Source organism: Chromobacterium sp. INPA-IVC, assembly GCF_059047085.1.
In genome coordinates, this window is record NZ_JBTNLS010000002.1 from 57,672 (window position 1) to 171,952 (window position 114,281).

Here is a 114,281-nt window from a genome sequence, read left to right on the forward strand (position 1 = left end):
GCGCTCCTGCTGCGCCTGCTCGCGCTCTTCGCGCCGGCGGTCGGCAGTGACGTCGCTGAGTATCGCCAGCCAGGCGGCCTCGCCGTTCACCCATTCGATGCGGCGGCGGCGGATTAGCAGGCAGCGTTCGCCGGTGACGATGAACTCCTGGCCGATATCCTCGCCCTCGCCGGCCTTCAAACCCGGCAGCAACACGCAGCACGGCGCGTCGGCATCGCCCACTTGCCACAATTCGGCGAAGCCGGGATTGGCGTACAACAGCTGGGCGCTGCCCTCGTCCACCACGCACACCCCGGCGGCCAGACCATTCAGCACGGTGAGAAAGCGGCTGTGGGCGGCGTCCATTTCCTTGCGCTGACGCTGGCGCTCGGTGATGTCGAACATAGAGGCGATCCAGCCGCGCTGGCCGCCCTCCTCCTCCATCAACGGCGTGGCGAACAGCCTTACCACCAAGGTGTCGCCGCGCTTGCGCATCAAGGTCAGCTCGAAACCCTGCTCCGGCTGGCGGTTGTCGCGCACGGCGTCCATCGCGTCGGCCAGCACGCCGTGCTGGTCGGCCGGCCAAAACGGATGCGGCGGGTGGCTGCCCACCAGCTCCTCCGGCGCGAAGCCCAGCATGTCGCAGAAGGCGCGGTTGACGCGGACGATATCTCCTTCCAGCCCGATCGCCACCAGGCCGCTTTTCATCGAATCCTCTATCGCCTGCCGCAGCGACACCTCCTTGGCCAGCCGCTGCTCGGCCAGCAGCCGCTCGCGCATGTGGCGGCGGATGCGCCACACCGCGTACAGCAGGGTCAGCAGCAACAGCGCGATCACCACCGTCAGCACCGGCAGCGTCAGGCCCAGGCCGCTGCGGTAGCTGACCGCGCGCAGATACAGGCCGTAACCGGGCGGATCGAAGCTGGTCTGGTGCGAGATGGAGCCCGGCTGCTCGGCGGCGTCGAACTTCTGCGCCAGCGTCTTGCCGCCTAGGTCGATGATGCTGATGTAGTTCTTGGAGGCGATCCACCACGGCACCTGGTGGTACAGCAGCGCGTCCAGCTGATAGGACAGGCGCAGCCCGCCCAGCAGCCGGCCGTCGTGGACGATGGGAATCGCCAGGTCGAAGCGGTACTTGCCGTCCTGCCCCTGGTAGGGCGCGCCGTAACTATTGCGCAGCAGGCGTCCGGCGCGCCACACCGCATCGTACTCCGGCAGCCCCAATTGCCGCTGGTCGCGCCGCAGGCCATGCGGGTCCCACTCCACCTGCCGGTCCATGCCGATTCTTTCCAGCGTCACCAGCTCCGGGTTTTCGCGCAGGTAAAACGCCGCCAGCTGGGCGAAGCGGCGGCTGTCCACCTTGCCGGCGGCGATGTCCCGCGCCAGCGCGTCGCCCCATTCCTGATGGGCTTCCAAATGCATGCGCAGCGACTGTTCCAGCCACAGCACCTCCTGGATCAGATTGTCCTGCTGCTCGTCCCGCCAGTCGCGGTACACCAGGTAACTGAGGCTGCACAAGGCCAGCAACAGCGCCAGCAAGGCCAGGCTGGCGCCCAGCCATAACTGGTGGGGAGTGCGGCGGCTGCGGGAATGGGAAGGGGGCATGGCGGAAACCGGACGATGGAACGCGTTAGATGATACCGCGACCTCGAACCGGCAGGGAGCATGCCCATGTTCTGGAATTCCCTAATGGCCAAACCGCCATAGAGCTTCTACTTTATCCACAACAACAACCGGCACGAGCCGGGCTGACATTACAACGCTATAAACGGATGGAGATCCCTACATGAAACTGAAGCATGCCGCGCTGGCCGTCTGCGCCAGCCTCGCCCTTTCCGGATTCGCCCAGGCGGCCGGCGAGATCGTCATCAAATTCAGCCACGTGGTGTCGCCGGACACGCCCAAGGGCAAGGCTGCCGAATACTTCAAGAAGCTGGCCGAACAACGCACCCACGGCAAAGTGAAGGTTCAGGTCTATCCCAACAGCCAGTTGTACAAGGACAAGGAAGAGCTGGAAGCGCTGCAACTGGGCGCGGTGCAGATGCTGGCTCCCAGCCTGGCCAAGTTCGGCCCGCTGGGCGTGAAAGAGTTCGAAGTCTTCGACCTGCCCTATGTGTTCGACAACTACGACCAGGTCAACAAGGTGATGCACGGCCCGATCGGCAAGCAGCTCCTGGGCAAACTGGAGACCAAGGGCATCAAGGGCCTGGCCTACTGGGACAACGGCTTCAAGAATTTCTCGGCCAACAAGCCGATCAAGTCTCCGGCCGACATCAAGGGCATGAAGATCCGCATCCAGTCGTCCAAGGTGCTGGAGGAAGAAATGCGCACCCTGGGCGCGCTGCCGCAGGTGATGGCCTTCTCCGAGGTCTACCAGGCGCTGCAGACCGGCGTGGTGGACGGCACCGAGCTGGAGGCCTCCAACCTGTACACCAGCAAGGCCTACGAGGTGCAGAAGAACCTGACGCTGACCCAGCATGGCTTCCTCGGCTACGCGCTGATCGTCAACAAGAAGTTCTGGGACGGCCTGCCGGCCGACGTCCGCGCCCAGCTGGACAGCGCGGTGCAGGACGCCACCGTCTACGCCAACAAGATCGCCAAGGAAGAAAACGACAAGGCCGTGGCGGCGATCAAGGCGTCCGGCAAGACCAAGGTCTACGTCCCCACGCCGCAGGAGCGCGACGCGTTCAAGAAAGCGCTGCTGCCGGTGCACCAGAAAATGGCTTCCCGCATCGGCCCCGATCTGCTAAAGCAGATTTATAAAGAAACCGGTTTCAACCCCGGCAAGTAACATAGGCCGACGGCCGCGCATCGTCCGATGCGCGGCTGCGCTGCGCGCATAGGAAATCCCGCCATGCTGAAATTCCTCGACCACCTCGAGGAGTGGATGATTGCCTGTCTGATGGGTGCCGCCACCCTGATCACTTTCGTAGCCGTGCTGCACCGCTACGGCTCCGGCATTCCCGCTCTTCAACCCTATCTCGCCCACATCAATCTGGCGTGGGCGCAAGAACTCACCGTCTACCTCTTCGTCTGGATGGCCAAGTTCGGCGCCGCCTACGGCGTGCGCACCGGCATCCACGTCGGCGTCGACGTGCTGATCAACCGGCTGCCGGACCGCATCCGCGGCCGTTTCATCGTATTCGGCTTGTTGGCCGGCGCGCTGTTCACCGGCGCCGTCGCCGTGATGGGCGGCGATTTTGTCTGGAACATCGCCCACACCGACCAGACCTCGCCCGATCTGGAAGCGCCGATGTGGCTGGTCTACCTGGCCATCCCGGCCGGCTCCACGCTGATGTGCTTCCGCTTCCTGCAAGTAGCGTGGAACTTCGTCAAAACCGGCGCGCTGCCCAAGCATGACCACGGCCACGTCGACGGCATCGAAGGCGACGACACCTTGGACAATCTCCATCCGCACGACATGAATCACGGAGGTCGTCCATGAGCGCCCTGATCATCTTCGGCCTGTTGCTGGCGCTGATGCTGACCGGCATGCCGATCTCCATCTCGCTGGGCCTGACCGTCCTCACCTTCCTGTTCACCATGACCGACGTGCCGATCACCTCCGTCGCGCTCAAGCTGTTCACCGGCATCGAGAAGTTCGAGATCATGGCGATCCCCTTCTTCATCCTGGCCGGCAACTTCCTGATGCACGGCGGCGTGGCGCGGCGGATGATACGCTTCGCCACCACCCTGGTCGGCCACTGGTACGGCGGCCTGGGCCTCGCCGGCGTGGTGTCCTGCGCGCTGTTCGCGGCCATCACCGGCTCCTCGGTCGCCACCGTCGTCGCCGTCGGCTCCATCATCCTGCCGGCGATGCTGAAGCAAGGTTACCCGGCCCGCTTCGGCGCCGGCGTGATCACCACTTCCGGCGCGCTGGGCATCCTGTTTCCGCCGTCGATCAACCTGGTAATGTTCAGCATCGCCACCGCCGGCATGAGCGTCACCGGGCCGGACGGCAACCCGGTCTCCACCGCCTCGGTCGGCCAGCTGTTCATGGCCGGCGTGCTGCCCGGCCTGTGCCTGTCCTTCCTGTTGGGCATGACCACCTGGTTCCGCGCCAAGAAATACGACTATCCGCGCCTGCCCAAAGCCAGCTGGGGCGAGCGCTGGAACGCCTTCCGCGACTGCGTGTGGGGCCTGCTGCTGATCGTGCTGGTCATAGGCGGCATCTACACCGGCATCTTCACCCCCACCGAGGCGGCGGCGATGGCCGCGGTGTACGCCTTCGTGATCGCGGTGTTCGTCTACAAGGACATGAAGCTGCCGGACGTGCCCAAGGTGCTGATCAATGCCGCGTCGATGAGCGCGATGCTGCTCTACATCATCACCAACGCGGTGCTGTTCTCCTTCCTGATGGCGTCCGAGCAAATCCCGCAGTCCATGGCGGCCTGGATGGCCAGCCAGGGCTTCGGCATCGTCGCTTTCCTGCTACTGACCAACATCCTGCTGCTGGCGGCCGGCAACTTCATGGACCCGTCGGCCATCGTGCTGATCATGGCGCCCATCCTGTATCCGGTGGCGGTGAAGCTGGGCGTCAACCCGGTGCACTTCGGCATCCTGATCGCGGTCAACATGGAGGTGGGCATGTGCCACCCGCCGGTGGGATTGAACCTTTACGTCGCGTCGGGGATCACCAAGATGGGGATCACCGAGCTGACGGTGGCGGTGTGGCCGTGGCTGCTGACCATGCTGGGCTTCCTGCTGGCCGTCACCTTCATTCCGGAAATCTCGCTGTGGCTGCCGCAGATGCTGGGCATGATGAATTGAGTTTTCCGCGCCAGACGACATGCCGCCGCGATGGGCTTTGCCCGTCGCGGCTTTTGTCCGACACGGCATAGCCCGGGCCTGGCATAAGTCTTATAATGCGAGGCTGATTCTCCCTTACCAACATAAAAGAACATCTCTCAATCAGGAGCCTGCGAATGGACGAGCAATTGCGCCAAAGCGCACTGGAGTTTCACCAGTTCCCGACACCGGGCAAGATTCAGGTTGCCCCGACCAAGCCGCTGACCACCCAGCGCGATCTGGCACTGGCCTACTCCCCCGGCGTGGCCGCCCCGTGCGACGCCATCGTCGAAGACCCGCTCAACGCCTACAAGTACACCGCGCGCGGCAACCTGGTGGCCGTGATCTCCAACGGCACCGCGGTGCTGGGCCTGGGCAACATCGGCGCGCTGGCCAGCAAGCCGGTGATGGAAGGCAAGGGCGTATTGTTCAAAAAATTCGCCGGCATCGACGTGTTCGACATCGAAGTCAACGAGCTGGATCCTGACAAGCTGGTGGACATCATCTGCTCGCTGGAACCGACCTTCGGCGGCATCAACCTGGAAGACATCAAGGCGCCGGAGTGCTTCTACATCGAGAAGAAGTGCCGCGAGCGCATGGGCATTCCGGTGTTCCACGACGACCAGCACGGCACCGCCATCGTGGCCGCCGCCGCGGTGCTGAACGGCCTGCGCCTGGTGAAGAAGGAAATCGGCGAAGTGCGCGTGGTGGCCTCCGGCGCCGGCGCCGCCGCCATCGCCTGCCTGGACCTGCTGGTGGCCCTGGGCGTGAAGCGCGAAAACATCACCATCTGCGACTCCAAGGGCGTGGTCTTCATCGGCCGCGACGAGAAGCTGGACGAGTCCAAGCTGCGTTACGCCATCAAGGACAACGGCTGGCGCAAGCTGGCCGACGCGATGGTCGGCTCCGACATCTTCATGGGCCTGTCCGGCCCGCGCCTGGTGTCGCAAGACATGGTCAAGTCCATGGCCCGCGACCCGCTGATCCTGGCGATGGCCAACCCGGAGCCGGAAATCCTGCCGCCGCTGGTCAAGGAAGTGCGTCCGGACGCCATCATCGGCACCGGCCGTTCGGACTTCCCGAACCAGGTCAACAACGTGCTGTGCTTCCCCTTCATCTTCCGCGGCGCGCTGGACGTGGGCGCCACCACCATCAATGAAGAGATGAAGCTGGCCACCGTGCGCGCGATCGCCGACCTGGCGATGGCCGAACAGAACGACGTGGTGGCCACCGCCTACGGCGACCAGGAGCTGTCCTTCGGTCCGGAATACGTGATTCCGAAACCGTTCGACCCGCGCCTGATCGTCAAGATCGCCCCCGCCGTGGCCAAGGCCGCGATGGATTCCGGCGTCGCCACCCGTCCGATCGAAGACTTCGACGCCTACGCCGACCAGCTGGCCCAGTTCGTGTACAAGACCAACTTGTTCATGAAGCCGGTGTTCGCCCAGGCCAAGAAGGATCCGAAGCGCGTGGTGATGACCGAGGGCGAGGACGAGCGCGTGCTGCACGCCACCCAGGAAATCGTCACCCAGGGCCTGGCCAAGCCGATTCTGGTGGGCCGCCCCAGCGTGATCGAGAAGCGCATCGAAAAACTGGGCCTGAAACTGCGCCCGGGCGTCGACTTCGAACTGGTCAACAACGAGTCCGACCCGCGCTTCAACACCTACTGGCAGGATTACTACCAGCTGATGAAGCGCAAGGGCGTGTCGCAGGAACAGGCTCGCCGCCGCGTGATCGGCAATACCACGCTGATCGGCGCGATGATGGTGCGCCGCGGCGACGCCGACGCGCTGATCTGCGGCACCTACGGCCCGTACCGCCAGCACTTCGACATTCTGGAGAACGTGCTGGGCTACGCCAATGAAGACAAGGTGGCCGGCGCGATGAACGCGCTGATCCTGCCGACCGGCAACATCTTCATCACCGACACCTACGTCAACGCCGAACCGGGCGCCGAGCAACTGGCAGCCATCACCAAGATGGCCTCCGAGTCCATCCAGCGCTTCGGCATCCAGCCGAAGGCCGCGCTGCTGTCCAACTCCAGCTTCGGCGCGCTGAACACCGCGTCGGCGCAGAAGATGCGCGCCGCCTTCGACCTGATCCGCGAAGCTCAGCCGGAACTGGAAATCGACGGCGAAATGCAGGGCGACGCCGCGCTGGTGGAAAGCATCCGCCAACAGGCGATGCCGGATTCCACGCTGAAGGGCTCGGCCAACCTGTTGATCATGCCGAACGTGGAAGCCGCCAACATCAGCTACAACCTGCTGCGCGTGTCGGCGTCCGACGGCGTGACCATCGGCCCGATCCTGATGGGCATGGCCAAACCGGCGCACATCCTGACCCCGATCTCGTCGGTGCGCCGCATCGTCAACATGGTGGCGCTGGCCTCGGTCGACGCTCAGGTTGCCGTACAACAGGGCTGATCCGGCGTCTCAAGCGTCTTATACTGAACGGGCAAGCATCGCTTGCCCGTTTTTCATTGCAGGAATATGTCGATGAGCCAAGACAACCACAACGACCCGTTCGCCCTGTTCCGCCAATTCTGGCAACAAGCCACGCCGCCCGGCATGCAGGCCTTCCTGCCGCCGATGTCGGAAGAGGAAATCGACCGCAAACTGGCCGAGCTGAAAGTGGTGGAAGGCTGGCTGACCATGAACATGGGCGTGCTGGCGATGCAGATCAAGGCGCTGGAGATGCAGAAAGCCGCCTTGCACTCGATGCGGCCGAAAGATCCGCCCATTGGCTGAGCGGCCGGCTCCGCTGCGCTGGGCGCCGCTTTTCGCGCTGTGCCTGTTGTGGCTGCTGCCGGGCCTGATCGGCCACGAACCCTGGAAACCCGACGAAGCTTATACCTTCGGCCTGGTGCGCCATATCGCCGCCAGCGGCGACTGGGTGGTGCCCACGCTGGCCGGCGAACCCTTCATGGAAAAGCCGCCGCTGTTTTTCATCAGCGCCGCCTGGACCATGCGTCTGTTCGAGGGCTGGCTGGGCGCGCCCGACGCCGCCCGGCTGGCCGCCGGCTGCTGGAACCTGATCGCCTGGCTGGGGCTGGCCACCGCCGCGCGCGGCCTGTTCGGCCCCGGATATGGCCGCTGGGCGCTAGTGCTGTTGATCGGCACCGTCGGCCTGCCGCTGCGCGCCCATCAGCTGATCACCGACACCGCCTTGCTGGCCGGCTTCTGCTGGGGGTTGGCGGGATTGAGCCTGGCGTTGATCCGCCCGCTATCCGCCGGGCTGATGCTGGGCGCCGGGGCCGCCATCGCCTTCCTCAGCAAGGGTCTGCTCGGCCCCGGTTGCCTAGGCGCCGCCGCGCTGGCGCTGCTCGCGCAACGCGACTACCGCCAGCCCGCCTACCTGAAAACGCTGGCCATCGCGCTGGCCGCCTCGCTGCCGCTGCCGCTGTGGTGGATGGCCAGCCTGTACCAGCGCAGCCCCGGGCTGTTTCACCTCTGGCTGGACGCCAATAATTTCGGCCGTTTCCGCGGCACCGTCCATCTGGGACCGCGCGCCGCGCGCGGCTTCTATGGACTGACCCTGCCTTGGTACGCGCTGCCGACCTGGCCGCTGGCGCTGTTCGCGCTATGGCGCGCCGCGCGCGCGCGGCAAGACTGGCCCGCCATCCTGCCGCCGCTGGCGGTGTCCGGCTGTACGCTGGCGGTGCTGGCCTCGGCGGCAGACGCCCGCGAACTGTACGCGCTGCCGCTGTTGCCGCCGCTGGCGCTGCTGGCCGTGGCGGGACTGCGCGGCCTAGGCCGCCCCCCGCGCTGGCTCAACATCGCGCTGGCGCTGCTGCTGTGCGCGCTGACCGCCTATATGCTGCTCTGCGCCGCCGCGCTGAGCTTCCCCCTGGACATCCATCCCGCGCGGGAATGGCTGGGCCGGCGCTTCCATGGCTGGACGCCGCAGTTCCAGCCCGGGCGCTGGCTGCTGTTCGCCGCCGCGGCGGCGCTGCTCGCCTGGTGCTGGCGGCAACCGCTGGCCGACGGCTATCGCCTGATCTGGCGCTGGAGCGTGGGCCTGACCCTGCTCTGGTGCGGCATGGCCACGCTATGGCTGCCGGCGCTGGACCACGGCATGCGCTACCGCGAAGCCTTCGCCGCGCTGAAACCCGGACCTGCGGCGCTGATCCGGCCCGGCGACTGCGTCGCCAGCCTGGGCCTGGGCGAGCCCCAGCGCGCCTTGCTGGAATACTATGCCGGACTGCTCACCCAGCGCCTGGAAACCACCGGCGGCGCCGGCGGCTGCCGCTGGCTGCTGCTGCAAACCTTGCACGACCAGGTGCCGCCGCCCTACGACAAATTGTATCCCGCCTATGTTTTCCAGCGGCCGGGCGACCACAAGGAACGCTTCCGCTTGTATAGCCTGAGGTAAATTGGCATTTTTCATCATGACAGCGCTATCCTGCGTCACATTCCGTCACACTGTCCCACATAACTATTAACAAATTCTTGTGCAAATTTATCTTATCCTGACATTCCCAAGGATGAGGTATTGCATGACTGTCACAAACTCCGTGGATTTGTTCTGGTCGCTGGCGACGGGTGAGTTCTCCCGGCGCGACGGTTTCGATCAAGGCAAGAACCGCTTCAAATTCGTCTTCCGCGGCATGCTGACGCTGCCGTGGACGCTGCGCTGGCTGGATACCTTCCGCCAGTCGCAGACGCTATTGACCTATCTGCGCCGCAATCCACGGCTGGCCAGCAAGCTCCATCGCCCCTACCTGTACCGCTCGCTGGGATGCCGCGGCAAGCTGGAGGCGCTATGCGCGCACTACCAGCTGCTGGAGCAGCGCTTCTCCGCCGACACCCGCGCCCAGTTGCTGTCCAGCGCGCCGCTGCGCCTGGCCGATATCGCCGGCAAGAATGACTGCCGCCTGCTGCTGCTGCTCACGCATCAGCACAATTTCGACAAGGAAGGGGAAATGTCGCTGCAGGTTTGCGACGCCGAGCAAGTGCCGCTGGCCACGCTGACCTTCACGCTCACCCGCCGCGGCGACAAGATGGCGATGGTGATCGGCGGCCTGCAGGGCCCGCGCAAACCCTATGGCGCGGAACAGGTGCAGCTGGCGACCAAAGCCGCCCATGGCCTGTTCCCGAAACGGCTGGCGATGGAAGCGCTGACCGCGCTGGCGCGCAAGATCGGCGCCGATGAGATTCTGGCCGTCGGCAACCACGAGCACATTTACAGCTCCTGGCGCTACCGCCGCCATTTCTTCGCCGACTACGACAGCTTCTGGCAAACCATGGAAGCCGAAGCCGCGGACGACAAGCAGCGCTTCTACCGCATCCCGCTGACGCTGCCGCGCAAGGCGATGACCGACATCGCCAGCAAGAAACGCTCGGAATACCAGCGCCGCTACAACCTGCTGGACGACCTCTCCGCCCAGACCTTGGCCGCGATCTGACTCGGGATCAGGCCGGGCGCTCCAGCGTGAACGCCTCCTCGGCCAGGCTGTAGCGGTTGCCGCCCAGCTTGCCCACCGCCTGCAAGGCCCGCTCGTCTATCGCGCCGTCGCGCCACAGGCCCTCGGCGACATGGATGTATTTCACCTCGGCCAGCACCAGATTGCCGGCGCCGCTGCCATGGCCGAAAGTCAGGCACTGGTGCAGCGCGCACTCCAGCCGCACCGGCGCCTCGGCCACGCCCGGCGGCTTGACCGTCACGCTGTCCATCTTGGCCACGCCGGCCAGCTCGAACTCGTCGATGTCGGCCGGGTAGGCGCCGCAGCTGGCGTTCATCGCCGCCGCCAGCGGCTGGCTGACGATGTTGACCACCAGCTCTCCGGTCAGGCGGATATTGGCCAGCGTGTCCTTGTCCCGCTCCGGCGCCTGCTTCAGGATGCTGATGCCCAGAAGCGGCGGATTGACGCTCATCACGTTGAAGAAGGAAAACGGCGCCAGATTGCACACGCCTTTCAAATCCTGAGTGCTGACCCAGGCGATGGGGCGCGGCAACACGCACCCCACCAGCAGCTGATACAGATTCGTCCGTTCCAATTGCTGCACATTGAACTCCATCTCGTTCTTTCACCTGCGTCAGACTTCGAATGCCAACATTCTAATGTGCATGACCGCCGCCGCACCAGCCGCTTTTTGTCGGCGATTCAACTGGTTTGCCACAGCGCCAGCCGTTAAAATGCCGGGATGAACGCACCCCGCTTTGTCCATCTTCGCCTCCACTCGGAGTTTTCCATCACCGACGGCATCGTCCGCCTCGACGACGCGGTCAAGCGCGCCGTCAAGGAACAGATGCCCGCGCTCGGCGCGTCCGACCTGATGAATCTGTTCGGCATGGTCAAGTTCTACAAGAGCTGCCGCAACAAGGGCATCAAGCCCATCGTGTCGGCCGACATCTGGCTGGAGAACGAGGAAGACCGGGACAAACCTTACCGTTTGCTGCTGACGGCGAAGAACCGCGAGGGCTACCGCCGCCTGTGCGAACTGCTGACCGAGGCGTTCAGCCACAACCAGTACCGCGGCCGCGCCGAGATCAAGCGCGCATGGCTGGAGTCCGGCGACAACAGCAATCTGCTGTGCCTGTCCGGCGCCCACCTGGGCGACGTCGGCATCGCCTTGTCCATGGGCCAGCGCGACGAAGCGCGGCGCCGCGCGGAATACTGGGAAAAGCTGTTCCCGGGCGCGTTCTATCTGGAAATCCAGCGCGTGGACAGCGCCCAGGTGGAAAACGTGGTGCAGGCCACGCTGTGGCTGGCCGGCGAGCTGGAGCTGCCGGTGGTCGCCACCCACCCGATCCAGTTCATGGAGAAGGAAGACTTCAAGGCGCACGAGGCGCGGGTGTGCATCGCCGAAGGCTACACCCTGGGCGACAAGCGCCGGCCGCGCAGCTTCAACGAATGCCAGTACTTCCTCAGCGCCGAAGAAATGGAAGCCCGCTTCGCCGATATCCCGGAAGCGCTGGCCAACACGGTCGAAATCGCCAAGCGCTGCAATATCTCGGTGGTGCTGGGCAAGAACTACCTGCCGCTGTTCCCGACGCCGGACGGCATGTCGCTGGACGACTTCCTGGTCCACGAAGCCCAGCGCGGCCTGGAAGACCGGCTGAAGCAGCTGTACCCGGACGAGGCGGAACGCCTGGAAAAGCGCCCGGAATACGACGCGCGGCTGAAGTTCGAGTGCGACACCATCATCCAGATGGGCTTCCCCGGCTACTTCCTGATCGTGGCGGACTTTATCCAGTGGGGCAAGGCCAACGGCTGCCCGGTGGGCCCGGGCCGGGGTTCCGGCGCTGGCTCGCTGGTGGCCTACAGCCTGTCCATCACCGATCTGGACCCGCTGAAGTACGCGCTGCTGTTCGAACGCTTCCTGAACCCGGAGCGGGTGTCCATGCCCGACTTCGACGTCGACTTCTGCCAGGAAAACCGCTGGCGGGTGATCGAGTACACCCGCCGCAAATACGGCGAGGAGGCGGTGAGCCAGATCGCCACCTTCGGCACCATGTCGTCCAAGTCGGTGATCCGCGACGTCGGCCGGGTGCTGGACCTGCCCTTCGGCCTGTGCGACCGCCTATCCAAGCTGATTCCGCTCGAGGCCAACAAGCCCCTCAGCCTGACCAAGGCGATGGAGGTGGAGCCGCAGATCGGCGAGATCATCGAGAGCGAGGGCGCGGGCGAGCTGATCGAACTGGCGATGACGCTGGAAGACCTGACCCGCGGCATCGGCATGCACGCCGGCGGCGTCTTGATCGCGCCGGGCAAGCTGACCGACTTCTGCCCGCTGTACATCGCCAGCGGCGACGGCGCCTCGCCCGTCTCGCAGTTCGACAAGGACGACGTCGAGCAGATCGGGCTGGTGAAGTTCGACTTCCTGGGCCTGCGCAACCTGACCATCATCGAGCTGGCGCAAAAGTACATCAAGGACACCACCGGCGAGGACGTGGACGTCGCCCACCTGCCGCTGGACGACAAGCCGGCATACAAGGTGTTCGCCACCGCCAACACCACCGCCGTGTTCCAGTTCGAGTCCACCGGCATGAAAAAGATGCTGGTGGAGGCCAAGCCCAGCAAGTTCGAGGAAATTATCGCCTTCGTGGCCTTGTACCGCCCGGGCCCGATGGACCTGATCCCGGACTTCATCCAGCGGATGCACGGCGCCAAGTTCGAGTACCTGCACCCGCTGTTGGAGCCGGTGCTGGCGCCGACCTACGGCATCATGGTGTACCAGGAGCAGGTGATGCAGTCGGCCCAGGTGATCGGCGGCTATAGCTTGGGCGGCGCCGACTTGCTGCGCCGCGCGATGGGCAAGAAGAAGGTCGAGGAAATGGTGGCGCAGCGCGCCATGTTCGTGGAAGGCGCCGACAAGCAGGCCATTCCGGAATCCAAGGCCAACGAAATCTTCGACTACATGGAGAAGTTCGCCGGCTACGGCTTCAACAAGTCGCACGCCGCCGCCTACGCGCTGGTGGCCTACCACACCGCCTGGCTGAAGGCCCACCACTGCGCGGCCTACATGGCGGCGACGATGTCCACCGAATTGGACAACACCGACCAGCTGAAGGTGTTCTACGACGACTGCCAGGACAGCAAGAACGGCATCGATTTCCTGCCGCCGGACGTCAATCACGGCTTCTACCGCTTCGTGCCGGTCAACCGCAAGCAAATCCGCTACGCGCTGGGCGCGATCAAGGGCACCGGCGAATCGGCGGTCAACCACATCGTAGAGGCGCGCGAAGCCGGCGGACCGTTCACCGACCTGTTCGACTTCTGCAAGCGAACCGACAAGAAGCTGGTCAACAAGCGGGTGATCGAGGCGCTGATCCGCGCCGGCGCCTTCGACGCCATCGAACCCAACCGCGCGTTGTTGTTCGCCAACGTCGGCCTGGCGATGGAAGCCGCCGAGCAGGAACACGCCAACGCCAACCAGGGCGGCCTGTTCGACATGTTCGGCGACGACGTCGCGCCGGCGGTGGAAATGGTGGCCACCCGGCCGTGGAGCGACGCGGTCAAGCTGGCCGAGGAAAAGCTGGCGATCGGCTTCTACCTGTCCGACCACCCGTTCTCCTCTTACGAGAAAGAAGTGCGCGGCTTCATCAAGACCACGCTGTCGCGCCTCAGCCCGCGCAAGGAGCCGCAGCTGCTGGCCGGCTTCGTCACCGGCATCCGGGTCAAGGTGGGCAACCGCGGCAAGATGGCCTTCGTCCAGCTGGACGACGGCACCGCCAAGCTGGAAGTCAGCTTGTTCGCCGAAAGCTTCGAGCTGAACCGCGACAAGCTGAAGGAAGACGTGGTGCTGGTGGTGGAAGGCAAGGTCAGCGAGGACAGCTTCTCCGGCGGCCTGCGCATCATCGTCGACAAGCTGCACAGCCTGGGCGAGGCGCGCAGCCGCTACGCCCGCGGCCTGGCGCTGCAGCTGCCGGCCAAGCCCGACATCGCCCGCCTGAAGGCAGAATTGCATCCGTTCAAGAGCCAGGACGCCGGCAGCCTGGTGCGGCTGGCCTACAACAACGGCAAGGCCAAGGGCGAACTGATGCTGCCGCAGGAATGGGGCGTGCGCCTGGACGACGGCCTGCTGCTGGCGCTGACCGAGTGGCTGGGAGAAGGCAAGGTCAGAGTGCTGTGGTGAGGCCCCGGCGCCAAGCCGCCTCTTCCCGCGCCGCCGTTCGCTCGAACGGCGGCGTTTTTCATTCCGGCGCGCCGCCTTGCCAGCGGCCGCTCCCTGTCCCTATCATGCCGATGAGCGCCTGAAACGCGGGCGCCGCCCCTGGCCGGCGTCAACTGGAAACCCAAGCCTGGCGGGCATTGGCGTGCCGCTGTCGCCTGTCTGTCGCCCCGCTGTCGTTGTCTCTTGCCCGCAGCGCCGCCACACTGCGTCCAGTGATCGAACGGAGGTTTTATGCTGATACAGAAACTGAGGCTGCAACGCGGCTGGTCGCAACAACAACTGGCTGATCTGAGCGGTCTGAGCGTGCGCACCGTCCAGCGCATCGAACGCGGCCAGGGCGCCAGCGTCGAGTCGCTGAAGTCGCTGGCCTCCGTGTTCGAGATCGATTTCTCGGAACTGAACCAGGAGCCCGCCATGACCGACTTGACCGCCCCCGACAGCGCCTCCGCGCCCGTCGCCTCCCGCGAACTGGAAGAAATGCTGGCGCTGCAACACGTGAACCGCCTCAAGCGCTTTTACCGCCACCTGGCGCAATACGCGCTGGTGATGGCGCTGCTGGCCGCCGTCAACCTGCTGACCTCGCCGCACCAACTATGGGTGGTCTGGCCGGCGCTGGGTTGGGGCATAGGCCTGCTGCTGCAGGCGGTCAACACTTTCGAGCTGCTGCCCATCCTGGGCCCGGAATGGGAGAAGCGGCAGGTCGAGAAGCGGCTGGGCCGCAAGCTGTCGTCCTGACAAGCGGACGCCTGAGCGGCGCCCGCCAGGCCTGGACGCCGCTCAGCCGGTGACGCTGGCGGCGCCGGTTTCCACGTGGCCGACCAGGCGGCGCAGGAAATTGGCGTCGTTGGTGCAACTGACGGTAAAGTCGTACCAGCCGTAAACGCCGGACAGATTCCAGCTCAGTATCTGGCTGCCGCCGCCCGCCACGCTGACTTGCTGCGGCGCGGAGCCGCCATAGCCGTTGCCGCTGACCTGGAAAGTCACCGGCGACTTGCCGCCGTTGCTCAGCTGCAGCGTCAGTTGCGGCACGCCCGCCACCACCGACGCCGTGCCCACCGCCTCCAGCACCCCGGCCGCGCTGCGGAGATTGCCGACGAAGCGGCGCAGGAAACCGTTGGGACCATACATCGTCAGGTCGTAGAACCCGCCGCCATAGGTCTGGGCGTGGAAATAATCCTTGATATCGCCGCCGGCCGGCACGTCGTACTGCCACGGGCCGTCGCTGCGGTACTGGTTGGCGTAGATCGAATAATGGACGGCCTGGCTGCCGCCGTTCTGCATGTGCGTCCAGAAGATGCCGCCAGCGACATCGGTGCTGCCGTAGCCGTTGCACTGGTAAGGCAGCGCCCGCGCCGGGCGGCGGCCGCCTTCCGGCAGCGGCATCTGGCCCGGCACCGGCGCGGTCGGCGCCGGCCAGCTCTTGCTCTGCTGCGCCTGGGTCAGCAAAGCCGCGGTATCGGGGAAAGTCGGCACGCTGGGGTTGCGGTTGGAGAAATCCAGCGCGCTAGAGAGATCGCCGCAGATCTGCCGGCGCCAGGCCGAGATGTTCGGCTCCTGCACCCCGGTCCAGGTTTCCAGGAAGCGGATCACCGAGGTGTGGTCGAACACCTGCGAGCAGACATGGCCGCCGCGGCTCCACGGCGACAGCACCAGCATCGGCACCCGCGGCCCCAGGCCGATGGGCTTGCCGCCGATGAATTCGGCGGCGGTGCCGGCCGGCGGCACCGGCGGCGGCATGTGGTCGAACAAGCCGTCGTTCTCGTCGTAATTGAGCAGCAGCACGGTGGACGCCCACACGTCCGGATTGGCGGTCAGCGCCTGCAGCACGCGGTCCAGCAGATAGGCGCCGGCGGCAGGCGGCGCGCTCGGGTGCTCGGAATACGCTTCCGGCGCGACGATCCACGACACCTGCGGCAGCGTGCCGTTGACTGCGTCGTTGCGGATGGCGGCCACCAGGTCCTGCACCGAGTTGCCGCTGACCTTGGGCACCGAGCTCATGCCGCGGTCGCATAGCGGATTGCCCGGCTTGGCGCTGCGGTACTGGTTGAACCAGGCCAACGCGTTGTCGTCGTAGTTGTCGCCCAGCACCTGGTACACCTTCCAGCTGACGCCGGCCGACTGCAGCCGCTCCGGATAGGTGGTCCAGCTGTAGCCCTTCTCGCTGTTGTCTATCACCGGTCCGCCGTTCTTGCCGGCCGGGTCCACCATGCCGCTCCACAGGTAGAGGCGGTTGGGATTGGTCGGCCCCTGCACCGAACAGAAATAGTGGTCGCACAGCGTGAAGGCGTCGGCCAGCGCGTAGTGGTAGGGGATGTCGGCGCGGGAGAAATAGCCCATGGTCAGGCTGCTCTTGGCCGCGATCCAGCCATCGTACTTGCCCTGGTTCCAGGCGGCGTGGGTGCCGGTCCAGGAGTGGTCCAGATCGGTCAGGTACTGGGCGTTGGTGCGGCTGGTGTCCAGCCGGAACGGGTATTCACCGTTGGACAGATTGGGCTGGCGGAACACGCTGCTGCCGTTGCGCAACTGCAGCGCGCTGCGGTCGCCGAAGCCGCGCGCGCCGCCCAGCGCGCCGAAGTAATGGTCGAAGGACCGGTTTTCCTGCATGAACACCACCACATGCTTCACCGCCGACAGGCTGCGCCCGGCCGGACGTATCGCCATCGCGGCGGCCAGCCCCGGCGGCAGCGCGCCGGCGGCCATGCCGGCGGCCGACAACTTGAGAAACTCACGACGTGACATCTCGCTCATGACAACGCTCCGTAAATTTTCTGGATTCATGACCCTGGCAAGCCAGGCCAAGCGCGCAGTGTGCTCATGCAATGTGATGGCTTGATTAAAGAACAGCCGGCGGTAATCGGCGAGGCGCCGCTGGCAGACGGGACAGCGGGAGGCCCCGCCCTCTCCGCGCCCCTTTCCCATCGGGCGCGCATCGATTAACCTTGCCCGCTCGCCACACCCAAGCAGGATGCCCGCTCATGCAGCTACGCCAGGCCCGACTGTCCGACCTTCCCGCCGTGTTCGCCATCGAGCAGGCGGTGTTCGGCAGCCACGTCTACCCCGACTTCTTTTTCCGCCAGGCGCTGGACCTGTGGCCGGACTGGTTCTGGCTGGCCGAAGACGAGACCGGCGCGCCGGCAGGCTACGCGCTGGGCGCGCCGTCCCAGCGGCCGGACGAGCTGTGGCTGCTGTCGCTGGCGCTGCTGCCATCCTGCCGCGGCCGCGGCGCCGGCAAGGCGTTGATGCAGGCGGCGCTGCAGGCGATGAAGCCGCGCGCGCGCAGCATCCGCCTGACCGTGGATCCGGCCAATCCGGCGGCGGCGCTGTACCGCAAGCTGGGTTTCGCCGAGATCGGTGCCGAGGCCGACTACTTCGGCCCCGGCGAGGCCCGCTTGCTGCTGGAGTGGCAACCCGGCTGACATGCGCTACACTGGCGCTTTTGCCCGATTGAAGCGCCGATGAAGTCCGCATTGCTCCAGCGCCTGCTGGTCGCCCTCACCCTGGCCGCCTGCCTCGGCTATTTCCTGGTCCTGGCGCTGCGCCCGGACTGGCTGTCCGGCTGTGTCGCCGGCCTGCCGCTGTCCATCCTGCTGGCGCTGGCGGTGATCCTGCTGCTGTGCCTGGTATCCACGCTGTACAGCCGCGTCGGCGACGGGGAGGACGCATGAGCGCGTCGCAGCTGCTGTTCCTGGCGCTGACGCTGCTGACCCTGGGCCTGACCGCCGCCGCCCGCCGCCGCACCGCCTCCCTCAATGACTTCTACACCGCAGGCGGCCGCCTGCCCGCCTGGCAGAACGGCTTGGCGCTGGCCGGCGACTACCTGTCCGCCGCCGCCTTCCTCGGCGCCGCCGGCATGTATCTGGGCCAGGGCTACGACTCGCTGGCCTACGCGGTCGGCACGCTGGCCGGCTGGCCGCTGCTGTTGTTGTTGCTGGCCGGGCCGCTGCGCAAGCAAGGCCGCTACACGGTGGCCGGCGTGCTCAGCCAGCGCTTCGACCACGCCGGCGTGCGCCTGGTCAGCATCGCCAGCTCGCTGACAGTGACGCTGTGCTATCTGATCGTGCAGCTGGTGGGAGCCGGCAAGCTGATCGAGCTGCTGTTCGGCCTGCCCTATCTGGCCGCTGTCGGCCTGGTGGGCGCGCTGATGATGGCCTACGTGGCGCTGGGCGGCATGCTGGCCGCCACCTGGGTGCAGATCAGCAAGGCCAGCTTGCTGTTCGTCTGCGCGCTGCTGCTGGCTGCCGGCGTGATGGCGCGCTACGGCGGCAGCCCCGCCGCGTTGTTCGCCGCCGCCGACGCGCTGCGCGGCTCGGCCGCCTTCCTGCCGAGCCAGGCGCTGGCCGATCCGGTGGAGGTCCTGTCGCTGGGCCTGGGGCTGAGCCTGGGCCTGCTGGGCCTGCCCCACGTGCTGATGCGCTTCTTCACCGTGGCCGACGCGCGCGCCGCGCGCCGCTCGGTGACCATCGCCACCTGGCTGGTGGCCGCTTTCTTCCTGCTCAATCTGCTCATCGGCTATGGCGCGATGACGCTGATCGGCCCCGATCCGCAATTCCACGCCGTCGACGGCAAGCTGATAGGCGGCGGCAATATGGCGGCGCTGCATCTGGCCGAGCTGCTGGGCGGCGACTTCGCCCGCGCCGCGGTGGCGGCGGTGGCCTTCGCCACCATCCTGGCGGTGGTGGCCGGCCTGATGCTGGCCGGCGCCAGCACGGTCAGCCACGACCTGTACGCCAGCTGGCTGAAGCGCGGCCAGGCCGATCCGCGCCGCGAGCTCAAGGTGTCGCGGCTGGCCACGCTGGGCCTGGGCCTGGCGGCGATGCTGCTGTCCACCGTGTTCCAGCAACTGAACATCGCGCTGATGATGGGCCTGGCCTTCGCCATCGCCGCCTCCGCCAATTTCCCGCTGCTGCTGCTCAGCCTGCATTGGCGCGGCCTAACCGCCCGCGGCGTGGTCTGGGGCGGTGCGGCCGGCATCGTCGGCTCGCTCGCGCTGATCGTCTGCGGCCCGGCGGTCTGGGTGGCCGCGCTGGGCCACGCCAAGCCGCTGTTTCCCTATTCCAACCCGGCGCTGTTCTCGCTGCCGCTGGCCTTCGCCGCGGCGTGGCTGGGATCGCGCCGGCCGGACCAATCAACGAATCCGAGAAAGAAAACGCAATGAGCACGCTAATCCTGTACGGCAACCGCTACTCCGGCCACAGCTACAAGGTGCGGCTGGCGCTGATGCTGGCCGACATCTCCCACGACTACGTCCACGTCGACATCTCGCTGCCGCGCGACGAGCGCCCGGAAGACTTCCGCGCCGCCAGCCGCTTCGGCGAGGTGCCGGTGCTGGTGGCCGACGGCGTGCCGCTGTGCCAGTCCAACGCGATACTGCAATGGCTGGCCGACAGCTACGGCGCGTTGGGCGGCGCCCTGGGCGAGCGGCAGCGCGTGCGCGAATGGCTGAACTGGGAAACCAACCGCCTGGGCCTGTCGCTGCCCAATCTGCGCTACTCGCGCCTGATCGCCCACTACGAACCGGCGGTGGAAACCTGGCTGGAAACGCGGCTGCGCGCCGATCTGGCGGTGCTGGAAACCGAGCTGGCCGAGCGCCGCTATCTGGCCGGCGATCAGGTCAGCATCGCCGACGTGTCGCTCAGCGGCTACCTGTGGTGGCTGTCCGACGCCGGCCTGGCCATCGCCGATTGGCCCAATGTCCAGGCCTGGCTCGCCCGGATCGCCGCCCAACCGGGCTGGCAGCATCCTGACGAAATGATGTCGCCGGACATTCCGGAATAAGGCGCCCGGCGCCAGCAGGCGATAGACCTGCGCCGCGGCGATTGGACAAACACAGAGAAATAGAGAGCCCCCCAGATGAGCCGACCCTCCTGTATCCGCCATTGGCGAGAATTGGAAAAAACCGAACCCAGCCGTTATCCGGACAGCCAGGAGAACCTGGCTCACGGCGCGCCGCTGGGCCGCCATTACGGTTTTGCCCGGCTGGGCATCCACCACGAGCGGCTTGAGCCCGGCCAGCGCACCAGCTGGCCCCATGCCGAAAGCACCGAAGACGAATTCATCCATGTGCTGGAAGGCGAGCCAGACTTGTGGCTGGACGGCACGCTGCACCGGCTGCAACCGGGGGACTCCGTCGGCTTCAAGGCCGGAGACGGCCAGGCCCACACCGTGATCAACAACACCGAGCAAGCCGTCCGCCTGCTGGTGGTCGGCGACGCCACCCGCGCCGACAACCAGGTCCACTATCCACGCCACCCGGCACGCAACGCCGCCATCGGCAAGCTGCACTGGGCCGCCGCGCCAGCGCGGCCGGACGGCGGCCACGACGGCCTGCCGGACAAGCTGCGCGACAGCGACGGACCGTTCTAAAGCCGATGGACAAGATGTTGACGCTAGCCGATCCGTCCTTGCTGGACATTCCCGTCGCCGGCCATGCCGAGCCCTTCGTCGACCTGGCCGCTTATCCGGACTGGGCGGTGGATCTCAGCCGCGGCCAGATATCCAGCCGCAGCCCGCATTTTCTGAAGGCCCGCCGCGCGGTGGCCGAGCGGCTGCGCGACGCCACCCGCCGGCTCCCGGACGGCCTGCGCTTTTATGTCAAGGAAGCCTACCGCCCGCTGGCGTGCCAGCAGCGCTCCTACGACGAGCACCTAGCCCGTCTGCGTAGCCTGAGGCCGGAACTGGATGAGGCGGCCTTGCTGCGCGAAGCCAGCCTTTACGTCGCGCCGCCGGCTGTCGCGCCCCATCCCACCGGCGCGGCGCTGGATGTGACGCTGACCGACGCAAGCGGCGCGGAGCTGGACATGGGCTGTCCATTCAACGCCGACAGCGAAGCGTCCGGCGGCGCCTGCTACACCGACAGCCCCGCCATTTCCGAATCCGCCCGCGCCAACCGGCGCATCCTGATCCGAGCGATGCGGGATGCCGGCTTCGTCAACTATCCGTCCGAGTGGTGGCACTGGTCGTACGGCGACCGCTATTGGGCCGCCGTCAGCGGCGCGCCGGCCGCGCTGTACGCCGCCGTCGACGAAAGCTTTCTGGAGTCCGCATGAACGACTTCCTGCAGCAACTGGCCGCCATCGTCGGCCCGCAACACGTTCTGACCGCCGACGCCGACACCGCGCCGTTCACGCTGGACTGGCGCCGCCGCTACCAGGGCGCGCCGCTGGCCGTGGCGCGGCCAGGCGCTACCGCGGAAGTCTCCGAGGTGGTCAAGCTGTGCCGCGCGCACAAGGTGGCCATCGTGCCCCAAGGCGGCAACACCTCCACCTGCGGCGCGGCGACGCCGGACGGCAGCGGCCGGCAGCTGGTGCTCGCGCTGCGCCGCCTGAACACCATCCGCCATGTCGACACCGACAACAACGCGCTGACCGTCGAAGCCGGCGTCACGCTGCTGGAGGCGCAGCAGGCGGCAGAAGCCGCCGGCCGCCTGTTTCCGCTGTCGCTTGCCTCACAAGGGACCTGCCAGATCGGCGGCAACCTGTCCACCAACGCCGGCGGCGTGGCGGTGCTGCGCTACGGCACCATGCGCGAGCTGACGCTGGGACTGGAGGCGGTGCTGCCGGACGGACGGGTGCTGAGCCAGCTGCAGGGCCTGCGCAAGGACACCACCGGCCTGGACCTGAAGCAGCTGTTCATCGGCGCGGAAGGCCAGCTGGGCCTGATCACCGCCGCCACGCTGAAGCTGTACCCGCTGCCCAGCGCCCACGCCACCGCGATGGTCGGCGTAGAAGACATCGAGACGGCGATAGCCTGGCTGAACCGGCTGCGCGATCGCTTCGGCGACCGCCTGACCGCCTTCGAGGTGATCGACGCCAACTGCCAGCAAGTGCTGCAGCGCCACCATCCGTCGCTGATGCCGTTCACCGCGCCGTGGCTGATTTTGATCGAGCTGTCCGACGGCGGCGATCCGGCGCCGCTCAATGACGCGCTGGTGGAATGGCTGTCCGCCCAGACGATGGCCGACGGCGTGGTGGCGCAGAACGAGACCGAACGGCGCAAGCTGTGGACGCTGCGCGAGGAGATATCGGAAAGCCAGCGCAAGGATGGCCCCAGCATCAAGCACGACATCGCGGTGCCCACCTCGGCGCTGCCGCGGCTGGTCCGCGATTGCGCGGCGGATCTGGAGCAGGCCTTCCCCGGCGCGCGCATCGTCGCCTTCGGCCACGCCGGCGACGGCAATCTACACTACAACGTCAGCTTCACCCGCCCCGGCAACGCCGACCTGTTCGACGATGAGGACGCGGTCAACGCCATCGTCTACGACCACGTCTACCGGCTGGGCGGCACGCTGGCGGCCGAGCACGGCGTCGGCCAGTTGAAAAAGGACTGGCTGGCCCGCTACAAGGACCCGCTGGCGCTGGAACTGATGCGGACCATCAAAACCGCGCTGGACCCGGACGGGCTGATGAATCCGGGCAAGTGGTTGTAAACCCGCTCCCTCTCTCCGCGGGAGGAGATGGCGACGATTCAGATCGCCAAGCGGCCGATAGCGTCTTCCCACTCCTCCCCGCGCCGCCGCCTCTCCAGCGTCAGCGTCCGATACCACGGCGTCGCCGCGCCATCGACGCCCCAGCGCCAATCCACATGCTCTCCGGCCAACAACAGCCGGCAAGGCGCGCCCAGCGCGCCGGCCAGGTGCGCCATCGCCGTGTCCACGGCGACCAGGCCGTCCAGCTCGGCCAGCAGCGACGCGCTATCGGCGAAGTCCATCAAGCCGGAACCCAGCTCCGCCACGCCGTTTTCCGCCAGCCATGCCCGTTCCGCGCCGCTCGGCGCCGGCTGCAGCGAAAGCCAGTTGACGCCGCGATCCGCCAATTGCGGCAGCAAGACCTCCGGCCCCGGCAGCGAACGGCAATGGTCGAACGGATGCTCGGCGCGGCCGCGCCAGACCAGGCCGATATTGCGGCCGGCCGGCAAGCGCTTCCGCCACGCCTGCCGCAGCGCCGGATCGGCCTGCAGATAGGTTTCCGCGCGCGGCTCGAAATCGCGCAAGACCCAGGGCAGGCTCATGGAAAAAACATGGCAATCATGCGGCGGAAAGTCGGCCGGATAAGCGCCGGCCATCGCCTGCCATTCCACCAGCGGCCATTGCCGGCGGAACAGCATCAGCAGCGGCTCTCGGCATAGCGCGATGACACGCGCCGCGCCCTGTTCGAGCAGCGGATTCAGATAGCGGCTGAACTGGATGGCGTCGCCGTAGCCCTGCTCGAACAACACCAGCAGCCGTCGCCCCGCCAGGCTCTCGCCCTGCCAGCGCGGCGACGGCATGACGGGATAGGCGGCCGCTTCCAGCCTCGCCTCGTGATGGGCCCAACCTGCCGCCCAATCGCCGCGCGCCAGTTGCAGATAGCCCAGGTTCTGCCGCAACCGGCGGTGCTCCGGCGCCGATGCCAGCCCCTGCTCCCAAGCCTGGCCGGCCTCGCCGTCCCGGCCTTCTTCGCGCAAGGCCAGTCCCAGCAGGTTCAGCCAGTCGGCTCGGCCGGGCTCGGCCGCCAGCGCCTGCCGCGCCAGGGCTTCCGCCTCCGCCGCGCGGCCGGTGGCGAGCAGCAGCGAGGCCAGATTGGCCAGCGCCGCGCCGGGCGCCGCCGCGTGGGCGGCCCGCAAATGCCGCTCCGCCTCGTCCCATCGTCGCTGGGCCATCAGCAACAAACCCAGATTGTTGCCGGCGACGACATGGCCCGGCGCCGACTCCAGCGCGCGCCGCAGCATGGCTTCGGCCTTCCCAGCCTCTCCCCCCTCCTCCAGCAGCCGCCCCAGCAGCTGCAGCGCCTCGGCATCGTCAGGCGCCTCGTCCAGGCAGGCGTACAGATGCCCCTCGGCCTCGCCGTTCCGGCCCTGCTCGGCCAGCAGCCGGCCCAGTTGGTAATGGGCGGCCGCGCCGGGCTGGGAGGATAGCCGGCGGCGGAAACAAGCCTCGGCCTCGGCCAGCCGGCCGGCGTCCTGCAGCAGATTGCCCAGATTGCCCAGGCTGGATGGATGCCCGGGGTCGCGCGCCAGTTCGGCGCGGTAATGGGCCTCGGCCTGCGCCGCGTCGCCCTGCTCCGCCCGCAGGCAGCCCAGGTTGTAATGCGCGTCCGGCGCGGCCGGGTCCAACGCCAGCGCCTGGCGCCAGCATTGCTCGGCCAGAGGAGGCTGCGCCAGCCGGGCCGCGCACACGCCCAGCAGATTCCACAACGGCGCGTTGCCGGGCTCAAGCCGCAGGCCGTCCTGCGCCGCGCGCAGCGCGCCGGCCAGATCGCCTTCGGCCAGCAGCCGGGCGGCGAGCAGGGTCTCGGGAGAAAGCGGGGTCATCTTGCGTCCGCCGATCGGAAAAGTTGCTTCGGATCATCGACGCAAAAACGCCGCCTGGCAAGGCGGCGTTCGCGATGGCGGAGCCGGCTGTTACAGCCGGAACTTGTTGAACTCGGCGTCCATCTTGCCGGCGTTGCCGGCCAGGCCCTGCAGGGTGCTGCTGACGTTCTGCAGCACGTCGTCGTTTTCCAGCACATGGCCGTTGATCGCCTCGGAGCTTTGCGCGATCAACGTGGTGGCCTTGTGCTGCTCCTGGGTGGAGTTGGAGATTTCGCTCATCTTGGCCACCACCTCCAGCATCGAGGCGCGGATGGCGGCGATATTGTCCACCGCCTCGCGGGTCAGGCCGACGCCCTCGTCCACCGCCTGCACCGTGGAGTTGACGTCGCCGACCGCGCGGCCGGTCTCCTCGCGGATCGCGCCCACCATATTGGAGATTTCCAGCGTCGCCTGCGCGGTGCGCTCGGCCAGCTTGCGCACCTCGTCGGCCACCACGGCGAAGCCGCGGCCCTGCTCGCCGGCGCGCGCGGCCTCGATCGCCGCGTTCAGCGCCAGCAGGTTGGTCTGGTCGGCGATGTCGCGGATCACGTTGGTGATGCCGGAGATTTCCTGCGAGCGCTTGTCCAGCGAGGACAGCATCTCTTCCAGCCCGCGCACCGACTGCACGGTGTTTTCCATGCCGGACGACAGCCGCTGCATATTGTCGGCGCTGGCGGCCAGGTTCTGCCCGGTGGCGCTGGCCAGGTCGTCGGCCTGGCGCGCGCTGTCGGCGATATGGGAGATGGAGACGGTGATCTGCTCCAGCGTGGCCGCGTTGGACGAGGACACGTCGGAGATATGGCGCGAGCTCTGCGCGACGTCGGCCACCAGCTGGCTGGCGTCCTTCACCCCGCCGACCACGCCGGCGGCATCGCCCTTCAAGCCGCGGAACAGGTGGCCCAGCTGGCCGACAAAGGTGTTGAACGCGCGCGCGGTGGCCGCGATTTCGTCCTGGCCGTCGTCCTTCAGCCGCAGCGTCAGGTCGCCCTGGCCGCGGGCGATGTCCTCCATCGCCGCCTTCAGCCGCACCAGGCCGGCCAGCATCTTGCCGATCACCAGGCTGGCGAACGGGATCATCAGCGCGAACACCAGCAGCGTCAGCCCGCCGATGGTGTACAGCAAGGTGTGCAGCGGGGCCAGGATCTCGTCCCGGTCCGACACCAGCGCCAGGATCCAGTTGGTGCTGGGGATGGCCTGCGCCGCGATCAGCATGCTCCTGCCGCCGATGTCGACGTCGGACGCCTTGTCGTTCTGCACCAGTTGCGCGAGGCGGTCGGGCGTCAGCGCCGGCACCACGCTGGTGATGGGCTTCAGCGTCAGGTCCGCCTGCGGGTGGGCGATGACGGTGCCCTTCTTGTCGATGATGAAGGCGTAGCCGTTGCCGCGCACCTTCAGCGACAGCACCGATTTCACCAGCGTGTCCACCATCACGTCGCCGCCGACCACGCCGGCGAAAGCGCCGTTGTGGTTGAACGGCGCGGAGATGGTGACCGTCAGCTTCTTGGTGGCCTCGTCGACATAGGGGTCGGTGACGACGGGCTGGCCTGAGGCCTGGGCCTGCTTGTACCAGTCGCGGTCGGCCACCTTGTAGTCGGCCGGGGCCACCCAGTCGTCGGAGAACAGCGTGCGGCCGTCGGCGTAGCCGGCATAGTTGACGTTGAAGCCGCCGGCCTTGGTGCCCACCTTGAGGAAGCGCATCGCGTCGGCCTCGCCCGCCACCGCGGTCTGGGCGACGATCTGCTGCTTCTTCTCGCCCAGCCAGGTGGTCACCACCGAGCTTTGCCCCTTCAGGCTGGCGGCGAATTCGTTGTCCAGCCCTTCCAGGATTTCCGATCGCATCTGCGTGAAAACTATGGTCACCAGGACCAGGCCGAACAACGCCATCAACAGGGCATTGAACGCTATCAATCGACTCCGAAGTGATTTCATCGCATTCCCTTCATTTCTACGCTGTATAGCCTGGGCGAAAGCCGGTCATTTCCTCGGCAGACTGGTTGTAATTTATTGGAAAGCCGGATGGATACGCTAAACCAAGCAGGCGCGCCGACGCTTGATCAAGCTCATGCCGTTTTCACAATATGATAGGTGCAATGACGATGTCAGTCGATGTGAATAACGGGAAGGAATGGGCAAAAAAACACCCCTGCGGCAATGCGGCAGGGGTCAACACGAGGAAGAAACATCGGACCGGCCTCGGCCAGCGCGATATTTCGAGGGGCTAACACCTCAAAACCTTGCGGTTCTCAGTGCAGCCGGCATTCTAGCGTAATTGCTCTACGAAAATCCAGCACTTTAGAGCAATTCATCCAATTTTCATTATTCGGGCCAGCGGTAATCGCGGAACTGCTCGCGCAGCTTCATCTTCAGCAGCTTGCCTGTGGCGGTGTGCGGCAGTTCGTCGACGAAGGCGACGTCGTTCGGCGTCCACCATTTGGCGATCTTGCCGTCGAAGTAGGCCAGCAGCTCCTCGCGCGTCGCCCGCGCGCCCGGCTTCAGCGTCACCACCATCAACGGCCGCTCGTCCCACTTGGGATGCGGCACGGCGATCGCCGCCGCCTCGGCCACCGCCGGATGGCCGACCAGAATGTTCTCGAGATCGATTGAGCTGATCCATTCGCCGCCGGACTTGATCACGTCCTTGGTGCGGTCGGTGATGCGCATGTAGCCGTCCGGATCGATGGTCACCACGTCGCCGGTGTGGAACCAGCCGTCGGCGCTGTGGTTGGCGTCCAGCTCGCGCTTGAAGTACTGCGACAGCACCCACGGCCCGCGCGCCTGCAGATTGCCGAAGGACACGCCGTCATGCGGCAGCGGCAGGCCGGCGTCGTCGACGATGCGGATGTCCACGCCGAACGCCGGCCGGCCCTGCTTGGTCAGCAGCGCGTTCAGCTCCCGTCCTCGCAGGCCTTCGTGCTTGAGCTTGGGCGTGCTGGTGGTGCCGAACGGCGACAGCTCGGTCATGCCCCACAGCTGGCGCAGCTCGATGCCGCGCTCGGCCAGCTGCTCGATCATGCTTTCCGGCACCGCCGAGCCGCCGGCGATCACCCGCTTCAAGGGCGCGAGCGGCAGGTTTTCGCGCTGGCAATATTGCAACAGCTGCAGCCAGACCGTAGGCACGCCGACGGTGGAGGTGATGCCTTCCCCGGCGATCAGGCTCTGCAGGCTGGCGCCGTCCAGCTTCGGTCCCGGCAGCACCAGCTTGCTGCCGTTCATCGCGCAGCTGTAAGGCAGGCCCCAGGCATTGGCGTGGAACATCGGCACCACCGGCATCACCACCGCGCGCGCGGAGATGTCGAAACTGTCCGGCAGCGAGCTGCCGAAGGCGTGCAGCACGGTGGAGCGGTGCGAATACAGCACGCCCTTGGGATTGCCGGTGGTGCCGGAGGTGTAGCACAGGCTGGAGGCGGCGTTCTCGTCCAGCCGCGGCCAGTCGTAGACGTCGCTGTGGCTGTTCACCAGGTCTTCATAGCTGAGCAGATTGGGGATGCCGCTGTCGACCGGCAGATCGGCGCGCGCCGCCAGCAGCACGAAATGCTCGACGCTCTTCAGCTGGTCGGCCAACTGCGCGACCAGCGGCAGGAAGGTGGCGTCGAACATCAGCACCTTGTCTTCGGCGTGGTTGACGATCCAGGCGATCTGCTCGGGGAACAGCCGCGGATTGACGGTATGGCAGACGGCGCCGCTGCCGGACACCGCGAAGTAGATCTCGAAATGGCGGTAGCCGTTCCAGGCCAGCGTGCCCACCCGGTCGCCCGGCGCCACGCCCAGCGACGGCAGCGCGTTGGCCAGCTGGCGGGCGCGGCGGGCAGCGTCGCGGTAGGTGTAGCGGTGGATCGGGCCCTCCACGGTGCGCGACACGATCTCGGTGTCGCCATGGAAGCGCTCGGCATGCGCGAGCAAGTCCGCAATCAGCAAAGGCTGGTCCATCATCTGTCCACGCAGCATCGCGCATCTCCCCTGTTATCGGTATGGAATCCGCACGTTACGCCGCGCTGGAGTTTTCACTCCAATCATATTTTCTGATGGCCGGCCATCGTCTGATTTATATATTCGTCATCGGAATTGACTCAGCTCTTGACCGGCCGTTTCGCCAGCATCCGCTGCAAGGTGCGGCGGTGCATGTTGAGCGCGCGCGCGGTGGCGGAGATGTTGCCGTCGTGCTCGGCCAGCACCCGTTGCAGGTGCTCCCAGGTGACGCGGCGCAAGGACATCGGCTGCGGCGCCACCGGCAGTTCCGGATTGGCCGTCTGCTGGGCGAAGGCGGCCAGGATTTCGTCGACGCCGGCCGGCTTGGCCAGGTACTGCACCGCGCCCAGCTTGGTGGCCTCCACCGCGGTGGCGATGCTGGCATAGCCGGTCAGCACCACGATGGCGCTGTCCGGGCTGGCCGCCCGCAACGCCGGCAGCAGCCTGAGGCCGCTGTCGCCGTCCAGGTTCAAATCCAGCAGGATGCGGGCCGGGGCCTCTGCCGCCCGCGCCAGCGCTTCGGCCGCGTCTCGCGCCCAGGCGACGGCATGGCCGCGCCGCGCCAGCGAGCGGGTCAGCACCATGGCGAAAGCCTCGTCATCGTCTATCAACAGGAAATCGTTCACGCGCCCTCCTCCAGCGGCAGCTCGATGCGGGCGTGCACGCCGCCCTCGGCCCGGTTGTCCAGACTCAGCGTGCCGCCCAGCCGCGCCAGCGTGGCATGGCTGAGCATCATGCCCAGCCCCAGGCCGGCCGGCTTGGACGAATCCAGCGGCGCCAGCCCGGCGCGCGCCAGCTGCGCTTCGCTCAGGCAGCCCTGGCGGTTGACGATATCCAGCCGCAGCCGGCCGCCGCTCAAGCTGGCCGACACCGCCACTTCGCCGCCGCCTGCCTCGGCCGCGTTGTTGACCAGATTGAACAGCGCCGGCCAGAACGCGGCGTCCAGCCTCACCAATGGATCGTCTCCGTCCGGCGTCCGCCACTCCAGCCTCACGTCCGGCCGCAGGCTGCGCCAGCCTTCCAGCCGCTCGGCCAGCGACGCGAACAGCGGCTGCGGCCCCCCGCGGGATTCGGAGCCGTGCTTGAGGCGGGACAGCGTCGCGCGGCAGCTGGCCAGCTGCGCGCGCATCAACTCCAGATCCTGGCGCAGCGCCTCGTCGCCATGCCGCTCGCTGAGCAGCTCGTCCACCAACAGCGTCATCGTGTTCAGCGGCGTGGACAGCGAATGGGCGGCGCCGGCCGCCTGCATGCCCACCGCCAGCAGCTGCTCGTCGCGCAGCTGGGTTTCGCGCGCCTGCGCCAGCGCGTCGCCCTGGTGGCGCAACTGGCGGGCCAGCCAGGACACGAAGCCGGCGATCAGGAGCGCCGACAGCGCGAAGGAAATCCACATGCCGGACAGGTGCAGATTGAAGGCGTAGGCGGCGTTGCCGCCGTTCAGCGGCCAGTCCAGATGCCATTCGAACAGCAAGCCGTAAGCCGCCACGCTGAGCGCCGCCAGCAGCCAGGCGAACCAGCCCGGCGACAGCAAGGCGGCGAACAGCACCGGCGGCAGATACAGCGAGGCCAGCGGATTGGCCGCGCCGCCGCTGAAGGCCAGCAGCTCGGTCAGCACCAGCACATCGCATAGCAGGCCCAGCCGCAGCGCCAGCTCGGCCGGCAATCCCCAGGCCGGCAGGCGCGGCAGCAGCAGGTTCACCAATGCCAGCGTGGCCAGCGCCTGGCCGACCAGCAGCCACGGCAACTCCACTCGCTCCAGCGCGCAGCCGGCCAGCATCGCCGCCGCCAGCCACAGCATCAGCCAACGCAAGCGCCGCACCCGCGCGCCGGCCTGCGGGGCATCCCCCGCCAGCGCCGGCGCGAATATCGCATTCCTGTTCATGGGAGGCACTTTACCACCAAGCCGGCCGAGCGGCGGCTGCGACACTTTGCCGCATTGGTCGGCCCGGCGGCTTCCACTACCATCCCCGGTCAATAATTCCAACACAAACCTGTTCCGTGATGACAATCCGCTATCTGCTCCCCTTGCCGCTCGCGCTGGCCGTCGCCCACGCCTGCGCGGCGGAAACGCCCGCCTTCGTCGGCGAAGAAGTGCTGGTGACCGCCAGCCGCCTCGATCAACCGCTGCAACTATCGCTGGACCCGCGCGCGCCGCGCCAGCCGGCGCCGGCCGCCGACGGCGCCTCGCTGCTGAAAAACATTCCCGGCTTCAACGTCGCGCGCAAGGGCGGCAGCTCCGGCGATCCGCTGCTGCGCGGCCTGGGCGGCTCGCGTCTGGCCATCCTGGCCGACGGCGGCTTCGTGTTCGGCGGCTGCGGCGGCCGAATGGACCCGCCCACCGCCTACCTGTTTCCCGACGCCTACGACGTAGTGAACGTGGTCAAGGGTCCGCAAAGCGTGAAGCTCGGCCCCGGCCTGGTGGCCGGCGGCGTCAATTTCGAACGCAAAACGCCACGCTTCGACCAGCCGGGCGTCCACTTCAACGGCAGCCTGCTGGGCGGCAGCGGCGACCGCAACGACGCCTACGCCGACTTCGCCGCCGGCTCGCAATACGGCTACGCGCGCATCCTGGCCACCCGCAACCACGGCGGCGACTATCGCGACGGCGACGGCCGTCCGGTCCACTCGGCGTTCGACCGCGACAGCCAGACCGCCATCGTCGGCCTGACGCCGGGCCGCGACACCACGCTGGAAGTCTCGGCCGACCGCAGCCGCGGCCAGGCCGCCTACGCCGACCGGATGATGGACGGCAGCAAGTTCGACCGCGACGCCTGGGGCGTCAAGCTGGAGCAGCGCCGGCTGACCAACTGGCTGGACGCCGTGCGGCTGCAGCTGAACCACAGCTATGTCGACCACGTGATGGACAACTTCTCGCTGCGTCCGACGCCCAAGATGAAAATGCTGGGCAACCCCGACCGCCAGGCCGACACCGGCCGCCTGAGCGCCGACCTGGCCCTCGGCGACTGGGAAGTCTCCACCGGCCTCGATTGGCTGCGCGACCGCCATCGCAGCCGCGGCGGCATCGATTACCAACAGCAGCCGCGCCTGCCGGACATGAGCTTCGACAACCAGGGCCTGTACGCCGAAGCATCCACCCCCCTTGGCGCGCAGGGCAGGCTGATCGCCGGCCTGCGCCGCGACGCCACGCTGGCGGTGCTGGAGGCCGCGTCCAACAAGGGCATCCGCGCGGAGAACCGCTACCACATGGACTCCGGCTTCATCCGCTACGAACTCAAGACCGGCGGCTGGACGCATTACGTCGGCCTGGGCCAGGCGCAGCGCGCGCCCGACTACTGGGAGCTGAACCGCAATGGCAAACTGGGCAAGGAAAGCAATCTGCAGCTGGACACCGGCCTGCTGTACCAGGACGACAAGCTGCAGGGCTCGCTGTCAGCCTACCTGAGCCGCGTCGGCGACTTCATCCTGGTCGACAACAACAGCCCGCAGAAGGCGCGCAACGTCGACGCCCGCCGCTACGGCCTGGAGAGCGAGGCGAGCTGGCGCTTCGCGCCGCAATGGACGCTGTCCGGCAGCGTGGCCTGGGTATGGGCGGCCAATCTGGACGACGGCCGGCCGCTGGCGCAGACGCCGCCGCTGGAAGGCAAGCTGGGCTTGAAATGGGACAACGGCCATTACGGCGCCGGCGCCGCCTTCCGCGCAGTGCAGCGCCAGGACCGCGTCGCGCCCGGCCAGGGCAATATCGTCGGCCAGGACATCGGCGTCGCGCCCGGCTTCGCCACGCTGTCGCTGGACGCGGGCTGGAAGATCAGCAAGCGCTTCAAGCTGCTGGCCGGCGTCGACAATGTGTTCAACCGCAGCTATGCCGAAAGCGTCAGCAAGGGCGGCGGCATGGTGGCCGGCTACACCCAGACCACCCGCGTCAACGAGCCCGGCCGCACGCTGTGGACCAAGCTGCAGGTCGAGCTGTAAATATCCGCCCGTCCTCTCGTCTCGAGGCTTCCAGTCTGCTAGGCTGGAAGCCTTTTTCACGATGGCGGCGGCATGAAGATTCCCTATTTCAAGATCCTGGCCTGCGGTCTGACGCTGTTCATCCTGCTGGGGCCGCTGGTGGCGCTCTTGGCCAGCGGCGTGGTGCCGATGATGGCCTATCTGATGGGCGCGGTGCCGGCTCTGGTCTTCGGCCTGCTGCTGTGCCTGCTACGCATCGCGATGGCCGGCGCGGTGGAGCGCTGGCAGCGGCAATGGCCGGCCTGGCTGCTCGCCGTCGTCGCCTTCGCCCCCGGCGCGGTCAGCGGCAGCACCATCACGCTGCTGTACGCCCGCATCGCCGAGCCCTTGCTGTACAACGACTCGATGACCCTGTACCTGGGCGCGATGGCCGGCGGCGTGTGCAACGCGCTGTTCTGGCGCATCCGTTTCAGCGCGCCCGCCAACCCGCCCCATTGATAGCGAGAAGCCCATGCCCCATTGCGTGATCGAATGCTCGGCCGAAATCGCCGGCCATCCGGATATCGACCGACTGCTGCATGCCGTCCACGAAGCCGCCGACGCCAGCGGCCTGTTCCAGAGCGCCGACATCAAGGTCAGGCTGCAGTCCTACGATGATTTCCTGGTAGGCGGCCGCGACCAGGATTTCGTCCACATCGCTTGCCACATCCTGGCCGGCCGCGACGACGACCAAAAGGGTCAATTGGCGGACCGGCTGGTTCTCGCGGTCTGCGAACGGCTGCCCGGCGTGCAATCCGTCAGCTGCGAGGTTCGCGACATGGCGCCGGCCGCCTACAGCCGCCGCGACAAGCTGCGGGCCCGCGGCTGAGCAAAAAAAAAGCCCGCCGGTCATGGCGGGCTTGCAACCTTTGTCTGCCGGACGCCTGTCGCGCCCAGCCCTCACAGCATACCTCGGCGCGCAGCGGCCCGCCTGCGGCGGATTGTCGCAGTCAGGCCCGTTCCAGCCTCGCCTCCAGCCCGCCGTCCGGCCGGTTCTTCAACACCAGCCGCAGGCCATGCAATTCCGCGATGCGTTCGACGATGGACAGGCCCAGGCCGCTGCCCGGCTGCTCCTGGCCGGGCGGGCGGAAAAAGCGCTCGCGCACCCGCTCCAGCCATTCCGGCGCGATGCCCGGCCCCCGGTCCAGCACGCTGACCGCACCCTCCTCCAGCCTCAGCTCCACCACGCCGTCGGCCGGGCCATAGCGGCAGGCGTTTTCCAGCAGATTGCGCAGCATCAGCCCCACCAGGGTCGGGTCGCCGGACAGCGGCAGCGCCTGCTCTGGCGGGCAGCGCCAGTCCAAGCGCCATTCCACGCCGTCGGCTGTCGCCGCCAATTCCGCCATCAGGTTCTCGGCCAGCCGTCCCCAAACTACCGCCTCGCGCTGCCTCGGGCTTTGCAACGGGTCCAGCCGCGACAAGGCCAGCAACTGCTCCACCAGACGGCCGGCGCGTTCGATGCCTAGCTGCAACTGCGACAAGGCGTGGCGCCGGCCGCCCTCGTCCGGCGTCAGCGCCAGCACTTCGGCCTGCACCCGCAGCGCCGCCAATGGCGTGCGCAGCTCGTGGGCGGCGTCGGCGGTAAAGCGCCGCTCGTGCTCCAGCATTGTCCCGATGCGGACGAACAGCGCGTTCAGCGCCCGCACCAGCGGCCGCACCTCCTGCGGCACCTCGTCCGGCACCGGGCTGTTGTCGTCCGGAGCGCGCGCGGCGATCGCGCCGGCCAGCCGGCGGAACGGGGCCAGCTCGCGGCGCAGCGCCAACAGGATGGCCAGCAGCATCAGCGGCAGGCCTATCATCCAGGGCAGCAGCTGGGCCTTGACCACGCTCCACACCATCTCCTGCCGCAGCCCCAGCTTCTGCCCGACCGCCACCATGCGCGAGCCGTCCGGCGCCGGCAGATAGAGCAGGCGCCAGTCGTGATGATGGTCATGGCCGATGAAATCATGGAAACCGCGCCGCGCCGGCTCGTAGTCGAAGCGGCGGCCGCGGCCATCGCACAGCACTTGCCGCCCCTGCGCGTCCCAGATCGCCAGCCCCATGTCGTCATTGTCCATCCGCCCCTTGTCTGCGCCGGCCAGCAGATGCTTGAGCTTGGGCGGATCGTCCGGTTGCATGCCGTGCACGTCTATCGCCAGCAACTGGCGGGCGAACTGCGCCATCTGGGTGTCGAACAGCTCGTCCACCTCGCGCTGGGCCAGCCACACCGCGGCCGCCGACGCCGCCAGCCAGGTGGCGGGCACGATCAGCAGCAACACCAGCATCAGCCGGGCCTGCAGGCTGCGCAGCCGCGTCAAGCCGGCTCTCCCAGCGTGTAGCCTATGCCGCGCAAGGTGCGGATGAAGCCCGCGCCCAGCTTCTTGCGCAAATGGTGGACATACACTTCCAGCGCGTTGCTTTCCAATTCCTGCCCCCAGCCATACAGTTTTTCCTCGATCAGCTCGCGCGGCAGCACCCGGCCCTTGCTGCTGAGCAGCAGCTCCAGCAGGGCCAGCTCGCGCGCGGTCAGTTCCAGCGGCGCGCCGTCCAGCGTCGCCGTCCGCGCCACCGGGTCCAGGCTGAGCCTGCCGTGGCTGAGCAGCGGGCCGCACTGCCCATGGCGGCGGCGGGTCAGGGCGCGCAGCCGCGCCGCCACCTCGGCCAACGCGAATGGCTTGGCCAGGTAGTCGTCGGCGCCGGCATCCAGCCCGCCGACCCGGTCGGCCAGCGCGTCGCGCGCGGTCAGCACCAGCACCGGCTCGTCGCGGCCGGCGCACCGCCAGGCGGCGAGGATGTCCATGCCGTCCATGCCCGGCAGCCCCAGGTCCAGCACCACCGCGTCGTAGGGCGCGGCGGGCAAGGCGGCCAGCGCCTGCCGGCCGTCGCGCAGCCAATCCACCGCGAATCCCAGCTGCCGCAGGCCCATCTGCAGGCCATCGCCTATCTGCGCGTCGTCTTCCACCACCAGTATCCGCATCCGTCCTCCCGCTATCCGCCGCCGCGTCCTTTATCCCACTGACAGCTTAAACCATGCTTAAGCGCCGTCCCGTCTCGCCCATATTGTCATTGAACGGCATAGGACTATTCACCTTCCCGTCAACAAAACCTCATTTCCCTGTCACGTCGCCATAGCAGCATGGGACGTCATCCCGGCCTCACGGACCTGCCATGCAGCCAGATACCGCTTCCGACGCCTCCCGCCGACTGCGCAGCATCTGGATTTCCGATGTCCACCTCGGCACCGCCGGCTGCCGCGCCGAACACCTGCTCGACTTCCTGCGCGAGCACGAATCCGAATACCTGTATCTGGTCGGCGACATCGTCGACGGCTGGCAATTGAGAAAATCCTGGTACTGGAAGCAGAGCCACAACGACGTGGTGCAAAAACTGCTGCGCAAGGCGCGCAAGGGCTGCCAGGTGATCTACATCCCCGGCAACCACGACGAGGCGGCGCGCCAGTACTGCGGGCTGAACTTCGGCGGCGTCGCCATCCGCCACGAGGCCGAGCACTTCACCGCCGACGGCAAGCGCCTGCTGGTGCTGCACGGCGACGAGTTCGACGGCGTGATCCAGTACGCCAAGTGGCTGGCCTACCTTGGCGACAATCTGTACACGCTGATCCTGCAGCTGAACCGCGGCTTCAACTGGGTGCGGCACCGGCTGGGCCTGCCCTACTGGTCGCTGTCGCAATACCTGAAGCACAAGGTGAAGAACGCGGTGAACTTCATCAGCCAGTTCGAAACCATCCTCGCCGGCGAGGCGCGGCGGCGCGGCTTCGACGGCGTAGTGTGCGGCCACATCCACAAGCCGGAAGTGCGGATGATAGACGGCATCCTGTACGGCAACAGCGGCGACTGGGTGGAGAGCCTGTCGGCGCTGGTCGAGCACCCCGACGGCCGGCTGGAAGTGCTGCACTGGACCGCGCTGACCGCCGGCGCGTCCATCGAGGAAGCGCCAGAGCCCATCCCTTCGGAGGAATCCACATGCGCATCATGATCGTCACCGACGCCTGGAAGCCGCAGGTCAACGGCGTGGTCCGCTCGCTGACCGAAACCGTCCGCGAGCTGGATGGCTTCGGCCATCAGGTCAACATGATCACGCCGCTGGAATTCCGCACCATCCCCTGCCCCACCTACCCCGACATCCGGCTGTCGCTGCTGCCCTACCGCCAGGTGGCGCAGCGCATCGCCGGCTTCGCGCCGGACGCGATCCACATCGCCACCGAGGGTCCTCTGGGCCTGGCCGCGCGCCGCTTCTGCCTGCGCGAAGGCCTGGCCTTCACCAGCGCCTACCACACCCGCTTCCCGGAATACATTCACGCCCGCTGCCGGCTGCCGCTAACCGCCAGCTATGCCTGGATGCGGCGCTTCCACAACGCCTCGCAGGCGGTGATGGTGCCCACCCGTTCCATCGCCGGCGATCTGGAGGCGCGCGGCTTCGACAACGTCAAGCTGTGGAGCCGCGGCGTGGACACCGCGATGTTCAGCCCCGGCGAACGCCAGCGGCTGGACGAATCCAATCCGCCCCGTTTCGTCTACATCGGCCGGGTGGCGGTGGAGAAGAATATCGAAGCCTTCCTCAAGCTGGACCTACCCGGCAGCAAATGGGTGGTCGGCGACGGCCCGCTGCTGCCCCGCCTGAAACAGCAGTACCCCGACGTGTACTTCGCCGGCGTGTTCCCGCAGCAGGAGCTGGCCCGCTTCTACCGCGCCGCCGACGTGTTCGTCTTCCCCAGCCTCACCGACACCTTCGGCCTGGTGCTGCTGGAGGCGATGGCCTGCGGCGCGCCGGTGGCCGCTTTCCCGGTGGCCGGCCCGCTGGACGTGGTCGGCGATTCCGGCGCCGGCGTGCTGGACTGGGACCTGCGCGCCGCCTGCCTGAAGGCGCTGGAGCTGGATCGCGGCCATGTGCGCCGGGTGGCTGAGAGCTACTCCTGGCAAGCCGCCAGCCGCCAGTTCGAATCCCATCTGCGCCCCAACGCCGCCGCATCCGCCGGACTGAACCCCATCGCCGATTAAATGCGCCTTGCTTCATCAGCTGTAAGCGCTATATTTCAAAAATCGAAGCACGCGGAAAGCTCGAATGTCTTTGGCGAGCTTGTCCGGCGGACCCGCGCATGAATTGGCATTGCGACCGCGCCCACGCTACGGAGCGGCGGTCGGCACCGGAGGTGTCAGCAATGCCCAACGAGCATCCAGGACGGATGCATCTCTCCGCGGCCCCAGGCAAGCCTGCCTTCATCGCGATTGACGGCCCGGCGCATGGGCAGTACCGGCAGTACCCGGAAGCGATATTTCCGTCCAAGCGCCCGTCGCGGGCGCATCATCGATGCGCCGGCCAGAGCGGTGTGTTCGCAGCGCCCTGCTTCAGGGTGGCGTGCAGGCATCAACGCACGCCTTGTCGCAGACAGGCCCGCGCCATGAACGATTCAGGCGGCGCGGCCGCGATGTAAAGTCCCCCTTAATTCATTCAGAGGGCGTTCCGGCACCGGAACGCCCTCTTTGCTTCAGATCAAGCGCTGCCCGCTATAGCACGTCCAAATAACGGAAAGCGATAAAAAAATCAGCAAACAATCTTCCGCACGCTATGCGCTGTCAGTTACCATGCTGCAACCGCGCGCCACGGCCTGGACAATCCGCTAGGCGCCATTCACGATCGCGTCAGCCCCGGTCCCACGCCGGCGCAGCGCCGTCCCAAGCACAGGCAAGCATGCCGCCATACAACACCCGAAGCCGCACGAACAAGCAGGGGGCGGGCAAACGGGTTAGAATCTTTGCAGCGCAATATTGTCCGATCTTTAAATTTTGTGAGTCGCACGAGCTTATGTCCTCTCCTAATCTGACCGCTGAAAAGGTCTTGTCCGTCCATCACTGGAACGACACGCTGTTCAGCTTCACCTGCACCCGCGACGCGGGCCTGCGGTTCATCAACGGCCAATTCGTGATGATAGGCCTGGAAGTGAACGGCAAGCCGCTGATGCGCGCCTACTCCATCGTCAGCTCCAACTACGAAGAGCACATGGAGTTCTACAGCATCAAGGTGCAGGACGGCCCTCTGACTTCCCGCCTGCAGCACTTGCAGGTCGGCGACACCGTCATGATCAGCAAGAAGCCCACCGGCACGCTGGTGCAGGACAACCTGCTGCCTGGCAAGAACCTGTACCTGCTGTCCACCGGCACCGGCCTCGCCCCGTTCATGTCCATCATCAAGGACCCGGACGTGTACGAGCGCTACGACAAGGTGATCCTGACCCACGGCGTACGCTGGGTCAGCGAGCTGGGCTACCACGACTACATCACCAAAGAGCTGCCGGAAAACGAATTCTTCGGCGAGATGGTGCGTGAAAAGCTGATCTACTATCCGACCGTCACCCGCGAGCCGTTCCGCAACCAGGGCCGCCTGACCGACCTGATCACCAACGGCAAGCTGTGCGCCGACATCGGCCTGCCGCAGCTGAATCCGGAACACGACCGCGTGCTGATCTGCGGCAGCCCGAGCATGCTGCACGATCTGTGCGAAATCCTGAACGGCATGGGTTTCAAGGAATCCCCGCGCATGGGCGAGCCGGCTGATTACGCGATCGAGCGCGCCTTCGTCGAGAAGTGATCCATCCGTCCGCCCCGCGCAGACGCGAAAACGCCCCGCAAACTAAAATGCGGGGCGTTTTTTTACCCGTCCCCGCCCTTCCAGCAGAACGGTGAACAGAAGGGACTTCGACAAAAAACAAGGGGAGGCGCGCGCCTCCCCAGTTTTTATGCGAGCCAGACTGCTGTCTGGTTTTTTACTTGGCGGCCGAAGCGGCAGCCTTATGAGCCTTCTTGGCGTGAGTCTTGTGAGCCTTCTTGGCCGGGGCCGAAGCGTCGGACTTGGCGGCCTGGGCCTTCTGCGCGGAAGCTTCCTTCTTGGCAGCGTGCTTCTTGGCGTGGGACTTGTGGGCCTTCTTGGCCGGAGCCGAAGCGTCAGACTTGGCGGCCTGGGCCTTCTGCGCGGAAGCTTCCTTCTTCACAGCGTGCTTCTTGGCGTGGGACTTGTGAGCCTTCTTCGCCGGAGCCGAAGCGTCGGACTTGGCGGCTTGGGCCTTCTGCGCGGAAGCTTCCTTCTTGGCGGCGTGCTTCTTGGCGTGGGTCTTGTGAGCCTTCTTGGCCGGAGCCGAAGCGTCAGACTTGGCGGCCTGGGCCTTCTGCGCGGAAGCTTCCTTCTTGGCTGCGTGCTTCTTGGCGTGCTTGTGGGCGGCCTTCTTCGCCGGAGCGGAGGCTTCGGCCTTGGCGGCTTGAGCCTTCTGCGGCGCGGAAGCGCCTACCTTTTCGCCTTTCTTGGCGTGGTGAATTTTGGCCGGGGTCTTTTTCTCGGCCTTCTTGGCGGCCGGGGCTGCCTTGGCGGCGGGAGCGGAAGCCGGGGCGACCTGTGCGGCGAAACCAGCGGCGGAGCTCAGGCCGAATACGGCGGACAGGGCAAGAAGGGTCAGCTTTTTCATGATTTCATCTCCAGGTCGGTAACGGAGGCTTCCACCTCCGCAAGGCACCGTGTTTGGTGTTTCCTTGAGACGTATCCTAGTCCTGCCCCTGCCCTCCGTCTGTTAGCGCCTTGTAAGGCCATGTAACGCGACGTACAAGGGACAAAACCGCTGATCCCGCGTTGCGCCCCCTACCATGCCTTGCGCGCTGGCCGCCCTTGCCCGCCGCGCTCAATCGCGCCGTTGCGCGATCACGATCTGGTACACGCCGCCGAACACCGTGCGCTTGCGCCAGTCGAACCGCTCCGCCTCGCGCGCGTAGGCGGCGATCTCCTTGTTCCACAGCGCCTCGGCGAACGGCTCCAGCACGCGGTTCACCCACTTGAGCAGCCAGCCTATCGGCTGCCATGGACGGGGGCGGTGGTAATCGACGAACATCGCCCGCCCGCCCGGCGCCAGCTGGGCCAGCATATTGTCGACGATGGCCGATTTCATCTCTTCCGGCACCTCGTGCAGCAGGAAGAAGCTGCACACCAGGTCTGGCCGCTGATCTGCCTGGAAGCGGGCCGCGTCGGCGCGCACTACCTCGGCCTGCGGCACGCCGGCCAGCTTGCCCTCGGCCAGCTCCACCTGGATGGGCGTGACGTCGGTCAGCGTGAAGCGGCCGCGCTCGCCCACCCGCGCCGCCGCGCGCTGCACCAGGTCGCCGTACACGTGGGCAACCTGCCACACCCGCTCCCCGGAACGGATCTCATCGAGATAAGCGCGCATCAGCCGCTGGTCGTTGCCGAACAACAGCGTGCGCACCACCAGCTTGTGGTCCAGCATCCTGGCCTTGCGCGGATTGACGTAAGCCCAGTCGTAGACCTCGGTCATGTAGTCCGGGACGTCCTGGTAGTAGGGGTCGCCAGCGCTTGCGCGCGTATTCAGTGTGGTCATGGTGGGTTACCGGTCATCAGTGATGGAACCAGCTTAACAAGCGTCTTTTCCCCTCGGCTTGAGCCAGGCCAAACCTTGGCCCGGCCACGCGGAAGGCATATTCCAACGTCGTTATAAGCGCCGCATCCACGCGGCGGCAACCTCATCGCCGCGCCAAAGCGAACGGCCCGGCGCAAGGCCGGGCCGTCTGGCTGGCGAAACGGGCCGGTCAATCGGCCAGCGTCAGCACCACCGGGGTGTGGTCGGACGGACGCTCCCACTTGCGCGGCGCCTTGTCGATCTCGCAGATCTGCGCGCGCGGCTTGAGCGCGTCGCTGACCAGGATGTGGTCGATGCGCACGCCCTTGTTGCGGCGGAACATCATCTGGCGGTAATCCCACCAGCTGTACTGCTTCTCCTCCTGGTTGAACAGGCGGAAGCTGTCGGACAGGCCCAGCGCGATCAGGCGGCGGAAGGCGTCGCGCTCCGGCGTGCTGCACAGCACCTGCTCGTGCCAGCCTTCCGGATCGTAGACGTCGCGGTCTTCCGGCGCGATGTTGTAATCGCCCAGCAAGAGCAGGTTCGGATGCTTGGCCAGCTCGGCGGCGACGTAGCCTTCCAGCTTGGACAGCCATTCCAGCTTGTACGGGTACTTGGGCGAATCCACCGCCTCGCCGTTGACGAAGTAGCCGCAGATCACCCGCACGCCGTCCACGGTGGCGGCGATCACCCGGCGCTGCTCGTCGCCGTAGCCGGGAATGCCGGCGACCACGTCCGTCATCTCCAGCGGCGCGCGGACCAGGATGGCGACGCCGTTGTAGGTCTTCTGGCCGAACCAGGCCGCGCGGTAGCCGGCCGCCTCGATTTCCGCCAGCGGAAAAACGTCCTGGTCCATCTTCAGTTCCTGCAGGCACAGCACTTCGACGCCGGTGTCGGCCAGCCACTGCAGCACCTGCGGCAGGCGGACTTTCAGGGAATTGACGTTCCAGGTGGCAAAACGCATCGGCGAGAACTCCAGAATGGGAAAGAGGAAGGCCGACACCATAGCAGCAGCCGGCCCGGCTGTTGAGGGATTTTCGCGCCTCGCCGCCGGCAAGGCAAAAAAAAGCGCCTCCGCAGTTGGCGGAGGCGTCAATAGACACTATATCACTACCCCTGATACGCGTCTGGCTCGCTTGCTGCTCCGGAAGACAACCCTGAGCAAAAGATTAGAGCCGGACTATTCCAGGCGAGTTCCTAAAGTTGAAAGTTTTTTTACGCCGCCTCCGGCGCCATGCCGGAATGGCGCAGCAGCGCGTCGATTTCGGGGTCGCGGCCGCGGAAGGCGCGGAACGACTCCAGCGCCGGGCGGCTGCCGCCGACGGCCAGGATCTCGTCCCAGAACTGGCGGCCCACCTGCGGATTGGCGCCGCCGGCCTCCTCGAACGCGGCGTAGGCGTCGGCCGACAGCACTTCCGCCCACTTGTAGCTGTAGTAGCCGGCCGCGTAGCCGCCGCCGAAAATGTGGCTGAAGCTGTTGGGGAAGCGGTTGTACGCCGGCGGACGGTTGACCGCCACCTCGTCGCGCACCTGCTCCAGCAGCGCCAGCCAGTCCACGCTGTCGGGATTGCCGGCGGTGTACAGCTGCATGTCGAACAAGGAAAACTCCAGCTGGCGCACCATCTGCATGCCGGACTGGAAGTTCTTGGCGGCGATCATCTTGTCGTACAGCTCGCGCGGCAGCGGCTGGCCGCTTTCGCTGTGCGCGGTCATGCCCTGCAGCACGTCCCACTCCCAGCAGAAGTTTTCCATGAACTGGCTGGGCAGCTCGACCGCGTCCCACTCCACGCCGCTGATGCCGGCCACGCCGGCCACCTCGATGCGGGTCAGCAAATGGTGCAAGCCGTGGCCGCATTCGTGGAACAGGGTGATCACCTCGTCGTGGGTGAAGTAGGCCGGCTTGTCGCCCACCGGGCGGCTGAAGTTGCACACCAGGTAAGCCACCGGGGTCTGCACCTCTCCGCCCTTGCGGCGGCGGCCGCGCACATCGTCCATCCACGCGCCGGGGCGCTTGCCGTCGCGGGCGTAGAGGTCGAGGTAGAAACCGCCCAGCAGCGCGTCGCCCTGGAAGATTTCGAAGTAGCGCACGTCCGGATGCCAAGCGGCGGCCTGGCGCTCGGCGAAGCGCACGCCGTACAGGGTGCCGACCACGCCGAACAGGCCTTGCAGCACCTTGGGCTCGGGGAAGTACTGCTTCACTTCATGCTCGGAGAAGGCGTAGCGGGCGACGCGCAGCTTTTCGCTGGCGTAGCTGATGTCCCAGGCCTGCAGCGCGTCCAGGCCCAGCTCGTCGCGGGCGAAGGCCTCCAGCTCGGCGCGGTCCTGCTCGGCGTAGGGCTTGGCGCGGCGGGCCAGATCGCGCAGGAAGTCGATCACCTGCTTCGGGCTTTCCGCCATCTTGGTGTACAGCGACAGCTCGGCGTAGTCGGCGAAGCCCAGCAGCTGCGCCTCTTCGGCGGCCAGCTTCAGCTTTTCGCGGATCAGCGGGCCGTTGTCCTGCTCGGCCGGGCCGAATTCCGACGCGCGCTTGGCATTGGCCTCGTACAGTTTTTCGCGCAAGGCGCGGTTGTCGGCGTATTGCAGCACCGGGAACAGCAGCGGGAACTGCAGGCCCAGCTTGTATTTGCCCGGCTGGCCGTCGGCCTCGGCCATCGCGGCGTACATGGCCAGCGAGTCCTCGGGGATGCCGGCCAGCTCGGCCGCGTCTTCGATGTACAGGCTGAAGCCGTCGGTGGCGTCCATCACATGCTGCGAGAACTGGTTGGACAGCTCGGCCAGGCGGCTGGACAGCTCGGCGAAGCGCGCCTTCTGGGCGTCCGGCAGCTCGGCGCCGGCCAGGCGGAAGTCGCGCAGATCGTTTTCGATCACTTTCTTCTGCGCGGCGCTGGCGGCGGCGAAGGCGGGATTGGCCGCCACCGCCTTGAAGCGGGCGAACAGGTCCAGGTTTTGCCCCAGCTCGGTGAAGAAGGCGGAGATGCGCGGGATTTCGGCGTTGTACGCCTCGCGCAGGCCCTCGGTGTTGCCCACCACGCCGTTCAGATGGCCGACCACGCCCCAGGCGCGGCCCAGTTTCTCGGTGGCGTCGGTCAGCGGCTCCACCACCGCGTCCCAGTTGTCGCCGCCGCCGGCGACCACCGCGTCTATCGCGGCGCGAGCGTCGGCCAGCAATACGTCGAGGGCCGGGGTGATGTGCTCCGGCTTGATGGCGTCGAAGCGCGGCAGGTCGGAGAAATCAAGTAAGGGGTTCTGGCTCATGGCTTCAACATCCTGTCGGGGCGGGTCGATTATGATAAGGGAATTTGCGCGCCGGCGCGCGCGGCCGGCACAATGCATGGTCACAGAGATAAGGACGAAACGATGAAAAGCAATATCCGCCAGTACGACGGCCATCACCCGGAGATCGCGGACGGCTGTTACATCGATCCGGCGGCCGTCGTCATCGGCGAGGTGACGCTGGACGCCGGCGCCTCGGTCTGGCCATGCGCGGTGATCCGCGGCGACGTCAACCGCATCCACGTCGGCGAAAACAGCAATGTGCAGGATTTCGCGATGCTGCACGTCAGCCACCGGAGCGCCGCCGATCCGGAAGGCGCGCCGCTGATCATCGGCCGCCACGTCACCATCGGCCACCACGTGACGCTGCACGGCTGCACCATAGGCGACGAGGTGTTGATCGGCATCGGCAGCATCGTGCTCGATCGCGTGGTGATCGAGGACCGGGTGCTGGTTGGCGCCGGCAGCCTGGTGCCGCCGGGCAAGCGGCTGGAATCCGGCTATCTGTACCTGGGCAACCCGGTGAAGCAGGCGCGGCCGCTGACCGACAAGGAGCTGGCCTACTTCAAGTATTCGGCCGAGCATTACCTGCGCGTGGCCGACAAGCACAAGGTCAATCTGGAGGATTGAATGATGGCGGATTCGCCGCAAGTCCATGAAGAAGAGCTGGAGTACGTCGGCTTCTGGGCCAGGGTGCTGGCCAGCCTGGCCGACACCGTGCTGCTGTTGATCGTGTCGGCGCCGCTGCTGTGGCTGCTGGCCGGACGCGAGGCGGCGTCCATCGGCGGCATGCCGGACCTGGCCGAACTCAGCGGCGCCGGCTCGCTGGCGGAATTCCTGGTCAACTACCTGCTGCCGGCCGTCGCCGTCATCCTGTTCTGGATCTACAAGAGCGCGACGCCGGGCAAGATGATGCTGGGCGCGCGGGTGGTGGACGCCGACACCGGCGCGCCGCTGACGCCGGGCCAGGCAGCGCTGCGCTACCTGGGCTACTTCGTTTCCATCATCCCGCTCGGCCTGGGCCTAGTGTGGGTGGGCATAGACGCCCGCAAGCAGGGCTGGCATGACAAGCTGGCCCGCACCGTGGTGGTGCGCCGCAAGCCGCAGCCAGCCGCCTTCCCCGGCCGCCGCTAAACCGGCGCCAGCCGTCCGCGCGGGAGCTCCGCCCGCAGCGGTTCGCCATCCCCCGGCGCGTCCAGCCGGAACCAGGCCAGCGCCTGGTTGAGTCCGCCGGCGGATTCCGCCAGCTGCTCCATCAACGGCTCGGCCTCTCGCATCTGCTGCTCGATGTGCAGGGCCAGGCTGGCCAGCTCATGGCCGTGCTGGCGGATATTGCCGCCGGCCTGGGTCTGCCCCTCGCCCGCCGCGCCGATGTCGGCCATCAAGCCGCCCAGCCCGGCCAAGGCTCCGTCCACCGCAGCCAACGCCCCATCCAGCGCCAGTTGGGCGTCCTGGCCGTCCCGTCCGGCCCTGCCGGCGGCGGCGACGGCCTCGCCCAGCGCGCCCTTGGCCTGCTCCATCTGCCGCAGGCTGTCGAAAATGCCGCTGGTGGCCGAAGCGGTGCGCTCGGACAACTTCCTCACCTCGTCGGCCACCACCGAGAAGCCGCGGCCGGCCTCGCCGGCCCGCGCCGCCTCGATCGCCGCGTTCAAGGCCAGCAGATTGGTCTGCTCGGCCACATCGCGGATCAGCGCGCTGATCTGTCCGATCGCCGACAGCGCCTGGCCCAGCGTCTGCATTTCCAGGTTGGCGGTGGCGATGCGCTCTGCCAGCAGGCCCATCGTCGCCGCGTTGTGCTCGCCCTGGCGGCGCGCCTGGCCGGTGGCCGCCGCCGCGCCGCGCGCGCAATCCAGCGCCGCCTCGATATGCAGCCCCACCTGGTCGGCATGGCCGGCGATCTCGGCCGCCGCCTCGTTGCTGAGCTGGCTTTTCTGCGTCTGCTGCCGGCTGGCGTCGGCGCTCTGCCGCGTCAGCAGCTGCAGCCGGCGGCTGTCGTCCTGGTTGGCCCCGGCGTGGCGGCGCACCTCGTCCAGCAGGCCCGCCAGGTGGTCGAGAAAGCGGTTGATCCGCGACGCCGCGTGCGCCAGCTCGTCGCCGCCGCGGTCGGGCAGGCGCACGGCCAGATTGCCCTCGCCCAGCGCGTCGGCGGCCTGGGCCATCGCCGCAAGCTGGCGGCGCAGCCGGCGCGCCAACGTCAGCTGGATCAGCACCACCAGCGCGCTGGCCAAGGCCAGCGGCCCCAGGATCAACGGCGCCAGCCGGGACAGCGCGGCGGCCAGGCCGGCTTTTTCCTCGGCCAGCTCGCCGTCGCGCTTCTTCAATTGGGCGTCGATCTGCGCGACCAGCGGCGCCAGATCGTTCTGGTAAGCCTGCTCCGGAATCGACAGCGCGTCCTGTGGCGCGGTCTCGGCGATGCGGATGGCGCTGCCCAGGTTGGCGGCGTAAGCCTGCCAATGGCTGCGCAGCGCGCCGTCGAACGCGCCGGCGTCGGCCGCCGGCAAGGCGTCGTGGATGTCTCGCCGGAGGCCGGCCACCTGCCGCTCGGCCTGTTTCAGGCGTTCGGCGGTTTCCGGCAGCAAGGGATCGGCGCGGGAAAACGACAGCGACACGGCCTTCAGCTGTTGCAGATTGGCCGCCAACTGCTGCAGGCGGTTGTAGTTGTCGACGTGGCGGGTGAAGGAATACAGCTGCTGGCCGGTCAGCGCCATCGCCAGCGCCAGGCTGGCGAGAGTGAAGGCGATGGTCAGCCACAGGCGTTTGATCAGGGACATGGCGGGCGCTGCGCAGAACATCGGGGCCCTCATCCTAACTAGTATTTATGACATAAAGATTTCAAGACATATAACTCAAGCAACAAAAATTGTTCACATTACGTTACAATCCGCGCACCCGAAATTTCGGGTCGGCATGTCGGACAAAATCCGGCGATGCGTCCGGAGCCGGATGCAACATCACGGTTTCCTCCGCCGCGCCGCTTCGGCATCCCCCCGACCGCTTCGCCGTCCGCGCCGACGCGGTCCGCCTGCCCGGCAGGCGCGATTTGCATAAGACCGGGCCCACCCGGCTATGTGGGCAACTTTCCCCGGACACGTCCGGCGCGCGCGCGCCGCCCCGGGAGAACCGTTGCCCGTCATCGTTCAAATGACAGGAGATTCGCCCTTGCAACAACAACATTCCCGCCACATCGGCCCTATCGCGCTGATGCTGACCGGTCTTGGCTCCATCATCGGTTCCGGCTGGTTGTTCGGCGCCGCCCACGCCGCGCAGATCGCCGGCCCGGCCGCCATCGTCGCCTGGATCGTCGGCATGGTGATCATTCTTTCCATCGCGCTGAGCTACGCCGAACTGGGCGCCATGTTCCCGGAATCCGGCGGCATGGTGCGCTACGCCCGCTATTCGCACGGCTCGCTGCTCGGCTTCATCGCCGCCTGGGCCAACTGGATCGCCATCGTGTCGGTGATTCCGATCGAGGCCGAGGCCTCGGTGCAATACATGAGCACTTGGCCCTACGAATGGGCGCACAACCTGTACCGCGACGGCGAATTGAGCACCGTCGGCCTGTCCTTCGCCGCCGTGCTGGTGGTCGCCTACTTCCTGCTCAACTACTGGGGCGTGAAGCTGTTCGCCAAGGCCAACAGCGCCATCACCATCTTCAAGGTGATCGTGCCGGCGGTGACGGTGGGCGCGCTGGTCTATAGCGGCTTCCACTCGGAAAACCTGAACAACCCGGCGCTGGGCGGCTTCGCGCCGTTCGGCTGGGCCAGCGTGATGACGGCGGTGGCCACCAGCGGCATCGTGTTCAGCTTCAACGGCTTCCAGAGCCCGATCAACCTGGCCGGCGAAGCCCGCAATCCGGGCAAGAGCGTGCCCTTCGGCGTGGTCGGCTCCATCCTCCTGGCCGCGGTGATCTACGTCGCGCTGCAAGTGGCCTTCCTAGGCGCGCTGTCGCCGTCCGAGCTGGCGCACGGCTGGAAGGGCCTGGACTTCAGCTCGCCGTTCGCCCAGCTGGCGATGGCGCTGGGCCTGAACTGGCTGATGATGACCCTGTATTTCGACGCCTTCGTCAGCCCCAGCGGCACCGGCGCCACCTATATGGCGTCCACTTCGCGGATGATCTACGGCATGCAGCGCAACGGCACCATGCCGGAGATCTTCGGCCGCATCCACCCGCTGTACCGCATTCCGCGTCCAGCGATGTGGTTCAACTTGGCGGTGTCCTTCGTGTTCCTGTTCTTCTTCCGCGGCTGGGGCACGCTGGCGGCGGTGATCTCGGTGGCGACCGTGATCTCCTACCTGACCGGCCCGATCAGCGCCGCCGCGCTGCGCCGCTGCGCGCCGGACCTGCCGCGCCCGCTGCGCCTGGCCGGCCTGAACATCGTCGCGCCGTTCGCCTTCGTCTGCGCCTCGCTGGTGCTGTACTGGGCGCGCTGGCCGCTGACCGGCCAGATCCTGTTCCTGATCGTGGCCGCGCTGCCGGTCTACATCTGGTACCAGGCCAAGGCTGGCTGGCCGGAATTCTCCCGCGAGCTGAAGGGCGCGATGTGGATGGTGCTCTACCTGCCGACGATGGCGCTGCTGTCCTGGATCGGCAGCACCGATTTCGGCGGCCTCGGCATCCTGCCGTACGGCGTGGACATGGCCGTGGTGGCCGCCGCCGCGCTGGGCTTCTACTTCTGGGGCGTCAACAGCGGCTGGTACACCCGCTACCTGCGCGACGAGCACGATCCGAAGCTGGTGGAAGAGATGCAGGCGGAAAACGAGCCGTCCGGCAAGCCCGCCGTCCAACGCGGCTGACCTCCTGCTCCGAGCAAAATAAAGCCGACTGCCCAGGCAGTCGGCTTTTTTACATCCGGGCTATCTGAAAACGCTCAGTAGCGCCATTCCACGGTGGCCGAATACGCGCGGCCGCGGCCTGTGGCGTTGGGCGTCCAGTCGGCGGATTGCAGCGGCATCGAGTTCATCACGTTCAGCGGCGCCGAGTAGCTGCGGTTGGTCAGGTTGCTGACGCCCGCGCGCAAGGTCAGCTGCTTGTTCAGCTTGTAGTTGGCGTACAGGTCGATCAGCGTCGGCGTCGCGTTCTGCTGTTCCTTCTCCACGTCGCCGGTGATGTCGTCCTGCGTGCGATCGACGTTGATGCGGTAGCTCTCGCCGTCCTTGCGGAAGATCGCCCCCAGCTCCAGCTTGCGCTCCAGCAGCCGCGCGCCGACGTCCAGCGAGTAATAGCTGGACGGCAGCTCGGTGATGTCGCCGAAGTTGAAGTTGGCGGCGGCGATGGACGGCGGCTGGCTGGTGCGCTCGCGGCTGTACGACAGGCGCGCGTAGACGAAGCCGGCGTCGTAGTTGGCCTCCAGCTCCCAGCCGCGGGTGCGCACCGGCGATACCGTGTTGGTGTAGACGTACATGGTGTCGCTGATCTCGGCCTCCTCCGCCCTGCCGGTGTTGACGTCGGCGTAGCTGCAGCGCGCGCCGTCCTTGCAGATGCGGAACATCGTGCTGCTGATGTAGTTGTCGATCTTGGAGCGGTAGCCCAGCAGCTTCAGCCGCAGCGTGTCGTCGCGGCTCAGCAGGCCGTGGAACATCGAATTGAAGCCCAGCTGCACGGTATCGGCGCGCTCGCCCTTGAGAAAGGGGTTCATCGAGTCGGCGCCGGAGTTGGCGAAGAACACCTCTTGCGGATTCGGCCCGCGCGAGGTCCGCGCCGCGCTGGCGAAGGGCTGGAACCACGGCGCCACCTCGGCCGAGATCAGCAGCGACGGATCGAAATAGCGCTCCTTCAGGCTGATGTCGGCCGCGCCCTGCGGGAAGCAGCGCAGATCGTCGCGGCAGGCGGGCTTGTGGCCGCCCAGCTCGAAGCGGGTGTAGTTGAAGCCTCCGACCACGTTGAAGATGCCGTAGCGGTAGTCCAGGCTGGCGAACAGCGAGCGCATCTCCTGCTTGCCGGCCGGCGCGAACGGGTTGTTCTCTATCGCCTGCTGCGCGGTTTCCGGATCGTCGATGTCGCTGAACACATTGCGCACGAAGCGGTTGCGCTGCCATTTGGCTCCGGTCCGCAACGTGGCGTCGCCGCCCCACAGATCGAAGCGGCTGGCGTTGTCCACGCTCAGGCTGTCGTTGACGTTCTCGGTGCTGGTATTGGTGAAGTTGATCAGCGCGCCCGGCATATAGCTCTGCTTGCCCTTGCCGTGGCTGGCCAGCGCCGTCAGGTCCACCCATTCAGACAGCGGCGTGTAGCGGTACTTCAGCGCGTAGTCGTCGCTCTGGATGTCGCGCTTGGTGAAGTGGTTGCGGTAGCGCCGCGCCGACAGTTCGGCGAAGTGGCGGGCGTTGGGCCGCCATTCGGCCTTGAACAGCTGCGATTGCGGATTCTGGCTGAAGCTCTGGTCGCCGCCGAAGCCGAACTCGGTGCTGTCGACGCCGGAGCCGTTGCGGTAGGTGCCGCTGCTGGAGCTGCTGCTGATCGCGCCGACCAGGCCGAATTCGCCCCAGCCGCCCAGTTGCTGGCGCGTCGCTCCGGCCACCATGCCGCTGCGGCCCAGGCCGTTGTTGCCGCTCATGTACTTGGCGCGCGCGCCGTAGCGCTTGCCTTCGCGCAGCACGTCGTCCACGCCCAGCGTGCGGAAGTTGGCGCTGCCGGCCAAGGCGTTGATGCTGTTGCCGCCGGCCGAGCCACCGCGCTCCACATCCACGCCGACGATGAAGTTGGGATCGATCAGCGCTCCGAAGGAGCTGGTCGGCACCGCGCCGTGGGCCAGCTCCGACGGCGCGCTGCCGAAGTAATTCTGGCTGACGCCGTCTATCATGGTGTTGACCCGGCCCAGGCCGCTCATGCCGCGGATATTGACGCTGACCGCGCCCTGGTTGGGATCGATCTGGGTATACACGCCGGGCATGCCGCGCAGCACGGCGTCCAAAGACTCGGAACGGGTGTTCTCGCCGCGGCTGCTGAACGCGCCCGGCTTCTCCAGCGCGCGCTTCTCGGCGCGGTCGCCGTCAGCCTCCGCGCCGCCCGCCGCGCTGCCGCTGATCACCAGCGGCCGGAACTCCACCTTGCCGTCGGCCTGCGCCGCGTCGGCCGCCAGCGCCGATTGCCCGCATACCGCCATCGCGGCGCTCACCCAATGCGCCATCATTTTTTTGTTCACTGTCTGACTCTCCAAAGTGATCGCTGTCCGAACCGCCCTGCCAGGAGCGCATGCGTTCGGACAGCACGAAACAGGAGAGCGGCGCGGGAACCAGGATCATGCGGGGCTGCGCGCCCCGCCGCTGGCGGGATAAGGCAAGGCTCACGGCTCGCGCCAGCCGGACAGGGTCAACAAAAAGGCGTATTCGCGGGCATTGGCCGCCAGCCGGGACACGCGGCCGGACTGGCCGCGGTGGCCGGCGTCCATCTCGGTGATCAGCGCCAGCTGCTGGCCCGGCCATTGCCGCTCGCGCAGCCGCGCCACCCACTTGGCCGGCTCCCAGTACTGCACCTGGCGGTCGTTGAGGCCGGCAGTCACCAATAGATGCGGATACGGGCCGGCGCCGACATTGTCGACCGGGCTGTAGCCGCGCAAGCGGCGGTAGGCCTCGGCGTCGGCCGGATTGCCCCATTCGCCGTACTCGCCCACCGTCAGCGGCAAGGACGGGTCCTGCATGCTGGACAGCGCGTCGACGAAGGGCACCTGGGCCACCGCGCCGCGAAACAGGCCCGGCGCCTGGTTCAAGGCCGCGCCGATCAGCAGGCCGCCGGCACTGCCGCCCATCGCGTACAGCTGGTCCGGCCGGCCGTAGCCCAGCCGCGCCAGCTCGCCGGCGGCGTCGACGAAGTCGTTGAAGCTGTTCTGCTTGTTGGCCAGCCGGCCGGCCTCGTGCCAGCGCCGGCCCAGCTCGCCGCCGCCGCGCACATGGGCGATGGCGAACACGAAGCCGCGGTCCAGCAGGCTGACGCGCGGCGCGCTGAAGGCGGCGTCCATGCTCATGCCGTAAGCGCCGTAGCCGTACAGCAGCAGCGGATTGCCGCCCTTGGCCAACTTGCCTCGGCGGTAAACCAGCGACACCGGCACCCGCTCGCCGTCGCGGGCGCGTATCCACAGCCGCTCGCTGCGGTAATCGGCGGCGCGGTAGCCGGCCAGCCGGGGCTGCCACAGCGCGCGGGTCTTGCCGTTGGACAGATTCCACTCCCAAGTGGAGGTCGGCGTGGTCAACGACGAGTAGCGGTAGCGCAGCCGCCCGCTGTCCGGGTCCGGATTGCGGTCGAACCAGACGCGATAGCTTGGGTCAGGCAGCGGCAGCGTCCGGCTCGCGCCGCCGCGCCAGGCGATCGCGCGTACCCGGCTCAGGCCGTCGCCGCGTTCCTTGACGATCAGGTGGCGCTTCAGCAGCAAGAAGCTTTCCACCTCGACATCGGCCCCGGGCGCGATCAGCGCGCGCCAGTCATTGCCGGGCGCGGCGCTGCGATAAAGGCCGAAGCCGGCCGGGTCCGGATTGGCGCGCAGATAAAACGCGCCGCGGTAATGGTCCAGATAGTATTCGCGGCCCGGCTTGCGCGCGGCGAACCGCTTGGCCGGCGCGGCCGGAGCGCGCGCGTCCAGCAGCCAGGCCTCGCTGCTGTCGCTGCCGGCGACGGCGATCAGCGCATAGCGGCGCGAGGCGCTGGAAGACAGGCTGACGGTATAAGCCTCGTCCTTCTCCTCGAACACCAACGCGTCCTCCTTGCCGCCGATGGTGTGGCGGTAGACGCGGCTGGAGCGGTAGGTTTCCGGATCGACGCCGACATACCACAGCGCGCGGCCATCGGCGGACCAGACCATCTCGGTCCCGGCCTTGCGGTCGGCTAGCGGCAGCCACTCGCCGCTGGCCAAATCGCGCAGCGCCAGCTGCTGCGTGCCGTCGCCGCGGATGTCCTCGGCCACCGCCAGGTAGCGCCCGTCCGGCGACAGCTGCCAGCCGCCCAGCCGATAGTAGCGCTTGCCTTTTGCCCGCTCGGCGGCGTCCAACACCGTACGCCACGCGCCGCCGGCCAGCGGCCGGCGCTCGTACACCGGCTGCTGCGCGCCCTCTGGATAGCGTTCGCGGTATTCCCAGCCATTTTCCCGATAAGGAAGCGAGGCCTCGCCGCCGGCGCCGCGCGCCTGCATCTCCGCCAGCAGCGTGTCGCGCAGCGGCTGCTGGTCGGCCAGCAGCGTCTCGGCGTAGCGGTTCTCCGCCTGCAGATGGGCCAGCACCTCCGGCCGGCTGCGGCTGTCGTCGCGCAGCCAGGCGTAGGGATCGACGCGCGCGTCGCCATGGGCGTTGAAGGTTTGCGGCCGGATCTCGGCCCGGGGCGGCGCGTCGGCGCGCGCCAGCGCGGCGCACAGGCAGAAGCCCGCCAATGCGGCAAAGGAAAGAATAGGGTTCATCGTCGCTCGCGGCGGCCGGTCAGCCGGCCTGGTTCAGGTCAAAATGGATGGGCAATACGATGCGGATTTCGCCGCCGCTGAGCCGCTCCGGCGGCGGCGCGGGCAGCGGTTGCGCGCGGCGCAGCACCGCCAGCGCCTCGCGGTCCAGCGACAGGGTGCCGCTGCCGGCCGCCAGGCTGGCGCTCTTCACCCGTCCCCCTGCGTCCAGCGTCACGTCGACTTTGGCTACGCCGCCGCGGCGGCGGCTGATCGCGTCTTCCGGATAGCGTTTGTGGGCAGCCAGGTGGCCCAGCACCCGCCCCTCCCAATCGACGTTGCGGGCGTTGCCGTCGCTGTTCTGCGCGGCGGCGGTGTCGTCGGCGCGCTGCGGCGCCTTGGCCGACGACGCCGATTCGGCGCTCTTGGCCGGCCGGCTGGCGCTGTCGGCGTCGGCCTCGCTCGGCGCGCCGTCGCGCCGCGCCTGCAAGGCCACGCTCTGCCTGGCCTCGTCATTGCGCGCCAGCTTCACCGGCGCGCGCTCTCCCGCGCGGGCGCGGGACTCGGCGCTGGCCATCTGCTGTTGCTGCGCCACAGGCTTGTCCGCCTCCGGCGTCGGCGCGCGCGCCTGAAGAGCCACCAGCTGCACCACCGCGGGCTGGGCGCTCGGCGGCTCGGCCTCGCTCGCGGCGGGCAAGCAGATCCACACCCATAGCAGCGGCGCGAGAGCCAACAGCAAGGCGCCGCCGCCCCAGCCGACGACGGGCCTCGGCTTGCGCTCGGCGGCGGCCATCAGCCCGCCTCCCGGCCCACCAGGCCCACTTGCAGGTAGCCGGCGGCGCGCAGGGCGTCCATCACCGCCATCACGTCTTCGTAAGCGGCGGCGCGGTCGGCCTGGAAAAACAGCGGGGTGTCGCGGCGGCCGCCGGTGGCGGCGTCGAGGGCTTCGCCCAGCCGCGCCAGCGACGCCGGCTTGTCGCCCAGCAGCAGGCTGCGGTCCGGCTGCAAGGTGATGATCAGCGGCTTGTCCGGCCGCGGCGCCGGCTTGGCGCTGGAGGCCGGCAGTTCGATCCGCTGATCGACGCTGGACAAGGGCGCGGCCACCATGAAGATGATCAGCAACACCAGCATCACGTCGATGAAGGGCGTGACGTTGATCTCGGACAGCTCAGCCAGCTCGTCGCCGCCGCCGGAAGGAAAGCCGCCCATCGCTCAGCTCCTCGCCGCGCGCGCGTCCAGCTCGCGGCTGAGCAACAGCAGCAACTGGCCGGCCACTTGCTGCTGCAGGCCCTTGTGGCCTTGCAGCCAGCGGCTGAACAGGTTGTAGATCACCACAGCCGGAATCGCGGCCACCAGGCCGACCGCGGTGGCCAGCAGCGCCTCGGCGATGCCGGGCGCGACGCTGGCGAGACTGGTATTGCCGCTGGAAGCGATGCCGGCGAAGCTGCGCATGATGCCCCACACGGTGCCGAACAGGCCGACGAAGGGCGCCACCGCGCCTATGGTGGCCAGCAAGCCGACGCCGCGCGCCAGCGAACGGGCGCGCGCGCTCTGCGCCTGCTCCAGCCGGAACGCGGCGCGCGCCTGCAAGGCGTCGCGCGGCGCGTCGGCGGCCGACAGGGCGATCTCTTTGTCCACCTCCCGCAACAGGCTGCGCGCCAGGCCGTGGGCCGGCAGCGGCCGCACGCGCTCGCCGGCATCGGCCAGCGTCACGGCTTCGGCCAGCGCCGCATGGCCGCGGCGGCCTTCGCCGGCGGCCAGCCACAGCGCCGCGCCCTTGACCAGCAACACCAGCCAGCAGGCGAAGGCGGCGGCCAGCAAGGCCAGCATCACGCCCTTCACCACCGGATCGGCGGCGACGAACATCGCCAGCGGCGACAAGCCGGCGTCGGCAGCCGGCTGGGCCGCCAATGCCTGGACGGAATAAAGCGAAAGGCCGCTGCCTGCGATGCCGGGCAACGGCCTGATAGGAATGCTGGTCTTCATCAGTGACTAAGGGTTTGGGTGGAGGTGCCCCACTCTATCATTAATGATTATCATTATCAATTAACAAAATAGAAACAATTCCACTTCGTTCATTCACCGGCTTTGGCGGTGTGCCAGACGTAGTCCGCCTGCTCGCGGCCCAGCTCCACGTCCTCCTCGGCCAGCACCAGCACCGTCGCCGGCCGCCCCGGCGCCAGATCGGCCAGATGCAGCGGCGCGCCGACATCGCGCAGCACATGGTAGGCGCCAGCGATCAGCAACGCCGGCTTGGGCGCGGCCAGCAGCCGCTCCGCCATCCGTCGGTCGCGCTGCTGCTGCACCGCCAGCATGGAGGCCATCATGCCCTCATCCATCTTGCCGCCGTGCTCGCAGCGAATCACCTCCTCCAGCCGGCTCGCCGCCCGCGGATCCCGCGACGCCCGCCCCTGCGGCCGCTCCTTGCTGGCGTAGTAGGCGCGCATCTGCTCGCGGTCCAGATTGGCCGCCAACAGCGGATACGGCGCGCGCAGCAAGGTCATCGCCAGTTCGCCGTATTGCTCCCACGGCCAGCCGCTCTGCCAGGCCACCAGTTCCCGCACCCGCGACGGCCGCACGCTGGGATCGCCCTGCAGCCAGGCTTTCACCTCGTCCACCTTGGGCTGCTGACTGGGCGTCAGCATTTCCAGCAGCGCGCTGCCCTGCGGCCGGCTCGCGGCCAGGCGCTGCGCCAGCCAGGTTTCTATCCGATGGTGGTGGCGGTTGTCGTGTTTCTCCCCTACCAGCAGCATCTCCGCCGGCGCCAACTTGTCCAGCAGCTGATCCGGGCTCAACGTCTTGCCGCTGGCCGTCTCCACGATTCGGCCCGCCAGCGGCCCTTCCGGCTTCGCCGCCGGCTGCGCCGCACAACCGGCCAAGCCGGCCAATAAGGCCGCCGCCGCCATCCATCGCTTCATGTCTTTCCCGCCTTGCTTTCTTTGCCAAGCCGGCATATTAATTGATAATGATTATCAATAACAAGAGAGACGGCCATTTCGTCCGGCCAAAACAAAACCGGCTGCAAACGCAGCCGGTTGGGTATCGAAACCAGTGGTAACAGCTTAGAACCTGTTTCCGATCTCGCGAGCTAGAGCGAGACCAGACGAAAACGGCAGAGAAAGCGGAATGCACATACAGTACATGAGCATTCCGAAGCGGTTTTTAACGCCGTATCGCCGACGCTCAGCAGATCGTAAACAGGTTCTTACAGCGCGGCCAAGGCGGCGGCGTAGTCCGGCTCGTCGGCGATCTCGCCCACCAGCTGGCTGTGCAGCACCTTGTCGTCGGCGTCCAGCACCACCACGGCGCGCGCGGTCAGGCCGGCCAGCGGGCCGGAGGCCAGCTTGACGCCGTAGGCTTCGGCGAAAGCCGGATTGCGGAAGGTGGACAGCGTGGCCACGTTCTCGATGCCCTCGGCGCCGCAGAAGCGCTTCTGCGCGAACGGCAGGTCGGCGGACACGCACAACACCACGGTGTCGCTCAGCGCGGCGGCCTTCTCGTTGAACTTGCGCACCGACGTCGCGCAGGTCGGGGTATCCACGCTGGGGAAAATGTTGAGGATCTTGCGCTTGCCGGCGTAGCTGGCCAGCGACACCTCGGCCAGATCGCCGCCGGTCAGTTGCAGCGCCGGAGCTTGCTCGCCTTTGGACGGCAGCTTGCCCGCCACTTCCACCGGATTGCCGCGCAGGGTTACGGTTGCCATGTCTTGAATCCTCGTCAGGGTTGGAGATCGCGATAGTGTGGAGCAAAGCCTGTGGAATGCAACCCCGCCCCGCGCATGGTTGTCATCGGGATCGACCGCCAGGCTACCGTCCCGACAGTCACTAAATTCCCAACTGATCTAAATAACGGCGATTTTTATTTTATTTCGTTATATAAAGTGCAGGTGGCGCCGCTACCGTGGCGCCGCAAGAAGGCAATTCGGGACGCGCGCTTACCGGCGCCGTCGACTGTCATCCGATTTCATCAAGGAGTCCTAACATGGCCAACCAATTGGATCGCGATCAGAAGTCCGGACTGTTCATCGTCAGCTACAACGTCTTCAAGCCGGGCGTCGCCGGCGGCTACAACCTGCAACTGCGGCTGTCGGTCTATCCGCCGGCGCGCCGCGTCAGCGGCGAAGCCGTGATCACCCACGCCACCCAGCAGCCGCTGGTGTTCAAGACCGCGGTGCAAGGCAACTACGAGGAGATCAGCGGCGGCATCGAGCTGTTCCTGGCCGGCCACAACCTGCTGCAGGCGCAAGCCCAGCATGGCCAGCAACAATCGCACTCGCTGCTGGGCGAGGACTTCCACTTCGACGGCCACCTGAAAGGCGGCTGGCAGGCTGAAAACGGCTCCCGCGCCCGCTACGCCTTCCTGCAGCACGGCCACTGGACCGAGGTGATCGGCCAGGACGTCCAGCTGTCCGATGAAGTGCGCCACGCCGCCAAAGCGCTGAACCTGCGCTAAGCGTCCACGTCCGCGCAAACCGCCGGTGCCCCAGGCCCGGCGGTTTGTTCGTCTTCAGCCTGTCCATACGGCCATGGCGATCGCGCAAACGGCGCCTGCCATGCTTGGATGCGGAATCGACAGCGCATGCGGCCCGCGTGCGCACTCTCTCCAGGAGATCGCCATGACCGACCTGCCCGCCGAACTGAACCGCCGCGGCTTCCTGCTCGCCGCTGCCGCCGGCGCCGCCGCGCTCGCCCTGCCCGCGCTGCCCGGCCTTGCCCACGCCTCGTCGGCGCACACGCTGCCGCCGCTGCCCTACGCCGAAAACGCGCTGGAGCCGGTGATCTCGGCCCACACCATAGGCTTCCATTACGGCAAGCACCACAAGGCCTATCTGGACAATCTGAACAAGCTGACCGCAGGCCGCGATTACGCCGACCTGCCGCTGGAAGACATCATCACCCGTTCCTTCGGCCCCGCCGGCGACGCCGCCGTGTTCAACAACGCCGCCCAGCTGTGGAACCACACCTTCTATTGGCGCAGCATGCGGGCCAAGGGCGGCGGCTTGCCGCCGCAAGGGCTGCGGGAGAGAATAGAAGCCTCGTTCGGCAGCGTGGACGCCTGTAGGCAGCAGCTGGCGGGCGCCGCCATTTCCCAATTCGGCAGCGGCTGGGCCTGGCTGGTTCAGGACGGCGACAAGCTGAGGGTGGTGAAGACCGGCAACGCCGACAATCCGATCACCTCCGGCCTGACCCCGCTGCTGAATGTCGACGTCTGGGAACACGCCTACTATCTGGATTACCAGAACCGCCGCGCCGACTACGTCAACGCGGTGCTGGACAAGCTGATCGACTGGGAATTCGCGCAGCGCAACCTAAAAGCCTGACATCCGTCCGGCTCAAAGCTGGTTGTAGACGCCGCCCAAGGCGCGCAGCACCTCGGAGGCGGCGTCGAGCGCTTGGTCGTCCATGCCCCGCAGCTCGCGCTCCAGCACCTCGGCCAGCAGGCGTTCGCGCTCTCGGTGGCGCGCAAGGCCCAATTCAGTCAGCCCCACCAGCACCGAGCGCTTATCCGCCAGCGACTTCGCTTTCTCCACATAGCCCTGCTCGCTGAGGCCATTCACCAATTGGGTGACGCCGGCGCCGGTGGTCTCGGTCAGCTCCGCCAGCCGCGCCACCGGCAAGGCTCCCTCCTCCGCCAATATCCGCAACACTCTCGCGTGCGACAGCGACAGCGCGCCGGCCTGGCGCGTGGCGCGGCCGCGCAGCCGGGCATCGGCGGCGCTCAGGCTGTAGGCGGCGCGGCTCAGCCTCGCCAGCGCCTGCTGGCGCGCTTCTCCCGCCTCGCTGGGCAAGGCATCCCCCTGGGGCTTGGTTGACATGCGTTCCGGCTCCACAATAATATAACTAAGTACTTAGTTAATTTCAGGTACGATCAATCTAACGAGGTGAAAATTATGTCACGTTCAGAAGCGCAAAGCTGGTCGCTGGACATCGCGCTGGCCCAAGGCGGTTTCGACGCCCTGCACCCGGAAGGCAAAAACACCCTGCTGCAGCTGGGCCATGACCCGGCCGATTTCGACGCCGTGTTCGAGCAGGTGAAAAGCGGCGCGATGCTGCCCAAGGCCTGGGCGGAAGTGGCCGCCCGCGCCGAACGGCGCGCCGCCCACTACGAGCGCGACGGCTACCGCCGCACCGCCGCCGATCTCTACCTGCGCGCCGCGGTGATGTGGGGCCGCGCGCAGTATTCGATCTTCGACACCGCCGATCCGCGCAAGGCCTCCTTGCGCGCGCGTTGCAACCATTGCGTCGAACGCATCGGCGAACTGCGCGACGGCCGGGTGCGGCGAGTGGAGATTCCGTTCGAGGGCGGCGTCATCCACGCGCTGCTGCACCTGCCGGACGGCGAAGTCCGCCAGGCGCCAGCGGTGATTCTCGGCCCCGGCATGGACATGATCAAGGAAGACTACCTGTACGCCGCCGAGCGCTACTACACCTCGCGCGGCATGGTGGCGCTGTCGATAGAGGGCCCCGGCCAGGGAGAAAGCCGCGCCGGCGGCCTGGCCGTCACCCTGGATAACTATGAGCGGGCGCTGGAAGCCTATGCCGGCTACCTCGCCGGCCTGCCCGAAGTGGACGCCGGCCGCATCGGCATGTTCGGCATCAGCATGAGCGGCTACTGGGGACTGCGCTCCGCCGCCGGCGCCACCCGGCTGGCCGCCCTGGCCGCCTACGAAGCGGTGTGCGGCGACTTCCTCACCATTTTCGAGCGCGCCCAGCCCAGCTTCAAGAAAAACTACATGTATATGAGCGGCTACCGCGACGAGGCCATTTTCGACCGCGAAATGCGCGACCGCATGCCGCTGGACGCGATGGCCGCCGACATCCGCATCCCGGTGCTGCTGGGAATCGGCGAGTTCGACGAGCTGACGCCGCTGGAACAGGCGCTGGCGTGTTACCAGCGCATCCGCGCGCCCAAGGAGATGCGCGTCTACGAAAACGAATTCCACCCGCTGGGCGGCGTGGCGGCGGAAGTCTTCCGCTACGGCGCGGAATGGCTGGAACGGGCGCTGTCCGGCGATCCCGCGCTGCGCGAGCCGGGCCGGGATGTGCGCCACTATCTGCGCCGCGACGGCCATATCGGCGACGGCAGCGCCGCGCCGGACTGGTGGCAGGGCGCAGACCCGGTGGGCGGGCAGCGCGCCTGATCCGGCGATGCCAAGCGAAAGGCCGGCGGCGAGCGGCGATAAGCATTTGAACGATTGACGCCATCCGGCCCCATCGCCAGACTGGCTTCATGCCAAAGACATGGAGGCATGTCATGAGTCAGCCTGTTCAGGCCCTGCTGTTCGACGTGTTCGGCACCGTGGTGGACTGGCGCGAGGGCGTGGCCCGCGACGCCGCCGCCTTCCTGCAGCGCCATCCCGGCGCCAGGCAGGACGCTTACGCCTTCGCCGACGCCTGGCGCGGCCGCTACTCGCCGGCGATGGAGGTGGTGCGCGCCGGCCGTCGCCCGTTCACCCGGCTGGACCAGCTGCACCGCGAAAACCTGGAGGCCACGCTGCCGGCCTTCGGCATCGATCCGGCTTCGGTGCCTGAGGATCAGCTGCAATGGCTGAACCGAGCCTGGCACCGGCTGGACCCGTGGCCGGACAGCGTGGCCGGCCTGACCCGGCTGAAGGCGCGCTACATCATCGCCACGCTCAGCAACGGCAACACCAGCCTGCTGCTCAATATGGCCAAATACGCCGGCCTGCCGTGGGACGCGATACTCGGCGCAGAGGCCGCCCAGGCCTACAAGCCGACGCCGCAGGCCTATCTGCGAACGGCGGAGCTGCTGGACCTGCCGCCAGAACGGATCTGCCTGGTGGCGGCGCACAACGGCGATCTGGCCGCCGCGCGCCAGTGCGGGCTGAAAACCGCCTTCGTCGCCCGGCCGCGGGAATTCGGACCGAAACAACAGACGGATCTGGCCGCGGAGCAGGATTGGGATTGGGTGGCGGGGAACTTCATCGAGCTGGCGGCGCAATTTCAGGCATGAACGCATCAACCGCGACAGCACCTGTCCTTTCTGACAGTTACTCATATCTGCTCCTGCTGGCGGCGAGCGTCTAAAATTTCCCGTCTTGCCGACGGTGGCTTTCGCCATCGCCCCGCAGCTTCGCTCAAAAATCAAAACCGGATCCAATCTTGAAACCGCAACTCCGCCTGAAAACGCTCGCCGCCGCCGTCATCGCCTGCGGAGCCCTGCTGCTGCCCCAAGCCGCCGCCGCCAAGCCCGCCTCGCTGGATGACCAGCTGACCCAGGCCACCTCTGCTTATCTGGACAAACCTTCCGCCAAGAAAATGCAGCGCATCCAGACGCTGCTGGCCAAGGGCGCGCGCCCGCATCACGCCCAGACCGGCGAGGGGGACGCCGGCCTCTCCGCCCTGCCTTTCGCGATCGCCGCGCCCAGCCCGGAACTGGTCCGGCTGTTCCTCGCCCGGAAACCGGATCTGGAAATTCCGGTCACCCGCGAGAATCCGCTGACGCCGCTGCAACTGGCGCTGGTCGACGACGAGGCCGAATCGGAAGACATGCTGCAAGTGGTCTCCCTGCTGCTGGCGGCCGGCGCCGACATCAACAACGCCGGCCCCAACCGGCTGGTCACGCCGGTGATGCTGGCGGCAGGCTACGGCGCCGATCTGAAGCCGCAATCGCTGCGACGCTTGCTGCAAGCCGGCGCCGACGCCAACCGCCCCAATATGGACAACGCCAGCGCGATCAACGCCATGGCCGCCGGCAATCTGGACGCCATCCAGCAGCTGCGCGCCGCGGGCGTCCGGCTGGACAACCGCAGCGACAGCGGCGAAACCGCGCTGCACCAGGTCTGCGCGCGGCCCGAGGCCGAACAGGAGCAAGCCGATCCGCAGGCCGGCGAACGCATCCGCCTGTTCAAGGCCGCCGGCCTGAGCCTGAACCAGCAGCTGCCCGCCGCCAACGGCGACTACATCGTGATGCCGCTGGCCGCCGCGGTGGAAAGCGGCAACCGCGACTGCGTCAAGGCGATGCTGGCCGAAGGCGCCGATGCCGAGCTGCCGGTATTCGCCCATCTGACGGCGGAGAAAGCCGAGGCGGAAGGCCTGGACAACCCCAGCATCCGCCAATACGTGCAGAATCGCGCCGAAGAGCTGGATGGCGAGATGATGGCGCTGTTCCGCCGCTGAGCCAGGCATCCGCGAAGACAAACGGGACGGCGATGCCGTCCCGTTTTTTACGCCTGCTCGCCGCCATCCACCCGGCGCCGCGTCTGCAGAATCGGCGGCGCCCAGGTTTCGCCCGGCCGCTTCTTGCGGGTGGCCAGCGTCAGTTCCGACGGGGCGAAGATGTTGATGTTGTGGGTGTTGGGCGTGGTGATCAGGTACTGCGCCTCGGTGGCTTTCAGGAAGCCGGCCACGCGGTCGATGTTGAAGATGTCGAGGTGGGCGAACGGCTCGTCGATGAAGACGAAGCCGGACGGATTGGACTCGTCCATCATCAGGCCGATCAGCAGGATCAGCGACTTCATCACCTGCTGGCCGCCGGACGCCTCGCCGTCGTTCATGCCCATCATGCCTTTCTGGTCGAAGTTGAACTTCAGCACCAGGCCGGCCTGGGCCAGCACCGCGTCGTCATTGGACAACTGCGGCAGCTCCACCTCCACCTGGATGCCGGCCAGCTCGCCCAGCCGCTTCACGTTCTGGCCGTAAACGCGCACGGTGGCGCGCAGCTTGCCGATATAGGCGGCGCGCGCCTCGTCGGTCAGCTCGCGCGAACGGTCCACCTCGCCCTGGCGGCGCTGGCGCTCGCGGTCCAGCGACGTCAGGTCCTCCACCAGCTTGTCCTTCAGCGCCAGCACCGAGTCGTCCTGCTCCCAGTCGCCGCTCTGCAGCTTCTCTTCCAGGTAGTTCAGCTGGTGCTTGGCGTCGGCGGCGGTGTCGAACTCGTCCTCCAGCGCCGCCACATGCTCCGGCGCCAGCGCGTCGGCCGACAATCTCTCCGCCCATTCGCGCAGTTCGCCGCTGAGCCGGCGCAGCTGGCGGCGCGCCAGCTCCACTTCCTGCAGCTTCTGATTGTATTTGGACAGGCTCTCCATCTCGCGCTGGCAGACGCGGTCGTGCGCCAGCCGCGCGTCGCCGTGGCGCTGGTCGGCCGCGTCCTTCTCCGCGCCGGCGTCGGCCAGCGCCGCGCCCTGGCGGGCGATCTCGGCTTCCAGCTCGGCCTTGCGCGATTCCAGCGCTGAAAACTCGTCGGCGCGGCTGTCCAGCTGGCGTATCGCGTCCATGCCGCCCAAGTACTCGGCCAGGCCCGCCGCCTCGCGGGTGGCGGCCACCAGCCGCTCCTCGTCGCCGAGGATGCGCACGTTGAGCTGTTTCAGCTCGTCGCGCACGGCCATGAGGCGCGACTGCCGCGCCGCTTCGCCAAACGCGTATTCGTGCGCCGGCACGCCGATATGGCGCGCGCCGCGGCGTTCGCGGAAATAGCCATCGCGGGTGATCCAGTCTCCTTCAGCGCTAGCGCCCTCTAGCGCGTTCTCCACCCGCGTCACGCTGTTCATCTGCCGGTACAACCATTCCGGCGCGTCGGCGGAGAAGCGCACCACTTCCAGCAGGCTGCCCTTGTTGGCGCGCGGCGGCGCGGCGCGCTCCGGCACCACGAAATGGCGGTAGCGCAGCTTCTCGCCTATCTTCCACGCCTCGCGGCGATCGGACTCCCTGTCCAGCAGCACCACGTGGCGGTAGCCGCGCAGCAGCGCCTCCACCGCGCCCTGCCAGTTGGAATCCATCACCTCGACGATGTCGGACAGCATCGCGTGCGGGATGCCGGCCTCGTCCAGCGCCGCCTTGAACTGGCGCACGTCCTCCGGCGAGCGGCCGCGGCCGATTTCCAGCGCCTGCAGATGCTCAGAGCTGTCCTGGCGCTGCTTTTTCAGCGCGCGCAGGCCATCTTTCAATTGATCGGCCTCGGCGCGCAGCGCGGCCAGCTTGTCGGCCAGCTGCGCGGCGTCGGCGCCATACTCCTTGCCGGCCAGGGCCTGCAGCCGGTCGCGCTCCTTCAGCTGGCCGGCCACGCCGGCGTGCTCGCCCTTGGCCTTCATGAAGGCGTCCTGCGCCGCCTGCCGCACCGTTTCCGCCGCGGCGCGCGCCTCGGCGGCGCTCACTTCGGCCGCTTTCAGCTTGGCCACCAGGTCCAGCGTGTCGGCATGCTCGGCGCGCGCCTGGTTCAGCACGTGGTAGCCGGAGCGGTAATCGCCCCATTGCTTGCCGAAGGCAGTTTTGGCATCCAGATAGGCCAGCACCGGCAGCGCTTCATCGCGCAGGCGGGCGATGCCGGTCTGCAGCTGCTTCCATTCCAGGTAACGGTTGGCGCGGCCCTTCATCGCCTCCACCCGCACCTGCAGCGCCTCTTCCTGGCGGCCCAGGGCCTCCAGCTCCAGCTCGGTAGCGCGCTGCTCGTCGCGGGCGCGCTGGTAGTTGTCCAGCACGTCCTTGTCGCCGAACACCTGGAACACCAGGTCCAGCAGCTGGCGCGGGCTGTATTCGGTCAGCTTGTCGGTATCGCCCTGCTCCAGCGCCAGCACCTCGGCCACCGCCGGGGTCAGGCCGGCGGCTTCCAAGCGGCGGCGGTACTCGTGCACGCCCAGCCATTGCGCCTGGCCCTCGGCATGCTCCAGCGCGATGTCGCCGTCCAGGATCGCGTAGTGGCGCACCCAGTCGCCACCCTGCTTCTTGATCCGGCACAGCAGCGTCACCGACTCCGACACGATGGGGAAGAACGGCGTCGGGTACAGGCCGCCGCTGGGGCGGCGCGGGTTGTCGACCACGCCGCGCAGATAGGCGAAGGCTTCCTTGTTGTTGCGCACGTAGCGCTTGTAGTCGCGCTTGCCGGAGCATTTGATCGCCAGCAGCGTGCGCATCGCGTCCAGCAAGGTGGTCTTCCCGGAGCCATTAGGCCCGATGATGGTGACGATCTGGGCGTCCAGCGGCACGCTCAGCCGCTGCCAGAAGTCCCAGTGCACCATTTCCACCGATTTCATCTGGAACATCAGCGAGCCTCCCCGTCGGCCGCGTCGTCCGGCGGCAGGTCAAACAGCGGGCCGGCCGACGCTATGCCGTCGTCCGCGCCTTCTTCTTCGATCTCGTCGTCGACTCGCTTGTCCACCAGCATGTCGCGGCCCTCGCGCCGCAGCAGCACGTCGGCCAGCGCGCCCTCGATGATGCGCGGCGCCAGCTGGGCGTAGTCGATCATCAGGTCCAGCATCGGCCCCTCGTCCAGCCAGCGGTTGCGGCGGACGATGAAGCCCAGGTTGACCAGCCGGCCCAGATTGGCGCTGAAGCGGGTGCGGCCGCCCAAAGCCTTGCCGAAGTCGGCATACAGCGCGTCTTCGGAAATGCCGGTGGACACGGTTTCGCCGGTTTCAAGCGGCTTCTGCGCGCCGAACATGTCGCTCTGGCTCTCCTTGCCGGCCTCGACGCGGGCGATCTGGCGCTCGCGCTTGGGCAGGATGATCAACGCCCACAAGATGACCAGCAGCGCCACGCCGTCGCGCGGCAGGCCCAGATTGTTGTTGAGCCAGGCGTCGCCGGAGCCGAACACAGGCTCGGTCATTTCCGGCAGCAGCGCCGCGGCGATGTGCTCGGCGTACGGGTTCTCCACCAGCCGCAGGCCGACGGCGGCCAGGCTCTTGTCCAGCTCGGCGCGGAAGATGTCGTCCAGCAGCGCCTTGCGCGCCAGCGCGTCGGCGCGCGGCACCACCCGGTGCGCCAGTAGGCGGGCGGTGAGGGTTTTGATTTCGTGTTCCATGTCTATTCTTTGCTTGCCCGCCCGGAATGGTCCGCGCGCGGCGTATCCATCATTGGCCGGCGCGGCCGCCGTTAGCCACCAGCCTGGCGTCGGACAAGGTAGCCACCTCCGGGTGGTCCGTCGCGATCACATCGTCGCCCCCCTGCAGGCTGAACGGCAGCTTGGCCAGCGCGGCGACGATGCTCTGGTCGTTGCTGGTTTCCGGATCGCCGATCAGGGACAGCAAGGACAGCCGGTAGGCGGTTTCGTTGTAGCTGTCGGCCAGCACCGCCTGGCTGATGTGGGCGTCGGCGGCGCCGCTCATGCCCAGCTCCAGCAGCAGGTCGTACATTTCTTCGGCCTCCAGCAACCGCTCCATTTCCGGCGCGTCGGCCAGCGGCGCGGCTTCGCCGCCCGGCAGCACGTGGGCGCCGGCCTTGGCGCGCTCGCGCGCCAGCAGCTCGAACTCGGCCACGTCGGCCAGCTCGGGCGTCGACAGGAAAGCCGGCTCCAGACAGATGGACCAGCCGCCCGCCAGCTTGCCGGCCAGCATGGCCGCGCCCTGGCGGCGCAGCCAGTCGGCGATGTCGGTGGAGGTGAGGCCGGAATTGCCCAGGTGCACGCGCTGCGCGGCCAACTGCGCCAGCCGGCGCTCGAAGGTGCCGGCCAGCGCCAGCATCCGGCTCTGCGCCAGCGCGATGGCCTGCGCCTGGTTCAGCACCATCAGGCTCAGCGTGTCGTCCTGGGTCAGGCTCTTCACCACTTCGGTGGACTTGGCCACCCAGCGCCACACCGCTTCCAGCCGGTGCTGCGCGGCGCGGATGCGGAATTCGGACTGCGACTCCAGCGCTTCCTCGAATTCGGCGTACAGCTCGTTCAGCCGCGCCAGCAAGTGTTTCAGCGCCTCGTCCGACACCTGGCCGACGGCCTGGCCGGCCGCCACCTGGCTGGCCAGATAGCCCAGCTCGACGTCGTCGCCGGAGAAATCGACCAGCGTCGCCAGGGCCGCCAGCGCGACGCGCGCGCCCTCGGACAGCTGGTACACGCCGCCGTCGCTGTCGTAGACCAGCAAATCACCTTCGCGCAGTCGCCCCAGAATGGTGGCCAGTTTGGTATCGTTAAGGTAGGAGAAGCGCTGGGCGATTTCCTGCGGCGTCCACAGCGGCGCCTCGGCGCGGCCGCCCAGCTCTCGCAGCACCAGGAGGCGCATCAGCACTTCCTCGTCGCCGCCGCGGAACAGCGTGACGAAAACGGACAGATAGCCCCATGCGCCCTGCAGCCGCGACACGGCCTGCAGCGAGCCGGGCTCGATGCCGGGCTGGAAGAAATCGGACAATGAATCCAAGCGCGCTCCACAAGCTGGGGTGAATCAAAGCGGAGATTGTCCCGGCGGCCCGCCGCTTCGTCAACGCGGCGATGCGTTTTATCCTGGCCGCGAGCCATAACAAATCATTAGAGGAGATATCATGCTCACCCGACACCATCCGCTACTGTCGCCCAGCCTGGGCAGCCAGCGCGCGCTGACCAGCTTCCACTTCGGCCAGGAAGGCCGCGGCGAGAAGGTCCACATCCAGGCCAGCCTGCACGCCGACGAACTGCCCGGCATGCTGGTGGCCTGGCACCTGAAGCAGCGGCTGCGCCAGCTGGAGAACGAAGGCGCCATCCTGGGCGAGATCACGGTGCTGCCGATGGCCAATCCCATCGGCCTGAACCAGAACCATAGCAACCGCCTGCTGGGCCGCTTCGAGCTGATGAGCGGCCAGAACTTCAACCGCCACTACCTGCCGATGGCCGAGCCGGTGTTCGCCGCCGTGCGCCAGCAACTGGGCGCGGACGCCAAGGCCAACACCCGGCTGATCCGCGCCGCGATGCGGGCCGAACTGGCGCGCCAGCAGCCGCAGACCGAGCTGCAATCGCTGCGCCATGCGCTGCAATCGATGGCCTTCGACGCCGACATCATGCTGGACCTGCACTGCGACAGCCGCGCCGACATCCATCTGTACACCGGCACGCCGCTATGGGACCAGTGCGAGCCGCTGGCGCGCTATCTGGGCGTCTGCGCCAGCCTGCTGGCCGAGGACTCCGGCGATTATCCGTTCGACGAATCCTGCAGCCAGCCGTGGTGGCAGCTGCGCGACCTGGCTGCCCAGGCCGGGCTGTCCGCGCCGATCGAAATGGCCTGTCTGGCGGTGACGATAGAATTGCGCGGCGAGTGCGACGTCAACCTGGAATACGCGGCCAAGGACGCCGAGGCCATCATCGACTTCCTGCAGCATCGCGGCGTGATCGCCGGCGACGCGCCGCCGCTGCCGCCGCTGCGCCACCCGGCCACGCCGCTGGCCGCGTCCGAGGACCTGCTGGCACCCCACGCCGGCGTGGTGGTGTACCGCGCCGCGGCCGGCAGCCTGCTCAGCCCCGGCGATCTGGTGGCCGACGTGATCGATCCGCTGACCGACGCGGTCAGCCAGGTCTGCACCCAGCGCGGCGGCGTACTGTACGCCACCAGCGACCGGCCCTACGCCACCACCGGCCTCGGCCTGGCCCGCGTGGCCGGCGACACCGCGTTCAAGAGCGGCAAGCTGTTGACCGCCTGACGGAATTTTCGCCGCCGGCGGCGATCCAAGCTGTTTCGCATCGCCGCCGGACTCCGCCTCATGAAAACGCTCGCTCCCCTGCTATTGTCCCTGTCCATCCTGCTGCCGGCCGCGCCGGCCATCGCCGCGCCCGCGTCTTCCGCGCCGGCCGCCGAGGCGGTATTCGCCGAACTGGCGCGCCAGCCCGCCTACCAGGCAGCCTGGATGAGCATGATGGCCGGCGCCAAACACGCGCCGGAATGGCTGCGCGAAGCGCGCGCCACCAGCGCGCCCTACCATCCGGCCGCCATCGCCGGCAAACGCTATCTGGCCGGCGAGATGTGCAAGCCGCACGATTGCGCCGGCAACCGCTTCTTCGGCCTGTTCAGCGCCGACAAGCGCCGCGCGATGGGCCTGCTGGTGACGGTGGCCGACGTGCCCGAGGCGGTGGACCATCCGGCCAAGCACGCCAGCTACCGCTGGCTGGGCAAGCCGGACAAGGAGCAACGCGCCTATCTGATGCAACAACTGAAACAGGACCCGAACTGGAAATGAAAACGCTGAAACCCGCTCTCGCCGCGCTGCCGGCGCTGCTCCTGGCCGCCTGCGCGCAAAACCCGGCGCCGCAGCCGCAAGCTGTCGGCATGGCCAACCCGGCCTCGGTCTATTGCGTGAAACAAGGCGGCAAACTGCTGCCGCAAAAGGACGCCGCCGGCGGCGAGTACGCGCTGTGCCAGCTGCCCGATGGCCGGGCGGTGGAGGAATGGACGCTGTTCCGCTCGCAGCAGCCGGCCGCGCCGGCGCCGTAAACCGACTTACCCACAGCCATCGCTCAAATCCGGATTTATCCACAGAGATGGATGGCGCGCCAAAAAACAAACCCGCCGGCTGACAGCTCCGGCGGGCTTCCTACCCCCTTTGGCAGGGATAGTCTTACTTTAGACTACCGGACAGGAAAGCCTTCAGCCTTTCGCTCTTGGTGTTGCCGAACACCTCGTCCGGATGGCCCTCTTCCTCCACGCGGCCCTGGTGCAGGAACATCACGTGGTTGGACACATTGCGGGCGAAGCCCATCTCGTGGGTGACGACGATCATGGTGCGGCCCTCTTCCGCCAGCGCCTGCATCACCTTCAGCACCTCGCCCACCAGCTCCGGGTCCAGCGCCGAGGTCGGCTCATCGAACAGCATCACTTCCGGCTCCATCGTCAGCGCGCGGGCGATGGCCACGCGCTGCTGCTGGCCGCCGGACAGGTGGGCCGGGTACTTGGCCTGGGCGCGCTCGTCCAGCCCCACCTTGGCCAGGTATTTCTTGGCGCGGGCGATGGCCTCTTCGCGCGGCAGGCCCAGCACATGCACCGGCGCCTCGATGACGTTTTCCAACACCGTCATGTGGCCCCACAGATTGAAGTGCTGGAACACCATGGCCAGCTTGGTGCGCATGGTCTGCAGCTGTTTCTGGTCGGCCGGCACCAACTCGCCCTGCTTGTTGCGCGACAGGCGGATTTCCTCGCCGTTCAGCGCGATGCTGCCGTCGTTCGGCTTTTCCAGAAAGTTGATGCAGCGCAGGAAGGTGCTCTTGCCCGAGCCCGACGAGCCGATGATGCTGATCACGTCGCCGGCCTTGGCCTTCAGCGAGATGCCTTTCAGAACTTCGTGGTCGCCGTAGCTCTTGTGAATGTTGCTGATGTTCAGCTTGTCCATCTAATAAATCCCCAGTATTTCTCAGCTCTTGGTCGGATGCAGGTAAGCGAGCCAGCGGGCTTCAGCCTTGCGGAACAGGCCGACCAGAATAAAGGTGATGCTCAGATACAGCAAGGCCGCCAGGCCGAAGGCGTTGAAGGAATCGTACGTGGCGGCGTTGGCGTCGCGCGCGACCTTCAGGATATCCGGCACGGTGGCGGTGAAGGCCACGGTGGTGGCGTGCAGCATCAGGATCACTTCGTTGCTGTACGCCGGCAGCGCGCGGCGCAGCGCCGACGGAATGATCACCCGGCGGTATAGCGTGAACGGGCTCATGCCGTAAGCGCGCCCGGCCTCGATCTCGCCATAGGACGTGGCCTTGATCGCGCCGGCGAAGATTTCGGTGGTGTAGGCGCAAGTGTTGAGCGCGAACGCCAGGATGGTGCAGTTGTAGCCTTCGCGGAAGAAGTGGTTGAGGAAACCTACCTCGCGCACCACGTCCAGGCTGTACATGCCGCTGTAGAAGAAGATCAGCTGCACGTAGAGCGGCGTGCCGCGGAACACATAGGTGTACAAGCCCACCAGGCGCGCCAGCCATTTGATCTTGGACACGCGCGCCACCGCCAGCGGTATGGAGACGACGAAGCCGAAGGCGATGGACAGCACCAACAGCCACATGGTGACGGCCAGACCGGACAGGTGGTAGCCGTCGCTCCACAGGAAGGCCCGCCAGTATTGCTGGATGATGTCTATCATAGGTCGGCCTTCCGCACGCCGGTGGAATAGCGGCGCTCCAGCTTCGCCAGCACGAAATTGGACAGCGCGGTCAGCGCCAGGTAGATGGCGCCCGCCACCAGCGTGAAGAAGAACACGCGGTAGGTGCTCTTGCCGGCGTCGATGGACGCCTTGACCACATCGGCCAGGCCGATAATGGACACCAGCGCGGTGGCCTTCAGCATCACCTGCCAGTTATTGGAGATGCCGGGCAGCGCGAAGCGCATCATCTGCGGGAACTGCACGCGGTGGAACACCTGCCAGCCGCTCATGCCGTAAGCGATGCCAGCCTCGATCTGCCCCTTGGGCACCGACAGGAAGGCGCCGCGCAGCGTCTCGGTGAAATAGGCGCCGTAAATGAAGCCCAGCGTGACGATGCCGGACACGAAGGGATCGAGGTCGATCTGGTCGATGTGCATCGCCTCGGTGATCTTGTTCATGCCGATCTGCAGGCTGTAGAAGATCAGCAGCATCAACACCAGGTCGGGCACCCCGCGCACCAGGGTGGTGTACAGCGTGGACACGCCGCCCAGCAGCGGGTTGTGCGACAGCTTGGCGCCGGCGCCGACGAGACCGATGACGAAGGCAAGCAGCAGCGACAGCACCGACAGCTCCAGCGTCACCAGGGTCCCCTGCCAGATAATGGGACCGAATCCATCCAGAAACATATGTTCCCCTTGTCGAGTGGCCGCCGCTTTCAGCTTATGGTGCCGAATGGCGACGGACGCTCCAGATCAATACGCCCCGCAAGGCGGGGCGCATCACAGCGCGGGCGGGCGGACGGGCCGCGCGCCCGGAACGGCATCAGCCGCCGTACACGTCGAAGGAGAAGTACTTCTTCTCGATCTTCTTGTAGGTGCCGTCCTTCAGCATGTCGGCGATCGCCTTGTCGATGCCGGCCTTCAGATCCTTGTCTTCCTTGCGCAGGCCGATGCCGGCGCCTTCGCCCAGGGTCTGCGGATCGACCAGGTCCTTGCCGGCGAAGGCGAAGCCCTTGCCTTCAGGCTTCTTCAGGAAGCCCATGTCGGCCTGCACCGCGTCCTGCAAGGACGCGTCCAGACGGCCCGCGGTCAGGTCGGCCAGCACCAGGGTCTGGTTCTGGTAGGGAACCACTTCCACGCCGGCCGGCGCCCAGTGTTTCTTGGCGTAGGCTTCCTGGATGGTGCCCTGCTCCACGCCCACGCGCTTGCCCTTCAGCGAAGCCGGGGTCGGCATCAGGCCGGAACCGGACTTGGCGACCATGCGGGTCGGGGTGTTGAACAGCTTGGCGGAGAAGGCGATTTCCTTCATCCGGGCTTCGGTCATCGACATCGACGACAGCACGCCGTCGAACTTCTTAGCCTTCAGCGCCGGGATCATGCCGTCGAAATCGTTTTCCACCCACACGCACTTGGCTTTCATGCGTTTGCAGATTTCGTTGCCCAGATCGACGTCGAAACCCACCACCTGGCCGTTCGGCGCCTTGTACTCGAACGGCGCGTAGCTGGCGTCAACGCCGAAGCGGATTTCCTTCCAGTCTTTGGCGTAAGCCCCCAGGGATGCGGCCATCAGACCCACGGCCAGCGCAGCAAGTGCTTTCTTCATTTCCTTCTCCTCATCAATCGTACTGCCTTGTTGGTATCCGGACGATGCCGGACTTTCTCTCCGGGCCGATCCCGCCTGGCCCGCGCCGCCCGGTGCGGCCCCGGCCCAAGCGGCGGCTGCACCAGTTATATAGTTAGAGTATTTCGTCTAGCAAGCCGGATTTCGCCGCTCCGCCAGCCGGGCCCCCGGCTGGCGGATGACAAAACCTGGCGCCTGGTCCCGGACCGGCGCTTCCCGCCCGAGCCGTCGAAACGGCTGGACAGGAAGGCGCGGCACGGCGCCGGCGGCTTTGTCGGCGGCTCCTTCCGGCTTCGGCTTCGACAAGCAGAATTCATGCCACGGCCATCCGGAAGCGCTGGTCTTCCGCGCCATCTCCTGAGGACAAAATACAACATCCAATCGACTTGGGAAGTAACGGCGCGTGAAAGGATCGGTGTACAGCAAAGCGACGTTAATTGCCGAAAATCGGCCAAAACCCCGCATTTTGCCCAAGTGGAATAAAAAAGCGGGCTGGATATGCATCCAGCCCGCTTCTCATAGCAGTTAAATACTGCGATTTCGTTACGCGTCGTCACCTTCGCTTACAGCCGGCGCTTCCGGCGCGATCACCTTCTGCTTGGCCGCGGCGGCTTGCTGCTGCTTCTCCTCGGCCTCCTTGCGGGCGGCGGCGCGCACCACGTCCAGGTAGGCCATGATGGCGAAAGTCAGCTCGCGGGTGCCTTCATGGTTCAGCGCGGAGATGGAGAACACGCGCGGCGCCTTGATGTCGAAGCCCAGGCTGTCGTCCGGCTTCTCCGCCGGCCAGCCATAGGCGTTGAGGAAGGCCGACACCGTCAGCTCGCGCTCGTCCGGCGGCAGCATGTCCACCTTGTTCAGCACCAGCCAGCGCGGCTTGCCGTGCAGTTCTTCATCGTACTTCTTCAGTTCTTCCACGATGGCGCGCGCTTCGCGCACCGGATCGACGTCCGGGTCGAACGGGGCGATGTCCACCACATGCAGCAGCAGGCCGGTGCGCTGCAGGTGCTTCAGGAAGCGATGGCCCAGGCCCGCGCCTTCCGCCGCGCCTTCGATCAGGCCCGGAATGTCGGCGATCACGAAGCTGCGGGTGTCATCCATCCGCACCACGCCCAGGTTCGGGTGCAGCGTGGTGAACGGATAATCGGCCACCTTGGGGCGCGCGGCGGACACCGAGCGGATGAAAGTGGACTTGCCGGCATTGGGCATGCCCAACAGGCCGACGTCGGCCAATACCTTCAACTCCAGCCGCAGCGTGCGCTGCTCGCCCTGCTCGCCCGGCGTGCATTGGCGCGGCGAACGGTTGGTGGACGACTTGAAATGGATGTTGCCCAGGCCGCCCTTGCCGCCCTTGGCGATCATGATGCGCTGGCCGTGGTGGGTCAGGTCGGCCACCAGCTCGCCGGTGTCGTGGTCGACAATCACAGTGCCCACCGGCATTTTCAGCTCGATGTCGTCGCCGCCCTTGCCGTAGCAATCGGCGCCGCGGCCGCGCTCGCCGTGCTCCGCCAGGTATTTCTTGACGAAGCGGAACTCAACCAGGGTGTTGACGTTTTCGTCGGCCACCGCGAACACGCTGCCGCCCTTGCCGCCGTCGCCGCCGTCCGGGCCGCCGAACGGGATATATTTTTCACGGCGGAAACTAGCCACGCCATTGCCGCCGCGTCCGGCCATCACTTCAATGCGGGCTTCATCGATAAACTTCATGTCTACAACCTCTGTTCTGCGAGGAGTCAGGGGTCAGGACTGGCTCCAGCCCTCACGCCTTGCCCCTCGGTATGAAAAAAGCCCTATCGAAGGATAGGGCTTTCTCGGATGCTGGAAAGCGAATTATTCGCCGTCAACACCGGTGTACGGAATCACGTTAACGGTCTTGCGCTGTTGCGCGCCCTTAACGGTGAATTCAACGTAGCCATCAACCTTGGCGAACAGGGTGTGATCCTTGCCCTGACCAACGTTTTCACCAGCGTGGAAGCGGGTGCCGCGCTGACGCACGATGATGGAACCAGCCGGAATCAGTTCGCTACCGTAAACCTTAACGCCCAGGCGTTTGGCTTCGGAGTCACGACCGTTGCGGGAGCTACCGCCTGCTTTTTTGTGTGCCATGACTGTTTATCCTTACTTCGAAATCGCGTCGATGCGGATTTCGGTGTAGTTCTGACGATGACCCTGGTGTTTCTGGTAGTGCTTACGACGACGCATCTTGAAGATGCGGATCTTGTCGCCACGACCGTGGGAAACAACGGTAGCCTTAACAGTGGCGCCAGCAATCATCGGCGCGCCAACCACAACCTGTTCACCGTCAGCAATCATCAGCACTTCTTCAAGTACGATCTGGCTGTCGACGTCTGCAGGTATCTGTTCTACTTTGAGTTTTTCACCGATGGCAACTTTGTACTGCTTGCCGCCGGTTTTTATGACCGCATACATTCGCATGAGCTCCTGATAAATGAATCCCCCCACGCCTGATGCGCAGGGAACGCGAGACTATACGGGCCTATCGCCAACTTGTCAATGATTTCATCGACTTAAGCTGCGAGCACGGCGGCATGGCGGGGGAATGGGCTTTTCTGGTAACATCCAGAGCTTTGGCGTAGCCCTCGAACGATAACTGGTTGAAAACGTGTCCACCCCGCTTTTCCGAACCCTGATAGCCGACGACATGCAGACGGTAGACAGCGTGATCCGCGCCCGCCTGCACTCCGACGTCGTCCTGATCCGCCAGGTGGCGGAATACATCATCTCCGCCGGGGGCAAACGCCTGCGCCCCATCCTGACCCTGTTGTCGGGCCGCGCGCTGGGCTACCGGGGCGAGCACCTGTTCGAACTCGCCGCGATGATAGAGTTCATTCACACCGCCACCCTGCTGCACGACGACGTGGTGGACGAATCCGACCTGCGCCGCGGCCGCAAGACCGCCAATGCGCTGTTCGGCAACGCCGCCAGCGTACTGGTGGGCGACTTCCTCTACACCCGCGCCTTCCAGATGATGGTCACCACCCGCAACATGACCATCCTGGAAGTGATGGCCGAGGCGACCAACATCATCGCCGAAGGCGAGGTGCTTCAGCTGCTGAACATCGGCAATACCGACGTCAGCGAAGACGAATACCTGAAGGTCATCCAGTACAAGACCGCCAAACTGTTCGAAGCCGCCGCCCGCGTCGGCGCGCTGATCGCCGACGCCTCCGCCGAACAGGTGCAGGCTATGGCCGACTACGGCATGTACCTGGGCACCGCCTTCCAGATCATCGACGACGTGCTGGACTACAGCGGCGACGCCGACACCATAGGCAAGAGCCTGGGCGACGACCTGGCCGAAGGCAAGCCTACCCTGCCGCTGATCTACACCATGCGCAACGGCAGCCCGGAAGCCTCCGCGCTGGTGCGCGACGCGCTGGAAAACGCCAACCGCGACCGTTTCCACGATGTATTGAATGCGGTACAATCCTGCGGCGCGCTGGAATACGCCAAGAATGAAGCCGTGAAAATGGCCGAACAGGCCATCGCCTCCTTGCAGAACATTCCCGATTCGGAAGTCCGCCAGGCCCTGATCGAATTGGCCCGCCTGTCGGTGGACCGCAGCGCCTGACCGCACCAGCTTTCCGTAGCGTCTCCGTAGTTAAATGGATATAACGGCCCCCTCCTAAGGGGCAGTTACAGGTTCGATTCCTGTCGGGGGCACCACCAGCACTTCCAGAGCGATCCAAAAACCCGCACCAGCCAACAAGGCTTTGCGGGTTTTTTAACGTCCAAAATTCTCCCAAGTTGCTTCGCAAGCATCTGATGAAAGCAACTAGAAGTCGCTCACTTCAGTTCCATTGGCGCAGGGCAATATGCGTGCTTCGAACGCCAGGCAGCTCTAGATGAGTAACAGATACTCGCGAGCGCCCAATCCAATGGCTACAAGCGCTTAGCGGCGAAGCGGTGTTTCTGGTGACGCCGGGCGCTTTCAAGGGCGAAGTCATCGCCGGCTATGAAGTGCGGCATGCCTGCGAAGTGCTGTACCGGGCGGGGATGCTGCAACGGCCAAAGGGGCGCGCTGGTTGGACCGTGCATGGCGGCAAAGGCGTGGGCCAGGTCTACCGCATGCAGTTGCATCCGCACGACGGCGAAGCGGAAGAGAGTAAGCGAAAAATTTCTCACGTGAGGCCAAACCCACTGCCAACTCTGCCAACACCTATCTAATGAGCTGATTTATATAGCTTTATCTGTTGGCAGTGAGTTGGCAGTGTTGGCAGTCAATTGGCAGTTCCTCCGCCCCATCCCGCCCAGTTGGCAGTTTGCCCCTGCCAGTTGGCATTGCTTTAGCCGCCACTGCCAACAACCAAACCCATACAAATCAGCCACTTACAGACAAGTTGGCAGTGTTGGCAGTAGTTTTTGCTACATACGTAAGAAAAAGACGCGCGGTTTAAAATCAATCGGCATACCATTTAAGGCAAATTGTGCCAGCCTAGATACAAGAACATCGCATGGCGAAGATCAACTACACCCGCGAACAACTAAACTGCGCGAAAACGCTGATCGGTGAAGAATGGCCCAACAACTTGAGCGATGAGAAGTTGCAAGAACTTCTCGCAAACACCGTCAAGTACAAAGCCAAGAATCTGACCTTAAGCGGCGAAACGCCGGACCCGATAACCGGCATCGACTACTACCCGAAACGCCAGGCCGACCAAACCTTGGTCAAGGGCCTATCGCTGCAACGAATGCTGTTCGAAGCGCTGCACCCAGGCATCAGCCTGCCCACCTACCCCGAACGCGAAGCCGAGAAGACCGCCGCCAGGGCGCAACTGCAAGACGCCAGCTTGCCGCTGGCCGAACGCACCCAGGCAGCCCAGCGCGTCATTGCTATGCACTACGCCCGCTCGGTATGGGATGGACTCGACCACAAGCAGCCGCTGGGCTTCTTGAGTCATCCCGACCTGACTGAATACACCGCCCACTATCTGCATTCCGCGCCTGACCTGGCCCGTGCCCACTTCGGGGAAGATGTGGCACGGGCACTGCAAGATCAATACCAACGTCCCACCCCGTTGCAGATGGAGACAGGCTTAAGTTATTGGCGTGCGGTAAAAGTTGCTCCCAAAATAGGGAAGTAATTCTCATTACTCGCCTAATGATATTTTAAATATTATGCAAGTTCATTGCGCCGGTTAATAATTCATCAAAATATAAATTGACGTCCATTCAATTTAAATCCGTAGGCATATTCCAATAGCAACTTTTTAGCCAACAAAGAACCATTTAAAATAATGGAGAAACCATGATTACAAGAAGTCAAATAAAAAATGAATTTGAACGAATAGCAAAAAACGCCATTCCGGAAAAAGAGCATATATATGAATTTTTCTCATCAAGTGCATTTCTAATTCTAATACCAGCCATCTCTCTATTTCTACTATACCTACTAATCAATCATTTCCATTTCAATGAAATTACTTACTTTTCCGCAGGGGAAAAGGGAATAAAATCATTAGCTGATTCAGATTTTTTTAATTTCTTCGGAATAATAACATTATTTCTATTTGGAATTAATATAATATTGCCACAGTTAAATTTTTTAAATAAAACCACCGCAAGATTTGCAGATGCTGTTTTTTCATCCGGCATGCTGGGATTAGGTGCCATCATCGGTGAGATTTTTATCGCATACAAACAAACCCCTACTGACCAGCAGCCTTCCTCCGTCATATTGTTCTTCATCCCAATCGAAGTTATAATACTTTTCATGATTAATGGATTTGTATTTTTAATCAAAACCACGCTAACTCCCAAGCCCGGAAAAGACAAATCAAAATTAATTGAATATCTAGCAAATAATCGTTCATTTTCACAGATTATAATTGGGCTTGTATTTATGATATGTCCAATATGGGTTGTTATTATCCCTAAGCCTTGGTCACTCATACTCCCATTAGTCTTATGCTCAGTATTCTTACTCTACTTTAAGCTCAAAAACAAGCCTCAACCGAAACCATAAATAGGGCATGCAATTACAGAAAACCTTGAAGCCCACCATCAAGCAGATATGAAAGTCGACGCAAATAGCATCAACTTAATCCATGCAAAATCATATTCAATGAACAATAATTGACGTTATTAAACAGAAATTGAAACGGTGGTGATAAATGTCACTAGACTGGAAACTCATAAATTGCCAAACGCTAGCATCCATCGAATTAGATACTTTTCTTCAAGACGTCGAGAAATTTGACTGTGACACCTACCAAGCTGAAATTTCATCAAAGCTGGATCAAAATGATGATTGCTTGAGTGGCGAGCAACGCGAGTGCTTGCGCTTCATAAGTGCTGTATTGTCAATGATGCTTCATACCGACCAACCAGCAGAACCATTTGGACCTATGTTTGTAATAGAGGATAAACGTAGTGCTGTTCCAGCTGACTTTCCGAAGGAGAAGCTACGAGAGATAGAAACATGGGTGTTGTCTCTACAAAACCCGGAGCTTCGTGCTCGTTTTTCGGATTTACTATGGATTCAAATACGCTCGTTTACTGCAGCGAAAGCGGCAGTTGAAGCTTACCTTTCATCAGCGAAAGGGTTAGAGAATCCAAACGATTGGGCTCCGTGCTATAAACGCTTAGAGAGAGCGCTGCGTCTATCTGCAAGCCTTGGGAAAGGCGGAGCCTTACTACAAAAAAAGGTGTTGAATGAAATAGAAACCATACTAAAAAAACATCGCGGCACCGACCCCTTATATCTCACACTCCGGCTAATAAAATTATTACTGGAATTCAAGAATGGCGATACAAAAAAATGCGCAGAATTTGCCTTAACCGCTGCAATTGAATCAACAAAAAACCAGAACTTCTGGAGGGCGAAGGAATACTACCAACTTGCATCAGAATGTCACCGCAAAATTGGAGACAAAGAGAACGAAGAAAACGCGTTACGCGCTGCAGCCGAAAGCTTAGTTAGTGAAGCCGAGCTTGCACACAAGCAACCAGGGCGTGGGGCAATGACAGCCGCTTCTATCTTATCAGATGCCATCGAAATGATGCGTCAGGTACCCAAAGGCCGAACACGAGCAGCTGAGCTTCATGAATTATTATTATCACTACAACAAGAGTCAGTAGCAGACCTGAAACCGGTTACGACAAGTACCGACGTAACCACATTAATTCAGAGTTCCATGGCAGCAGTTCAAGGTAAGCCCATTAACGAAGCTGTATTTATCTTGAGCAGACTAACAAATCCACCATCAATAGAAAAGCTTCAACATACAGTCCACGAACTCTCTCGTAAATCAATATTTTCCAGTCGCATTTCCTTCTCGAAATTGAATTCACGCGGTCGGGTCATTGCCCGTGCTCCTTGTTTAGAGGCTGAAGCAAATAACTACAAAGAAGATGGCCTTCGTTGGCGCATGTTCAGCCATGCATGTAGAAGAAGGGGCCTTATTGTATATTCTGTACTCAATCCCGCTCGGACAAAGATTCTTGAAGAACACGCTCCCGACAGGCAGGAGCTATTAAGCTTAATTCGTTACAGCCCTTGGATTCCACCGGGCCATACCGAAAGTGTACTTCGTGCTCTAGTTGCAGGCTTCCAAGGTGATATGCTCATCGCCGGGCATCTAGTACCACCTCAACTCGAAGCAATGGTACGTCATGTCGTTGAATCCTACGGCGGTACTACTTCCATGCTTGATCCCACAGGGATACAACCCGAGCGTTCTCTAGGAGTTCTGTTGGAAACTCCTGAAGCGTTGCAAGCGTTCGGCGAAGATGGAGTATTCGAGCTACAAGATCTACTTATTGATCCCCTAGGCACAAATCTCCGAAACGAGATGGCTCATGGACTACTGAACGATACAGATCTGTTCGGGAGCGATGTGCTATATGCATGGTGGCTACTACTACGATTCTGCGTATTATCGTCAAAAATAATGGAACGGAGGCTTGCAGAATCCGCATCAACCATTGCCCCCGATGAGTCCTATCCCAAAAATGACAAGAAAAACTCCACACCAGAATCGGATTAGGATTCCGAGCCCGATTGAATACAAGACGTCAGATGCTCACAAACGATGAAGCAAGCTAATACTGAAGCACGGGGGCACAAATGGGGGCATTCAAATAAATTCAAAATAAGAAAATACTTTTAAAACAATAAAATAAAAATCATAATCGATTCCTGTCGGGCCAAAGCAGTTAGAACCACAAATGGGAAAGCCACACCCGAAAAATGGTGCGGCTTTTTACATTCCATGTTTCGGCAACAACCTTGCCCACCCCGCAGCCAACCGCTAGATTGAGCGGCGGACCATTTCGCCAGCCAGGACAATGCATACGCCTTTCAGCATACGGGCCGCCCAAGCGGCGGACCTGCCGGCCCTCATCGATTTAGATCCCATCGCCAGGCGAGAGCCCGGCCGGCGGCAGGCGCTGGGCGACGCGATCGCCGCGCAAAGCTGCTGGCTTGCAGAGGCCGCCGGCGGCTCCGTTAAGATATTGGGCTACGGCATTCTGGATCGCTCTTTCTTCCAACAGCGCTTCATCCCGCTGCTGATGGTGGCGGAAGCGGCGCGGGGCCGCGGCGTCGCCAGCGCGCTGATGCTTGCGCTGGAAGCGCAATGCGCGGGCGGCAAGCTGTTTACTTCCACTAATGAATCGAATGCGCCGATGCGCCGCTTGCTGCGCAAGCTGGGCTATGGGGAAAGCGGCCGTATCGAGAACCTGGATGACGGCGACCCGGAGCTCATATTCATGAAGCTGGCCGAGCGCCGGACCGGCTAGCGCGGCGGCTGCGGCCAGCTCAGCTCGAAACGGCTGCCGCCGCCCGCCGGGCTGCAGCGGGCCTCGCCGCCATGGGCGCGGGCGATGGCGGCCACCACCGCCAGCCCCAGGCCGCTGCCGCCCTTGCCGCTTTGGCGCGCCGCGTCGGAGCGGCGGAAGGCTTCGAACACGTGCGGCGCGAAATCGCCGGGAATGCCCGGGCCCTCGTCCTCCACTCGCAGGCGGCACTGGCCGCCCTCCACCCTTAGCTGCACCCGCACCAGGCCGGGTTGCGCATAGCGGCGCGCGTTGTCCAGCAAGGCCAGCAGCGCCTGGCGGATGCGCACCGGATCGCACTGCGCCGGCCGCTCGTCCAGATCCAGCGCCGCCTGCAGCCCGGCCGCCTGCAACGCGTCCTCGAACACCTCCACCACCGCGCGCACTTCGGCGGCCAGATCGGTGTTCCGCATCTCGATGTCCAGATGCCCGCTTTCCGCCAGGCTGATCACGCGCAGGTCCTCGATCAGGTGGGCCAGGCCCTCCACCTGGGCCAGCAGCCGGCGGAACTGGCTTTCGTCCGGGGTGAACACCCCTTCCGCCAGCCCCTGCAGCCGGCCGCGCAGCACGGTGACCGGCGTGCGCAGCTCATGGGCGATGGCGGCGTTCCAGAACGCCTGCTCCTTGGTCATGCGCTGCAGCTGGTCCGCCAGCGCGTTGAAATCGTCGGCCAGCGCGGCGGCTTCGCGCAAGGAGCGGTCGCCGGCCGCCGCGCGCGCGTCCAGATCGCCCAGGGCGACGCGGCGTATGCCCGCCGCCACGGAGTTGAGCGGCACCAGGATGCGGCGCGCCAGACGCAGGCCCATCACCACCGACAGCGCCAGGCCCGCCACGGTGCTGGAAATCAGCCACACCCACTCCGGCGCGGTCATCTTCCAGCCCGGCGCTTCGAACTGCACCGGCCAATAGGTCATTGCCACGTAGTAGAAAGTGAAGCCGGTCACCACCACCAGCACGGTCACGCAGAAGGCCATCGTCGCCATCGACAGCGCGATCTGGCGGCTCAGTCCCTCCAGCCTCATTCGCCGCTCCACAGTTTGTAGCCCACGCCGCGGACGCCGGCCGGAATCCCCTCCACGCCGCGCTCTTCCAGCTTCTTGCGCAGCTTGCTGATATGGCTGTCCACCGTGCGCTCCAGCGTGTCGCCTTCCGGCAGGCAGGCGGCCAGCAGCTCGGCGCGGGTGAACACCCGCCTGGGCACGCGCGCCAGCTGCGCCAGCAGCTTGAACTCGGTCAGCGTCAGACTCAGCGCGTGGCGCTGCTTGCCCACCAGCACGGCGGCTTCGTGCTGCTCCAGGTCGATCTCGAACGGGTCGGCGCGCAGCACGCGCGGCTCGGCCTGGCGCGAGGCGGCCATGGAACGGCGCAGCACCGCCTGCGCGCGCGCCACCACTTCCGCCGGGTTGAACGGCTTGACCACGTAGTCGTCGGCGCCGATGCGCAGGCCCATCAGCTTGTCGATGTCCTGGTCCAGCGCCGTCAGCATGATCACCGGCGTGTCGCCGCGGTGGCGGATCTCGGCCAGCGCCTGCCAGCCGTCTACATGCGGCATCTGCACGTCCAGCAACACCAGGTCCGGCTTCAGCGCCAGATGCATCTCCAGCGCCTTCCTGCCGTCGGCGGCGTGCGCGCTGCGCAGGCCGCCGCGCGCCAGATAGGCGGCGAGGATCTCGGCGATTTCGGGTTCGTCTTCGGCTATCAGCACCAGGGCTTGCGCCGCCTGGGCCGCGGGTCGGATTGTGTCGCTCATGCTGCCGGTTTCGCGTTCATTGCGCATCTCCATCGAATCTCCATGCTACCACACGGCAATCCCCATCCTGCGCGGGCACACTGCCGCCCATCACAAGTTTGAACGCTATGGAGTCATCATGAATTACTTGCAAGCCTGCCGCTGCGGCGGCGCCTGCGCGCTGGCCGTTGCGCTGCTGGCCGGCTGCTCCCAGCCCGCGCCGCAGGACGCCCCGGCGGCGATCCCGGTGGCCGCCGCCACGCTGGCCCCCGCCCCGCTGAAATTGAGCGACGATCTGCCCGGCCGCGTGGCCGCGGTGCGCGTCGCGGAAATCCGCCCGCAGGTGGGCGGCATCGTGCTGCGTCGGCTGTTCGAGCAAGGCAGCGAGGTCAAGGCCGGCCAGCCGCTGTTCCAGATCAATCCGGCCCCGCTCAAGGCGGACGCCGATACCGCGGCGGCCGCCTTGCAGCGGGCCGAAGCCGCGCTGGCCCGCGCCCGCGCGCAAACCGCCCGGCTGCAGCCGCTGGTCGAGACCGACGCCGTCAGCCGCCAGGTGTTCGACGACGCGGCGTCGCAGCGCGACCAGGCCGCCGCCGACGTGGCCCAGGCCCGCGCCGCGCTGGCCCGCCGCCGGCTGGATCTGAAATTCGCCACGGTGGAGGCGCCGATCAGCGGCCGCATCGACCAGGCGTTGGTCACCGAGGGCGCGCTGGCGGCCTCCGGCGACGCCTCGCCGATGGCGCGCATCCAGCAGATCGACCAGGTTTACGTGGACGTGCGCCAGCCGGCCGCGGCGCTGGAGTCGGTGCGGCGGACGCTGGCGGCGCAGCCGGAAGCGGCCGGCCGCGGCCTGCCGGTGGCGCTGCTGCGCGCCGACGGCAAGCCTTACGACGAAACCGGCCGCATCCTGTTCTCCGGCGTCAATGTCGACGCCGGCACCGGCGACGTGCTGCTGCGCGTGCTGGTGGACAATCCGCAACGGCAACTGCTGCCGGGCATGTTCGTCCGCGCCCGCGTGCCGCGCGCGAGCTACGCAGACGCGCTGACCGTGCCGCAGCAGGCGGTGGTGCGCATCGGCGGCAAGCCGCAGGTATGGACCGTGGACGCCAAGAGCCACGCGCGCCTCGCCGCCGTGGAGCTGGGCGAACTGGCCGAGCGCCGCTACCGCATCCAGGCCGGCCTCAAAGCCGGGCAGAAGGTGGTGGTCGAGGGCATGGAGCGCCTGTCCGAGGGCGCGCTGGTCGCAGCTAGCGTCGCCGCGCCGGCGCGCCGCTGAGCGAGGGGAAGCCATCATGTCCCAATTCTTCATCCGCCGCCCGGTCTTCGCCTGGGTCATCGCCCTGTTCATCATTCTGCTGGGGGTGATCGCCATCCCCCAGTTGCCGATCTCCCGCTATCCGTCGGTCGCGCCGCCGACGGTCACCATCACGGCCGTCTATCCCGGCGCCACGCCGCAGACCATGAGCGACAGCGTGTTGAGCCTTATCGAGCGGGAGCTCTCCGGCGTAAAGGACCTGCTGTATTTCGAATCTTCAGCCGATACCTCCGGCGCGGCGCAGATCACCGTCACCTTCAAACCGGGCACGGACCCGGCGATGGCCCAGGTTGACGTGCAGAACAAGCTGAAGGCGGTAGAGCCGCGCCTGCCCGCCGCCGTGCGCCAGAACGGCGTGATGGTGGAGTCGGCCTCGTCCGGCTTTCTGATGCTGATCGGCCTGCGCTCCGACAACGGCCGCTTCGACGAGACCGAGCTCAGCAACTACATGGCCCGCAACATCGTCGAGGAGCTGCGCCGGATCGACGGCGTCGGCCGGGTGCAGCTGTTTGGCGCCGAGCAGGCGATGCGCGTCTGGGTGGACCCGGCCAAGCTTATCTCCTACGGCCTGGCGATGAGCGACCTGACCGCCGCCATCGCCCAGCAGAACGCGCAGATCGCGCCGGGCAGCCTGGGCGCGTCGCCGGCCTTGCCGGGCCAGCGGGTGACCGTGCCGCTTACCGTGCAGGGCACGCTTTCCACGCCGGAGCAATTCGCCGCCATCGTGCTGCGCGCCAACGCCGACGGCGCCAAGGTGGTGCTGGGCGATGTCGCGCGCGTCGAGCTGGGCTCGCAGTCCTACAACTTCGTCAGCACTGAAAACGGCAAGCCGGCCACCTTCGCCGGCGTGCAGCTGAGCCCCGGCGCCAACGCGGTGAAAACCGCCGAGGCGGTGCGGACGCGGCTGGCCGAGCTGGGCAAGGCGATGCCGGCCGGCATCGGCTATTCCATCCCGTTCGACACCGCGCCCTTCGTCAAGATCTCCATCGAGAAGGTGATCCACACGCTGGTCGAGGCGATGGTGCTGGTCTTCCTGGTGATGTACCTGTTCCTGCAAAACGCGCGCTACACGCTGATCCCGTCCATCGTCGCGCCGGTGGCGATGCTGGGCACCTTCGCGGTGATGCTGGCCGCCGGCTTCTCCATCAACGTGCTCACCATGTTCGGCATGGTGCTGGCGATTGGCATCATCGTCGACGACGCCATCGTGGTGGTGGAAAACGTGGAACGGCTGATGGCGGAGGAAGGCCTGTCGCCCAAAGAGGCGACGTCGAAGGCGATGAAGGAAATCACCGGCGCCATCATCGGCATCACGCTGGTGCTGACCGCGGTATTCATCCCGATGGCGCTGTCCAGCGGCTCGGTCGGCGTGATCTACCAGCAGTTCACGCTGGCGATGGCCGTGTCCATCCTGTTCTCGGCGCTGCTGGCGCTGACGCTGACGCCGGCGCTGTGCGCGACGCTGCTGAAGCCCATTCCCCGCGGCCACCACGAGAAGCGCGGCTTCTTCGGCTGGTTCAACCGCCGCTTCGCGCGCCTGACCGACTGGTACGAGACGCGCGTCGGCCGGCTGATCGGCCGCTCCGGCCGGGTGATGCTGGTCTTCGCCGCCCTGTCCGGCGCGATGGCCGCCGGCTTCAACGTCCTGCCCTCCTCCTTCCTGCCGGAAGAAGACCAGGGCTATTTCATGACCGGCTTTCTGCTGCCGGCCGACGCCACCGCCGAGCGCACCCGCGACCTGGTCAAGAAGCTGGACAGCCATCTGGCCACCCGCCAGGCGGTCCAGTCCAGCATTTCCATCGTCGGCTACGGTTTCTCCGGCTCCGGCGCCAACGCCGCGCTGAATTTCGCGGTGCTGAAAGACTGGAACAAGCGCGACGGCGCGTCGACCGTGGACGAAAGCCTGCGCGCCCAACAGGCGATGGCCGGCGCCACCGAAGGCACGGTGATGAGCCTGCTGCCGCCGGCGATAGACGAGCTGGGCACCAGCTCCGGCTTCACGCTGCGGCTGGAAGACCGCGCCAACCAGGGCTCCGCCGCGCTGAAGGCGGCCGAGGCCAAACTGCTGGAGATGGCCGCGCAAAGCCCAGTGGTGGCCGGCGTCTACCCGGACGGCCTGCCGGCAGGCGCCAGCATCCGGCTGGAGATAGACCGGCAGAAGGCCGAGGCGCTGGGCGTCCCCTTCGCCAGCGTCAGCGACACGCTGTCCGCCGCGATGGGCTCGGCCTACGTCAACGACTTCCCCAACCATGGCCGGATGCAGCAGGTGATCATCCAGGCCGACGCCCCGGCGCGGATGCAGATAGACAATGTGCTGAAGCTCTACGTGCGCAACGCGGCCGGCAGCATGGTGCCGCTGTCCGAGCTGGCGCGCCCGGTGTGGGCCGAAACGCCGCTGCAGCTGGTGCGCTTCCAGGGCTACCCGGCGGCGCGCATCTCCGGCGGCGCCGCGCCCGGCCACTCCAGCGGCGCGGCGATGGCCGAGATGGAGCGGCTGGCCGCGCAGCTGCCGCCCGGCTTCGCCGTCGAATGGACCGGCCAGTCGCTGCAGGAGCGCCAGTCGGCGTCGCAGGCGCCGATGCTGATGGCGCTGTCGATGATCGCGGTGTTCCTGGTGCTGGCCGCGCTGTACGAAAGCTGGTCCATCCCGCTGTCGGTAATGCTGGTGGTGCCGCTGGGCCTGATCGGCGCGCTGGCCGCCGTGATGCTGCGCGGCATGCCCAACGACGTGTTCTTCAAGGTAGGCATGATCACCGTGATCGGCCTGTCGGCCAAGAACGCCATCCTGATCATCGAGTTCGCCAAGCAGCTGCGCGACGAAGGCAAGAGCCTGACCGAAGCCGCGATGCAGGCGGCGCGGCTGCGGCTGCGGCCCATCCTGATGACCTCGCTGGCCTTCGGCCTGGGCGTGGTGCCGCTGATGATCGCCACCGGCGCCAGCGCCGAGACGCAGAACGCCATCGGCACCGGCGTGTTCGGCGGCATGGTGACCGCCACCGTGCTGGCCATTTTCTTCGTTCCCGTTTTCTTCGTGTTCGTGCTCGGCTTGCAGGAGCGTCTGGGAGGGTGGCTGAAATCGCGCCGCCCGGACGCCGCCCCGAACCGCGGACAGGAGGGTTGAGCCATGAAATTCATCATTCTTCCCATCATTCTGGCCCTGTCGGCCTGCTCGCTGACCCAACCGCTGGTCAAACCGGATCTGCCGGTGCCCGCGGCCTTCCCCGCCGCCTCCGGCGGCGAATCCGGCCCCCGCGCGGCGGACCTGGGCTGGCGCTCGATGTTCGGCGATCCGCGGCTGCAGCGCTTGATCGAGCTGGCGCTGGACAACAACCGCGACCTGCGCCTGGCCGCGCTGAACGTCGAGGCCGCGCAGGCCCAATACGGCATCCAGCGCAGCGAACAGTTGCCCAAGATAGACGGCGTGGCCGGCGCCGCGCGCCAGCGCACGCCGGCGAACGGCGCGACGCCGGCCGCCACGCAAACGCATTACAGCGCCAACGTGGCGCTGAGCGCCTTCGAGATCGACCTGTTCGGCCGCATGCAGGCGCTGTCCGACGCCGCCTTCGCCCGCTATCTGGCCAGCGAACAGGGCCGGCGGGCCGCGCAGATTTCGCTGGTGGGCGCGGTGGCGGACGCCTACTTCGCCGAGCGGCTGGCCGACGAGCAAAAACAGCTGGCCGTGCGCACGCTGGCCGACTGGCGGCAATCGCTGGACCTGGCGCGCCTGCTGAAAGCGGGCCATCAGAGCAGCGGCCTGGAGGTGGCGCAAGCCGAGGGCCAGGTCTCCAGCGCCGAAGCGGACCTGGAGGCCCGCGCCCGCGCCCTCGCGCAAGCCGGCAACGCGCTGCGGCTGCTCATCGGCGCGGAGCCGCCCGCCGACCTGCCCGCCCCGCTGCCGCTGGAGGCCCAGCCGGTGGCGACGCGGCTGCCCGCCGGCCTGCCGTCCGACCTGCTGCTGCGCCGGCCGGACATCCTGCAGGCGGAACAAGAGCTGGCGGCCGCCAATGCCGACATCGGCGCGGCGCGCGCGGCCTTCTTCCCCAGCCTGTCGCTGACCGCGTCGCTGGGCTTCGCCAGCCCGGCGATGCGCGGCTTGTTCGACAGCGGCCACCGCGCCTGGAGCTTCGCGCCGCAGGTTTCGCTGCCGCTGTTTCCCAGCGGCAGGCTGCGCGCCGAGCTGCGCCTGGCCGAGCTGCGCAAGTCCGGCGCCGTCGCCGAATACGAACGCGCGATCCAGACCGCCTTCCGCGAAGTGGCCGACGGCCTGGCCGGACGCGAAACCTTCGGCCGGCAGATCGCCGCCCAGGGCAGGACGGTGGCCAGCGCCGAGCGCCGCGCGGATTTTTCGGCCCAACGCTACCGCGCCGGCGTAGACGGCCGGTTGGAATTGCTGGACGCCCAGCGCCAGCTCTACGCCGCCAAACAGGCGCTGCTCGACCTGCGGCGCGGCGAGTTCGGCAATGCGGTGGCGCTGTACAAGGCGCTGGGCGGCGGCTTGATCGACCATTGATTCCCGGCGAACACGAACATGCCCGGGCAGGTGCCGCCCAATGAAAAACCGCGCTCATTGGCGCGGTTTTTCATTTCCCTGGCTAGCGCTTTTGGAGCCGCCTCGCGGGGCTGTCAGAGCCAAGACTCGCCGACTCAGGCCCTGCCCGTCGCGCGGCAGAGAGGCGCAACGCAGGACCAGGGATTTTATCAGCGGGCCTTAGCGCCACGCGCCCCAGAACAGCCACAGCACGATGGGGCCGCCCAGGATCAGCCACTTCAGCAGGTAGTAGGTGAACCGGCTCTGCGCCTTGATCTTCTTGCCCAGCAGGCGCACCTGCTGGATGTAGCGGAAGGCGCGGTTGAGGCCGCCGACGCGGTCGCCCGCCTCGTTCGGCGAATTGGCCGCGCCCACCAGCACCCGGCTGACGATGCGGTTGATCACCCGCGCCGGCCAGAACCACATCGGCCGCTCCACGTCGCAGAACAGGATGATGCGGTTCTGGTCGGTGGTGTTTTCCGCGTAGTGCAGATAGGTTTCGTCGAAGATCACCGCCTCGCCGTCGCGCCAGCTGTATTTCTCGCCGTCCACGTCGATGAAGCAGCCGTCGTCGTTGGGCGTGATCAGGCCCAGGTGGTAGCGCACCGAACCGGCGAACGGGTCGCGGTGGCGCACCAGGCGGCTACCCGGCGGCAGCGCGGCGAACATCGCCGCCTTGATGTTGGGAAACTGCCTCAACAATTCGGTGGTGTACGGGCACAGCGCCTGGGCGGACGCGTGATCCTGACCGTACCATTTCAGATAAAACCGCTTCCAGCCGGTCTTGAAGAAGCTATTGAAGCCCAGGTCGTCGTACTTGTCCGAGGCCTTGATATTGCCGCGGTCGTACAGCGCCACCGCCTCTTCGCGGATCTTCTCCCAGTTGGCGGTCAGCGCCTGCAGCTCAGGGAAGCGCGCCACCGGCAGGTAGGGCTTGGGCGGCACCTTGGAAAACAAATACATGAAGCAGTTGATCGGCGCCATGATGGTGGAGTGGTCGCTCAACTGGCGCCAGAATCCCAGCCGCACGCGGCCGCGGAAATGCACGTAAAGGGTGGACAGCACGAAAACCGCCACCACCAGAATCTTGAAATAAGGCATCGGCAACTCCAGACAATCAGAGCGACATTGTAAAACGACAGGACCATCAGCGCAGGCTTATTCGGGTAGAAACTGGCCGCAAGGTACAAAAAATTGCCGCATCTTCAGCAATTTGGACACGTTCAGACGAATACCGTTCGTACCGAGTAGCCATCTGCGGCAAGGTCGAACAGCCGGTAACCGCGCCGGTCGTCGATCTCGATGTCGCAGGCGCCGCGCCTCCACTGGAAACAGGTGGCCGGCCCCACTTCCAGCGTCTTGCCGCGATAGGCGATGCTGTGCTCGCCGTGCACATGGCCGCAGATCACCAGCTTCAACGCATCCGCCGCCGTCGCGACCTGCCAGAACGGCGAGGCCTGCGCCAACATGCAATCGTCCAGCAGCGGCGTGCCCACCGCCAGCGGATGATGGTGCAGCACCACGGCCGCCGGCCCCTCTCCCGCTCCGTCCAGCCGCTGACGCAGCCGCTCCAGCTCGGCGTCGCCGATCCGGCCTCCATCCTGCCCGGCCACGCAGCTGTCGACGCCGATGAAGGTCCAGCCGCCCAGCTCCAGCGTCTCCAGCGGCCGCAGAAAATCATAGCCGGCGAACACCCGCGCCATCGCCGCGCGGCAATCGTGGTTGCCGGCTATCCAGTGCACCGGCACCCCCAGCGCGCCCAGCGCCTCCGCCGCCAGATGGTACGACGCCTCCGATTCGTCCTGCGACACGTCACCGGTCAGCAAAACCGCCTCCAGGCCCGGCTCCCGCGCCGCCGCGGCGAGCACCGCTTCCAGCGCGGCGTGGGTGTCCCGCTCCAGCAGGCAGCCCCGCTTGTCCGCGAACAGGTGCAGATCGGTCAATTGCGCGACTTTCATTCCCGGCTCCCCGGCATGTCAAAGGCATCGATTATCGCCGAAACCGCGCATCGGCTCAGACAATAAAAAAACCGGCGGGATGTCCCGCCGGTTGTTTGCGTCCGGTGAAAAAGATCAGAACAGCTGATCCTTGACGTTCTCCACCGCGTCCTGGGCGGCGGGCTTGCCGCTGTCGGTGTCCGACAGCGGCGCGCTGGCGTCACCCTCGCTGCCCGGCACCGAGCCCTGGTTGTCGATATGCAGCTCCGGATTGGTCTTCTGGAACTCTTCGTAGTAGTACTCGTCGCCGCCGCGCTGGCCGGCGCCCGGCTTCACCACGATGCCCTGCGGCACCGGCAGTTCCACTTCCGGCTGGCCCTTCAAGGCATTGCCCATGTAGTTGATCCAGATCGGCAGCGCGGCGGTGCCGCCGTAGCCGTAGCGGCCCAGCGAGCGCGGCTGGTCGAAGCCCACCCAGGTGGCGGCCGCCAGATTGGGATTGAAGCCGACGAACCAGGCGTCCTTCCAGTCTGAGGTGGTGCCGGTCTTGCCGGCCAGATCGGTGCGGCCCAGGCTCATCGCGCGGAAGCCGGTGCCGTAGCGGACCACGTCGCCCATCATCGAACGCATGATGAAGGCGTTGCGCGGATCGATCGCCTGCTGGGCGTTCTGACCGGCCACGGTGGGCACGGTCTTGGCCAGCACGCGGCCGGACTGGTCTTCGATGCGGTCGATGAAGAAGGCCTTGGTGCGGTAGCCGCCGTTGGCGAACACCGAGTAGCCCTCCACCATCTGCAGCGGCGTCACCGAGCCCGCGCCCAGCGCCATCGGCAGGTAGGCCGGATGCTGCTTGGCGGAGAAGCCGAAGCGCTGCAGGTACTGCTGGGCGTAGTCGGTTCCCACCGCCATCAGCACGCGCACCGACACCAGGTTCTTGGACCGGGTCAGGCCCTGGCGCAAGGTGATCATGCCAGAGAACTTGCCGTCGTCGTTCTTGGGCGTCCACATCTGGCCGTTGACCCCGGGCACCGACAGCGGCGCGTCGTTGATCAGCGTGGACGGCGTGATGCCGCGCTCAATGCCCGACGAGTAGATGAAGGGCTTGAACGAGGAGCCCGGCTGACGCCAGGCCTGGGTCACGTGGTTGAAGCTGCGGCGGTTGAAGTCGAAGCCGCCGATCAGCGACTTGATCGCGCCGGTGCGGGTGTCCAGCGACACGAAGGCCCCCTCCACTTCCGGCATCTCCACGATTTCCCAATAACCCTTGGCGTTGGCCTGCACGCGGATCACCGCGCCGCGGCGGATCTGCAGCTGCTGCGACGCCTTGCTGCTCAGCCCGCGGCGGGCGAAATCGAGGCCCGCGCCCTTGATCGACGCGATCTTGCCGCCGCGCATGTAGGCGCGCACCTCGGACGGGCTGGCCGACAGCACGATGGCGGGCAGCATGTCGCCGCTGTCGCGCAGATCGCCCATCGCCTCGTCCAATGCCTCGGTGGCGTCCTCGCCGTCGCCGGCCGGCAGATCCAGGAAGCTTTCCGGACCGCGGTAGCCGGTCTTGCGGTCGTAGTCGATCAAGCCGGCTCGCAGCGCGTCGTACGCCCATTTCTGGTGGCGGCTGTCCACGGTGGTGTAGACCTTGAAGCCTTCGGTGTACGCCGCTTCCTTGTAACGCTCGTACATCGCCTGCCGTACCATTTCCGCAACATACTGGCCGGGCTGGCTGGTTTCCGCCACCTGGCCGGCCAGATGCAGCGGCTCGGCCAGCGCCTGGTCGTACTGGTCCTGGGTGATGAAATTCAGCTCGCGCATCCGGCGCAGCACATATTGCTGGCGCAGTTTGGCGCGGTCGGGATTGACGATGGGGTTGTAAGCCGACGGCGCCTTGGGCAGGCCGGCCAGCATCGCCATCTGGGCGGGGCTCAGGTCGTTGAGCGTCTTGCCGTAATAGGTCTGCGCCGCGGCGGCGAAGCCGTAGGCCCGCTGCCCAAGGTAGATCTGGTTGAAGTACAGTTCCAGAATCTGGTCCTTGCTCAGCGTGTGCTCGATCTTGAACGCCAGCAGCGCTTCGTTGAACTTGCGGGTGAAGGTCTTCTCGCTGGACAGGAAGAAGTTCTTCGCCACCTGCATGGTGATGGTGCTGGCGCCGGAGCGGGCATGGCCGGACACCAGGTTGCCGACGGCGGCGCGCATGATGCCGAGGTAGTCGATGCCGCTATGCTGATAGAAACGCTCGTCCTCGGCAGCCAGCACCGCCTGCTTCATCAGCTGCGGCACTTCGTGGATGCGGGAGAACGAACGCCGCTCTTCGCCGAATTCGCCCAACAGCTGGTTGTCGGCGGAATAGACGCGGAGCGGAATTTTCGGACGGTAGTCCGTGATTACATCAAGGCTTTGCAGGCGCGGGTAGGTTATGATGATTGCAATCGCGGCGGCACCCGCAAGCAACACCACGCCACCTAGGAATACGCCTGCCAAAATAGCAAGAAATCGTCTGAGCATATTTACGATGGGCTTTCACTGGAAACCGGATTATAACGTCTTGTGAAAGCCAACAAGACAAACAATGGCGGCAACAGTTCGATTTTCTGTTGCATGAGACCGGATCGAGGCGCGGATGCTAATCGATAAATTGAGGCTCGGGCGCTCCTTGCTCGAACAACTGGGGCTGGGGAAATCCCACAATTCGCCGTTGCTGGGACTGGACATCAGCAGCACCGCGATCAAGCTGGTCGAACTCTCGCGCAATGGCCGCAACATCCAGGTGGAGCGGTACGTGACCGAACCGCTGCCCAAGGACGCGGTCAACGACGGCAACCTGGTCGACATCGACGGCATCTCCGAAACGCTGCGCCATGGCTGGAAACGCCTGGGCAGCCCGATACGCAGCGTCGCCATCGCCATCCCCACGCCGATGGCCATTTACAAGAAACTGCTGGTGCCGGCCAGCCAGACCGAGGACATGGACGATCTGATCGAGTCCGAGGCCAATCAGATCATCCCCTTTCCGCTAGACGAGGTGAACCTCGACCACCAGGTGCTGGGCCCGTCGCCGTCCAGCCTGGACGATCTGGAAGTGTTGCTGTGCGCCGCCCGCAAGGAAAAAGTGGAAGAACGCGTGGCGGTGGTGGAAATGGCCGGCCTGCGCGCTCAGGTCGTGGACGTGGAATCGTTCGCGATGATGACGGCCTTCGAGCAGATCCAGCAGCAGCTGCCGGACGAAGGCATGAACCAGACCTTCGCGCTGTTCGACATCGGCGCCACCCGCATCCACTGCAACATCATCCGCAACAACCAGCAGATCTACTACCGCGAACAGATGTTCGGCGGACACCAGCTGACGCGCGACGTCCAGCGCCGCTACAACGTCAGCTTCGAGGAAGCCGAAAGCGGCAAGCGCAGCATGGCGCTGCCCGACGGCTACGAATCCGAGCTGATGCATCCGTTCATCGACTCGCTGGCCCAGGAAATCCAGCGCGCGCTGCAGTTCTTCTACACCACGGTCAGCGTGTCGCAATATCTGCGCGTCGACTACATCCTGCTGGCCGGCGGCTGCAGCATGCTGCCCGGACTGGACGACGCCGTGGCCGGCCGCACCCAGATCAGCACCATGATCGCCAACCCGTTCACCACCCTGGTGCAGGCGCCCGGCATCCGGCTGAAAGAGCTGCTGATGGACGCGCCCTCGCTGCTGATCGCCTGCGGACTGGCGCTCAGGAGGTTCGACTGAATGATACGGATCAACCTCCTTCCCCACCGCGAGCAAAAAAAGGCCGCGCACCGGCTGCGCTTCCAGCTGCTGCTGGGCGCAACCGTCCTGGCTTCGCTGCTGCTGCTGACCATAGGCTATATGGTGCTGCAGCACCAGATTGCGGGGCAGGAGGCGCGCAACCACGTGCTGCAGGCGGAAATCGGCAAACTGGATCGGCAGATCAAGGATATCGGCAAACTGAAGAAACAACGCGACGACCTGCTGGCGCGCAAACAGCTGGTGGAGCGGCTGCAGGAGGGACGCAACTCCGCGGTGCATCTGTTTGATCAATTGGTGCGCCAGACTCCTGACGGCGTGTACCTAAGAAGCTTCAAGCAGATCGGCAATCAGGTGACGCTGACCGGCTACGCCCAATCCGGAGCCCGGGTCTCCAGCTACATGCGGCTGCTCGGCCAGTCGGAAACCTTCGACGCGCCGGTGCTGATCGAAGTCAGCTCGATCATCGTCAACAATCAGCGGGTCAGCGCGTTTACGCTCAATGCTGCGATGAAGCAAAGCCCGCCCTCCGCCAACAAACCCGCCGGAGCCACGCCATGACGCTGGACGAACTGCGCGCGCTCGATCCCAAGGACATGCCCAACTGGCCGATGCAGGCCCAGATGCTGATGCTGTTCCTGCTATTGCTGCTGGTGGTGGGACTGGGCTATTTCTTCGTGCTGGGCGAGCAGTTCGACAAGCTCAACCAGTCCCGCCAGCAGGAAGCCACGCTGAAGCAGACCTTCATCGACAAGAAGCGCCAGGCGGTGAACCTGGACGCGCTGGAGCAGCAGTTGAAAGAAATCGACGCCTCCTTCGGCGCCCTGCTCAAGCAGCTGCCGACCAAATCCGACATGGATACCCTGCTCACCGAGATCAACCAGGCCGGCATCGGCCGCGGGCTGCAATTCGATCTGTTCAAGCCCGGCGCCGAGGCCCGCACCGCGGAGATGGCCGAAGTGCCGATCACCATTCGTCTGACCGGCTCGTATAACGACCTGGCGGCCTTCGTCAACGACATCGCCCAGCTGTCCCGCATCGTCACCATCGGCGAGATCAGCCTCACGCCCGGCGCAGGCAACCGGCTGACCATGGACGCCACCGCCCGCACGTATCGCGCCCTGGAGCCCGGCGAACGTCTCGGCGCGATGGCGCAAAAGTGATGACGATGAGAAGAATAGCGATCTGTCTGCTCCCGCTGCTGCTGAGCGCCTGCGGCGACAGCGGCGACAACGGCAATGACGACTTGCGGCAATGGATGGCCAACAGCAGCCTGGGCTTGCGCGGCCAGATCGACCCCCTGCCGCAGGTTCAGGCCTATAAGCCATTCAACTATCAGGCCTATGACCTGACCGATCCGTTCAACCCGCAAAAGCTGCAGGCGGGCAAGCGCCAGAATTCGGCCAATGCGCCGGATCTGAGCCGCCCGAGAGAGGCGCTGGAAAATTACGATCTGGACAAGCTGGAGATGGTGGGTACGATACGACGGAACACCGCCATCTACGCGCTGATCCGCACGCCGGAAGGATCTGTCTACCGAGTCCAGCCAGGCAATTACCTGGGGCTGAACTTTGGCAAGGTCACCTCGATCAGCGACGCGGAAGTGCAGCTTGCCGAAACCGTCGAAGACCTGAATGGAGAGTGGGTGCAGCGCAACAGCAGCCTGCATCTTGCAGAACAAGGGCAGAACAAATGAAAAGACTCGGCATCGCATTGTGGACAGGACTGGCCTTGTGCCTGGCCGCGGAGTTGGCCGCCGCCGCGCCGTCCATCACCGCGCTGGACGCGGGCAAGGTGGATGGCAATCGGCAGACGCTGCAGATCACTTTCGACGGCCCGGCGGTCAAGCCCAACAGCTTCTCCCTGTCCAATCCGCCCCGCATCGCGCTGGACTTCGCCAACACCGAAGTCAAGATGGCCAAGCCATCTCTCAATGTCGACAGCCCTCTGCTGCGCTCGGCCGTAGCGGTCGAGGCCAGCGGCCGTTCGCGGCTGGTGCTCAACCTGGCCCGCAACGCCAGCTACCGCAGCGAGATCAGCGGCAACCGGTTGCTGCTGACGCTGGATGGCTCGATGCCTTCCGAACAGGCGTCCGCCACTCCGCAGGAAATCGCGCCGACCGCCCGCGCCGACACGCAAGCCCAGGTAGCCGCGGGCGGCGCTGCCGGCCTGGATTTCCGCCGCGGCCGCAACGGCGAGGGCCGGGTGGAGCTGGCGTTGCCCAGCGCCAACACGCCGGTGGATATCCGGCGCGACGGCTCCAATCTGGTGGTCGACATCGCCAGCGCCTCGCTGCCGCCGCAGTTGGTGCGCCGCATCGACGTCACCGACTTCGGCACCCCGGTGGCCAAGGTGGACGCCGCCAATCTGGGCCGCAATATCCGCGTCACCGTGATGCCGCAAGGCGACTGGGAGTATTCGTCCTACCAGACCGACGGCAAGCTGGTGGTCGAGGTGCGGCGCCCCGCGCTGACAACGGTTGGCGGCGGCGATGCCGGCAAGCCGCTATACAAGGGCGACAAGCTGTCGCTCAACTTCCAGAACATCGAAATCCGCACCGTTCTGCAGGTGATCGCCGAATTCACCGGCCTCAACGTCGTCACCAGCGACTCGGTCACCGGCAACATCACGCTCCGGCTGAAGGACGTGCCCTGGGACCAGGCGCTGGACCTGATTCTGCAGAGCAAGGGGCTGGATCAGCGCCGCAACGGCAACATCATCCAGATCGCGCCGCGGGACGAGCTGCTGGCGCGCGACAAGCAAGTGCAGGAGGCCCGGCAACAGCTGGCCACGCTGGAGCCGCTGCGTTCGGAAACCTTCGTGCTGCGCTACCGCTCCGCCGAAGACTTCAAGAAAGTACTGGACGGCGACAACAATTCCGGCAAGAAAGAAAGCCTGCTGTCGGAACGCGGCAGCGTACTGATCGACCCCAAGACCAACACCCTGATCGTCAACGACATCGGCACGGCGATCGACAAGATCCGCGACGTGATCGCCAAAACCGACATCCCGGTGAAACAGGTGCTGATCGAGGCTCGCATCGTCGAGGCCACCGACAACTGGGAGCGCGATCTGGGCATCAAGCTCACCTATGACCGCGCCGACCCTAACGGCATCATCTCCGGCAACCCGCTGGGCACCAACGTCAACAACGTCACCAACTTGAACACCGGCCAGCCCTATGTGATCCAGACCACGCCCGCCGGCGTCAACCTGCCGATCGCCAATCCGTCCGGCACGCTGTCCGCGCTGTACAACGTCGGCCACTCGGTGATTCTGGGCCTGGAGCTGCAGGCGATGCAGGCCGAGGACAAGGGCCGCATCATCTCCAGTCCGCGGGTGATGACCGCCGACCGCCAGGAAGCCACCATCGAGCAGGGCACGGAAATCCCCTACCAGGAAGCCAGCTCCAGCGGCGCCACGTCGGTGTCGTTCAAGAAGGCCGTGCTCAGCCTCAAGGTCAAACCGCAAATCACGCCCGACAACCATGTGATGATGGACATCACCGTCAACAAGGATTCGGCCAACTTCCAACAGACGGTGAACGGCACGCCGTCGCTGTCGACCGAGAAGATCACCACCCAGGTGCTGGTGGACAACGGCGGCACCGTGGTGCTGGGCGGCATCTATCAACAACAGCTGGACAACGTGGTCAACAAGGTGCCCTTCCTCGGCGACATTCCCTTGCTGGGGGCGCTGTTCCGCAGCTCGCAGAAGATAGACAAGCGTAGCGAGCTGCTGATTTTCATCACTCCCAAAGTGATCAACGACCTGGTCGCCGCATCGCGCTGATGCTCGCCGGCCAGGCTCTGACGCAGCCTCGCTTCATTGACAGATTGGCTGCGGCAAGCAGCCAAGACAGAGTCGTGAACGTTCGGCTACAATGGCTGCCATGGAGAAATTGGCAGGCAACTTTTTTCTGGTCGGTCTGATGGGCGCAGGCAAGACCACGGTGGGCAGAGCGCTGGCGCGCCGCACCGGCAAGACGTTCTACGACTCCGACCAGGAGATCGAAGCGCGCACCGGCGTGCGCGTGGCCACCATCTTCGACATCGAAGGCGAGCTGCGCTTCCGCAATCGAGAAGCCTGCGTGATCCGCGACCTGGCCCAGCAGCGCGACATCGTGCTCGCCACCGGCGGCGGCGCCGTGATGCGCGAGGAGAACCGCAAGGTTCTGGCCAGCCACGGCACCGTGATCTACCTGCGCGCCGCGATAGACGACCTTCTCGCCCGCACCCAGCACGACAAGAACCGCCCCCTGCTGCAGATCGCCGATCCGCGCGCCAAGCTGGAAAGCCTGTTCAACGAGCGCGATCCGCTGTACCGCGAGATCGCCGACATCATCATCGACACCACCCAGCAGAACGTCAATCTGCTGGTCGCCCGCCTGTTCGACCAGCTGTTGGCTTCGCCGCAACATCCCAAGGAAACCGACTAGTGATCACCCTCGACCTGATCCTTCCCGACACCCGATACCCGATACACATTGGCCACGGACTCCTGGAACAGGTCGATCTGCTGCTGCCCCACCTGCCGCTGCCCAAGGCAGCCATCGTCAGCAACGCCACCGTCGCACCGCTTTATCTGTCCCGGCTGCAGCAAGCGCTTGAAACCCGCGGCGTAGCCTGCTCCAGCGTAGTGCTGCCCGACGGCGAACGGCACAAGGACTGGCAGACGCTGAATCTGATCTTCGATGCGCTGCTGTCGGGTAACGCCGAGCGCAAGACCACGCTGATCGCGCTGGGCGGCGGCGTGATAGGCGACATGACCGGCTTCGCCGCCGCCTGCTACCAGCGCGGCGCGCCCTTTATCCAGATTCCCACCACCCTGCTCGCGCAGGTGGACTCCTCCGTCGGCGGCAAGACCGCGATCAACCACCCGCAGGGCAAGAACATGATCGGCGCCTTCTACCAGCCGAAGGCCGTCATCGCCGACATGGATCTGCTGGCCACCCTGCCCGACCGCGAACTGTCCGCGGGCCTGGCCGAAGTGATCAAGTACGGCCTGCTCGGCGACGCCGGCTTCCTCGCCTGGCTGGAAGCCAATGTAGCCAAGCTGCGCGCGCGCGACGGCGAAGCGCTGCAATACGCGGTGAAGCGCAGCTGCGAAATGAAGGCCGCCATCGTTTCCGAGGACGAAAAGGAAAACGGCGTGCGCGCGCTGCTGAACCTGGGCCATACTTTCGGCCACGCCATCGAGGCCGGCCTGGGCTACGGCGCGTGGCTGCACGGCGAGGCGGTGGCCGTCGGCATGGTGCTGGCCGCCGCGGCCTCCGCCGAGCTAGGCTGGATCAGCCGGGACGACGTGGAACGCGTGCGCCGGCTGATCGCCGCCGCCGGTCTTCCGGTCAAGGCCCCCGCCATGCCGACCGAGCAATGGCTGAGCCTGATGAGCCACGACAAGAAGGTCGAGTCCGGCACCGTGCGCTTCGTCCTATTGCGCTCGCTGGGCCAAGCCGTGATAGAGTCGGGGCTGGACACCGCCTTGCTGGACCGGATTCTGCGCGAAAACAGCTGATCCCGGCTGTCCGGGCGGCCTGGCTACGAGTTTATACGAATTGCCAAGTCGCCCGCCTCGTCAGAATAATCAACAGACTAAATAAGATGTTGTTTCACACGAGGGGGGAGAAATAGAATGGATGTCTTTACGGCACTGGCCAGCAGTCTGGCCCTGATGCTCGTCTATTATTCGTTGCGCCAGTTCTGGCGCCATCTACGTTACATCAAGCCCGTTCAACGCGGCATCGACCCTGTCGGAGAAGCCGAAGTCTTCCTGGCTTATGGCCGCACCCGCGAAGCCGTCCGAGTCCTTAAGGATTCCCTGAAGGACGATCCCGACAATCTCCACGCCAAAGTCGCCCTGCTGCGCGCATACTCCAATGCCCGCGACAGCAAGGCCTATGTGTCGCTCGCCCGCGACGTCCACCCTCAAGTGCAGGGCCAGCCGGTCTGGCACACGATACGAGAAAACGGCCGCGAGCTGGCGCCGCAGGAGCCGTTGTTCTCCAAACGTTGAGTTACCGAGCGCTCAGGCGCCATGGCCAACGAAACAAGGCTGCCCTCGGGCAGCCTTGTTGTTTTCGCCAGCCGCAATGGACTCAGTCCGCCTTCGGCTCGCTGAACTGCAGGCTGTGCAACCTGGCGTACAAGCCGCCCTGCCCCAGCAATGCCTGATGGCGTCCCTGCTCGACTACCTTCCCCTGGTGCATCACCACGATGCGGTCGGCGTTCTCGATGGTGGACAGCCGGTGCGCGATCACGATGGTCGTGCGGTTCTTCATCAGGTTTTCCAGCGCGGCCTGCACCAGACGCTCCGACTGGGTGTCCAGCGCCGACGTCGCCTCGTCCAGAATCAGCAGCGGCGCGTTCTTCAACAGCGCGCGCGCGATCGCCAGCCGCTGCCGCTGACCGCCCGACAAGCGGGAACCATTTTCGCCGATGATGGTGTCCAGCCCCTCCGGCAAGGCCTCGATGAACTCCAGCGCATTGGCCGCGCGGGCGGCATCGATGATCGCTTCGCGCGACGCATCCTCCCGGCCGTAAGCGATATTGGCCGCCACCGTATCGTTGAACAGCTCCACCTGCTGGCTGACCAGCGCGATATGCTCCCGCAACTGGCTCAACGGGATGTCGGACAGCGCCACGCCGTCCAGCAGCAGCCGTCCCGCCGATGGCTCATAGAAACGCGGCACCAGGCTGGCCAGCGTAGTCTTGCCGCTGCCGGAGGACCCCACCAGCGCCACGGTCTCGCCGGGCTGTATGGTCAAGTCGATGCCGGACAACGCGGGGTTGTCCACATTGGGATAGGCGAAGCTGACGCTATCGAAGCGCAGCTGCCCGCTAGGCGCGGGCAAGGCGCGATCGCCGCTGTCGGCCTCGCCGGGCTCGTCGATGAAGGAGAATACCGACTCCGCCGCCGCCAGGCCGCGCTGCATCGCCTGCGATACGCTGGAAATGCGCTTGACCGGCGCGAACAGGCCGAGCATCGCCGTCAGAAACACCATGAAATCGCCGGCGGTCAGCGCGCCATGCTGGGCGCGCAGGCCGGCAAAGTACAAGATCGCCGCCAGCGCGCACGCGATCATCAGCTGGGTGACGCCGGTATTCGCCGAGCTGGCCGCGCTTTGCTTGACCTGGTTGCGCCGAACCGACGTCGCCGTATCGTCGAACCGCGCCATCTCGCGCTCTTGGCCGCCATATACCTTGATCGCGCGCTGGCACTGGATGCTCTCCGCCAACACCTGGGTCATCTGCGCCATATGCTGCTGGTTCTGCCGCGCCAATCCACGCAGACGCTTGCCCACCAACCGCATGCAATAGGTAACGCCCGGCATCACCACCAGGCAGATCAGCGTCAGCTGCCAGTCCGTCATCAGCATCAGGCCCAGCATGCCCAACGCGGTCAAGCCGTCGCGCACGGTGACGGTGATCACGTTGAAGCCCGCCTCGGTCACCTGATTGACATCGTTGGTGATCCGCGACATCAACCTGCCGGACTGGTGCTCGTCGTAATAATGCGCCGGCAAACGCACCAGCTTGGCGAACATCTGCTGCCGCAAAGCCTGCACCAGCTGCCCGGTCAGCCAGCTGGCGGTATATTCGTTGATGAAGCCGGCCACGCCGCGTATCAGGTAAATGCCGATGATGGCCAGCGGCACCCACATGATCACCTGGGGATCTTTATTGACAAAGCCGCCATCGATCAGCGGCTTGAGCAGCTTGGCGACGGCAGGCTCGGTCAGCGCCGCCACCGCCATCGATAGGATCGACAGCAGCAGCACTTTCCAGTAGCCAAACAAATATCCGAGCAGCCGCCGGTATATAGCCCAACTATTCTTAAACGAATCTTTCATTCAAAACCCTGTCATCCGCGCGGCGAACGCGGCAACCCTGCTAATTGAAGAATGCTTTCCAAATTGCGTTCGACCGAGAAACGCTGACGGACATCCTCGCGCCCCTTGTCCGCCATCGCGCGCATTCCGGGCAGATCGGCCAATGCTTCCGCCAGCGCGCGGGCCCAATCGGATACGCTGCCAGGCGTGGCCAGCAGGCCGGTCACCCCATCGGAAATCGTCTCAGGAATGCCGCCGGTATCGCTGGCGATGACGGGAACGCCCAGCCCCAAAGCCTCAATCTGCGACATGCCCAGCGGCTCATAAGTGGAGGGCATGACGACGATGTCGGCCCGGGCGAGCAAAGCCGCGACCGGATTGACGATGCCGGCCAGCAACACGCGATCCTGCAATCCCAAACGAGAGACCTCCGCTTCGATGCGCGCCCTCTCCCCGCCGTCGCCGGCGATGACGTAACGCAAGCCAGGCCACGCGTCTTTCAATTCGGCCAGCGCGCCGAGCAAAGTCAGATGCCCCTTCTCTCCGCGCAGCATCGCCGCATGCGCCAGCACCGGGCCAGTCCCGCCAGAGAGCCAATCGGCAATCCGCGGCGGCAAGGGCTGCCCGGCAGACTGATCCAGCCGCTCGAAATCGACCCCCGGATACACGACGTGCAAGCGCTCCGCCCGGATAGCCGGATTCGCCAGCAGGGTTTGCCGCAAGCATTCGCTCGGCAGCATCGTCGCATCAATCAGGTGGTTGTAAGTCAAGGTCGACGGGTAGCCGGCCTGGTAAGTGCGGGATCGCAGCAGGAACGGCCTATTCCGCAACATTCTGGCGGCAAGGGCCACATTATTGCTGTCGTGCCCGCTGTGGCAAATCGCCAGCCTGGGCCGGTGCTCGCGCATCCAGCGCCATAAGCCCGCGATGGTGGGCAGGTGCGCGCTGTTTCGAAAGCGCAGGGGCAGGATGGCCAGCCCCTTGTCGCGCGCGGCATCGGCCACCGCCGTGCCGGGACGGCACGCCAGCACAGGACGATAGCCCGCCTCGCTCAGCTTGGCCATCTGCTGCATCAGTTGAAACTCCTGTCCTCCCACATTGGGCGAAGACTCGGAGAATAATATGAACTCAGACATGCGGATGCCCATCAACCCTCGGGCGGACACAGCTCGGCCCAGGGCCGGCCAGCCGCCAACTCGGCCTTGAGGTGCTGGCACAGCTCGAACTGCGATTCGAAACCATTGTTATAGCTGATGCTGCCGATGTGATACCAGCAATCATCGATCACCTGAATGGTGAAGGGATGCCCGCTCACCGGATCGCTGATCTCGCGCATGCGATGCTTCGCCATTCTCAAGCCGGAAACATCCAGCTCCCGATACAGCGAACGCCAATTGCGCCCCCCGGTATCCAGCCCATTGGAAAAGTCATACAGAAAATTGAGCCGGCGCCGCCGCACGTGATCGAAGCGGAACGCGCAATACCCGGCCCACAAATGCCAGCCCCACTCGCTGTGGTTAGGCAGGCCGTACACCGGCTGGTCGTCGAGGTCGACCAGCAATCGGCTGGGCGCCACCGGAATCATGTCGTGATCGATGAAAGCGAAACTGCGGGGCTTAGCCGGAAGCACGATGTTGTGGTAGATCCAGCTCATCGCGAAACCATGGGAACGGTTGACATGCCGGGTCGGATTGGCCGGCAGGGCCAGATAAGGCACCTGGTTCTCGCGGCAGACCTGTTCGATCTGGCGCCTCATTTCCGGACGCCGGGAATTATCGAACACCGCCATCCGGGTGCCCGGGGCATTCACGCGCGCGCGCTCCAACTGCCAGTTCAACGCCCAGGGCTGCTCGAACGCGACAACCAGGCCCAGATTGGCGGCCGGGTCGCGCAGGCTCTCGACGAAGCGCTCCTGCCCCGCCGCGCGCTTGGCCAGATACATGGATTGCCATGCATCATTCCGCCACTGCTTGAGCGCATCATGGCACGGCGACAGCCTCAACCACTCGGCCAAGCCAAAATCGGACAGATCACGCATTACGGACACACACTCCAGATATTATTCTTCATACATCCACCCCGCTTCCGACGCTCCTCGGCCAAACGCTTGGGGAGGCGCAATCATCGCAGCAATAACCACGGGCAGCAAGCTTCCTCAAGAAGGCTCCCATGTCGTATATAATCGCCTGATCATGATGCCGCCGTGGCCTCTACTAATCGTACCAGCGCACCCGCCGAGCCCTGCCAGGCATCGCCCGGGGCGAACATCCGCATCCTCTTATGCCCCAGACCGAAGCACCCGACCGCATCCTTCTGATCAAACTGCGCCATCATGGCGACATCCTGCTCACCACGCCGGTGGCCAGGACACTGAAGTCGCGCTACCCGCAGTGCGAGATCGACATGCTGGTCTACCGGGAAACCGTCCCGCTGCTGCAACACAATCCAGACATCGCCCGCATCTGGACGCTTGACCGCTCATTGCGCGGCTGGCGCAAACTGGCGTCTCAGCTCCGCCTGCTGCTGGCGCTGCGCCGGCAACGCTACCAGACGGTGATACACCTGAGCGACCAGATGCAGGGGGCCTTTTTCGCCAAGCTGCTGGCCCGCCGCCACGCGATCGGCTTCGATTACCCAAAACGCCGCAACAGCCCCTGGCATCGCTTTTTCACCGCCCTCGCCCCGCTAGCGCCGAGCGACACCCTGCACACCGTCAGCCAGAATCTGCTCGCGCTGTCGCCGCTTGGCATCACGCCGACCGCAGACGAGCAACGCTGCGTGCTGCCGATCCAGGCCGCCGACCGGGAATCGGTGGCGGCGCTGCTCAAGGAAGCCGGCGTCAACGGCCCCTACATCGTCATCCATCCATCCTCCCGCTGGTTCTTCAAATGCTGGGAGGACGATAGATTCGCCGGACTCGCGGAAACCCTGGCGTCCGACGGCTGGTCCATCGTTCTCACCGCGGCGCCCGATCCGGCCGAAATGGACATGGTCGCCGCCATACAGGCGCAAATCCGCTCCGACCGCGTCGTCTCCGTCGCCGGCCGGCTCACCCTGAATCAACTGGCGGCCATCATAGACGGCGCCCGGCTGTTCATCGGCGTGGACTCCGTCCCCATGCACATGGCCGCGGCGCTGGGCAAGGATACCGTCGCCCTCTTCGGTCCCAGCAAAATCCACGAGTGGCATCCCTGGATGACCCGCCATCGCCTGCTGAACGCCGCCGACTACGGCGAACTGATCGATCCGGACCAGGTGGACACCTCGACGCGCCAGCGCTATCTGGCAAACATCCCGCTGGAGGCGGCGCTGAACGCCAGCCGCGAGCTGCTGTCCTCCCCTGCCCAGGAATAAAGCATGCGTCAAACCATTCTGTTCATCATCGACGGCCTGCCCGGAGGCGGCGCCGAGCGCGTGGTCATCACCCTGGCCGGAGAGATGGCCGCCCGCGGCCATCAAGTCACGATCGCCTCGCTGCAGGCCAGCCTCGACTATCCGATACCCGACGGCGTCGACTACCTGCTGGTGGAGGACCGCTACCGCGGGCCGTTTCGCCGCCAGACCGAGATCCTCCGCCGGGCGCGCCAGCTGGACAACGCGCTGCGCCGGCACTTCGCGGGACGGCCAATCAATCTGGCCGTTTCCAATCTGCCGAAAACCGACAGGATCGTGGCGGCCTGCCCCTATCTGAAACACGCCTGGCTGTGCCTGCATTGCGCGATCCAGGCAGGACAGCTGGCGGAGAGAAGCGGGATCCGCCATTGGCTGAAAAAGCGCCAGCTCGTCCGCACCTATTCCGGCCGCAAGCTGATCACGGTCTGCCGGGCGTTGCAGCGGGACATACTGGATTGCGGCATACGGCCGGCGCGGATGGAGGCCATCTACAATCCCTTCGACCTCGACGGGATTCGCCAACGCGCGACGGCGCCCTGCCCGCTGGACGGCGAAGACTTCATTCTCCACGTCGGCCGCCTCAACCATCAGAAACGGCACGACCGGCTGCTGGAGGCGTTCAAGCTGAGCGGCTACGCCGGCAAGCTGGTTCTGCTCGGCCAAGGCGGCCAGGCCGAACTCTCCGCGCTGCAGGCCCAGGCCGAGCGGCTGGGCATCGCCGACCGGCTGGTCATCGCCGGGTTCACGGACAATCCGTACGCCTACATGCGGGCCGCGCGCGCCCTGGTGCTCAGCTCCGATTACGAAGGATTCGGCAACGTGCTGGTCGAAGCGCTAGCCTGCGGCACGCCGGTGGCCAGCACCGATTGTCCTGAAGGCCCGGCGGAAATCCTGACCGGCGATCTGGCCACGGGACTAAGCCGAATGGATAGCCAAGCGTTGGCAGATGCCATCAAGCGAGTCCTGCAAGCCCCTGCGCTTTTACAACCCGAACAACTGGCTGCGTTCTCGCTGGACACCTCAGTCAATCGCTATCTGGCGCTGGCCGATCAGTAAGCTAAAGCCGCTGCTCGCACCTGGCGTCGAATATGGGCGCCAGGTATAAGCCGAGGGCGGCGAACATCGCGCCGAACATCGCAATCTGCGGACTCAGCAGCAACACGTCGCTCAAGCCGAACACCATCCAGAACCCGACATAAAGCCCCATGAATCGCCTGGAAAAGCTGCCGCGCTTCCAGCCATAAATGCCGAATCCCAATAAAAAAATCATCCAGGACAGCGCACCCGGCACCCCCTGCAAAGACAAAATTTCAAGCCACTCGTTATGCAAATGAACATCCCGCATAATCAAAGCTGCCTTATTGAGTTCGCCATCCTTGACCAGCTGATGGAATAAGATATCCCGCGCCTGAATACTTTGCCCCCAAGGCTGTTCCTGCACGGCATGCGTCCCAGCATCCCACAGCGAAAAGCGGATACCCAAAGAAGTATCGGCATTGCCTTGACTATAAGCAATCAGATCCGTCTGCGCCTCTTTGACCCGATTACCAACCATGTTCCAGCTGGACCATAATGTCACCACCGACAACAATGCGGCAATCACATAGGTACGCCAACTCTGGTGCAGGCCAAATCGCCACAGGACCGCACAGCCAAACACAAACAGATAAACCAAAATTGCGGCGCGCGTGCCAGTTGCCACAATGGACATGAACTGCAACGCGATTACCAGGCAAAAGCCCAGCCATTGCCAATTCTTAAGACGGAAAGGATAAAACAACAGCAAGGTGAAAAAATGAATCGCACAGAGCAGATAAGCGGCGCCGGTAGCATATAAGCTTCCAAGGCCGATTCGCACTCCATTCGCATCATGCCAAACTTTCAAAGTAATAATGGACAACAATATCGATGCCGATACAAAAGCGATTGTCACATACGCCGGAGATGCGTCCTTCCGGGGCGGACTCCACAGCGGAAGCAAAAGCAAAGGCAGGGCGCTAAGCCAGATTTTACTTGAAAGCTGATAGGCAAACGCTACGGGGAAAAGGGCTGGATCAGTAGGCGCGGGAAAATACCAGAGCCAAGCGGCGCGAAATGCAATAAAACTCAGCAGCGCAAACGACAACAACAGCTTCAGCCCCTTCGGCCCGGACTCGCGACGTTGAAATACGATCAACGGCAAAGCCAGCAGGGACAGCGAGCACAGAATATAAAACAACGTGCGCCCGGACACGGGAAGCGTCAGTATCAGACAGCATCCCAAAAGCAAGGCGAATGGAGCAAACTGATTCACTCGGTCCAGCATCGGCATCCGCTGCGCCAGCGCCTCTCTACCATTAAACTGCATGGTAACCCCTGAACCATTCGACAAACCGCGCCATGCCGACCTCAAGCGTGGTGGATGGTGTGAAGCCCACTGCGTCTCTCAGACGGGAAGTCTCAGCATAAGTAATCGGCACATCGCCATCCTGCATCGGCAGATATTCCTTGACCGCCTCCTTGCCGCAATACTTCTCAGTCAGCTGGATGAACGTCATCAACTCCACCGGCTGATGATTGCCGATATTGAAAATCGTATGCGGCAACTCGCCCGATGGCACATGCTCCATCACCCTCACCACCCCCTCGACGATGTCATCGATGTAAGTAAAGTCGCGTTGCATCTTGCCATGATTGAATACTTTGATCGGCCTGCCATTCAGAATGGCGTCGGTGAACAACCAGGGAGCCATGTCCGGGCGGCCCCATGGGCCGTAAACAGTAAAGAAACGCAAGCTGGTGGTAGGCAACTGGTACAAATGGGAATAGCTGGCCGCCATCAACTCGTTCGCGCGCTTGGTCGCGGCGTAGAAGCTGACGGGATGATCTGCCCGCTGGTCCTCCGAAAACGGCACGGCGGAACCACTGCCGTAAACACTGGACGATCCGGCGAATACCAAGTGCTTCACCGGATAATGGCGACAGGCCTCCAACACATTGGTAAAGCCCAATAAATTGCTTTCCGCGTAAGCATGGGGATTCTGCAGCGAATAGCGCACCCCGGCCTGGGCTGCCAGATGAATGACATAATCGAATTTTTCAGCCGCAAACAAACGCTCCATCGCAGGCCAGTCCGCGATATCCTGCCGATAGAAACTGAAACCGGATTTCCCCTGCAAAGTCGCCAGCCGCGCATGCTTGAGCTCGACCGCATAGTAATCATTCAGATTGTCGATCCCGACAACCTGAACATCCCGCTGCTCCAACAGCTTTTCACATACGGCCCGGCCAATAAAACCGGCCGCGCCGGTCACCAGAATCTTCATCATTGAATACCTTATGTCCACTCAGCGGACCATCACTTATACGTTCGCGCCAGCCAGAATCAAGCTGTCACAGTCTCAATCGCACCCGCAGAAAACGCAGCTTCCATTTGCAGGAAACTTGCCTCGCCGCAAGATACTTCCATACCGAAATGGACTGAAGTTTTTCAGCGACTGCGGGCTGCGCATTCAGGAATTGACGCCCGGAAGGCGTTTTCAGCAAGTCCTTGGCAAAACCGATCCAGAGATGCGCGGTCTGCCAAGCGGCGATACGCCCGGCAAAAGCGGTCTCGATGCTCTGCAATGCCCTGATGTACTCCTCGCCGTAACGCCATGTCTGACCGCGGTCGGACAGGCTGCCCGGACGCTTGTAATAGGAATAGACAGGCTCCTCGCCCCATACGATGGACTTCGCCTCCGTGATCCAATGGGGCGTCGTCATCATGTCTTCGTAGCATTTCATGGCGGCCAGATCATGCTGCAGCAAAATCTGGCGAGTCACGCACTTGCCTGCGAAGTGCCCTTGCAGACGCTGATGCTCGCAAAACAGGTCGCAGGCTTGCTGAACCGACAGCGGCGCCACATCGCGGAACACGCCACCAGCGTCGCTGTCTTCCAACAGCTGACCGGTTTCCCGCAGCGGCGTCATCAACAAGTCTGGCTCGTGCTGCCGCAGCATGCTCACCATCCACGCCAAGCCGCCCGATAAAAAAGCATCGTCACTGTCGAGAAAAGTCACATATCGCCCACCCGCCTGCCCCACTCCGGCCTGACGCGCCAAACCAACGTTTGCGAAATCGACCGAAATCATCTTCAACCAGGGATGGGATTGCGTGAATTCTTCAAGTATCTTGGCCGTTCCATCAGTGGACGCATCATTAATCGCGATCACTTCCACCTGCGCCAACCCAGCCATTTGCCGCGCCAACACCTCCAGGGTCCGCCCCAGATATGCTGCAGCGTTATGCGCCGGCATGATGATACTTAGCAACATCAACTCATAAACCTTTCTTCAAGCTACATCGCTAACCGACAATAAATCCCGGTAACAGTTCATCATTCGCTCCGCCATCGCCTCCAGGCTCAGCCCCTCCACGCTACGCCGGGCGGCTTCCGCCAGGGCTGGCCAGCGCTGATGCGCAGACATCCATTCCGCCACGTTTCCGGCAAGCGCTTCCTCGTCAAAAGCATCGCATGCCCAGCCGTTCTCTCCCTGCCGGACAAACTCGGCCGCGCCGCACTGCTGCGTCGTCAAAACAGGCAATCCGCAAGCAAACGCCTCTACGCATACATTGGGAAAGGGGTCATACAATGTAGGCAGGATGAAAGCATCAGCCATGCCATAAAACGGCCTGACCTCGCCTTGCGCGCCAGCGAAGACCACTCTGGCGTCCACGCCCAGCTTTTCCGCCAACTGGCGGTAGCGAGCCAGCCGCTTGTCTCCCCCCACCACCATCAGCCATACATCTTGATTAGCCAGCAACGCCTTCATGGCCCGCGCCACGCCTTTGCGCTCGAAACCCGAACCGACATACAACAGCAGCGGCGCATCCTCGGGCACGCCCCATCGGCCGCGCATCGCCTGCCGATGCTCGGCGCGGAGACGCGGGTGAAAGGACTGCAGGTCGACCCCGTTGTAAATGACGACGATCTGTTGATCAGTCAGGCCGAAATATTGCTGTATCTCCCGCTTGACCATCTGAGAGTTGCAGATCACCCGCTTCAACCGGGGGTGATGGAACATCTCGGACTCCGCCCGCTGGATATAATGATGGTAAGGGTTGCACCACAATACAAACCGGCCCCATGCCGACATGCCCTGCCGCCGCAACTGCAGCCAGCGCCGGTGAACCCCGTCTCCCGCCCGATAGATGTCGCAACCCGGTATGCGCTCATGCGACTGGACAAGATCGAAGCCCTCCCTCGACCATATCCGCCTGGCTTGCCGGGCGAAGCCCCAATCGCGCCAGACATTGCCCAGATAGGCCCCGCCGACCTGGTAAGCCCTGACGCCCTCCACGGGCTCCCAACGGCGCGCGATCAACGATACTTCCAGCGCGCCCTGATTGCGCAAAGCGGCCAGCGCTCGGCTCACAAAGCGCTCGGCGCCGCCAGCGGGGTTGTATTTCTGACGGACGATGGCCAAGCGTGTCATGCGGGGGAAAACCTCTTGAAATCCGGAAACTAAAAAGCCGGGTTAGATACCCGGCTCTGCATTCAGCATTTGCAGCAGATCCGCTATTTTATCAGGGTCTTCTGATCTAAGCATGCGCGTCGCGATCGGCGCGATCTCGTCCAGATGGCTGGTCAGCACCCGCTGCTTGACCGACAGCAGATTGGCCGGATGCATCGAGAACTTGCGCAGGCCCATGCCCAGCAGCAGCCGCGTCAGCCGCGCGTCGCCCGCCATCTCGCCGCACACCGACACCGGCAGGTTGGCCTTGATGCCGGTCTTGATGGTGTGCAGGATCAGCTTCAGCACCGCCGGGTGGATGGGATCGTACAGATGGCTGACGGTATCGTCGTTGCGGTCGATGGCCAGCGTGTACTGGATCAGGTCGTTGGTGCCGATGGACAGGAAGTCGACGTGCTTGGCCAGGCTGCCGGCCACCAGCGCCGCCGACGGGATTTCTATCATCGCTCCCACTTCGACGTCGTCGGCGTAGGCGATGCCCTCGTCGCGCAACTCCTCTTTCGCGTACGCGAACTGGACCAGCGCCTGCTTCAGCTCCGGCAATGAGTTCAGCATCGGGAACAGCACGCGGATCTTGCCGTGCACCGAGGCGCGCAGCAGCGCGCGCAGCTGGGCGCGGAACATCAGCGGCTCGGCCAGGCACAGCCGGATGCCGGTCAGACCCAGAGCCGGATTCTCCGCCTGGCAGTGATTCAGCCACTTGGGGCTCTTGTCGGCGCCCAGGTCCATGGTGCGGATGGTGACCGGCATGCCCTTCATCGCCGTCGCCACATGGCGGTAGGCCTCGAATTGCTCGTCCTCGGTGGGCAGCGTGTCGCGCCCCAGGAACAGGAATTCGCTGCGGAACAGGCCGATGCCCACCACGCCGGACTCGCGCACCTCTTCCACGTCCTGCGGCCGCTCGATATTGGCCAACAGCTCGATCACCGCGCCGTCGCGGGTGACGGCGTTGGACTTGCGGATCGACGACAGCTTGCGCCGCGCGCCGCGCCAGGCGCGCTGGCGGCGACGGTACTCGGTCAGCACCAGCGCGTCCGGATTGATGATCACCACGCCCTGCTCGCCGTCGACGATGATCATCTCGTCCTCGCGGATCAGCTCGCGCGCGTGATGCAGCGCGATCACCGACGGCAAATCCAGGCTGCGGCCGAGGATGGCGGTATGCGAGGTGGCGCCGCCGACGTCGGTGATGAAGGCGGCGAAGTTGGAGTCCTTGAAATAGACCATGTCGGCCGGCGACAGGTCGTGCGCGACCAGGATGTGGTCGTCGACCAGGTCTTCCGGCGCCGGCAGCTGCGGCGCGTCGCCGTCCAGATTCTTGAAAATGCGCTCGATCACCTGCAGCACGTCGTTCTTGCGCTCGCGCAGGTAGTCTTCCTCGATCGCGTCGAACTGCTCGACTAGATGATCGCATTGCAGCTTCAACGCCCATTCGGCGTTGCAATGCTGCTTCTCGATGATCTCGCGCGGCTCGCGCGAGATGGTGACGTCGCCCAGCAGCATGATGTGCAGCGACAGGAAGGCGCCCAGCTCCGCCGGCGCGTTCTCCGGGATGCTGCCCCACAGCATCTCCAGTTCCTTGCGCGTGGCCTTCACCGCTTCGTCGAAACGCGTCTTTTCCGCGGGAATCTCATCGTCTTCCAGCAGATAGTGCGCGACATCGTCCATGCTGCGCGAAATCAGATGGGCCCGGCCGATGGCGATGCCGCCGCCAATGGCCACCCCGTGCAGGATGATGCTCATTTCCCCCTCCCTGGCAGGCGGGTGTTATTGTGCTGTGCCTGCCGCTGTCTCCGCCCGGAGGCCTGTCCGACCGCCGCCTGCCGTCCACGTCCCGGACGGCCCGCGCATGCCGATCGGCAGCCTCAAGCGGGCTCCCTGAAAGCCGGGGAAATCCGGCCTCCCATCCCTTCGCGTCTCACTCCGCTTCGTCGAAGCGGTTGTTGATCAGCGCGATCAGCGCCTCCAGCGCCTGTTGTTCGTCATCGCCGCTGATTTCCAGCTCGATCGTGGCTCCCTTGGCCGCCGCCAGCATCATCACGCCCATGATGCTCTTGCCGTTGACGCGGCGGTTGTTGCGGGAAATGAAAATATCGCTCTTGTAACGGCTGGCCAGCTGGGTGAACTTGCTTGAGGCGCGCGCGTGCAAGCCCAGCTTATTGATGATTTCGACTTCAGATCGCAGCATTGCCTTCCCCCGGGATTATATAAAGCACGCCTTCCAGGCCGCCGGTGATCGCCTTGCTGACGACGATTTCCAGCGGCTGGCTGCTGTAGCACAGCGCTCGCACCACCATCGGCAGGCTGGCGCCGGCCACCGCCTCGACGCGGCCCGGCCGGATCAGCCGGCTGGCGATATTGGACGGGGTGCCGCCGTACATGTCGGTCAGCACCACCACGCCATCGCCGCCGTCCAGCCCGTCCACCAGGCCCTGCGCCTCGGCCAGCTTGCGTTCCGGGTCTTCGGTCTTGTCAACAGCCATTACCGCCAGATTGTCTGGCTCTCGG

101 protein-coding genes and 1 tRNA gene (2 of these 102 cut by a window edge) are annotated in these 114,281 nt (G+C 65.3%); 53 read left to right on the forward strand and 49 right to left on the reverse strand.

From position 1 onward, the window contains the following. Positions 1-1,584 carry the 5' portion of a PAS domain-containing sensor histidine kinase gene (locus ACX17K_RS03085; RefSeq protein WP_493773645.1) on the reverse strand. It extends 708 nt beyond the left edge of the window, so only the first 1,584 of its 2,292 coding nucleotides appear in the window; the start codon lies at positions 1,582-1,584; its stop codon lies off the left edge, out of view. Between the two features lie 181 nt (positions 1,585-1,765). Here ACX17K_RS03085 and ACX17K_RS03090 point away from each other — a divergent pair, with 181 nt between their 5' ends. The 7 genes from ACX17K_RS03090 to ACX17K_RS03120 all read left to right on the forward strand — a co-directional run bounded on the left by ACX17K_RS03090 (position 1,766) and on the right by ACX17K_RS03120 (position 10,171). Next, positions 1,766-2,770, forward strand: coding sequence for a TRAP transporter substrate-binding protein (locus ACX17K_RS03090; protein ID WP_493773646.1), 1,005 nt, complete (start codon positions 1,766-1,768; stop codon positions 2,768-2,770). A 63-nt stretch (positions 2,771-2,833) separates the two neighbouring features. Next, entirely contained in the window at positions 2,834-3,424 is a 591-nt protein-coding gene (locus tag ACX17K_RS03095) for a TRAP transporter small permease (RefSeq protein WP_493773647.1), read from the forward strand. Further along, positions 3,421-4,749, forward strand: a complete 1,329-nt coding sequence (locus tag ACX17K_RS03100; protein ID WP_493773648.1) for a TRAP transporter large permease — start codon at positions 3,421-3,423, stop codon at positions 4,747-4,749. The genes ACX17K_RS03095 and ACX17K_RS03100 overlap by 4 nt, the downstream gene beginning before the upstream one ends. A gap of 155 nt (positions 4,750-4,904) precedes the next feature. Then, positions 4,905-7,190 (forward strand): NADP-dependent malic enzyme, encoded by a 2,286-nt coding sequence (locus ACX17K_RS03105; protein ID WP_493773649.1) that lies wholly within the window; start codon positions 4,905-4,907, stop codon positions 7,188-7,190. Positions 7,191-7,262: 72 nt separating this feature from the next. Continuing rightward, positions 7,263-7,514 (forward strand): PhaM family polyhydroxyalkanoate granule multifunctional regulatory protein, encoded by a 252-nt coding sequence (locus ACX17K_RS03110; protein ID WP_493773650.1) that lies wholly within the window; start codon positions 7,263-7,265, stop codon positions 7,512-7,514. Then, on the forward strand, positions 7,507-9,138 hold the full coding sequence (locus tag ACX17K_RS03115) for an ArnT family glycosyltransferase (RefSeq protein ID WP_493773651.1): 1,632 nt from the start codon (positions 7,507-7,509) through the stop codon (positions 9,136-9,138). Before ACX17K_RS03110 ends, ACX17K_RS03115 begins: the two co-directional genes overlap by 8 nt. A gap of 124 nt (positions 9,139-9,262) precedes the next feature. Then, positions 9,263-10,171: a VirK/YbjX family protein gene (locus ACX17K_RS03120; RefSeq protein ID WP_052717600.1), complete on the forward strand. Its 909-nt coding sequence runs from the start codon at positions 9,263-9,265 to the stop codon at positions 10,169-10,171. Between the two features lie 7 nt (positions 10,172-10,178). Here ACX17K_RS03120 and ACX17K_RS03125 read toward each other — a convergent pair whose 3' ends face one another. Further along, complete coding sequence (locus ACX17K_RS03125) at positions 10,179-10,772, reverse strand: flavin reductase family protein (RefSeq protein ID WP_343480109.1); 594 nt, start codon at positions 10,770-10,772, stop codon at positions 10,179-10,181. Between the two features lie 138 nt (positions 10,773-10,910). On the opposite strand from ACX17K_RS03125, the gene dnaE reads away from it, so the two are divergent. Then, complete coding sequence (gene dnaE / locus ACX17K_RS03130) at positions 10,911-14,345, forward strand: DNA polymerase III subunit alpha (RefSeq protein ID WP_493773652.1); 3,435 nt, start codon at positions 10,911-10,913, stop codon at positions 14,343-14,345. A gap of 270 nt (positions 14,346-14,615) precedes the next feature. After that, on the forward strand, positions 14,616-15,119 hold the full coding sequence (locus ACX17K_RS03135) for a 2TM domain-containing protein (protein WP_493773653.1): 504 nt from the start codon (positions 14,616-14,618) through the stop codon (positions 15,117-15,119). Positions 15,120-15,161: 42 nt separating this feature from the next. On the opposite strand, the gene ACX17K_RS03140 is transcribed toward ACX17K_RS03135, so the two are convergent. Beyond that, complete coding sequence (locus tag ACX17K_RS03140) at positions 15,162-17,132, reverse strand: phosphocholine-specific phospholipase C (protein ID WP_493773654.1); 1,971 nt, start codon at positions 17,130-17,132, stop codon at positions 15,162-15,164. Between the two features lie 227 nt (positions 17,133-17,359). Here ACX17K_RS03140 and ACX17K_RS03145 point away from each other — a divergent pair, with 227 nt between their 5' ends. The 7 genes from ACX17K_RS03145 to ACX17K_RS03175 all read left to right on the forward strand — a co-directional run bounded on the left by ACX17K_RS03145 (position 17,360) and on the right by ACX17K_RS03175 (position 22,809). After that, positions 17,360-17,800 carry a GNAT family N-acetyltransferase gene (locus ACX17K_RS03145; RefSeq protein WP_493773655.1) on the forward strand — a complete coding sequence of 147 codons (441 nt, stop codon included), beginning with the start codon at positions 17,360-17,362 and terminating at the stop codon, positions 17,798-17,800. Positions 17,801-17,839: 39 nt separating this feature from the next. Further along, positions 17,840-18,049 (forward strand): hypothetical protein, encoded by a 210-nt coding sequence (locus tag ACX17K_RS03150; RefSeq protein ID WP_493773656.1) that lies wholly within the window; start codon positions 17,840-17,842, stop codon positions 18,047-18,049. Further along, positions 18,046-19,539, forward strand: a complete 1,494-nt coding sequence (locus ACX17K_RS03155) for a sodium:solute symporter family transporter (protein WP_493773657.1) — start codon at positions 18,046-18,048, stop codon at positions 19,537-19,539. Before ACX17K_RS03150 ends, ACX17K_RS03155 begins: the two co-directional genes overlap by 4 nt. Continuing rightward, on the forward strand, positions 19,536-20,159 hold the full coding sequence (locus tag ACX17K_RS03160) for a glutathione S-transferase family protein (protein WP_493773658.1): 624 nt from the start codon (positions 19,536-19,538) through the stop codon (positions 20,157-20,159). Before ACX17K_RS03155 ends, ACX17K_RS03160 begins: the two co-directional genes overlap by 4 nt. A 111-nt stretch (positions 20,160-20,270) precedes the next feature. Beyond that, positions 20,271-20,747, forward strand: a complete 477-nt coding sequence (locus ACX17K_RS03165; protein ID WP_493773659.1) for a cupin domain-containing protein — start codon at positions 20,271-20,273, stop codon at positions 20,745-20,747. A 5-nt stretch (positions 20,748-20,752) separates the two neighbouring features. Beyond that, positions 20,753-21,430: a M15 family metallopeptidase gene (locus tag ACX17K_RS03170; protein WP_493773660.1), complete on the forward strand. Its 678-nt coding sequence runs from the start codon at positions 20,753-20,755 to the stop codon at positions 21,428-21,430. Further along, positions 21,427-22,809 (forward strand): FAD-binding oxidoreductase, encoded by a 1,383-nt coding sequence (locus tag ACX17K_RS03175; protein ID WP_493773661.1) that lies wholly within the window; start codon positions 21,427-21,429, stop codon positions 22,807-22,809. The genes ACX17K_RS03170 and ACX17K_RS03175 overlap by 4 nt, the downstream gene beginning before the upstream one ends. Positions 22,810-22,847: 38 nt before the next feature. On the opposite strand, the gene ACX17K_RS03180 is transcribed toward ACX17K_RS03175, so the two are convergent. From ACX17K_RS03180 to ACX17K_RS03200, 5 genes are all read right to left on the reverse strand, one after another. Further along, positions 22,848-24,671: a tetratricopeptide repeat protein gene (locus ACX17K_RS03180; RefSeq protein ID WP_493773662.1), complete on the reverse strand. Its 1,824-nt coding sequence runs from the start codon at positions 24,669-24,671 to the stop codon at positions 22,848-22,850. A 90-nt stretch (positions 24,672-24,761) separates the two neighbouring features. Further along, positions 24,762-26,618: a methyl-accepting chemotaxis protein gene (locus ACX17K_RS03185; protein ID WP_493773663.1), complete on the reverse strand. Its 1,857-nt coding sequence runs from the start codon at positions 26,616-26,618 to the stop codon at positions 24,762-24,764. A 408-nt stretch (positions 26,619-27,026) separates the two neighbouring features. Beyond that, positions 27,027-28,655: a 3-(methylthio)propionyl-CoA ligase gene (locus tag ACX17K_RS03190; RefSeq protein ID WP_493773664.1), complete on the reverse strand. Its 1,629-nt coding sequence runs from the start codon at positions 28,653-28,655 to the stop codon at positions 27,027-27,029. Between the two features lie 122 nt (positions 28,656-28,777). Further along, positions 28,778-29,302, reverse strand: a complete 525-nt coding sequence (locus tag ACX17K_RS03195; RefSeq protein WP_493773665.1) for a response regulator transcription factor — start codon at positions 29,300-29,302, stop codon at positions 28,778-28,780. Then, positions 29,299-30,555 (reverse strand): ATP-binding protein, encoded by a 1,257-nt coding sequence (locus ACX17K_RS03200; RefSeq protein ID WP_493773666.1) that lies wholly within the window; start codon positions 30,553-30,555, stop codon positions 29,299-29,301. The genes ACX17K_RS03195 and ACX17K_RS03200 overlap by 4 nt, the downstream gene beginning before the upstream one ends. Before the next feature lie 119 nt (positions 30,556-30,674). On the opposite strand from ACX17K_RS03200, the gene ACX17K_RS03205 reads away from it, so the two are divergent. The 3 genes from ACX17K_RS03205 (at position 30,675) to ACX17K_RS03215 (ending at position 33,450) form a co-directional block, all read left to right on the forward strand. Next, positions 30,675-32,603 (forward strand): TonB-dependent copper receptor, encoded by a 1,929-nt coding sequence (locus ACX17K_RS03205; protein WP_493773997.1) that lies wholly within the window; start codon positions 30,675-30,677, stop codon positions 32,601-32,603. Between the two features lie 72 nt (positions 32,604-32,675). Further along, a complete protein-coding gene (locus ACX17K_RS03210; RefSeq protein ID WP_021475450.1) occupies positions 32,676-33,080 on the forward strand; it encodes a hypothetical protein in 405 nt (134 codons plus the stop codon). Positions 33,081-33,093: 13 nt separating this feature from the next. Continuing rightward, on the forward strand, positions 33,094-33,450 hold the full coding sequence (locus tag ACX17K_RS03215) for a 5-carboxymethyl-2-hydroxymuconate Delta-isomerase (protein ID WP_343480129.1): 357 nt from the start codon (positions 33,094-33,096) through the stop codon (positions 33,448-33,450). 121 nt (positions 33,451-33,571) lie between these two features. Here the strand turns inward: ACX17K_RS03215 and ACX17K_RS03220 are convergent, their stop codons facing one another. Beyond that, complete coding sequence (locus ACX17K_RS03220; RefSeq protein WP_493773667.1) at positions 33,572-34,918, reverse strand: ATP-binding protein; 1,347 nt, start codon at positions 34,916-34,918, stop codon at positions 33,572-33,574. Next, positions 34,915-35,577 carry a response regulator gene (locus ACX17K_RS03225; protein WP_493773668.1) on the reverse strand — a complete coding sequence of 221 codons (663 nt, stop codon included), beginning with the start codon at positions 35,575-35,577 and terminating at the stop codon, positions 34,915-34,917. The genes ACX17K_RS03220 and ACX17K_RS03225 overlap by 4 nt, the downstream gene beginning before the upstream one ends. 191 nt (positions 35,578-35,768) lie before the next feature. Here ACX17K_RS03225 and ACX17K_RS03230 point away from each other — a divergent pair, with 191 nt between their 5' ends. The 3 genes from ACX17K_RS03230 (at position 35,769) to ACX17K_RS03240 (ending at position 39,206) form a co-directional block, all read left to right on the forward strand. Beyond that, positions 35,769-36,596: a UDP-2,3-diacylglucosamine diphosphatase gene (locus tag ACX17K_RS03230; RefSeq protein ID WP_493773669.1), complete on the forward strand. Its 828-nt coding sequence runs from the start codon at positions 35,769-35,771 to the stop codon at positions 36,594-36,596. Continuing rightward, positions 36,584-37,618: a glycosyltransferase family 4 protein gene (locus ACX17K_RS03235; protein ID WP_493773670.1), complete on the forward strand. Its 1,035-nt coding sequence runs from the start codon at positions 36,584-36,586 to the stop codon at positions 37,616-37,618. The genes ACX17K_RS03230 and ACX17K_RS03235 overlap by 13 nt, the downstream gene beginning before the upstream one ends. A gap of 805 nt (positions 37,619-38,423) precedes the next feature. Further along, positions 38,424-39,206 (forward strand): ferredoxin--NADP reductase, encoded by a 783-nt coding sequence (locus ACX17K_RS03240; RefSeq protein ID WP_021477531.1) that lies wholly within the window; start codon positions 38,424-38,426, stop codon positions 39,204-39,206. 175 nt (positions 39,207-39,381) lie between these two features. Here the strand turns inward: ACX17K_RS03240 and ACX17K_RS03245 are convergent, their stop codons facing one another. From ACX17K_RS03245 to ACX17K_RS03260, 4 genes are all read right to left on the reverse strand, one after another. Beyond that, the gene (locus ACX17K_RS03245; RefSeq protein WP_493773671.1) at positions 39,382-40,074 is read right to left on the reverse strand and encodes a hypothetical protein; all 693 of its coding nucleotides are present in this window, start codon (positions 40,072-40,074) and stop codon (positions 39,382-39,384) included. Positions 40,075-40,284: 210 nt separating this feature from the next. Then, positions 40,285-40,992 carry a rhodoquinone biosynthesis methyltransferase RquA gene (gene rquA / locus ACX17K_RS03250; protein WP_493773672.1) on the reverse strand — a complete coding sequence of 236 codons (708 nt, stop codon included), beginning with the start codon at positions 40,990-40,992 and terminating at the stop codon, positions 40,285-40,287. A 208-nt stretch (positions 40,993-41,200) separates the two neighbouring features. Next, complete coding sequence (gene xth, locus ACX17K_RS03255; protein WP_493773673.1) at positions 41,201-41,974, reverse strand: exodeoxyribonuclease III; 774 nt, start codon at positions 41,972-41,974, stop codon at positions 41,201-41,203. A gap of 251 nt (positions 41,975-42,225) precedes the next feature. Further along, complete coding sequence (locus ACX17K_RS03260; RefSeq protein ID WP_493773674.1) at positions 42,226-44,265, reverse strand: M3 family metallopeptidase; 2,040 nt, start codon at positions 44,263-44,265, stop codon at positions 42,226-42,228. 102 nt (positions 44,266-44,367) lie between these two features. On the opposite strand from ACX17K_RS03260, the gene ACX17K_RS03265 reads away from it, so the two are divergent. Beyond that, positions 44,368-44,913, forward strand: a complete 546-nt coding sequence (locus ACX17K_RS03265; protein ID WP_493773675.1) for a gamma carbonic anhydrase family protein — start codon at positions 44,368-44,370, stop codon at positions 44,911-44,913. Then, positions 44,914-45,417, forward strand: coding sequence for an RDD family protein (locus ACX17K_RS03270; RefSeq protein ID WP_493773676.1), 504 nt, complete (start codon positions 44,914-44,916; stop codon positions 45,415-45,417). Here the strand turns inward: ACX17K_RS03270 and ACX17K_RS03275 are convergent. Further along, positions 45,414-47,054, reverse strand: coding sequence for a methyl-accepting chemotaxis protein (locus ACX17K_RS03275; protein ID WP_493773677.1), 1,641 nt, complete (start codon positions 47,052-47,054; stop codon positions 45,414-45,416). The two genes, ACX17K_RS03270 and ACX17K_RS03275, sit on opposite strands and share 4 nt — an antisense overlap. Positions 47,055-47,442: 388 nt before the next feature. On the opposite strand from ACX17K_RS03275, the gene ACX17K_RS03280 reads away from it, so the two are divergent. Beyond that, on the forward strand, positions 47,443-49,077 hold the full coding sequence (locus tag ACX17K_RS03280) for an APC family permease (RefSeq protein WP_493773678.1): 1,635 nt from the start codon (positions 47,443-47,445) through the stop codon (positions 49,075-49,077). Between the two features lie 74 nt (positions 49,078-49,151). Here the strand turns inward: ACX17K_RS03280 and ACX17K_RS03285 are convergent, their stop codons facing one another. The 7 genes from ACX17K_RS03285 to tpx all read right to left on the reverse strand — a co-directional run bounded on the left by ACX17K_RS03285 (position 49,152) and on the right by tpx (position 57,342). Further along, on the reverse strand, positions 49,152-51,425 hold the full coding sequence (locus tag ACX17K_RS03285; RefSeq protein ID WP_493773679.1) for a TonB-dependent receptor domain-containing protein: 2,274 nt from the start codon (positions 51,423-51,425) through the stop codon (positions 49,152-49,154). A 141-nt stretch (positions 51,426-51,566) separates the two neighbouring features. Then, a complete protein-coding gene (locus ACX17K_RS03290; RefSeq protein ID WP_493773680.1) occupies positions 51,567-53,663 on the reverse strand; it encodes a S9 family peptidase in 2,097 nt (698 codons plus the stop codon). Between the two features lie 19 nt (positions 53,664-53,682). After that, entirely contained in the window at positions 53,683-54,432 is a 750-nt protein-coding gene (locus tag ACX17K_RS03295) for an energy transducer TonB family protein (protein ID WP_493773681.1), read from the reverse strand. Further along, complete coding sequence (exbD, locus tag ACX17K_RS03300) at positions 54,432-54,848, reverse strand: TonB system transport protein ExbD (protein WP_493773682.1); 417 nt, start codon at positions 54,846-54,848, stop codon at positions 54,432-54,434. Before exbD ends, ACX17K_RS03295 begins: the two co-directional genes overlap by 1 nt. A gap of 3 nt (positions 54,849-54,851) precedes the next feature. Beyond that, complete coding sequence (gene exbB / locus ACX17K_RS03305) at positions 54,852-55,625, reverse strand: tonB-system energizer ExbB (protein WP_493773683.1); 774 nt, start codon at positions 55,623-55,625, stop codon at positions 54,852-54,854. Between the two features lie 89 nt (positions 55,626-55,714). Continuing rightward, on the reverse strand, positions 55,715-56,557 hold the full coding sequence (locus tag ACX17K_RS03310; protein ID WP_493773684.1) for a ChaN family lipoprotein: 843 nt from the start codon (positions 56,555-56,557) through the stop codon (positions 55,715-55,717). 287 nt (positions 56,558-56,844) lie between these two features. Beyond that, positions 56,845-57,342 (reverse strand): thiol peroxidase, encoded by a 498-nt coding sequence (tpx, locus tag ACX17K_RS03315; protein ID WP_347370977.1) that lies wholly within the window; start codon positions 57,340-57,342, stop codon positions 56,845-56,847. A 278-nt stretch (positions 57,343-57,620) separates the two neighbouring features. Here tpx and ACX17K_RS03320 point away from each other — a divergent pair, with 278 nt between their 5' ends. After that, positions 57,621-58,091: a DUF1842 domain-containing protein gene (locus ACX17K_RS03320; RefSeq protein ID WP_231152592.1), complete on the forward strand. Its 471-nt coding sequence runs from the start codon at positions 57,621-57,623 to the stop codon at positions 58,089-58,091. Between the two features lie 163 nt (positions 58,092-58,254). Further along, on the forward strand, positions 58,255-58,959 hold the full coding sequence (locus tag ACX17K_RS03325) for a superoxide dismutase (protein ID WP_493773685.1): 705 nt from the start codon (positions 58,255-58,257) through the stop codon (positions 58,957-58,959). A 12-nt stretch (positions 58,960-58,971) separates the two neighbouring features. On the opposite strand, the gene ACX17K_RS03330 is transcribed toward ACX17K_RS03325, so the two are convergent. Next, a complete protein-coding gene (locus ACX17K_RS03330; RefSeq protein ID WP_231152588.1) occupies positions 58,972-59,454 on the reverse strand; it encodes a MarR family winged helix-turn-helix transcriptional regulator in 483 nt (160 codons plus the stop codon). Positions 59,455-59,529: 75 nt separating this feature from the next. Here ACX17K_RS03330 and ACX17K_RS03335 point away from each other — a divergent pair, with 75 nt between their 5' ends. From ACX17K_RS03335 to ACX17K_RS03345, 3 genes are all read left to right on the forward strand, one after another. Continuing rightward, positions 59,530-60,780 (forward strand): alpha/beta hydrolase, encoded by a 1,251-nt coding sequence (locus tag ACX17K_RS03335; RefSeq protein WP_493773686.1) that lies wholly within the window; start codon positions 59,530-59,532, stop codon positions 60,778-60,780. Between the two features lie 113 nt (positions 60,781-60,893). Beyond that, positions 60,894-61,613 carry a haloacid dehalogenase type II gene (locus tag ACX17K_RS03340; protein ID WP_493773687.1) on the forward strand — a complete coding sequence of 240 codons (720 nt, stop codon included), beginning with the start codon at positions 60,894-60,896 and terminating at the stop codon, positions 61,611-61,613. Positions 61,614-61,762: 149 nt separating this feature from the next. Next, the gene (locus ACX17K_RS03345; protein WP_493773688.1) at positions 61,763-62,779 is read left to right on the forward strand and encodes an ankyrin repeat domain-containing protein; all 1,017 of its coding nucleotides are present in this window, start codon (positions 61,763-61,765) and stop codon (positions 62,777-62,779) included. Between the two features lie 47 nt (positions 62,780-62,826). Here the strand turns inward: ACX17K_RS03345 and ACX17K_RS03350 are convergent, their stop codons facing one another. The 3 genes from ACX17K_RS03350 to ACX17K_RS03360 are packed head-to-tail and all read right to left on the reverse strand — an operon-like array spanning position 62,827 to position 67,719. Then, on the reverse strand, positions 62,827-65,637 hold the full coding sequence (locus ACX17K_RS03350; RefSeq protein ID WP_493773689.1) for an ATP-binding protein: 2,811 nt from the start codon (positions 65,635-65,637) through the stop codon (positions 62,827-62,829). Continuing rightward, positions 65,637-66,395, reverse strand: a complete 759-nt coding sequence (locus ACX17K_RS03355) for a hypothetical protein (RefSeq protein WP_493773690.1) — start codon at positions 66,393-66,395, stop codon at positions 65,637-65,639. The genes ACX17K_RS03350 and ACX17K_RS03355 overlap by 1 nt, the downstream gene beginning before the upstream one ends. 49 nt (positions 66,396-66,444) lie before the next feature. Then, entirely contained in the window at positions 66,445-67,719 is a 1,275-nt protein-coding gene (locus tag ACX17K_RS03360; protein ID WP_493773691.1) for a hypothetical protein, read from the reverse strand. Between the two features lie 121 nt (positions 67,720-67,840). Between ACX17K_RS03360 and ACX17K_RS03365 the strand changes: the two genes are divergently transcribed. From ACX17K_RS03365 to ACX17K_RS03375, 3 genes are read left to right on the forward strand one after another with little or no spacing between them, the layout of a single operon-like run. Further along, positions 67,841-68,968 carry a succinylglutamate desuccinylase/aspartoacylase family protein gene (locus tag ACX17K_RS03365; RefSeq protein WP_493773692.1) on the forward strand — a complete coding sequence of 376 codons (1,128 nt, stop codon included), beginning with the start codon at positions 67,841-67,843 and terminating at the stop codon, positions 68,966-68,968. A 60-nt stretch (positions 68,969-69,028) separates the two neighbouring features. Then, positions 69,029-69,502 (forward strand): inhibitor of vertebrate lysozyme family protein, encoded by a 474-nt coding sequence (locus ACX17K_RS03370; protein WP_493773693.1) that lies wholly within the window; start codon positions 69,029-69,031, stop codon positions 69,500-69,502. After that, entirely contained in the window at positions 69,499-69,756 is a 258-nt protein-coding gene (locus ACX17K_RS03375; protein ID WP_231152557.1) for a putative hemolysin, read from the forward strand. Before ACX17K_RS03370 ends, ACX17K_RS03375 begins: the two co-directional genes overlap by 4 nt. Positions 69,757-69,880: 124 nt before the next feature. Here ACX17K_RS03375 and ACX17K_RS03380 read toward each other — a convergent pair whose 3' ends face one another. The 8 genes from ACX17K_RS03380 to rplU form a co-directional block, all read right to left on the reverse strand. Beyond that, positions 69,881-70,648: an ABC transporter ATP-binding protein gene (locus ACX17K_RS03380; protein ID WP_347370963.1), complete on the reverse strand. Its 768-nt coding sequence runs from the start codon at positions 70,646-70,648 to the stop codon at positions 69,881-69,883. A 21-nt stretch (positions 70,649-70,669) separates the two neighbouring features. Further along, a complete protein-coding gene (locus tag ACX17K_RS03385) occupies positions 70,670-71,383 on the reverse strand; it encodes an ABC transporter permease (RefSeq protein ID WP_021476837.1) in 714 nt (237 codons plus the stop codon). After that, the gene (locus ACX17K_RS03390; protein WP_493773694.1) at positions 71,380-72,069 is read right to left on the reverse strand and encodes an ABC transporter permease; all 690 of its coding nucleotides are present in this window, start codon (positions 72,067-72,069) and stop codon (positions 71,380-71,382) included. The genes ACX17K_RS03385 and ACX17K_RS03390 overlap by 4 nt, the downstream gene beginning before the upstream one ends. A gap of 136 nt (positions 72,070-72,205) precedes the next feature. Further along, positions 72,206-72,985 carry an ABC transporter substrate-binding protein gene (locus ACX17K_RS03395; protein WP_493773695.1) on the reverse strand — a complete coding sequence of 260 codons (780 nt, stop codon included), beginning with the start codon at positions 72,983-72,985 and terminating at the stop codon, positions 72,206-72,208. Positions 72,986-73,132: 147 nt separating this feature from the next. Beyond that, positions 73,133-73,507 carry a hypothetical protein gene (locus ACX17K_RS03400; protein ID WP_493773696.1) on the reverse strand — a complete coding sequence of 125 codons (375 nt, stop codon included), beginning with the start codon at positions 73,505-73,507 and terminating at the stop codon, positions 73,133-73,135. A 39-nt stretch (positions 73,508-73,546) separates the two neighbouring features. Beyond that, complete coding sequence (gene obgE / locus ACX17K_RS03405) at positions 73,547-74,707, reverse strand: GTPase ObgE (protein ID WP_493773697.1); 1,161 nt, start codon at positions 74,705-74,707, stop codon at positions 73,547-73,549. Between the two features lie 123 nt (positions 74,708-74,830). Next, on the reverse strand, positions 74,831-75,106 hold the full coding sequence (gene rpmA, locus ACX17K_RS03410) for a 50S ribosomal protein L27 (RefSeq protein ID WP_021476841.1): 276 nt from the start codon (positions 75,104-75,106) through the stop codon (positions 74,831-74,833). A 12-nt stretch (positions 75,107-75,118) separates the two neighbouring features. Beyond that, positions 75,119-75,430, reverse strand: a complete 312-nt coding sequence (gene rplU / locus ACX17K_RS03415; RefSeq protein WP_021476842.1) for a 50S ribosomal protein L21 — start codon at positions 75,428-75,430, stop codon at positions 75,119-75,121. 181 nt (positions 75,431-75,611) lie between these two features. Here rplU and ispB point away from each other — a divergent pair, with 181 nt between their 5' ends. The 7 genes from ispB to ACX17K_RS03450 all read left to right on the forward strand — a co-directional run bounded on the left by ispB (position 75,612) and on the right by ACX17K_RS03450 (position 81,763). After that, positions 75,612-76,592 carry an octaprenyl diphosphate synthase gene (gene ispB / locus ACX17K_RS03420; RefSeq protein WP_046167368.1) on the forward strand — a complete coding sequence of 327 codons (981 nt, stop codon included), beginning with the start codon at positions 75,612-75,614 and terminating at the stop codon, positions 76,590-76,592. Between the two features lie 20 nt (positions 76,593-76,612). Further along, a tRNA-Arg gene (locus tag ACX17K_RS03425) sits at positions 76,613-76,687 on the forward strand. Positions 76,688-76,927: 240 nt separating this feature from the next. Further along, positions 76,928-77,188, forward strand: coding sequence for a hypothetical protein (locus ACX17K_RS03430; RefSeq protein ID WP_493773698.1), 261 nt, complete (start codon positions 76,928-76,930; stop codon positions 77,186-77,188). A gap of 287 nt (positions 77,189-77,475) precedes the next feature. After that, a complete protein-coding gene (locus tag ACX17K_RS03435; protein WP_493773699.1) occupies positions 77,476-78,105 on the forward strand; it encodes a hypothetical protein in 630 nt (209 codons plus the stop codon). 164 nt (positions 78,106-78,269) lie between these two features. Beyond that, a complete protein-coding gene (locus ACX17K_RS03440) occupies positions 78,270-78,986 on the forward strand; it encodes a hypothetical protein (protein ID WP_493773700.1) in 717 nt (238 codons plus the stop codon). 148 nt (positions 78,987-79,134) lie between these two features. Continuing rightward, positions 79,135-81,009, forward strand: coding sequence for a DUF7380 domain-containing protein (locus tag ACX17K_RS03445; RefSeq protein WP_493773701.1), 1,875 nt, complete (start codon positions 79,135-79,137; stop codon positions 81,007-81,009). A 301-nt stretch (positions 81,010-81,310) separates the two neighbouring features. Then, positions 81,311-81,763, forward strand: a complete 453-nt coding sequence (locus tag ACX17K_RS03450) for a GNAT family N-acetyltransferase (protein ID WP_493773702.1) — start codon at positions 81,311-81,313, stop codon at positions 81,761-81,763. On the opposite strand, the gene ACX17K_RS03455 is transcribed toward ACX17K_RS03450, so the two are convergent. Both ACX17K_RS03455 and ACX17K_RS03460 read right to left on the reverse strand, forming a co-directional pair. Further along, positions 81,760-82,821, reverse strand: coding sequence for an ATP-binding protein (locus tag ACX17K_RS03455; protein WP_493773703.1), 1,062 nt, complete (start codon positions 82,819-82,821; stop codon positions 81,760-81,762). The genes ACX17K_RS03450 and ACX17K_RS03455 overlap by 4 nt on opposite strands. Next, the gene (locus ACX17K_RS03460) at positions 82,818-83,582 is read right to left on the reverse strand and encodes a response regulator (protein ID WP_493773704.1); all 765 of its coding nucleotides are present in this window, start codon (positions 83,580-83,582) and stop codon (positions 82,818-82,820) included. The genes ACX17K_RS03455 and ACX17K_RS03460 overlap by 4 nt, the downstream gene beginning before the upstream one ends. An 85-nt stretch (positions 83,583-83,667) precedes the next feature. Here ACX17K_RS03460 and ACX17K_RS03465 point away from each other — a divergent pair, with 85 nt between their 5' ends. From ACX17K_RS03465 to ACX17K_RS03475, 3 genes are read left to right on the forward strand one after another with little or no spacing between them, the layout of a single operon-like run. Then, entirely contained in the window at positions 83,668-84,804 is a 1,137-nt protein-coding gene (locus ACX17K_RS03465; protein WP_347751727.1) for an efflux RND transporter periplasmic adaptor subunit, read from the forward strand. A gap of 16 nt (positions 84,805-84,820) precedes the next feature. Continuing rightward, the gene (locus tag ACX17K_RS03470; RefSeq protein WP_493773705.1) at positions 84,821-87,964 is read left to right on the forward strand and encodes a multidrug efflux RND transporter permease subunit; all 3,144 of its coding nucleotides are present in this window, start codon (positions 84,821-84,823) and stop codon (positions 87,962-87,964) included. 3 nt (positions 87,965-87,967) lie between these two features. Continuing rightward, positions 87,968-89,353, forward strand: a complete 1,386-nt coding sequence (locus ACX17K_RS03475; protein WP_493773706.1) for an efflux transporter outer membrane subunit — start codon at positions 87,968-87,970, stop codon at positions 89,351-89,353. 198 nt (positions 89,354-89,551) lie between these two features. On the opposite strand, the gene lpxO is transcribed toward ACX17K_RS03475, so the two are convergent. From lpxO to ACX17K_RS03490, 3 genes are all read right to left on the reverse strand, one after another. Next, positions 89,552-90,472, reverse strand: a complete 921-nt coding sequence (gene lpxO / locus ACX17K_RS03480; protein ID WP_070979775.1) for a lipid A hydroxylase LpxO — start codon at positions 90,470-90,472, stop codon at positions 89,552-89,554. A gap of 122 nt (positions 90,473-90,594) precedes the next feature. Continuing rightward, positions 90,595-91,329, reverse strand: coding sequence for a metallophosphoesterase (locus tag ACX17K_RS03485; RefSeq protein ID WP_493773707.1), 735 nt, complete (start codon positions 91,327-91,329; stop codon positions 90,595-90,597). 114 nt (positions 91,330-91,443) lie between these two features. After that, a complete protein-coding gene (locus ACX17K_RS03490) occupies positions 91,444-93,756 on the reverse strand; it encodes a penicillin-binding protein 1A (RefSeq protein WP_493773708.1) in 2,313 nt (770 codons plus the stop codon). Positions 93,757-93,922: 166 nt separating this feature from the next. Between ACX17K_RS03490 and ACX17K_RS03495 the strand changes: the two genes are divergently transcribed. From ACX17K_RS03495 to ACX17K_RS03530, 8 genes are all read left to right on the forward strand, one after another. Continuing rightward, positions 93,923-95,035: a pilus assembly protein PilM gene (locus ACX17K_RS03495; protein ID WP_493773709.1), complete on the forward strand. Its 1,113-nt coding sequence runs from the start codon at positions 93,923-93,925 to the stop codon at positions 95,033-95,035. Continuing rightward, entirely contained in the window at positions 95,036-95,614 is a 579-nt protein-coding gene (locus ACX17K_RS03500; protein ID WP_493773710.1) for a PilN domain-containing protein, read from the forward strand. It begins immediately after the preceding gene. After that, a complete protein-coding gene (locus ACX17K_RS03505) occupies positions 95,611-96,216 on the forward strand; it encodes a type IV pilus inner membrane component PilO (protein ID WP_493773711.1) in 606 nt (201 codons plus the stop codon). Before ACX17K_RS03500 ends, ACX17K_RS03505 begins: the two co-directional genes overlap by 4 nt. A gap of 5 nt (positions 96,217-96,221) precedes the next feature. Continuing rightward, on the forward strand, positions 96,222-96,749 hold the full coding sequence (locus ACX17K_RS03510; protein ID WP_493773712.1) for a pilus assembly protein PilP: 528 nt from the start codon (positions 96,222-96,224) through the stop codon (positions 96,747-96,749). Further along, positions 96,746-98,845 (forward strand): type IV pilus secretin PilQ, encoded by a 2,100-nt coding sequence (locus ACX17K_RS03515; protein ID WP_493773713.1) that lies wholly within the window; start codon positions 96,746-96,748, stop codon positions 98,843-98,845. Before ACX17K_RS03510 ends, ACX17K_RS03515 begins: the two co-directional genes overlap by 4 nt. A 91-nt stretch (positions 98,846-98,936) precedes the next feature. Next, entirely contained in the window at positions 98,937-99,491 is a 555-nt protein-coding gene (aroK, locus tag ACX17K_RS03520; RefSeq protein ID WP_493773714.1) for a shikimate kinase AroK, read from the forward strand. After that, entirely contained in the window at positions 99,491-100,570 is a 1,080-nt protein-coding gene (aroB, locus tag ACX17K_RS03525; protein ID WP_493773715.1) for a 3-dehydroquinate synthase, read from the forward strand. The genes aroK and aroB overlap by 1 nt, the downstream gene beginning before the upstream one ends. Positions 100,571-100,687: 117 nt before the next feature. Then, entirely contained in the window at positions 100,688-101,068 is a 381-nt protein-coding gene (locus ACX17K_RS03530) for a type IV pilus assembly protein FimV (RefSeq protein ID WP_021478274.1), read from the forward strand. A gap of 82 nt (positions 101,069-101,150) precedes the next feature. Here the strand turns inward: ACX17K_RS03530 and msbA are convergent, their stop codons facing one another. Genes msbA through ACX17K_RS03545 form a run of 3 tightly spaced genes read right to left on the reverse strand, consistent with a single transcriptional unit; the run spans position 101,151 to position 104,922 of the window. Beyond that, positions 101,151-102,905 carry a lipid A export permease/ATP-binding protein MsbA gene (gene msbA, locus ACX17K_RS03535; protein WP_493773716.1) on the reverse strand — a complete coding sequence of 585 codons (1,755 nt, stop codon included), beginning with the start codon at positions 102,903-102,905 and terminating at the stop codon, positions 101,151-101,153. 11 nt (positions 102,906-102,916) lie between these two features. After that, positions 102,917-104,032: a glycosyltransferase family 4 protein gene (locus ACX17K_RS03540; RefSeq protein WP_493773717.1), complete on the reverse strand. Its 1,116-nt coding sequence runs from the start codon at positions 104,030-104,032 to the stop codon at positions 102,917-102,919. Next, positions 104,032-104,922, reverse strand: coding sequence for a hypothetical protein (locus tag ACX17K_RS03545; RefSeq protein WP_493773718.1), 891 nt, complete (start codon positions 104,920-104,922; stop codon positions 104,032-104,034). Before ACX17K_RS03545 ends, ACX17K_RS03540 begins: the two co-directional genes overlap by 1 nt. Before the next feature lie 242 nt (positions 104,923-105,164). Here ACX17K_RS03545 and rfaQ point away from each other — a divergent pair, with 242 nt between their 5' ends. Next, entirely contained in the window at positions 105,165-106,238 is a 1,074-nt protein-coding gene (rfaQ, locus tag ACX17K_RS03550; RefSeq protein ID WP_493773719.1) for a putative lipopolysaccharide heptosyltransferase III, read from the forward strand. A gap of 3 nt (positions 106,239-106,241) precedes the next feature. Continuing rightward, positions 106,242-107,333 (forward strand): glycosyltransferase, encoded by a 1,092-nt coding sequence (locus ACX17K_RS03555; RefSeq protein ID WP_493773720.1) that lies wholly within the window; start codon positions 106,242-106,244, stop codon positions 107,331-107,333. 1 nt (position 107,334) lies between these two features. On the opposite strand, the gene ACX17K_RS03560 is transcribed toward ACX17K_RS03555, so the two are convergent. The 7 genes from ACX17K_RS03560 to ACX17K_RS03590 all read right to left on the reverse strand — a co-directional run. Further along, positions 107,335-108,624, reverse strand: a complete 1,290-nt coding sequence (locus ACX17K_RS03560) for an O-antigen ligase family protein (RefSeq protein WP_493773721.1) — start codon at positions 108,622-108,624, stop codon at positions 107,335-107,337. Next, positions 108,614-109,585: an NAD-dependent epimerase gene (locus tag ACX17K_RS03565; RefSeq protein WP_493773722.1), complete on the reverse strand. Its 972-nt coding sequence runs from the start codon at positions 109,583-109,585 to the stop codon at positions 108,614-108,616. The genes ACX17K_RS03560 and ACX17K_RS03565 overlap by 11 nt, the downstream gene beginning before the upstream one ends. Before the next feature lie 64 nt (positions 109,586-109,649). Further along, positions 109,650-110,573, reverse strand: a complete 924-nt coding sequence (locus tag ACX17K_RS03570) for a glycosyltransferase family 2 protein (RefSeq protein ID WP_493773723.1) — start codon at positions 110,571-110,573, stop codon at positions 109,650-109,652. Between the two features lie 18 nt (positions 110,574-110,591). Next, on the reverse strand, positions 110,592-111,734 hold the full coding sequence (locus tag ACX17K_RS03575; RefSeq protein WP_493773724.1) for a glycosyltransferase family 4 protein: 1,143 nt from the start codon (positions 111,732-111,734) through the stop codon (positions 110,592-110,594). Positions 111,735-111,776: 42 nt separating this feature from the next. Beyond that, the gene (gene ptsP / locus ACX17K_RS03580) at positions 111,777-113,516 is read right to left on the reverse strand and encodes a phosphoenolpyruvate--protein phosphotransferase (protein WP_493773725.1); all 1,740 of its coding nucleotides are present in this window, start codon (positions 113,514-113,516) and stop codon (positions 111,777-111,779) included. Positions 113,517-113,691: 175 nt separating this feature from the next. Further along, positions 113,692-113,961: an HPr family phosphocarrier protein gene (locus ACX17K_RS03585; RefSeq protein ID WP_221663951.1), complete on the reverse strand. Its 270-nt coding sequence runs from the start codon at positions 113,959-113,961 to the stop codon at positions 113,692-113,694. Further along, positions 113,948-114,281, reverse strand: the 3' portion of a protein-coding gene (locus ACX17K_RS03590) for a PTS sugar transporter subunit IIA (RefSeq protein ID WP_493773726.1). Its footprint extends 164 nt past the window's final position; 334 of the gene's 498 nt are visible here — the last part of the coding sequence; its start codon lies off the right edge, out of view; the stop codon is at positions 113,948-113,950. The genes ACX17K_RS03585 and ACX17K_RS03590 overlap by 14 nt, the downstream gene beginning before the upstream one ends.

Excerpts from the sequence above, each read along its gene's own strand:
- tpx (WP_347370977.1), bottom strand. The coding sequence starts at position 57,342 with ATGGCAACCGTAACCCTGCGCGGCAATCCGGTGGAAGTGGCGGGCAAG.
- ACX17K_RS03095 (WP_493773647.1), top strand. The coding sequence starts at position 2,834 with ATGCTGAAATTCCTCGACCACCTCGAGGAGTGGATGATTGCCTGTCTG.
- ACX17K_RS03560 (WP_493773721.1), bottom strand. The coding sequence starts at position 108,624 with ATGCAGTTTAATGGTAGAGAGGCGCTGGCGCAGCGGATGCCGATGCTG.
- ACX17K_RS03390 (WP_493773694.1), bottom strand. The coding sequence starts at position 72,069 with ATGTTTCTGGATGGATTCGGTCCCATTATCTGGCAGGGGACCCTGGTG.
- ACX17K_RS03375 (WP_231152557.1), top strand. The coding sequence starts at position 69,499 with ATGAAAACGCTGAAACCCGCTCTCGCCGCGCTGCCGGCGCTGCTCCTG.
- ACX17K_RS03470 (WP_493773705.1), top strand. The coding sequence starts at position 84,821 with ATGTCCCAATTCTTCATCCGCCGCCCGGTCTTCGCCTGGGTCATCGCC.
- rquA (WP_493773672.1), bottom strand. The coding sequence starts at position 40,992 with ATGACCACACTGAATACGCGCGCAAGCGCTGGCGACCCCTACTACCAG.
- ACX17K_RS03465 (WP_347751727.1), top strand. The coding sequence starts at position 83,668 with ATGAATTACTTGCAAGCCTGCCGCTGCGGCGGCGCCTGCGCGCTGGCC.
- ACX17K_RS03565 (WP_493773722.1), bottom strand. The coding sequence starts at position 109,585 with ATGATGAAGATTCTGGTGACCGGCGCGGCCGGTTTTATTGGCCGGGCC.
- ACX17K_RS03530 (WP_021478274.1), top strand. The coding sequence starts at position 100,688 with ATGGATGTCTTTACGGCACTGGCCAGCAGTCTGGCCCTGATGCTCGTC.
- obgE (WP_493773697.1), bottom strand. The coding sequence starts at position 74,707 with ATGAAGTTTATCGATGAAGCCCGCATTGAAGTGATGGCCGGACGCGGC.
- ACX17K_RS03500 (WP_493773710.1), top strand. The coding sequence starts at position 95,036 with ATGATACGGATCAACCTCCTTCCCCACCGCGAGCAAAAAAAGGCCGCG.
- ACX17K_RS03545 (WP_493773718.1), bottom strand. The coding sequence starts at position 104,922 with ATGCGTGATCTGTCCGATTTTGGCTTGGCCGAGTGGTTGAGGCTGTCG.
- ACX17K_RS03260 (WP_493773674.1), bottom strand. The coding sequence starts at position 44,265 with ATGAGCCAGAACCCCTTACTTGATTTCTCCGACCTGCCGCGCTTCGAC.
- ACX17K_RS03155 (WP_493773657.1), top strand. The coding sequence starts at position 18,046 with ATGAGCGCGTCGCAGCTGCTGTTCCTGGCGCTGACGCTGCTGACCCTG.
- ACX17K_RS03350 (WP_493773689.1), bottom strand. The coding sequence starts at position 65,637 with ATGTTCCAGATGAAATCGGTGGAAATGGTGCACTGGGACTTCTGGCAG.
- ACX17K_RS03295 (WP_493773681.1), bottom strand. The coding sequence starts at position 54,432 with ATGGCCGCCGCCGAGCGCAAGCCGAGGCCCGTCGTCGGCTGGGGCGGC.
- rfaQ (WP_493773719.1), top strand. The coding sequence starts at position 105,165 with ATGCCCCAGACCGAAGCACCCGACCGCATCCTTCTGATCAAACTGCGC.
- ACX17K_RS03100 (WP_493773648.1), top strand. The coding sequence starts at position 3,421 with ATGAGCGCCCTGATCATCTTCGGCCTGTTGCTGGCGCTGATGCTGACC.
- ACX17K_RS03325 (WP_493773685.1), top strand. The coding sequence starts at position 58,255 with ATGACCGACCTGCCCGCCGAACTGAACCGCCGCGGCTTCCTGCTCGCC.
- ACX17K_RS03510 (WP_493773712.1), top strand. The coding sequence starts at position 96,222 with ATGAGAAGAATAGCGATCTGTCTGCTCCCGCTGCTGCTGAGCGCCTGC.
- ACX17K_RS03265 (WP_493773675.1), top strand. The coding sequence starts at position 44,368 with ATGAAAAGCAATATCCGCCAGTACGACGGCCATCACCCGGAGATCGCG.
- ACX17K_RS03140 (WP_493773654.1), bottom strand. The coding sequence starts at position 17,132 with ATGAGCGAGATGTCACGTCGTGAGTTTCTCAAGTTGTCGGCCGCCGGC.
- ACX17K_RS03330 (WP_231152588.1), bottom strand. The coding sequence starts at position 59,454 with ATGTCAACCAAGCCCCAGGGGGATGCCTTGCCCAGCGAGGCGGGAGAA.
- ACX17K_RS03105 (WP_493773649.1), top strand. The coding sequence starts at position 4,905 with ATGGACGAGCAATTGCGCCAAAGCGCACTGGAGTTTCACCAGTTCCCG.
- ACX17K_RS03270 (WP_493773676.1), top strand. The coding sequence starts at position 44,914 with ATGATGGCGGATTCGCCGCAAGTCCATGAAGAAGAGCTGGAGTACGTC.
- ptsP (WP_493773725.1), bottom strand. The coding sequence starts at position 113,516 with ATGAGCATCATCCTGCACGGGGTGGCCATTGGCGGCGGCATCGCCATC.
- msbA (WP_493773716.1), bottom strand. The coding sequence starts at position 102,905 with ATGAAAGATTCGTTTAAGAATAGTTGGGCTATATACCGGCGGCTGCTC.
- ACX17K_RS03575 (WP_493773724.1), bottom strand. The coding sequence starts at position 111,734 with ATGACACGCTTGGCCATCGTCCGTCAGAAATACAACCCCGCTGGCGGC.
- ACX17K_RS03310 (WP_493773684.1), bottom strand. The coding sequence starts at position 56,557 with ATGAAGCGATGGATGGCGGCGGCGGCCTTATTGGCCGGCTTGGCCGGT.
- ACX17K_RS03120 (WP_052717600.1), top strand. The coding sequence starts at position 9,263 with ATGACTGTCACAAACTCCGTGGATTTGTTCTGGTCGCTGGCGACGGGT.
- ACX17K_RS03135 (WP_493773653.1), top strand. The coding sequence starts at position 14,616 with ATGCTGATACAGAAACTGAGGCTGCAACGCGGCTGGTCGCAACAACAA.
- ACX17K_RS03395 (WP_493773695.1), bottom strand. The coding sequence starts at position 72,985 with ATGAAGAAAGCACTTGCTGCGCTGGCCGTGGGTCTGATGGCCGCATCC.
- ACX17K_RS03515 (WP_493773713.1), top strand. The coding sequence starts at position 96,746 with ATGAAAAGACTCGGCATCGCATTGTGGACAGGACTGGCCTTGTGCCTG.
- ACX17K_RS03495 (WP_493773709.1), top strand. The coding sequence starts at position 93,923 with ATGCTAATCGATAAATTGAGGCTCGGGCGCTCCTTGCTCGAACAACTG.
- ACX17K_RS03340 (WP_493773687.1), top strand. The coding sequence starts at position 60,894 with ATGAGTCAGCCTGTTCAGGCCCTGCTGTTCGACGTGTTCGGCACCGTG.
- ACX17K_RS03145 (WP_493773655.1), top strand. The coding sequence starts at position 17,360 with ATGCAGCTACGCCAGGCCCGACTGTCCGACCTTCCCGCCGTGTTCGCC.
- ACX17K_RS03190 (WP_493773664.1), bottom strand. The coding sequence starts at position 28,655 with ATGCTGCGTGGACAGATGATGGACCAGCCTTTGCTGATTGCGGACTTG.
- ACX17K_RS03225 (WP_493773668.1), bottom strand. The coding sequence starts at position 35,577 with ATGCGGATACTGGTGGTGGAAGACGACGCGCAGATAGGCGATGGCCTG.
- ACX17K_RS03230 (WP_493773669.1), top strand. The coding sequence starts at position 35,769 with ATGCAGCCAGATACCGCTTCCGACGCCTCCCGCCGACTGCGCAGCATC.
- ACX17K_RS03090 (WP_493773646.1), top strand. The coding sequence starts at position 1,766 with ATGAAACTGAAGCATGCCGCGCTGGCCGTCTGCGCCAGCCTCGCCCTT.
- ACX17K_RS03205 (WP_493773997.1), top strand. The coding sequence starts at position 30,675 with ATGACAATCCGCTATCTGCTCCCCTTGCCGCTCGCGCTGGCCGTCGCC.
- ACX17K_RS03365 (WP_493773692.1), top strand. The coding sequence starts at position 67,841 with ATGCTCACCCGACACCATCCGCTACTGTCGCCCAGCCTGGGCAGCCAG.
- ACX17K_RS03240 (WP_021477531.1), top strand. The coding sequence starts at position 38,424 with ATGTCCTCTCCTAATCTGACCGCTGAAAAGGTCTTGTCCGTCCATCAC.
- lpxO (WP_070979775.1), bottom strand. The coding sequence starts at position 90,472 with ATGCCTTATTTCAAGATTCTGGTGGTGGCGGTTTTCGTGCTGTCCACC.
- ACX17K_RS03200 (WP_493773666.1), bottom strand. The coding sequence starts at position 30,555 with ATGAACAGGAATGCGATATTCGCGCCGGCGCTGGCGGGGGATGCCCCG.
- exbB (WP_493773683.1), bottom strand. The coding sequence starts at position 55,625 with ATGAAGACCAGCATTCCTATCAGGCCGTTGCCCGGCATCGCAGGCAGC.
- ACX17K_RS03275 (WP_493773677.1), bottom strand. The coding sequence starts at position 47,054 with ATGTCCCTGATCAAACGCCTGTGGCTGACCATCGCCTTCACTCTCGCC.
- ACX17K_RS03475 (WP_493773706.1), top strand. The coding sequence starts at position 87,968 with ATGAAATTCATCATTCTTCCCATCATTCTGGCCCTGTCGGCCTGCTCG.
- ACX17K_RS03245 (WP_493773671.1), bottom strand. The coding sequence starts at position 40,074 with ATGAAAAAGCTGACCCTTCTTGCCCTGTCCGCCGTATTCGGCCTGAGC.
- ACX17K_RS03445 (WP_493773701.1), top strand. The coding sequence starts at position 79,135 with ATGTCACTAGACTGGAAACTCATAAATTGCCAAACGCTAGCATCCATC.
- ACX17K_RS03570 (WP_493773723.1), bottom strand. The coding sequence starts at position 110,573 with ATGTTGCTAAGTATCATCATGCCGGCGCATAACGCTGCAGCATATCTG.
- ACX17K_RS03210 (WP_021475450.1), top strand. The coding sequence starts at position 32,676 with ATGAAGATTCCCTATTTCAAGATCCTGGCCTGCGGTCTGACGCTGTTC.
- ACX17K_RS03150 (WP_493773656.1), top strand. The coding sequence starts at position 17,840 with ATGAAGTCCGCATTGCTCCAGCGCCTGCTGGTCGCCCTCACCCTGGCC.
- ACX17K_RS03450 (WP_493773702.1), top strand. The coding sequence starts at position 81,311 with ATGCATACGCCTTTCAGCATACGGGCCGCCCAAGCGGCGGACCTGCCG.
- ACX17K_RS03175 (WP_493773661.1), top strand. The coding sequence starts at position 21,427 with ATGAACGACTTCCTGCAGCAACTGGCCGCCATCGTCGGCCCGCAACAC.
- ACX17K_RS03180 (WP_493773662.1), bottom strand. The coding sequence starts at position 24,671 with ATGACCCCGCTTTCTCCCGAGACCCTGCTCGCCGCCCGGCTGCTGGCC.
- ACX17K_RS03555 (WP_493773720.1), top strand. The coding sequence starts at position 106,242 with ATGCGTCAAACCATTCTGTTCATCATCGACGGCCTGCCCGGAGGCGGC.
- rpmA (WP_021476841.1), bottom strand. The coding sequence starts at position 75,106 with ATGGCACACAAAAAAGCAGGCGGTAGCTCCCGCAACGGTCGTGACTCC.
- ACX17K_RS03485 (WP_493773707.1), bottom strand. The coding sequence starts at position 91,329 with ATGAAAGTCGCGCAATTGACCGATCTGCACCTGTTCGCGGACAAGCGG.
- ACX17K_RS03235 (WP_493773670.1), top strand. The coding sequence starts at position 36,584 with ATGCGCATCATGATCGTCACCGACGCCTGGAAGCCGCAGGTCAACGGC.
- ACX17K_RS03505 (WP_493773711.1), top strand. The coding sequence starts at position 95,611 with ATGACGCTGGACGAACTGCGCGCGCTCGATCCCAAGGACATGCCCAAC.
- rplU (WP_021476842.1), bottom strand. The coding sequence starts at position 75,430 with ATGTATGCGGTCATAAAAACCGGCGGCAAGCAGTACAAAGTTGCCATC.
- ACX17K_RS03320 (WP_231152592.1), top strand. The coding sequence starts at position 57,621 with ATGGCCAACCAATTGGATCGCGATCAGAAGTCCGGACTGTTCATCGTC.
- ACX17K_RS03170 (WP_493773660.1), top strand. The coding sequence starts at position 20,753 with ATGGACAAGATGTTGACGCTAGCCGATCCGTCCTTGCTGGACATTCCC.
- ACX17K_RS03215 (WP_343480129.1), top strand. The coding sequence starts at position 33,094 with ATGCCCCATTGCGTGATCGAATGCTCGGCCGAAATCGCCGGCCATCCG.
- ACX17K_RS03400 (WP_493773696.1), bottom strand. The coding sequence starts at position 73,507 with ATGCATATCCAGCCCGCTTTTTTATTCCACTTGGGCAAAATGCGGGGT.
- ACX17K_RS03370 (WP_493773693.1), top strand. The coding sequence starts at position 69,029 with ATGAAAACGCTCGCTCCCCTGCTATTGTCCCTGTCCATCCTGCTGCCG.
- dnaE (WP_493773652.1), top strand. The coding sequence starts at position 10,911 with ATGAACGCACCCCGCTTTGTCCATCTTCGCCTCCACTCGGAGTTTTCC.
- ACX17K_RS03435 (WP_493773699.1), top strand. The coding sequence starts at position 77,476 with ATGGCGAAGATCAACTACACCCGCGAACAACTAAACTGCGCGAAAACG.
- ACX17K_RS03335 (WP_493773686.1), top strand. The coding sequence starts at position 59,530 with ATGTCACGTTCAGAAGCGCAAAGCTGGTCGCTGGACATCGCGCTGGCC.
- ACX17K_RS03160 (WP_493773658.1), top strand. The coding sequence starts at position 19,536 with ATGAGCACGCTAATCCTGTACGGCAACCGCTACTCCGGCCACAGCTAC.
- ACX17K_RS03455 (WP_493773703.1), bottom strand. The coding sequence starts at position 82,821 with ATGAGGCTGGAGGGACTGAGCCGCCAGATCGCGCTGTCGATGGCGACG.
- aroK (WP_493773714.1), top strand. The coding sequence starts at position 98,937 with ATGGCTGCCATGGAGAAATTGGCAGGCAACTTTTTTCTGGTCGGTCTG.
- ACX17K_RS03355 (WP_493773690.1), bottom strand. The coding sequence starts at position 66,395 with ATGGAACACGAAATCAAAACCCTCACCGCCCGCCTACTGGCGCACCGG.
- ACX17K_RS03380 (WP_347370963.1), bottom strand. The coding sequence starts at position 70,648 with ATGGACAAGCTGAACATCAGCAACATTCACAAGAGCTACGGCGACCAC.
- ACX17K_RS03540 (WP_493773717.1), bottom strand. The coding sequence starts at position 104,032 with ATGGGCATCCGCATGTCTGAGTTCATATTATTCTCCGAGTCTTCGCCC.
- ACX17K_RS03110 (WP_493773650.1), top strand. The coding sequence starts at position 7,263 with ATGAGCCAAGACAACCACAACGACCCGTTCGCCCTGTTCCGCCAATTC.
- ACX17K_RS03585 (WP_221663951.1), bottom strand. The coding sequence starts at position 113,961 with ATGCTGCGATCTGAAGTCGAAATCATCAATAAGCTGGGCTTGCACGCG.
- xth (WP_493773673.1), bottom strand. The coding sequence starts at position 41,974 with ATGCGTTTTGCCACCTGGAACGTCAATTCCCTGAAAGTCCGCCTGCCG.
- ACX17K_RS03290 (WP_493773680.1), bottom strand. The coding sequence starts at position 53,663 with ATGAACCCTATTCTTTCCTTTGCCGCATTGGCGGGCTTCTGCCTGTGC.
- ACX17K_RS03440 (WP_493773700.1), top strand. The coding sequence starts at position 78,270 with ATGATTACAAGAAGTCAAATAAAAAATGAATTTGAACGAATAGCAAAA.
- ACX17K_RS03385 (WP_021476837.1), bottom strand. The coding sequence starts at position 71,383 with ATGATAGACATCATCCAGCAATACTGGCGGGCCTTCCTGTGGAGCGAC.
- ACX17K_RS03460 (WP_493773704.1), bottom strand. The coding sequence starts at position 83,582 with ATGGAGATGCGCAATGAACGCGAAACCGGCAGCATGAGCGACACAATC.
- exbD (WP_493773682.1), bottom strand. The coding sequence starts at position 54,848 with ATGGGCGGCTTTCCTTCCGGCGGCGGCGACGAGCTGGCTGAGCTGTCC.